Genomic DNA, 99,578 nt, shown 5'->3' on the forward strand with positions numbered 1-99,578 from the left:
GGTGTCAGTTGGAATTTGAAGGCTTGAAGTCGTTTCATGCGTTTATTATACAAACAGCAAAGTAAACATTGATTTGTTTTTACTTTACAACCACAACACCAAACCCTAAAACGGCTTTGCCGTTTGCGCCTGACATCTCCGCCATGAATGGCGAGGTTTTACGGCGCAGGGGATAAGTGACTCCTGCACTATTTAAGAGTAGTTGTACGCCTCAACCAAGGGTTTTGTTGTAATTTTTTAGATTTTTTTGTTTTTGACAAATGTTTCTCAAGTTTACGGGATAGCCGCTCACCACCACAAGTTATGCAAAGACCGTGCACAAAATGCGATAGCTGGCGTATCTTGTGCAATTGATAACAAAAAACACGTCAAGCAAGGAAAGGAAAAAACGTATGTTTGAATCTGCTGAACTGGGGCACAAAATCGATAAAGCCCGTTATCAAGAAGAAATGCCAGAATTGCGACAAGCACTACTGGATGCTCAGTATGAATTACGCGAAAAAGGCGATTTTCCACTGATTATCTTAATTAACGGATTTGATGGGGCTGGACGAGGGGAAACATTACACCAATTAAATGAGTGGATGGACCCACGTTTAATTCAAGTCAGTGCCGAAACCGCCTTATTTTCTTCATCGGAAGAATCAGCACAACGGCCTTGGATGTGGCGTTATTGGAACGCTTTACCCCCAAAAGGTAGAACAGGGGTATTTTTTGGCTCGTGGTATTCGGATGTTTTATTTGGTCGGGTGTATGATAAGACTGATGAAAAACAAGCCATGTTGCAAATTGGGCAAATTTTGGCGTTTGAAAAAAAACTTTGTGCCGAAGGTGCGCTAATTCTGAAATTCTGGTTTCATCTCTCAAAAGAAAAACAGAAAAAACGTCTCAAATCTTTAGAAGCCGATAAAAAGAGCGCATGGCGGGTAACAGAAACCGACTGGAATCATCACAAAATGTACGACCGCATTTATCACCAAGCGGAACAGTTACTGCGGATGACCAGCACCGGTGAAGCACCGTGGGTATTGGTGGAAGGGGAAGATGCCCGTTATCGCGACCTCACTGTCGCCCGTGTAATTTACCAAGCCTTACGCAGCCGCCTCAATCGTGGCGGAGAACGCCGCCATCATGCCGCCGCCGAGGTTGCCCCGCTGTTGCCACCTGTCGATGGCTTGCAATTGCTCGATACGCTGGTTTTAGATCGTACGGTGGATAAGGAAGAATACAAAACGGAACTGGCCGTTTTACAAGGTCGATTACATGAATTAACCCGCCATCCCAACTTCAAAAAACAGGCTTTAATGATCGTGTTTGAAGGCAACGATGCAGCAGGCAAAGGCGGCGCAATTCGGCGGGTGACGGCGGCCTTAGATGCCAGACGTTATCGCATCGTCCCGATTGCGGCCCCCAGTCAAGATGAGCGAGCCAAACCTTGGTTATGGCGTTTTTGGCGTGAAACACCGAAAAAAGGCGGCATTACGATTTTCGACCGTTCTTGGTATGGCCGTGTTTTAGTCGAACGGGTAGAAAACTTCTGTTCTGAGCATGAATGGATGCGCGCTTATAATGAAATTAACAATTTTGAACAGCAATTAGTGGCTGGCAATATCATTGTAGTGAAATTCTGGTTGGCTATTTCGAGTGAGGAACAATTAAAACGCTTTAAAGAACGAGAAGAAACAGGCTTTAAGCGCTTTAAAATCACTGAGGAAGATTGGCGCAATCGTGAAAAATGGGACCAATATAAGGATGCCGTATGCGATATGATCGACAGAACAAGCACGCAATCTGCACCGTGGACTTTAGTGGAAGCCAATAACAAATTGTATGCAAGATTGAAAATTTTGCGTACGTTATGTAACGCTTTGGAGAGTCGTTTATTAAAAAGCAACGGATAAGCAACAATTTTCTATTGCGTATTTACAAAGCCCGTTTTATTATGGGCTTTCTTTTTTCATACCAAATAAATGATTGCCATGCTTGATCGCACTTTCGCTATTCATATTGCCTGCGATCAGGTGCGCTGGGTGCCGGTGGGAGAATTTGGCACCGGTTTGCGCACCAAATTGGAACAGGCGATTGCACAGGCACAGAGCCTGCGCTTGCCAGTCTATCTCGATTTATCCGAGGTCAGCGCCATTGGTACAGGCGCTTGTCAGTTGTTATTAAAGGCTATCGAGAGCCTACCTCATGGCGCGTTTCATCTGATCCATTGTCCCCCACTGTTTGCACGACAACTGGGCTTAACCGGCCAGACCACGGCGATCACCGCTGAGATGTCCCACCGCATCCCCCATGCGGATCAACAACAGTTGCGTAAAGCATGGTTAAAACGTACCCATGTGCAATTAGCCCGTGAAAGCGATGGCACCCGTTTTGGGCATGGCTGGCTATTGGAAGTCAATGCTGGGGCGTTGTTATTCCATTTTTCAGAAAAAATTCTGGCCGGGCGGGCGGTTTATCATTTGACCATCGATGGCTTAGATACCACTTGGCCGTTGCGAATTCGCCATGTAGCGCGTCACAGCGATGCTTGGCGCATTGGCGCGGAGTTTGTGCAAGCACAGGCCGGCCGCGAATTATTGGACGAGTTGGGACAGCAATTATTCTGTGATAGCCCGCCACCGCTGCCAACGATTGAACCCGTTGAGCTCCCATCCGAGCCGGTGAAAAGCTCACGCATCATTCCTTTTGTGATGCCAACTAAGATCAGTTCTTCTCGCTAACGCAATCAGCCAACTCTCCGAGTTCCTGCTGGAAGAATTGTTCTAACGGCATCGGTCTTGCCACGCCATACCCCTGCGCGAAATCGACCCCTAACTGTTGTAGATGCGCTTGTAAGGCAGGGGTTTCGACATATTCGGCAATGGTCTGCAAACCGGTGGCCTGCGCCACATCGACCATGGCTTTTACAATGGATTCATCGACCGAATGGGGTGCCAGATTACGCACAAAACTGCCATCGATTTTCAAAAAGTCAGCAGGCAAGCGTTTGAGGTAGTCAAACGAAGAAAATCCTTTACCAAAATCATCAAGGGCAATTTTACATCCTAAACCGCGCAGCCCCTGCACCAGAGCACGGGCGCGGCCTAAATCGCCCAAGGCACTGGTTTCTGTGATTTCAAAACATAGCTTGTCGGTTTCAATCGGATGCCGCATTAAACTTTGATGCACAAAATCCACCACGCTGGCATCGACAATGGTTTGCCCTGATAAATTTAACGCACACTTTGCCACTTGTTGCCGATAGTGCGGATGGTTGGCGAGCCACTCGATGGTGCTGGCGATCACCCAATGATCTAACATCGGCATCATACGGAAATGTTCAGCCGCTGGAATAAATTCCCCCGGAGACACTAATTTTCCTGCTTCATCACGCAAGCGCAGCAGGATTTCAAAATGTAAACCGGTTTCAGTTTGTGGAGACAGCGGCAAAATTTTCTGGGCAAATAAGGTAAAGCGGCCCTCTTGCAGCGCCTGTTGCAAGCGGCTAATCCAATGCAAACCAGCATGGATTTCTTCACCATAGACCTGTTCCGCCGGCATCAAACCCGGGAGGCGACGCGCACCGGCTTCTTGCACAGCGGCAGTGGCACGATGCAGACTGACCTCGTAATCCTCACTGGGCTGGCGTAAGAACACCATATTGCAGCGAATGTCTAAAAAATGACTTTCCCACGGCACCCGCACTTCGGCCACTGCTTCAGCAATGCGCTCCAATTCAACCAGTGTTAAGGCTTCATCTAGCGGCACCATCAAAATATACATGCCACCCAACAAGCGCCCCGTTGGCCAGCCTGCTGGCAGCTCTTGTTCTAACTTGCGCGCCATCAACCCCAGAATACGAGCGCCGGTGTCGCTGCCAAAAACGATTAAGATCGACTCGAATAAATTGATGTTCAGCGCCGCTAGGGCAAATGGCCGTTGCACTTGATGCCAACGGCGAAATTCTTTTGCCAATCCAGCGTGATTTAACATGCCAGTGGCTGGATCGCGATAGACCGAGGCTTGGCGATGACTGCTCACGCTCGCGCCGCAGGGATACCGCCAACAGTGTCAGATGCAGCGTCAGTCCAAGGACAAATAGAAAAATCTGGGCTTGTTCTAAAGCAGGAGTAGAAAGTAAAACACTGATCGGAACATGGACATACAACAAGCCAGCCAACATTACCAATAACACGGTGGCCGCGACCAAGGCGGCTAATAAAGGTGGGGCCGATAATGACAACGCCGCTAGCGCGGGCAACAGCAGAAAATAAGCACTCGGCCACCACAGACCACTGAGGGCAATCACTGCACACAACACCACCGCCCCCCATACCAACCACGATACCGCTGGCCATAACGGTAGTTGGTAACGCAACAGCAACACATAGCTCAGCCACAAATTGCCTAATAGCAATACCGGCAAGCTATACGCTAATGTGAATGTCAACCATTGACCACTCTCTGCGCCATATAACACCACAGCTAACCCCGCTAAACCGGCGGGGATCAGTAATAGCGCAGGCAACATCGTTGCCAACCATGCCGACAATAAAGCCGGCAGTGGTAAGCCAGGCCAAGTTTGGTGCAAAGTATGGCGTAGCATACCGGCAACACCGACCGAGCATACCGCTTGTGCTGCATATAACAGCACGCTTTCATAGCCATGCGGCACACTCCACGGCAGCCATAGCGCCATCCCCACTAAGGCACTCAACCATGCGCGCCAGCCATACCCCGCCAGCAAACACGCCAAGACAATATAATGAGGTAGAAATAAGCTGTAGCCGATGCCCTCTAGCTGAAATGACCATGTCAGCACACCACAGACAAGACCGATTAACCATGCGAAACTGAGGACGGGTCTGGCACTGACGGCAGCATGTAAAGGCGTCAAACGCAAACCGTGGCACATCCCGTTTAGCGCATGGTGAAAGGGCAAAAAAGTTGCATCAGACATGAGTAGGCCCAAACAATGGCGAAAAAATGCTGAAAACAGCAGTTTTATAATTGTTCCTGTAATAATCCCCACTTTAATACAATAGTGGTCATCCGGATAGCCTACTGAGGACAAACCCCGAAAGCAAATATGCAATATTTTCCAATCTTTGTTGATTTAAAAGATCGTCATTGCTTATTGATTGGCGGTGGCGAAGTCGCACTCCGCAAAGCACGCTTGTTAGATGCCGCTGGTGCAATACTCACGGTGATTGCGCCAACGATTGATGATGAACTGCAACAGCTGATTACCGAACGCGGTTGGTGCTGTTATCAACGCCCTTTTGCTGCGTCGGATGTTTTGCTGACCCCTCGGCCCACGGTGGTGATTGCTGCCACCGACCAATCAAACGTCAATGCAGAGATCTCAACAACGGCGCAAGCAGCAGGTTTATTGGTGAATGTGGTTGATGCGCCTGCATTATGTAATTTTATTGTGCCAGCGATTGTTGACCGTTCGCCGTTAGTGGTTGCCATTTCAACCGGTGGCCGTAGTCCGGTGTTAGCACGGTTGATACGCGAACAAATTGAAGCCTCGGTCCCGCTGCGCTTTCGCGACGTAGCCCAATTTGCTAGCGACTGGCGCGACCGTGTCAAACAGGCGTTGCCGGACACTGCTGCTAGACGGCGTTTTTGGGAAGCGGTGTTGCGGGGGCCATTGGTCAATTTACTTCATCAGGGACAACGTGCTGAAGCGGATGACGGTTTGCAACAGGCACTACAGCAAAGCAAACCGATCAGTGGCAGTCTTCATCTGCTGGCGTTAGGCAGTGGCGATCCTGATTTATTGACACTGCGCGGCCTACAACGCTTACAGGCGGCCGATGTCTTTTTCTATCCAGATCACTTAGCCGACAGTTGGCTTACACTAAGCCGGCGCGATGCGCTTTATCAGCCCTATACTGAGCTTGTCCCTGCCCTACAACGGGCCGAACAACAAGCACAACAAGGCCAAAAAATCGTGATGTTGGTGGAAGGCTACCAATTTCCAGCAGAATATGCCGAATTACAGCAAAAAAATGCAGAATTACTAATGGAATGGGTGCCGGCAGCAGGTTGTGGTTGTTAAAATAACGTCTTCTTCTTTTTCTTTAATCTTGGACAGTGCGCGTTTCGCGCTGCAAGGGCATCATGATTGGCATTCTGATCGTAACTCACGGTGACTTGGGTCAAAGTCTCATCGCGTGTACTCGCCATATTCTACAACGCGAACCAGAAAACTTAGCGTGTATGGCGGTGGATAAATCCGATGACCCCGAAAAAAAACTACAAGAAGCACGACAGCTGATTCAAAGGCTAGATAGCGGTGAAGGCGTGTTATTGTTGTCTGATATTTGCGGCGGCACGCCATCCAATATCGCCACGCGTCTGATTGAACCCGGACGGATTGAAGCAATTGCCGGTGTCAGTTTGCCGATGTTAGTGCGGGCGGTATCCTATAGCGCGCTGCCCTTAGCAACAGTCATCAGCAAAGCGGTTACGGGTGGTTTGGAAGGTGTTGTACCGCTAGAACCCTTGCCACCCACCGCGTAATACCCTGAAGAAACGGTCAGTAAAACAATCATAATTTGAGGATGACAGGCCTACTATGCTGCAACAAGAAATAGAAATCATCAATAAATTGGGTCTCCATGCCCGTGCTTCGAGCAAATTCACCCAAACCGCAGGCCGTTTTCAAAGCGAGGTGTGGATTTCTCGTGCCAGCCGGCGAGTGAATGGCAAAAGCATTATGGGTGTGATGATGCTCGCAGCAGCAAAAGGCAGCAAAGTCGTGATTGAAACCAATGGCAGCGATGAACAAGCCGCCATGACCGCTTTGGTCGATCTGATTAACAACCGCTTCGATGAAGCCGAGTAACTCAGATCTGGTCACAACAACGGAAAGGGCACCCATGAGCATAGCACTTTACGGTATCGGTATTGGTGGTGGCATTGCGATCGGACGTGCGCATTTGGTTTCTCATACCACTGCTGATGTCAGCCATTATTTTCTGGAAAGCGCAGATATTCGTGCCGAGTTGCAACGCTTTGACGATGCGATTCGCACCACACGCAAAGAGCTAGAAATGTTGTGGGGCAGTATTCCAGAGAACGCTCCAGCCGAGCTAGGCGCCTTTCTGAGTTTGCATATTATGTTGCTCAATGATGCTGCGCTGTCGCGTGAGCCACGCAAAATCATCCAAGCCGAACGCTGCAACGCGGAATGGGCATTAAAACAGCAAGCCGATCAGCTGATTGCCCAATTTGAAGAAATCGAAGAAGCCTATCTGCGTGAGCGCAAACATGATGTGATGCAAGTGGTGGAACGGATTTTCAAAAATCTCGCCGGCCAAAGCAGTGCACCGCCTTTGCCCTCTAGCTTGATTGATGATGCGATTTTAGTCGCCCATGATTTAAGCCCGGCTGACATGGTGTATTTCAAAGATGCCAGTTATGCCGCTTTTGTCACCGATGTGGGGGGCGCCACCAGCCATACTGCGATTTTAGCGCGCAGCCTTGATTTGCCCTCGGTGATTGCCACTCACAGCGCCCGCCATCTGATTCATGAAGATGAGTTGATGATTGTCGATGGCCAGCAAGGGGTGGTAATCGTCAATCCAGACGAAACCGTGTTGGCAGAATACCGCCGCCGGCAACGGGCATGGCGCGCAGCACGCAACAAACTCGCCAGCCTCAAAAAAACCAATGCACAAACGCAAGATGGCACACCGATTGAGCTCTTAGCCAATATCGAACTGCCAAAAGATGTGGCCGAGGTGGTGGAATCGGGTGCAATGGGGGTGGGATTATTTCGCAGCGAGTTTCTGTTTTTGGGACGCGACACCCTGCCCGATGAGCAAGAGCAATACGAAGCCTACCGTCATGTCGCAGAACAGCTCAATGGCCGTCCGGTCACCATTCGCACCATGGATTTAGGGGCAGATAAAAACCCGAAGTGGTCGATTCATGGCACGGGCGATAACCCAGCTTTGGGACTGTGCGGCATCCGCTTATGCCTTGCCGAACCGCAGCTATTTCGTACCCAGTTACGCGCTATTTTGCGCGCCTCGGCACATGGGCAAGTTCGCATCTTGTTCCCGATGATCAACGGTATTACCGATCTTAAACAAGCCCTCGCGCAACTGGACACGGCCAAGCAAGAATTACGCGAAGAAGGGGTAAGCTTTGATGAGAAAATTGCGGTGGGGGCGATGATTGAAGTGCCTTCAGCGGCACTCACAGTGAATATGCTGGCCAAGCATGTTAATTTCTTGTCGATTGGTACCAACGACCTGATTCAATACACGCTCGCCATCGACCGCAATGATGATGCGGTGAGTCATCTCTACGACCCCACTCACCCTGCTGTCTTGTATTTACTGACCCACACCCTGAAAACTGCCGCAAAATTTGGTTTACCGGTGTCCGTGTGTGGCGAGATGGCTGGGGATAGCAAAATGACCCGCTTATTGCTTGGTATGGGGTTGCGGCGTTTTTCGATGCACCCAGCCAATTTGCTCTCTGTTAAACAAATTGTGCTCGATACCCATCTCGACCCCACGGTGGCACAAACCGCTAAGATTTTGCGCGCCAGCGATCCCGAAAAAATCGCCGATCTTCTCACCCAGCTCAATACCCCGCGTGCAGCCTAATTTTCTATGCTTGTAGATGCTATCGACTTCACCAACACCCGTCGGGTGTTGGTGATCAAGTTACGTCATCACGGTGACGTGCTCTTAACTTCCCCCGTGTTGAGTGTGTTAAAACAACATGCGCCCCATCTCGAGATTGATGCGTTGGTCTATGCCGATACGGCACCGATGTTGGCCGACCATCCGGCGCTCAGCCAACTGCATTGTTTAGATCGTCAATGGAAAAAACTCGGCCCCTTGCCACAAGCCCAAGCAGAATGGCGTGTGTTACAAGCACTGCGCGCTCGACAATACGATGGCATCATTCATCTGACAGAACATAAGCGCGGTTCGTGGTTAGCACGGCTTTTACGCCCTCGCTGGGCCATTTCTCCCAGCAACTTAAATGGCAAATGGTTTCGTAAACCCTTTAGCCATCGCTACCCAGTGATCGGCGGCAATCGGCGGCATACGGTCGACATTCACTTAGATGCCCTGCGGCGTTTAGGTGTGCCGGTGCAACACTATCACCGCGCTTTATCGCTGGCCATTCCGGCGCTTGTGCACACACAAGCCGAGCAAAAACGACTTGCCCAAGGAATTAACGGCCCTTATACGGTCATCCATCCGACTTCACGTTGGATGTTCAAAACGTGGCCAACAGCACAGATGGCGCAGCTGATACAGGCGCTGCAACAACAAGGGCGAACGGTGCTGCTCACGGCAGCGCCCGATGCCGCAGAAATGGCCTGTATCGCCGCGATTCAAGCGCAATTGACCACACCCGCGCCTTCATTAGCAGGTCAGCTCAGTTTAAAAGAGTTAGGGGCAGTGATTGCTGGGGCAGAGTTATTTATTGGCATGGATTCCGTCCCGATGCACATTGCCGCCGCCACTCAAACCCCAACTATTGCGCTGTTTGGCCCTTCGGGTGATATCGAGTGGGGCCCGTGGCAAGTCCCGCATCGGGTGTTGATTGCCGAGCACTATCGCTGTCGGCCCTGTGGTCGTGATGGCTGCGGCGGCAGCAAAATCAGCGACTGTCTCAACGCTATCTCGGTCGAGCAGGTCTTGACTGCCATCGAGCAACTCACCGCAACTGTTCGGAATCCTTAATGTCTATTCGTCGTATTGCAATTGTGCGCCAGCGTTTTAATCCGGCTGGCGGTGCAGAACGTTTTGTCAGTCGCGCCCTCGATGCGCTCGCTAGCGATGGCCGCGTTGCCGTTACGCTGTTGGCACGCCGTTGGCAGGGAGAAGGCGGCGGAGATCGTCTGACCATCGACCCATTCTATCTCGGCAATGTGTGGCGTGATTGGGGGTTTGCCCGTGCAGTACAACAGGCGGTACAACAGCAACAGTTCGATTTAGTGCAAAGCCATGAGCGTATTGTCGGCTGTGATATTTTTCGGGCAGGCGATGGCATTCATGCAACTTGGCTCGCCCAACGTCGCCGCACCCTCGGCACGCTCGGCAAATTGGCTTTGCAGCTCAACCCTTATCATCATTACACCTGTGCCGTTGAAGCCAAGATGTTTCGTCATCCGCAACTCAAAGCGGTGATTTGCAATGCGAAAATGGTGCAACACGATATTCAACAACGTTTTGGATTAACCACAGATCAGCTACCGTTGATCTATAACGGGGTCGATACGCAACGTTTTCATCCCGATTTACATCAACACCGCAGCAGTGTCCGACAACAGTTTGCTATTCCAGATCATGCACCGTTGTTGCTGTATGTCGGTTCGGGATTTGAGCGCAAAGGGGTTGGGCGCATTTTGTCGGCTGTGTTACCGCATCCTGAGGTGCATGTATTGGTGGTAGGCGGTGATAAACATGCGACACGTTACCAGCAACAGGTACAGACCCTTGGTCTCAGCTCACGGGTGCATTTTGCTGGCGTACAGCAAGAAGTCCGTCCTTTTTATGGTGCAGCGGATGCCCTGATTTTGCCGACTTTATACGATCCTTTTCCGAATGTTTGTGTCGAGGCGTTTGCCAGTGGCCTGCCGGTGTTCACCACAACTCAATGTGGGGCAGCGGAATGGATTGTTGAGGGCAAAAATGGGATGGTGCGTGATGCGTTGGATGAAACAGGTTGGCAAGCCGCCATCGCCTTATGGCTCGCCGCCCGACCGCAGTGGCGAACTTGGTCTGCCACCGCTCGCCATTGCGCTGAACCCTACACCTTAGCCTCCACCGCCGATGCGCTGATTCAGTTGTATGAAAAGCTACTTTAACCGCCTCCCCGCCCTAAAGAGCGGGGATTCATGGCGGCAGGAGATTGGTGTGGCGAGTGTCTATTTGAAGGCGACATTTGCGAAGAGCCAGCAGACCTTTGACAGTTAGCAGTTGCTGAATGAATGCACACTGCACGCAAACCACCTGCTGGCCCCATCATGCACTCTGTTCGAGGCAATCTATCGCTGACAGTTTATAAGCGACACAGGCAGCACAAAAACCGATTTTGATGTCTCAAAAAACTTGGTCACTACAGCTACCCCCCCTACAGATCAACAAATATTGAAGGATAACCCGAATGACGACCGAAAACGCGAACAGCTGGGGATTTGAAATCCGTTCCTTTGATCAGCCGGAAACCCAGACATTCCTCCGCTCGATCCTCCGTCAGGACTCGTGTGTACCTTTTCTCGGGGCAGGTTTCACTCGCGGTGAGCAGGCTCGATTTGGAAAAGTTCCGGGTGGTGCGGAATGGATGAATCTGATGTGCCAGCAGATTAAAGCTTCACCTGTAGCAGATAAGCCGTCAGAGGACGAACTTGCGAGTTTTGGGTTTCAAGATATCTCTGACATCTACTTTAGGGAAAAAATAGTTCCATTGAATACGATAAAGGAAAGCGTAAATTCTTACTTTACCAAGGTTAAGATTACCGACGAGGCAAAACTGAGGTTTCTCTCAATAGATTGGCCATACATCTACACGCTCAATATTGACGATGGTATAGAAGTCGCCATAGATGGAGTCAAAGTCTTGCCTTATAAGAACTTCTCTCGCCACTCTACACGTCGTTACGTGTACAAGCTGCACGGCGATGCCGAGGATGTCCTTACCGCAGCAAACCACGATGATTTGCGCGTTATTTTCGGCAAGGCCGATTACATAAAGAGCCTCAGCCAGAATCAATACCTTATTAGCAGTTTGGTCAATGACTTCAGCGAGAAGAACATATTGTTTATTGGATGCAGTCTTAGTGACGAGTTGGATATTTCGTTCGCATTGGCGAGTGTCTCAGGTAGTGACAGGAATGCTCAGACAGCTAGGATTTTTGTTACAACAAACGCCCCAAAGGACTATGTGGAAAAGAGGAAACTGAAGTCGTACGGCATTACAGATGTAGTAGTCGTTGCCGACTACTTCACCTTCTATAACTTTGTCGCGTCAAGCGCAGAGAGGGAGGATCAGAGACCATCTGCTATCAATACATTTGAGTACAATATCGACAGGGTGCCATCTTTTTCGGACAAGCGGTTCGTTTCGTACCTTCTACAGAGTGGGTGGAAGAACACAGACAATCCGTACACTGTGTCGGTGCATAGAGCAGTGGAGTCTACCGTGAGTGACAAGCTCAAAGAAGACACATTGGTTGTCATCTGGGGCAGGAGGTTTTCGGGGAGGTCAACCGTCCTGCAGCGCGTCCTTGCAGATGTACGGACACGGAGGCGATTCCTAATTAACTCTCAAGCATCTATAAGCGACCAAGTATTCAATACTATCTTCCAGGTACAGGACGCGGTAATTGGGATTGACTCTGGAGCTATCCAATATAACCAGCTCAGAGAGCTAGCACAGAGAACCGACACGCTGAAAGAAAACAACACGACCGTACTCCTTGCCATTTCACGCGTCGACCTGAATGCACTCGGGAACAGCTATGTGGACGAGTCCGTGCATATCGAATCCAAGATTAACAAAAATGATGCCATCAGTCTGAACGAACTTCTGGACCCGTTGGGATTTCAGCGCTGGAACTCGTCCAACAGCATCCTTGATAATGTATTCACGCTTGGCTCGTCTTCTATCGCGATGAAAATACTAGGGACCCAATCTAAGCTAAATGAGCACATCACCGCCATTTGTTCTGATGGAAGGAGCAATCCCCAGATTCGTATCCCTTCTAAGTTTGAGTTCTCGCTGCTCTACTACGTTGCGATTCGACAGCGGATTTTTTCCTTCGTGCACCGCACGCTTGCTAACAAATACGGACTCGAATATGTAGCGGACACACATATCACGGAATTCTCAAAGAAATGGGCACCCTTCATCGAGTTGGAAGATACGGATTCCGTCAGCCGCAGGACTGAGAACTCTGCGTCTGTATTGGTCTGTAATTCATACGCGTGGACGCAGCTGGCGGTAAGACGTTTCTCTGACAAGCTTGGAGTAGCGGAAACCGCCTCGTTTATCGTAGACCTCTACACGGCCGTGCGTGAGATCGACAAAAACGCGTACGAACTCATTCTGTTCGATAACCTGAACTCAGTCTACAGCTCAAAGAAATTGTACGAGAAGGACTGGGGTGCAAGCGTAATTACCACGGTTTACGAGAAACTCGCTCAATATTGCGCGCAAGAGCCCGACTACTGGCTACAGCGTGCAAAGGGTGTGTACTACCTTTCGAACGACGAAACAAAGATTCGGATCGCCATCGAGTACTGCGAAAAAGGGATAGTCGAGAAGGCTGTGAGGACAGGGATTAACGCGAAGCTAACGAAGGCGAACCTGCTCGGCAAGCTCTGCAAAGTTACTAGGTTTTGCTGCGACGATGACCTTGCAAAAGCAATTGATGCCTATGTGGCCGCGATTGAGTGCCGCAACGTCAATAGTTCCTACATCGATGGATTACTGCATAAAAACCAGCAAGAATTAGGTTACATGAGCGCTGTCTGCAAAGAAGCTAGAAACAAGCCCACCTTGCTTTCAAAGCAACATGAAATCCGATTTATTGATCAATATGTCAACTCTAGGTAGCCGCTTGCAATCAAGAATCTGTACAGACGTTCAGCGGCACTGTAATAGCCAAGCTTTTTGACGGTCACACGTAGTTATAGAAGCCTACGATCTATGGCGACATAACCCAAGTTCGAGCACCACTGTCAGATACATCCAACCCAACCGTGTGGGATATAGGTAATATCGGCTTCCCACGCTTGAATAAAGATGTCTACTGGTATTAGACCATTACAATCAGATATAAAAAAGCCCCCTGCATTCGGGGGCTTTTTCAATCTAAGATACCGCTAATTACAAGGCTTGTTAGCTACCACGGCGACTTAAGGCACGAGCCCCAATATCACGCCGCATTTGACGGCCAGTAAAGCGAATGCGGTCTGCCGTTTCATAAGCACGGTTTTGCGCCATCCGCACACTGTCACCCAACCCGACCACACATAACACACGGCCACCATTGGTCACCAAGCGGTTGTCAGCATCCAAAGTCGTACCAGCATGGAACACCAAGCAATCTTCCGCTTGAGCAGGAATGCCTTCGATCACATCCCCTTTCCGTGGCGATTCTGGATAGCCTTCGGCAGCCAACACCACCCCCAATGCCACGCGGCGATCCCATTCGGCTTCGACCTTATCCAACTGACCATTGATCCCTGCTTCTACCAAGGTCACAAAGTCGGATTTCAAACGTGCCATGATGGGCTGTGTTTCAGGATCCCCAAAACGGCAGTTAAATTCGATGGTATAAGGGTTGCCTTCGCCATCAATCATCAAACCTGCGTACAAGAAACCCGTATAAGAATGGCCATCACGTTTCATGCCCTGCACTGTTGGCAAGATAATTTCCCGCATCACACGAGCATGAACTTGTGGCGTCACCACAGGTGCAGGGGAATACGCCCCCATCCCACCGGTGTTCGGGCCTTCGTCATTGTCTTTTAGGCGTTTGTGGTCTTGGCTCGTCGCCATCGCCAACACATTCTCACCATCGACCATCACGATAAAGCTGGCCTCTTCGCCGACCAAGAAATCCTCGATCACCACGCGGCTACCGGCTTGGCCCATTTTGTTACCCACCAACATATCGTCGATGGCAGCATGGGCCTCGTCCAAGGTCATCGCGACAATCACACCCTTACCTGCGGCCAAACCATCAGCTTTGATGACAATCGGCGCACCTTTTGCTGCCACATAGGCATGGGCAGCCTCAGCATCGGTAAAGGTTTCATAGCTAGCCGTTGGAATGCCGTGGCGCTTCATAAAGGCCTTGGCAAAATCTTTAGAGCTTTCCAACTGCGCAGCGTATTTTGTAGGCCCAAAAATTTTCAGACCTTCAGCACGGAACGCATCGACCACACCAACCGATAACGGCGCTTCCGGCCCCACGATGGTCAGGTCAATTTTTTCGCTCTTAGCAAACGCAATCCATTCAGGAATGGTTGTCAGCGGTACCGAGTGCAAATCGGAATCGAGGGAGGTGCCTGCATTGCCTGGTGCAACAAAGACCTTGGTGCTGCGTGGCGATTGTGCCAAACGCCATGCCAAGGCATGTTCACGGCCACCAGAACCGATCACCATGATTTTCATAATGTAGATATTCCCTGTCTTAACAGTGCAGATTAGTGGCGGAAATGGCGGCAGCCAGTGAACACCATTGCAATACCGTGTTCATCTGCCGCCGCAATCACTTCAGCATCACGCATCGAACCACCGGGTTGAATAATCGCAGCAATCCCTTGCTCGGCAATCACATCCACCCCATCACGGAAGGGGAAGAACGCATCCGAAGCCGCCACCGCTTGTGTCAAACTCAATCCAGCATCTTGGGCCTTACGTGCTGCAATACGGGTGGAATCCACGCGGCTCATCTGCCCCGCACCAATACCGGCGGTTTGACCCTTAGCCGCAAACACAATTGCATTGGACTTCACAAATTTCGCGACACGCCATGCAAACAACAAATCGGCCAACTGTGCCGCTGTGGGTTGTGCCTTGGTGACCACTTTCAACTCATCGGCCGAGATATTTTTCAGATCGGGGGTTTGCACCAAAATCCCACCACCCACACGCTTGAGATCAAAACGATTGAACCCCGGCTCGAGTGGCACTTCTAGCACGCGCACATTGGGTTTTTTCGCAATCAACTCACGGGCTTCTGCCGTAAAAGCTGGAGCAATCAACACTTCGAGGAATTGCGCGCTCACCGCTTCGACGGTAGCGGCATCCACTTCACGGTTAAAGGCGATAATGCCGCCGAAAGCGCTGGTGGTATCGGTTGCGAAGGCCAAACGATAGGCAGTCAGTGGGTCTGCTGCAACCGCAACACCACAGGGATTGGCATGTTTCACAATCACACAAGCCGGCTCGTCAAAGGTTTTTACGGCTTCCCATGCGGCATCGGAGTCTGCGATATTGTTATAGCTCAGCTCTTTACCTTGCAGCTGGGTGTAATGCGCCAAAGCGCCTAAAGCAGGGTCGAGATCACGATAGAACGCCGCTGCTTGATGAGGGTTTTCGCCATAGCGCATGTCTTGCACTTTAACAAACTGTGCATTTAAACGATTAGGGAATGCCACGCGCTCTGGCACACCATGCGTCACCCCTTCAACCAAACTGGTCAGGTAGTTAGAGATAGCGCCATCATAAGCAGCGGTATGGGTAAAGGCTTTCTTTGCCAGGTTAAAACGGGTCACCCGCGACAGGGCACAACCGTTTTGTTTCATTTCTTCGATTAAACCTGCGTAGTCGGCAGCATCAGTCACAATGGCCACATGAGCCCAGTTCTTTGCCGCCGAACGCACCATCGTTGGCCCACCAATGTCGATGTTTTCAATGGCGTCTTCTAAGGTACATTCTGCTTTTGCAATGGTCGCTTCGAATGGATAGAGGTTGACACAGACCAGATCGATATTGCCAATACCGTGTTCCGCCATTTTTGCCACATGCTCAGGCAAATCACGCCGCCCCAAAATACCGCCGTGAATTTTTGGGTGTAAGGTTTTTACGCGGCCATCTAACATCTCTGGGAAGCCGGTATAGTCAGCGACTTCAATCACCGGTAAGCCTTGTTCGGCTAATAACTTTGCTGTGCCGCCGGTGGAGAGAATTTCCACCCCTTGTTCGGCCAAAGCACGAGCAAACTCGACAATACCCGTTTTATCCGAGACGCTAATCAGCGCACGTTCAATCTGTGTCATAACAATCATTCCAAAACAAGTTCAACAAGTGGTTATCAAAAGCCAATACCAGCACTTTACAATAGCTGGTATTGCTTCATTTTTTTACGCAAGGTATTGCGATTCACACCGAGCAAATCGGCGGCGCGGGTTTGATTCCCTCCCGCATGATGCAACACCACTTCTAACAGCGGTTTTTCCACCCGAGCCATCACCATATCGTATAGCCCCCAGCAGTCGCTTCACCATCCAAGTCGTGGAAATATTGTTCCATCGCTTGGCGGATAGCATGAGAAATCGGATCGTGACCAGTCATAGCATCATTTCAACAGGAAGCAAGGGGCAAACAGGCCTCAACATCTTCATCAGCGAGATAGTGCAAACGCTCGCCATATTGCCGTTGTTGGGCAAAAAACTCAGCAACCGCTGCATATTGCTGTTCGGGATGTTCAAGGGAATACATAAATTGGCGGAAGGGGTTGCTCCCGCGTAAACCTTTGGTGTACCAAGCAATGTGTTTGCGAGCAATGCGACACCCAGCATAATCACCATAAAACGCATACAGCTCTTGCAAGTGCCCCATCAGCAATTGCGCGATTTCATCCACCTCGGGCTCGGGTAAACAATGGCCGGTTTGCAAATAGTGCAAAATCTCGCGGAATAGCCAAGGCCGCCCTTGTGCCGCACGGCCAATCATAATGGCGTCCGCCCCCGTGTAATCCAAAACAAACTTGGCTTTTTGTGGGGTGGTGATATCACCATTTGCGATAACCGGAATCGACAATGCCGCTTTGACTTCAGCAATGGTGTCGTATTCGGCGGCGCCGAGATATTTATCTTCACGGGTGCGGCCATGTAGCGCCAATGCCTGAATGCCACAGTCTTGGGCCACTTTTGCCACACGCAATACATTTTTCTCAGTACGGCACCATCCGGTTCGGGTTTTCAGCGTAACCGGTACCTCTACTGCCTTGACCACCGCCTCTAAAATCCGCGCCACTAACGGCTCATCTTTCAACAATGCCGACCCTGCCGCCACATTGCACACTTTTTTAGCAGGGCATCCCATATTGATATCGATGATTTGAGCACCGCCTTCAACATTGCGCCGCGCTGCCTCTGCCATCTGTTGTGGATCAGAACCAGCGATTTGGACCGAGATCGGGCCCGGTTCGCCGGTATGATCGGCACGTTTCAAGGTTTTACGTGATGTTGCCAATACGGTATTCGAGGTCATCATCTCGCTCACCGCCAAACCTGCCCCAAAATGGCGGCATAAGATACGGAACGGACGATCGGTGACCCCTGCCATGGGAGCCAAAACCAAACGGTTTGGCAACACATAAGGGCCAATCTGAAAAGGGGAAGCCATCACTAAAGTGTGTTATCAAAAAGCGGAAAGCGGCGCATTTTAAGCTGTTTACAGGGTGGCTGACAAAAATTTTGCTTATTTTTTAAGCAGCTCACTGTTTTTACAACACCCGCTATTGTGGCAGTGCATTTTTCTGGCATACTTCTCACCATGAAACCCGCCCTTTCTTTGCTTTTACTTGCCCTATTAAGCGCCTGCACATCACAGGTGGGCCTGTTCGCGCCACAACATCAGGTACGGCAGGGCTATCTCTACCAATACCAAGCACAGCCCACCCCTGATGAGCGCGATATTGAGCTCACTGTTTGGGCTGCACCCTTAAGCGGTGGAGAATGGAAGCTTGAAGATGAGTTGCAACGCTATGCTAAGCGTTATGCCCAAGAACAAGACTGCATCAGCTACCGCCTCGATCGCATTACCCTCGGCCAATACAACACCTTTTTTGAAGGGAAACGCTACGTCCGAGGGGTGATGAATTGCACCAAACGACCTAGCAGCGCTTTGCAACCGACCACCCTAGCGCCAACGCCGGTAGTGCCCTTCCTTGATCGGCAACACGGCGGCAAATAAAAAACAAAAACGGTGATCGTTTCCAATCACCGTTTTTTAATGTTGAGGCAAAGTCAGTCTGTAAGCCGGGTTCTGTGTTAGGCGATAAACGCCCCAGACAGTCATTCCTCTAGGCCTGCCATTACTGACAGGCTCCAGCAACCTACCCGGGCACAACGCGAGCCACGTTAGCGCGCCCTGCTTGGTCTTGCTTCGAATGGGGTTTAGCCTGCCGTAGCCTGTTACCAGTTACGCGGTGTGCTCTTACCACACCTTTTCACCCTTACCTGATCTTCTTGCGAAGCCATCGGCGGTTCAGCTCTCTGTTCCACTTTCCGTCGCCTTACGACGCCTGGCCGTTAGCCAGCATTCTGCTCTATGAAGCCCGGACTTTCCTCCCCCCGTTTACACAGGCGGCGACTGCCCGACCAACTCTACCGCCAAGCAGTATAACAGATTAGCTTGCCGCCGCGACCAAGGGTTGCAGTTCGCCGCTTTGGAACATTTCGGTCATGATGTCCGAACCACCGATAAATTCGCCCTTGATATACAGTTGCGGGATAGTTGGCCAATTAGAAAATTCTTTGATGCCTTGGCGAATGGCAGGGTCTTGCAACACATCCACCGTCATCACGCTTTTTGCTTCACAGGCTTTCAAAATTTGCACTGCGCGAGCAGAAAACCCACATTGTGGAAACTGAGCAGACCCTTTCATATACAGCACGATTGGGTTTTCAGTCACTTGTTGACGGATAACATCATGGATATTTTGGCTCATGGCTAAACCTCTAATAGTTGAGTGATTTACTAGGATTTTACGCCCTGTCTATCGTGGGGTCAATTTGTGCCGCGAGCTTGGCTAGCGAGCCATGCCGAAAAATCCGCTGCAACTTCAGGGTGTTTCAACGCATAGTCAACCGTGGCCTTGAGATAGCCCAACTTTGAACCACAGTCATAACGTTGACCGTGAAAAGGATGTGCTAAAACGGTTTCTTCCCGTAACAGCGCGGCAATGCCATCGGTCAATTGAATTTCACCACCGGCACCGGGTAGGACATGCTGCAGTTTGTCAAAAATATTGGCCGTTAAAATATACCGGCCAACCACCGCCAAGGTTGACGGCGCTTCTTCTGGCTTTGGCTTTTCTACGATAGAGGTTACTTGTTGCCATTGTGCATGAGGCGTGACTTGCACAATGCCGTAACTGCCTGTCTCTTGCGGTGCGACATGCTCAACACCAAGAATCGAGGACTGTGATTCGGCAAAGACATCGACCATCTGTTGCATAGCACCGGGCGCACCATCGATCAAATCATCTGCCAAAATCACCGCAAACGGTTCTCGCCCCACCACCGGACGCGCACATAACACCGCATGACCTAACCCCAACGCCTCGGTTTGACGAATGTAAATACAACTGGCCGAACGCGGCAAAATCCCCTGCACGGTGTCTAACAGCTTCTGCTTGTTACGCAGTTCTAGTTCAGTTTCTAGCTCATACGCTTTATCAAAATGGTCTTCAATCGAGCGTTTATTGCGGCCAGTAATAAAAATTAACTCGGTAATCCCAGCTTCTAACGCCTCTTCAACCGCATACTGAATCAGCGGTTTATCCACCACCGGCAACATTTCTTTTGGGCTGGCTTTGGTTGCAGGCAAAAACCGTGTCCCCATACCCGCAACCGGAAACACTGCCTTGGTAATTCTCTTTTGCATATTCAACTCACAAAAAACAGTTTCACATTTAACTAGTTGACTAACAACGCTAAAAATTCTGCCTCGGATAATACGGGAATGCCCAAGGACATGGCTTTATCTAACTTACTTCCTGCGGCTTCTCCAGCCACGACATAATCGGTCTTTTTCGACACACTGCCCGCCACTTTTGCCCCCATCGCCAGCAGGCGTTGTTTTGCCTCATCACGGCTTAGCGTGGTCAGAGTGCCAGTGAGTACCACGGTTTTGCCGGCCAATGCCGAAGCGGAAGCCGAGAGTTCAGGTGCGGCACAGTCGGGCCATTGCACTCCGGCGGTTAATAATTGTGCGATCACCTCTCGGTTATGCGATTCTGCAAAGAAATCACATACCGACTGCGCCACAATCGGCCCAACATCGGATACCTGCAATAACTCATCGACAGTCGCATTTTGCAACGCCGGCAACGATGTAAAGTGCAGGGCTAAATCTCGTGCCGTCGCCTCACCCACATTGCGGATCCCCAAGGCAAATAAAAAGCGTGGCAAGCTGGTGTGTTTACTTTTTGCAATCGCGGCACACAGATTTTGCGCTGATTTTTCCGCCATGCGCGGTAGCGTAGCCAGTTGTTCTTCAGTCAGCTGGTAAAGATCTGCCGGCGTTCTCACCCAATCTTTCTCAACCAGTAGATCCACTAATTTATCGCCCAAACCTTCAATATCCATGGCACGGCGAGCAGCAAAATGCAGCAATGCCTGTTTGCGTTGGGCCGAACACACTAAACCACCAGAACAACGGGCAATCGCTTCTTGTGCTTCGCGCACCACATGACTACCGCAGACAGGGCAAACCGCAGGTAGACGAAAACGTGCACTGTCTTGCTGGGCCGCCTCTGGCCGCCGTTCGAGCACCACCGCCACCACTTCAGGAATCACATCACCCGCCCGCCGCACAATCACCGTATCGCCCACCCGTACATCTTTGCGCAATACTTCATCTTCATTGTGCAAAGTCGCATTGGTAACGGTTACACCGCCGACAAAGACGGGTTTTAGCCGCGCCACTGGTGTTAAAGCACCGGTTCGTCCGACTTGAATTTCAATCGCTTCGACTTCGGTTAACGCTTCTTGGGCAGGGAATTTATGCGCCACCGCAAAGCGTGGTGCGCGTGAGACAAAGCCCAGTTGCTGTTGTAAGGCAAAATCATTGACCTTATACACCACCCCATCAAGCTCATAGGGCAGGCTATCGCGTTGTTGTTCAATCTGTTGATAGGCTTGCCACAACCCGGCGGCACCTTGAACACATTGCACATGCTCACAAATGGGAAAGCCCCACTGACGCAGTTGTTGTAATGCCTGATCGTGAGTTTCCGGCATCGTACCGCCCTCTAGGCGGGCAATACCATAGGCAAAAAAGCTGAGACGGCGTTGTGCCGTCATTTTTGAATCTAGCTGCCGCAGACTACCGGCGGCAGCGTTACGGGGATTGATAAAAGTTTTTTGGCCGCGTGCCAATTGTTCAGTATTCAGACGAGCAAAATCGTGTTTCAACATCAATACTTCGCCACGCACCTCCAACAGTGTCGGTGCTGTGGCTGGCAAACGGAGTGGCAAGGTACGAATGGTGCGTAAATTCTCGGTGACATCTTCGCCACGTTGACCATCGCCACGCGTTGCTCCTTGTACCAACACGCCGTTTTGATAGAGCAAACTGACCGCCAAACCATCAAATTTAGGTTCAACACAGTAGGTCAATGTCGAGACCGCGATACCTTGTTTTTGCAGTAACGTACTGACCCGCACATCAAAGGCATCTAGTTCTGTTTGAGAAAAAACATTGTTCAACGACAACATGGGAACGGCGTGCTCAACCGCTTTTAACTCAGGCAGCGGCGCCCCGCCCACCCGCATCGAGGGAGAATCAGCGGTTTTTAACTCGGGGTATTCCGCCTCTAACGTCAGCAGACGTTGAAATAAGCGGTCGTATTCACTGTCAGGAATGGTTGGGTTATCCAACACATAGTATTGATAGGCATAGCGGTGGAGCTGGTCACGCAAAGCGGCCAGCTCCTGTTGCGGCAAGAGATCAGACATTATGCAAACAGACGTAAGGCGGCGACAGAGCCAGGGGCAACGCCCCGATCATCCATACGGGTATAGATTTGGTCGAGTTGACGGCAGATGGTATCAATGCCGGTTTCCGAGAGTGTTCGCTGGTTGTCGTCCACCAAATGACCATTGAAGGTACGGGCCAATTCACGAGCAAACTGCACCGCCCGTTCAAAGACCTCGGTACCACCGGCAACCCGAGGGACATCAAACAGCAGCGTCAGGGCCTCGACATTTTCGCCTTCTAACGGTTCTTCATCAAAAGCACCCAAGCTGTATAAGCTGTTGCCAGAGTCGGACACGCAGTGATAACGACCATCAGGATGCAGCTCTAGGCCAAAGCGTTCGATAAATTCGATAATTTGGCTGGCCGACACCGGCGCCCGCAAAAAGACGTTTAGACCAATCATCACATCAATTTCGGCACAGAAACGATCTAAATCACGCGCTGCCGCCAATTGTTGTGAAGGCTGAGGGAATTGCACCGCAGCGCCAAATTGGGTCGCAAAGCTTCTGATTTGTTCACAAAACGCTTCGAGTTCGCGGTCGTCCAACACCCCATTGCGATCGACCATTTGTAAGCCCACATCAAGGGCACGATAACGAACATCACTGTTTGGTTCATATACTTGCCAGCGGCCAGCCGCAGTGCAGGCCAAAATTTGCACCCGTTTTGGCGCGATAAAGCGTGGCAGAGTCGGCAAATCGGTCATTTCAGAGAAACGCACCTCGGCAATAAAGTCGAGGTTTGGATCCAACATCGCACGGACAATGGCTTGTTGATCAGACAACATATCAATTTCGGCCACCGGCGGTGTGTGAACCTCGATCATGTCATCTTCATCAGGTGTTGCGGTGATAGGCGCTGCAGCAGACGCTTGTAGGGGTGTGGATTCAGTGGTGATTTCATCAACCGTGGCCGAGGCGGCGGTTAAGTTTGGTTCAATCCGTGAGACAGGTGTTTCAGCCTCTTTCACCGGCTGTCGGGCATCGGTTTCAGCGAGAGAAGGGGCATCTTCAGCAGAGAACACCAGTTCAGCAGCACGCTCTCTGACCGGCGTCATGGTTTCAGGTGGTTCACCCAACTCAACCGACGGCGTCAACTTGAAAGGCGGCGGCACTTCTTCGGCTGTGGGGGCAGTGATCGGCGCAACGGTCTTTAATGGAGGCTCCGCTGCCAGAATAATCGGCTCCAAGCGATCGGGTCGTCCATCCCGCACTTCGGGTAATGGCGAGTCCACTAACACATCTGTCTTTTGGTCTTGCGAAAAGACATTGCGTGTTTTGCGGCGATAGCGCCATTCTTGGAATACATTGTAGCCAACCACCAGCATAATCAGCAGCACGCCGACGACGGCCACAGCAATCTGCAATTCGCTCATGCGTAAGGCTTCCCGCTTTATTCAGAATAAGCCGCCATTATAACCAAAACTGCAACGCCTGCGCGCCGCAACACGGATAGCAAAAATACTGCGTACTTAGACGCGGAATCGCTCTACCAGCGAGGTGAGATCACGCGCTGACGATTGCAATGCGGTGGCGACTTCTGCGGTTTGTTCAATGTTGCTGGCACTATCGCGCACACGGCTGGCGATGTGTTCGGCATGGTGGGCAATGTTTTGGCTAGCTTGCCCTTGTTCTGCGACGGTTTGATGAATGCGGCTGGCTTTTTCTAAGGTACTCGCTGCGCCTTGCCGAATGTGGGCCAAGGTTTGTGCGGTATTCGCTAATAAACGCAAACCATGTTCCATCTGTTCACTGGCAGTTTGCATATCGGTTGCCGCCGAGCTGGTATCTTGACGAATTGCGCCAAGTAGCTGGGTGATTTCTTGCGTGGCGCTGGCGGTACGTTCGGCCAGTTTACGCACTTCATCTGCCACCACCGCAAAACCTCGCCCCTGTTCCCCTGCTCGCGCAGCCTCGATAGCGGCATTCAACGCTAATAAATTGGTTTGTTCAGCAATCTCTTGCACCGAGGCGACAATATGGCCCACCGCTTGCGAACGTGCATTTAAGCTATCAATCCGTTCGGCAGAAACAGTGATACTTTTTGCGGTGAGGCTGATCTCATTCGCCGTCTGCTGCATGGCATCAACCCCTTCATCTGCCAAATGACAGGCCCGTTGAGCATTGCCTTCGGAGGCACTGGCATCATCGCTGACTTGCCGCATGGCTTGGCTCATTTGTTGGGTGGCCGTAGCAATTTCTGACGAGGCATGGGTCTGCTCCGCAATCGCTTGTGCCGCCGTATCCGTCCCTTGAGCTAATGTCGATGCAGCAGAGCCTAACTGATGGGCATTGGTGTTCACTTCACGCAAGACGGTAGCAAAGGTTTCTACTAAGCGGTCGAAAGCCTGTGCCATCTGCGCGACTTCGTGTTCGCCTTTAATCCCCGTACGAGCGGTGAGGTCGAGGCTTTGCCCCATTTGATCCATCGTGCGATGTAATTTACGCACAGGTTTCAAAATACTGTTCGAAGTAAAACGGGATAGTAACAACACCATCCCTAACACCAATACCGCGACACCGAGGGCGATTTTAAAGGTCAGTGCTGCCGCTGCCGCCCGCCGTTCTGCTTCATCTTTCATTGCGTAAAACAGCGTGTCTTGCATCCCCTTCATCGCGTCAATGCGAAAAGAGGCCAACTCAAACCAGCGTGGTGCTGACACCAAAGCCAGCGGATCGGTACTGACCAACAATTTTTCGCGCAAATTGGGAATATTGGCATAGTCATCTGAAGCACGAATAGCGCGATAAACTTCGACCATCACCGGCGTGGCCAAACGCTCAAAAGTTTCTAGGCAACTCGATTGTTGCCCCGCACGCACCATCACATTGCGTTTTACCGCATCATTTAACATGCCACGACTTAAAGCGGCATAGACCTCGGCACGTTCCCGACCTGCAAATTCTTTCTCACACAATAACGCTTGTAAGGAAGCTGTTTCGCGCGCCAACTCGGCATCGGTTTGCATCTGAATTAAGCTGCTGATGATGGCAAACGAGGCATCAATTGGACGGGCGAAGCCTTCGACTAACTCTTTTTCGGCAGCTTGACCTTGATCTAAGCGTTGCCGCAGCCCTTGTAATCCCGCTAAATGTTGTTCAAGTTCGCGTACGCGATCGGCTAAGACAGGAGGCAAGTCGATTTGTTGACTGGCTTGTAACAAAGCTTGTCGGCTTTGCTCTGCGACGGGCCGCGCTGTTTCGATAGACTGGCGCGATTTGGGATCTGACAGCAGGCCAACCGAGAGTCCACGCTCGGCCTGTAGGGTATGCATTAAATCACCAGCCAGACCCGCAAATACGATCAACTGTGCCGACTCTGACAAAGCACTTGCTTCACGCCAATCACGCCACCCTAAATGCGAGGCATAGCCCAGCACAGCACATAACGGCACCAAGACCAATAACACCAGTCGTGTGCGAATTGATAAGGCAGCAAACATGGAATCCTTTCCGCAACCGCTGTCACCTAAAACTGGCAAACCGATTTAAGTCGATTCGCCAGCACCTCCCGCGTTACCTTGTTTAAGGTATTTACAAGACTGCCACCGTTAGCCGGCAGTCTGCTTTGACAATTTGCAAAAAAAATAAAAAATATAAAAGTCACTGCTCACGCAAATGCAAGGCTTCAATAATATCCACCGCAACCACACGGCTAACCCCTTGTTCTTGCATCGTAACCCCGATGAGTTGGTTCGCCATTTCCATTGTCAAACGATTATGACTAATATATAAAAACTGTGTTCGCTCTGCCATCATCTTAACCAAATCGCAAAAACGTCCTGTATTGGCATCGTCTAATGGTGCATCAACCTCATCCAATAAACAAAATGGGGCAGGATTCAGGCGGAACAATGAAAAAACCAAACTCATGGCCGTCAACGCCTTTTCTCCACCCGATAACAGATGAATGGTGGAGTTTTTCTTGCCGGGGGGCTGGGCAATAATTTGCACCCCTGCTTGCAACACATCGCCCTCAGTCAACACCAACTCTGCCCGACCACCGCCAAACAGCAACGGGAATAACTCCGCCATCGAGGCATTTACCTGTTGGAAAGTAGCTTGTAACCGCTCGCGAGTTTCATCATCAATTTTGGCAATGGCATCGTGCAATAATGCCATCGCCTGTTGCAAGTCATCAGACTGTGTTTGCAAATAGGTTTGCCGTTGTTGGGCGGCTTGTAATTCTTCCAGCGCCGCCAAGTTAACCGCCCCCAGTTGTTGAATCGATGCCGCTAAACGTGAGATCTCCGCTTGCAAAGACGAGGCTTTTTGTTTTTCCGGCAATTGCGCCAACAGCGTTTCTTCGTCAGCCTCAGCATCAAATAACTCTTGGCTAAAACGCAAAATGGCTAATTGCGCCTCTTGAATTTTTAACAAGGCTTGGCTGATGCTATCGCGTATTGGCACCAGATGTTGTTCAGCCTGTTGCCGTTGTTGTTCTAATTGGCGCAGTTTTTCCTGCCAGCCGTTCACCGCATCCCTTACTTGCTGTACGGCAAGTAAACAGTTTTCCCGCGCCAGCACCGCTTCTTCAACTTGCCACAATAGGGCCTCTTCATCAAAACGTGCCGATTCGCTGATGCGCTGTTGTTGGCGGTCGCGTGCTTGTTGTAAGCGTTGTTGTAAATCGTGCTGGCGACGTTGTAATTCTGCTGTACGTTGTTCAGCTTGTTGCAGCACAAACCGTGCCTGTTGGATAGCTTTTTCTTGTTCTCGTTGTCGTTGCCGAGCCAGTTGCAACCCCGTTTCTGCATCAAGCCGTTGAATACGCAAGGTTTCGTTTAAATCGGCCAGTTCTTCGAGCTGGGTAGCGCGTTCTTCCAACTCCACCTCAGCATAATGCAAATCTTCTTGCGCCGACGCATATTGCTCTTGCAATGCCCATTGCTGTTCTGCTGCTCGCTGTTGTTCAGCCTGTAAAGAAGCATAACCGTGCTGCTGTTTTTGCACTGCCAACTCGGCTTGGTGTAACGCGGTCTGTTGTTGCTTATATTGCTGCCGCAGTTGGACGAGATCATTAGCGAGGGTATGCAACGCCGCTTCGCTCACCGTCACCTCGGCTTGGCATTGCTGCCATTGCGGTTGTAAAAATTGTTTTTCTTGTTCCGCCTGTTGCCATTGTTGTTGTCGATATAAAACGCTGCTATCGACACTGCCTGCATGAAATTGCACACCATAGGCATCTGCCCAATGACCATCACGACAGACCACCCGCTGGCCATCTCGCAGTTGTCCCTGCCATTGATACACCTCAGCCAAGCTCTCCACACAAAATACCTGTGCTAACACACTGTGCAACCAAGGCAAGACCGCAGTGTGGGTGAGTTGCACTTGATCCAATAAACAGGGTAACGGCAATGCTGGCACAGTGTTGACCGCCGTGGCGGTGGCAGCCGGATGTAACAGGCGTAGCGCCATCGGTGGTACCGAAGTCGGATGCACAGGGCTGATTCGGCCATTGATGGCGGCTTGTAAGATGGCCTCGAGTGCCACTTGCCAAGTTGGTGAACATTGCAACGCTTGGTGCAAAACCGGCGCTTGTGCCAATCCCTGCTCGGCCAACCATGCCGCTTCTTCTTGTGATGAAGGCTGTGTCAATAAAGCAGCAAGGGCCTCTGCTTTGGCTTCAGCAGCCACCCATGCCGCATGTTGAACTTTGAGCTGTTGCTGTTGTTGGGATAGCTGTTGTTGCTGTTGCTGATAACGCGCTTCTTCCTGCTGCAGCTGCTCGGCGAGGGTATCAAAGGCGAGTTGACAGTGTTGCCGCAGGTCTTCTGCTTGTTGCCAAGCCTGTTGTCGTTCCTGTAAGGCACTGTTGTCTTGGCTGTGTGTTAGTTGTTGCAGGCGTTGCTGTAGCTGTTGCAAGCTCTGTTGTAAGTGCTGTTGCCGTTGTTGACTTAAATCGCGCTGGCGCAATACCTCGTGATATTGCCGTTGTTGTTGTTGCCATGCCTGATCGAGTTGTTGAAAGGCTTGTTCTGCTTGTGGCAAGTGGTCATCTTCTTCACCTTCTTGCTCTAGCCCTTGCACTAACTGTTCTTGTGCCAAATCGGATTGCCATTGTGCCTCTTCCAACTGGGGCAACAAGGCCTGTTGTTGCTGTTCTAGCTCGGCAATTTCGTTTGCCAGATGGGTTGCGTCATTGTGTAAGCGTTGTTGCATCTCGCGCTGATAACGCAATTGCTCTTCGAGCCGTGCTTGGGCAGCCGTGCGTTCAGCCAGTAGTTGCTGTTGCTGTGCCAATTCATCGTTCGCGGCAAAATGCGCTTCACGCACCTCAATCAACCCTTGTTCACAGGTGGTGATTTGGGTTTGCCAGCTTTCTTGTTCAGTTTCGAGCTGCGCTAATTGTGTCCGCGCCTGCGCTTCTTGTTGTTGTGCCTCACGTTTACGCAACAAGGCCAATAAATTTTGCTTTTCGCTGAGGGTTTGTCTGAGCGTTTGATATTCGCTGGCAACGGCGGCTTGTTGCTGCAATTTATCAATCTGCTGCTGCAATTCGCTGCGAATGTCCTCTACTCGCGCCAAATTATCACGGGTATCTGCCAGTCGGTGTTCAGTCTCGCGGCGTCGCTCTTTATATTTAGAAACCCCAGCCGCCTCTTCTAAATAAGCACGCAATTCTTCTGGGCGGGCTTCGATAATGCGCGAGATCATGCCTTGTTCGATCACCGCATAACCACGCGTCCCGACCCCCGTGCCTAAAAATAGATCAGCAATATCGCGCCGCCGCACTTGCTGTTGGTTAATCCAATAGCTGGAATCGCCTTGTCGCGTTAAAACCCGTTTAATCGAGATTTCACCGTACTGGCCCCATGCCCCTGCGGCACGACCTTCGCTGTTATCAAACACCAATTCTACCGAGGCACGGCTGGCAGGTTTGCGTTGGCCAGAGCCATTAAAAATCACATCCTGCATCGATTCGCCACGCAGCTGTTTGGCCGAAGACTCGCCCAACACCCAGCGCACCGCATCAATCACATTCGATTTGCCGCAGCCATTCGGCCCCACCACTGCAACCAGTTGTCCCGGTATCGGAATCGTCGTAGGGTCAACAAAAGATTTAAAACCAGCCAGCTTGATATGGGTTAGACGCACAGCAACACGCTCACAACAAAAAGTCGGCCATTATGCCGCAGTCTCAGCCAAAGACGGCATCAACTGTCGCCAAGCCGATAAACACATCGCCACCGGAATATCCTGCGCCTCATGTGAAGAAGCCTGTAGCACCCGATGAGACACTTTCCACGGCCGCCAGTGCGTTACATCACTTTGGCCAAAGAAACACACAATCGGTTTCTCCAATGCCGCCGCCACATGCATCGCGCCGCCATCGCTGCAAATTACGCTGTCACATAATGCCAAACCAGCAAATAACTGCTCTAGATGTTGCGTTGGGCAAGCACGGACAGGTAATTCACTCACCGCATCTAAAATTTGCCGTGCTTTATCATCATCACCGGGGTGGCGCTTATCTTGGTTGCTACCAGGGGACCAAAATAAATGCACAGCAACCTCATGTTCAACACACAATGACGTAATCAGCTCGATGAAATGCTTAACCGGCCAACGCTGGCTTGGCTTACGGGCGCTGATGTGTACGCCAACAACTGGCCGTTTTGCGTCATAGCCAGTAAGCAAGGTTTTTTGATATTCGGTGACTAAAGCGGGATCGGGGTAGAGCGTGGTTTTATCCGGTGGGGTAGCCACCCCCAACGCCTGTGCCAGAGGCCATAACGCTTCGACATGATGGCAAGGTTCGGTCGGCACAGGAAGGGCGGTGGTCAACCGGCGATCGGGTTGTGCACCGGCAAAGCCGAGGGTTTTACCAGGGGCAATCCAATGCGCCAAGCCAAGGGCACGGCCGGCATAGCCCGATTGCGCTAAAACAACGGCATCGTAACCAACTTGCCGCAGCTGCCACAATAATTGCACCTTGCCCCAATACGCACCCCATAACGATTGCCCAGCTAGGCGGTGTTTGCCTTTGGTATAGCAATAGACATGGTTCAGTGCAGGATGGCGTGCCAAGACAGGCGCGTTATAGCTATTCACTAAGGCATCCAGCCGTGCCTGTGGCCAGCGTTGGCGTAGGGCGGTCAATAAGGGCGTGGTTAAAATCAAATCGCCAATGTTATCGCGCCGGATAATCCGGATAATCAGTATTTTTTCCATTGCTTCTGCCTAACGCTGATCGCGCCAATATTGGATGTACCACGGTGCAGCGACAGCAAGGCCATCGGGGACGCGGTGGGTAGGTTGATAGCCCAGTAACTGATTGGCTTTTGAAATATCAGCCAGCGAATGTTGTACATCCCCCGGACGGAAATCGCGATAGATCGGTTCAATTTCCTGCACAGAAGGATCGGCGACAGCAACAGCATCACGAATCCAACGATAGAGCTGGTTTAAATCGGTGCGTTCGCCAACGGCAACATTAAATACTTCATGGTTTTTCTCTAAGGGGGCGGTAGCGGCTAATAAGTTGGCCTGAATGGCATTGGCGATAAAACAAAAATCACGGCTGGTGTATCCATCGCCGTTGATATACACCGGCTCATGTTTCAACAAAGCGCCAAACCATTGCGGCATCACTGCGGCATAGGCACCGAGTGGATTTTGGCGAGGGCCAAAAACATTGAAATAACGCAGTCCAACGGCGGACACACCATAGCTGCGAGCAAAAACATCGGCGTAGAGTTCACCAATATATTTGGTCACGGCGTAGGGCGATAAGGGTTTGCCAATGCGATCTTCTATTTTTGGCAAGGCAGGGTGATCACCATACGTTGAGCTTGAGGCAGCATAGACAAAGCGTTTGACTCCCGCATCGCGGGCAGCAATTAATAACTGTAAAAAGCCATTGACGTTGCTATCGTGGCTGTTCCAAGGGTCGGCCAATGAGCGCGGCACACTGCCTAATGCCGCCTGATGCAGGATGTAGTCCACCTCGTTGACAGCTTGTTGGCAGGTTTCAGGATGGCGGATATCGCCTTCGATGAAATGAAAATTGGCCCATGCAGCTTCGCCAACCAGCGTACGTACTTCATCGAGGTTGGCTTGATAGCCGGTGGAGAAGTTATCTAGCCCTGTGACGCGCTGTCCTAGCCGCAGTAAGGCTTCTAAAAGATTGCTACCAATAAACCCTGCACATCCGGTCACTAACCAATGGCGGGGGTGTTGTTGTAGCTGTTGTTGTAATTGTTGGAAGGCTGTCATACCGATTCACCCTGTTGCGCGAATCGGTAATGATAACGCATTGTGTGGTTGGCCTTGGGTTTCGAGCAGAGGATGTCATTTAGCAATGCCTAGAAATACAGAACCAGATCCCCTCGCATTAGTCTTCCCAACCGTCCAAATCAGCTAACACATCATCCATCAGTTGCTCAATCGCCGTATCAACATGATCAGCTTGAGACACAAGCAAACATTGCCGGCGACATTCCTCTGCAAAATTAGGACGGCGGGTATCTGGCACCCAAATTTGCACTGGTCGTAATCCGGCCATTCTTAAAACATGGCGTTGTTTTTGAGCCTGTTGATTTACATGTAGCATCACCATTTTTTACCTCTCTAATTTTAAAAAGTGATATGCAACAGTATAGAAGGCAATCACAACCAGAGAATCCCAACCAACAACTCTTGATCTCTTGAAATCCAATTAAAGCCGCCAAAAACGCATTCCTGCAGCGAGGGCAGCATCGCGGTTGATAATACCTTTTACATCAATCAACACCGGCGGTGAGCTGCGCAATAGGCTTTGGTAGTCGGTGATGCTGAGCGAGGCAAATTGTTGATGCGCAACGGTGACGATCACACCGTCAGCAGGTTTCAATTCAACAAACGGCACCAATTGAATGCCATATTCTTCTAAGGCTTCCGCCACATCCGCCTGTGGGTCGCAGACTTGCACTTCAATACCAAATTCACGCAATTCTTGAATTACATCAATCACCCGTGAATTACGCAAATCGGGGCAATTTTCCTTAAAGGTCAACCCTAATACCGTGACCCGACTGCCGAGGATATTAACGCCAGCATGAATCATCTCTTTAATCGTACGCTGCGCAATAAAACGCCCCATGCCATCGTTAATCCGGCGGCCAGCTAAAATCACCTGTGGGCTATAACCGAGTTGTTCTGCTTTATAAGTCAGATAATAAGGATCGACACCAATACAATGCCCGCCAACCAAACCCGGCTTAAATGGCAAGAAATTCCATTTTGTCCCAGCGGCTTGCAGCACATCGAGGGTATCAATCCCCATTTTTTCAAACAACAGCGCCAATTCATTCATCAAAGCGATATTCAAATCACGCTGCGTGTTTTCAATCACTTTCGCTGCTTCAGCGACTTTAATACTGCTGGCTTTGAATACACCGGCTTCCACAACCGCACCATACACCGCCGCCACCACCTCTAAGGTTGCAGCATCTTGCCCCGACACCACTTTACGGATTTTGGTAAAAGTGTGTTCTTTATCACCGGGGTTAATTCGCTCTGGGCTATAGCCAACGGTGAAGTCTTCCCCACAGCGTAGGCCAGACAAACGCTCTAAAATCGGGACACAAATTTCTTCTGTTACCCCAGGGTAAACAGTCGATTCATACACCACAATATCACCGCGTTTTAATGCGCGAGCGACCGACTCGGAGGCTTTTTCAACTGGGGTCAGATCCGGTTGATGAGCATCATCCACCGGCGTAGGTACTGCCACAATATGAAAATCAGCTTGGGCTAACACGGCATAGTCGTTGGTATAAGTGACATCCGCCGCTGCCAAATCCGCCGCCGTCACTTCACCAGTGCGGTCATAACCAGCGGTGAGTTCTTCTAATCGCAATACATTGATATCAAAACCAATTACCGGCGCATGGCGACCAAAGGCCACTGCTACGGGCAAACCCACATACCCTAAACCGATCACTGACACTTTACGCGGAATGGTCACCATTATTTTGTATTCCTAAAATCGAAAACCAATGCAATTTTACTAAAAAGAGGTTTTTTGTTCTTCATGCAGCACACAAATCCACAAAATACCCAGCTGCAACATAAACCATTCAAACGTTAAATCACGGGTGATATTTTCAATCACCATCCGGCTGGCAAAACCACTGACCACACAAACCAATAACAAGCCCAAACCACTGCCACGGCGCAATAACAAGTGAAAACCACGCTGGATTAACCACAACAACACCGCACACCACAACGCAAATCCAAGCCAGCCCATTGCCAACAACCATTCCACCATACCACTGTGGGCATGGCGTGATGGCAGACCAAATTTAGCTTCAACCGCATGAGAAAACGCCTTACGGGTGAAACCGATACCTTCCGGATATTGCCAGCTTAAACGCAAGCCTTCGGTTAAAAAAGCCACCCGTTCATAGGCAGAGATTTCAACAAGATTGCCATCCGCTAGACGCGGCCAAGGATAGCGTTCACTGTCTAGCCAGCTGGGATGTGCGGCGGAGTTGACAGCATAAGGCAGTGTTTCAGCCAAACGCTGCCAACGTGGGTCTAGCTTCCACGACAAGAAACCAATCAACGGTACGGCCAAAATCACCAACAACGGCCACAATTTTACCCGTTGCCGAATGGCTGGCGGCAAAACGAACAAGGCCAACACCGCCGTTGAGATCAACAACAACGCCATGCCAATCATGCCATTGCGCGCACCGGCCACCACCAATAGGGTAATGGCAGCTAAAGTAGAAATCGCCAACTGTAATCGCGACACCGGCAACACCGAGCGCAGCTGACATAATCGGGAAAACCCCTCGGCCAAACACATGGCAAATAATAAGTTGGCGAGATAAGACAATTCGGTCTTAAAGCCAAACAACCCGACAGCATCACGCGGCAAAATGCCTTGCGTCCACCACAGCCGCATATAGTCGGCGAGTTGCAACAACATAATCAGCGTCAAGCCCTCGCTAAGACGGCGCAAAGCAGGAAAACCCTGCGCCCCTCGCTGCTGCAACGCGGCGGCGACTGCCGCACCAGTCAATAAAATGACCCCACCTTTTAGCCATTGCCCCTTGAGTTCTTCTAGGGTCTCAAGGGGATACCACGCCCAAAACAGCTGCAACAACAACCACAAAGACAGCAAAATCAGTCCCCAAACCGGTGGGAAATACCACAAGCGGCGGAGGGTATGTCTCACCCCCGGCACTGCCACTGCCCCTGCTAACAGCAGCACAACGAGGCCATAACGTAGGCCACTGGTATGCGGTAGAAACCACACCAACAGCAAAGTCAGTAGGCCAAACGACAGCAAACTTGGCAATCTGTCGCGAATCATGACCACACCTCACCAACAGTAACGACCACCTTTTCTACGGTGACTTGGCGAATACAGGCAAGGCTGCCGGTATGACAGCGATGGGGGGTATGATGGACAAAAGCACAGGGATAACACGCTGGCCGTTCGATCACAAAGCGGGCTTTTGGCCCTAGTGGACGCTGCTCGCGGGGGTCAGTTGGACCAACAATCGACACCACCGGCACCGCTAGCGCATCTGCCAAATAGGTAATCCCTGAATCAACCCCGACATAGACGCGGCATTGCTGTAACAGTGCCGGTAATACATCTAGCCCCACCGTGCCCGTGCTATCTATCACACCAGCGGAGGAGGGCAGTTGTTGTAATAACTGTTGTGCCAATGGCTGATCTGCTGCGCTGCCGATTAACACAATATGAGCGTGATATCGCTGTTGTAAGGCAGGGATTAACTGTAATAAAAAAGGCGCACCTAATTCTTTTAACTTATTAGCGGCACTGATACCCAAGGCAATATGAGGAACGTTTGGCGCCAGTTGTAACGCAGGCGGTAACAGGGATGCGGCATTCGGTGCTGGATAGAGTTGTCGTTGTGGTGGCTGCACCCGACAGCCAATCGCATGCAGCAGTTGTGCCCATTCATCTAATAGCAATGTGCCAACCTGATGTGTGAGGCGATGGGTAAGCAAGCCACTGGCCCAACGCATAGAGCGACTTGGCCGGTCGGGTGTGATCGCTAGCCGCCAAGGAATCATGGCCCATACACAAATCACCAACCACGGTAAATTCGGGCTGACTAAAATCACTGCATCAAACTGCTGTTGTCGCAAAGCGCGCACCAGCTGCCATTTACCGCGCCACCCTTGCCACTCGGCAGGTGAGCGTATCTGTCGTTGTTGAATGCGGGGGTCGTGTTGTAATAACGGCGTGTTCATGGCGGCATGCCAAACCGTAATGTCCTTACCAGCCTCAGCTAACGCGCCGATTAACGGCAGCGTACACACCATATCGCCAATTTTGGCAGTTTGTAGCAGCAAGATTTTTTGCGGCGGGGTAGCGCGGCGGCGTTGCGTCCACCACTGACACAGCGGCCACCATAACCACGCCAAAATCAAATACATCATGTTGTTTGTCCCAACGCCGAATCGAACACCTGCTCCACACCCTGCACATATTGTTCAATCGAAAATTGTTGTCGTACCCGCGCCGCGCCGGCCTGCCCCAATTGTTGGCGCAAGCGGTAATCGTCTGCCAAGCGTTGCCATGCTTGGGCCAGTGCAGCAGTATCTTGATAGGGAAATAACAAACCAGTTTCGCCATCTACCACCACATCACGCGAACCACTGACTGCTGATGCCAATACCGGACGGGCGCATAACATCGCTTCGAGCAATACCCGTGGCAATCCTTCGCTGGCGCTGGCGAGGGCAACGATATCAGCCGCCGCCATCCACTGCAGTGGTGTGGCTGAAAAACCGACCCATAACACCCGTTCCGCGACACCGCTGCGTTTTGCCAGCAGTTGTAATTCTGATTTTTGTGGGCCATCTCCAACCACCGCCAGCGCCATATCAGGAACCAGAGCCAATGCCTGAATCAACTCTGCCACCCCTTTTCGAGGCAGCAGCGATGCTACCGTCACCGTAAGTGGCAAATCCCGTGGCAAACCCAATGCAGCGCGAGCCGTTTGATAGGCAGGGGGAATCTGTTGCACATCAATCCCGTTCATCACCACATGCATCGGGACATCCTGCACCCCGCATTGCTGTAGATGGGTTGCCACACTGGGCGAAACTGCAATCATCGCATCAGCATGATTCGCCGCATGAATCGCGGCAGGAGACAGCATCGGACGTGTTCGACAATGTTGAATCACGGCACAACCTGCCAGACGAGCAGCAAAATAGCCTTCTAAATTAGACTCCGGCTGATTGTTCATATAAAGGGCAGCAAAGTCCCCTTGCCGGAGTTGGGCCGCAATCTGTTGGGCACGGGGTTGGATGCGCCAGCGATTTTCAATCGCCGCCACCGCTTGTTGCCGCTGTTTTTTGAAGGGCGTTAACAAACCACGGCTGATTTCTTTGCCCAATTTCGCCCATAGCGGTTGCGGCAGCGGCGGCAAAATGGTGCAAGGCACTTGCCACTGTTGTAACACCTGTTGGATGGTGTCGCCCTGTCCTTGGCGATAATTGTGATAAAACAGGGCATGTAGGGTAAAGCGTGAACGGTCGAGACGTTTAATCAGTTCTAACAAACTATTGGTACCGCCGCCCCATTCCTTACCCGTATCGAGCACAAGAATTTTATGTGTTGCTGCCGCCATTAACTGCGCTCCAACGAGGGTGGCAGCGCCTTGTGTAAGGCCTGCAACACGTCCTGTTCTGCGATTAAATCCATACACATCGGCTCAGGATGGGGGCAACGCTTGGATAAACAGGGCTGACAGGTGCGCCATTTTTGGATCACCTGATGTTTGGTTAAATCTTGATACGGCCCACTGCGCCGCCAATCTGAGACCGCAAACAAGGCGACTACCGGTGTCCCCACCGCAACCGCAAGATGCATGATGCCGGTATCAGGCGTTAACAACACCTTCATTCGTTGCACCAAAGTCGGTAGATGTTGCAGTGGCAAAGCACCGGCGGTAGAGAACACCCGCGAGTCGGCCACCCCAGCCACAATCGCCTCGGCCAAGCCACGTTCTGCCGGTGAACCCGTGATGGCAATCCACACCTCTGGCCGTTGCTGTAACAAGGCTTTCGCCACCGCGATATGCCGTGAAATCGGCCACCGGCGGCTGGTTGTCGAAGCGCCCGGCTGAAAACCAATCAGTGTTGCCGTTGCCGGCAGCCCATAGTGTTGCAAGAGCGTGTTGACTGCTGCGGCACTGTCCGGATGTAACGGCAAATCCATTCGCGCAGGAACGGGCACTCCACCAGCTAATTGCGCCACCGCCATGCGTTGTTGAATGCCATGCTCGAAGGCATCCCAATCTAATACTGGCTCGCGGTTAGACAGTAAAAAACGGAAACGACTGGTATTCGGTAATTTAAAGCGCCAGCGGGCGCCAGACAGATACGCCAGTGGTGTGGCCTGCGGTTCATTGCTATGCAGAATCGCCACCAGATCAGGGCGCCATGTCTGCCAGTGTCGGACTTGACGACGAAAATCACGCCAGCGCCCATCATAAGCCGCCACTTGATTGACCAGCGAAGGCACTAACACCGAGAACAAAGCTTGGTAGGGTGGATTCACCAACAGGCAAATTTCCGCCTGTGGATACGCTTGGCGTAGGCTGTGTAAGGCTGGCAAAGACATCAAGGTGTCGCCAATCGCCGTATTTGATAACACCAAGATTCGACCAATCGCCGTAGTCCCCAATTCTGCCGCCGGCGGTGTCGTAACATCATGCCGTGCTCGCCACCGCAACCAGTGGTAGAGCCATTGCTCACGCCAACGCATCAGACCGACACCCTCTTACGTTGGCTATATAAACGGCTCAAGGTTGGCGAACGATAGAGCCATAAACGGTTTAATAACCAGCGTGCCGGCTTATCTTTAGTCACGATTCGGGGCAATCGTAGGGAATCGCCCTGCGGCAAGACAGTGCCGGGTTGGGTGGTGTAGAGATGGTCGAAACCAGCGGCTTGCGCTTCGGCAAGATAGTCCGTATCAAAATAGCCCTGCGGCCAACACAGATGACGCGAGACAGACCCCAAACGGGCATTCAATGTCTCACGCGACAGGGCCAAATCTTCAGCTAAACGCTGCCGCCGTTCGGCCACCACCGGAAATAATTTGTCCCAGCGAGTATGAGTGTGGGTGTGGCTATGAAACTCAAATGTCCCAGCCCGTTGCGCCGCCTCAATTTCGCTCCAACGCATCATCACATCATCATGACGCTGTTCACGCACTGCGTTCATACAAACTTTATGAGATGGTGTGGAGGGAAGATCGGCTTGTTGGCCGGCATAAGGCCGCATCGGGCCATCACCAATCCAACCCGTGATGGTAAACAACGTGGCAGAGAGGCCGGTCTCTTTCAGTACCGGATGGGCATAGACCCAATTATCTAAATAGCCATCATCAAAAGTAATCAGCACTGACTTGGCAGGTAGCTTGCCACCGGCTAAAAATTGTTGCAGTTGTTGGGCGGTAACGCTTTGATAACCAGCACGCGCCACGGCATGCATTTGGGCCCGAAAATGTTGCGGCGAGATCGTGACTAATCCCGGCTCAGGGCTGACATGGTGATACATCAACACGGGTAGCGCTTTTGCACTCATCGTGATTTCCTCTGCGCCAATAAGCGCGCGTATAAGGCTTCGGTTTTATCTAACATCGCCGTTAGGCTGAATTCTTGTAACACATGCTGTTGACCGGCGCGCCCGAGTTCGCGGGCCCAAGCAGGGTCGGCCAGTAAACGCAACAGCTGTTCTGCCACAGCGTTTTCATCTTCGGGGGTCGCCAATAAACCGGTGCGCTCATGTTGGATCAGTTCAGGTACCCCACCCACGGCAGTGGCAACCGTTGGCAATCCCAGCCCCAAGCCCTGTGTCACCGCCTGTGGTACACCTTCGGAGCGCGAGGTCAAGAGCGCATAGTCCGCCGCCGCCATAATATCGGGAACATCTTCACGATGACCTAAAAAGCGCACCTGTTGTCCCAATCCCAATTGCTGCACCAAGGCTTCCATATCACGGCGCATCGGGCCATCACCAGCCAATAACAACATCGCCTGTGGATAACGCGCCAGCACTTGGGCAAAAGCACGCAGTGCAATTTCATGGCGCTTCACTGCACGGATCACACCGGTCATTAACACAACCGGCGCTGTCTCACTCACCCCCAACGCTGCCCGCACTTCGGCTCGCGTGCGGCGCGGCTGGAAGGCGGTGAAATCAATCCCAGTTGGAATATTGACTAATTGGGCCGGCGGAAAACCATTGCTTATCAGTTGTTGCCGCATGGTGTCACCGCAGGTGACGATAGCCGCCGGCAAGCGGTGGATAAAATTGTGCCAACTCCGGCGCAAGGGAATATTGAGATGGCGAGTGCGCACTAAACAACACCCAGCCCGCCACGCCGCCAAACCACCCGACCAGCTATCTTTACCACTGTGGGTATTCACAATATCAACCTGCTGCTGGCGAATCAAAGCCATCAGCGGCCGAATTGTCGCCAGTTCAAATTTCCCTTGAAAGGGCAGTGTGATCACTTCCACCCCTGCAGCCTGTGCATGGGCAACAATCTGTGCCTGTGGTCGTGTTGCCAAAATCATGCGATGACCACGCGCCGCCATTCCTGCCATTTCGGACACAATGCGCCGTTCTTGTCCGCCCCAACCATCTGACCATTCTGTGTGCAAAATAGTCCATGTCGTTTTAGTCATGGGCGGCCTCCTTAAATTGCAAGCGATGTAGCGTGGCATACATCCCACCACGGGCTAACAGTTCGGTGTGGGTACCGATTTCGGCAATCCGCCCTTGATGCATCACCACAATCCGATCAGCATTTTCAATGGTGGATAAGCGGTGTGCCACCACCAGCGTGGTGCGCTGTTGCATCAGGTTATCTAATGCGGTTTGGACTAAGCGTTCGGACTGGGTATCGAGTGCGCTGGTTGCTTCATCGAGTAATAAGATAGGCGCATCTTTCAAGATGGCACGAGCAATCGCCAACCGCTGGCGCTGACCACCGGATAAGCGCACGCCTTTTTCGCCAATCAAAGTCTCAAACCCCTGTGGCATGGCTTCGATAAATTCAAGGGCATTGGCGGCTTTAGCGGCAGCGCGCAATTGTTCTGGTGACGGCGGCACCACACAGCCATAGGCAATATTCGCTGCCACCGTGTCGTTAAACAAAGCAATGTCTTGGCTGACAAGGGCAATTTGTTGCCGCAGGCTAGCCAAGGTCAGGGTATCCAGTGCCAGACCATCTAATAAAATTTGCCCTTGGCTTGGAGCATAAAAACGCGGCAGCAGATTCACCAACGTGGTTTTACCACTGCCAGAGCTCCCCACCAGCGCCACTGTTTCTCCGGCAGCGATGGTTAAATCAATCTGTTGTAATGCGCTGCGTTCACTATTTGGATAGGCAAAGCTAACCTCGGCAAACTGAATTTCACCCCGTGCCCGTTCAAGTTGTGTCTTACCTGTATCCGGCTCAGGTTCAATGTCCAAGAAGTGAAAGACGCTTTCGGCCGCCGCCAAGCCACGTTGTAACGATTGATTGACCCCAGTGATGCGTTTAATTGGGGCAAACAACATAATCATCGCCGCCAAGAAACTCATAAAATCGCCGGCGGTGAAGTTGCCACTTTGGGCGCGGACACTGGCAAAGTAGATAATCACCGCCAAAGCAATGGAGACCACCAACTGGGTGATGCCAGTGTTCATTGAGCCAATCGAGGTTTGCTTAATTTGGTTTTGCCGTAATCCTTCAGCCGCCTGCATAAAGCGTTGGGTTTCATGGGCCTGTCCGCCGTACACTTTCACCACGCGCTGACAGTCCACCACTTCGCCCAACACTTGAGTCATCTCGCCAATTTGCCGCTGGTTTTGCCGTGTTAATTGCCGCAGGCGTTTACTGACCAAGCGCAAACTCACCGCCACCACCGGAATCATCACCAAACAAATTAGGGTTAATTGCCAGTCGGTCCAAAACAGCAGAATCAGTAAACCAAAAATCGTCACCCCATCTTTCACCACCACCGTGATGACGTTAAAACCGGCATCGGTGACTTGGTTGACATCATTGGTCACCCGCGAAATCACTCGCCCAGAGGCGTTGTCGTCGTAAAAGCTGACCGGCAAACTCATCAATTTGCTAAACATTTCTGCCCGCAGCCGCCTCACGAGATGGCCGGCGAGATAGGTGGTGGTGGTGTCATTGATATAACTCGCCACACCACGCAATAAGAACAATCCAACAATCGCTAACGGTGTCCACAACATAGCCTGTGGATCACGCTCGACAAATCCACCATCAATCAGCGGTTTCATCAAACGTGCAAATAAAGGCTCGGTACTCGCCGCCACCGACATAGCGATGAGCGAGAGCAGGAAGATTTTCCAGTAGTCTTTGAGGTAACCAAGTAGGCGGCGATATAAAGCCAGACTTTGAGGAGGGGAGGAATCCGACATGGGGATAAGACAGACCAACAGATAAGGTCGCGCATTGTACCCCGTATGTCAGGATTAGGGCAGGTTGAGACGAACTGGCACTAGGTTACCACACATACACCAATTAGATTAAATGGATTTATTTTATGATTATAAAATAATAGATACTTCGATGTTGCCGTTACCCAAAGTTTCACGGCCACTTACCGTGACACGCTTGTCGGTATTAAAAGCCAATAGCACTTCGTCAATGAGCTCAGGAGGAAAAGAGCAGAAATGTTCACTGCCATCATCTGTGCCACGCAATGTGAACGTGAAATTGTCTTTGTCCACCTCAGGAATCAGGCCAGAAATTTGGCAAATCCGTTCTTGGGTCGAGCGAGCGTTTCTAAGCGCATTGCTGACACGTTTCGATGACTCACGGGTTAGGGGGTAGCGTTTATGAGCGTTCTTGAAAATACGTCCACGTAATTCAACCGACTCAACAATACCAGTTTGTCTTGGAACCAGCTTCTCAAGGGCTTCTAGGAGTTCAAGATCAATTTCGCTGGTGTCAGCAGAATCTAATGTTGTTTTGAGTGCCCATTCAATCGCCTGCTGTAGCTGGTTGCCAATTTCTTCGAATGCCTCACTGAGATCATCAGCAGAGCCACCATCAGGCAACTTGAGCTGCTTGAGATCTGGAAGTTTAAATGCGACCTCAAAGCTGTTGTAAGCAAACCCCTGTGCCGGTAAGTCATAGAATTGTCGAATGAAGTTGGCCTTCCGACCTTGCGGGCGACCTTTCTCAAACACTCGGCTGGCGATTTTCTTAAGCGCAGTCGTTGCACCGTCAATGACTTGGCGGATCACACTGGCCGGAACATTGCCTTCTGACAATCCTTCACCGATTGCTCGCAAAGCAAAAACGGGCTCCAAGTGAGACCAGAGCATAACGCCAGACTTTGGCAGAACATCAGCTGGAACGTCAGCCAAGGTACAGCGCCAGCTTTTTTGAGGTATTCCGTTGAAGGAGATATCTACCACCCAAATCCAGGGCTGATTCAATGCATCCCAAACAGATAAAATGCCACTCTTTAGGCGTTCGACGATCTGCGCATTCGTTGGCACAACAATGAATCGTGAAATTCCATCATCCTCTTCAGCGAGGAAGTAGAGCAACGTCCCAAATAAGCTGGTCGCCGTGAAAATTCTGGGGCCATCGAATTCATACAGAATTTCATTAAGTTGAACACCAACGAAAGGTTCGATGCCAAACTCAGGTGCATTAATTTGCCAGTCCATATTCAGTACCTCAGGGGCTCACGGCCAGAGAAAATGGTTCGGCACGGTCAACACCCTCGTAGGGCCACCAAGTGGTATGAGTGGGATGCCGATTACTCGGCGTCAGCTTGAGAACACCATGGCATGGCTGCAGTTGACCGCGCATCACATATTGGCCCAATTTCGGAAAGAGCTGGGTCAGGTGTTCGGCATCATCCAATGTACGAAAAAGAGACAAACCAACTCGCAGGCACTGTGGGCCAGTCGATTTTTTGCCCAGTTCCTCATGCGACATGAAATCTTCTGCAGTGGGAGGATAGCTTTTCGCAACACGAAACAATTGACCATCAGCCGCTTCAGCATCGTCTGGAGGACATCCCTGTGGCCATGAAGAAGGAAAGTTCATGGTGTTTCTCTTGGCAAAATAAATAATTCAAAATTTTAAATCGCCTCATTCTGAGTGTCACGCCTAAAGTTTGAGTGTCACGCCTAAAGTTGCTGCCAAGTTAACCTCCGACCCCAGCACCACCAGAATTTGCCACCAGCTGTTTACGAACAGAACACGGCAAACAAACAATCTATCTCTCTGTCCGAAAAAATTTGACTATTACAGATATCCACGCCATGAACGGCGAGGTTTTACGACGCGTGGGATAAAAATACCCTTTAGAAAAAAGTTTGCCCCCGGGGGCATGCTTTCGCAGAGGTCACACCGGGGGCTTGCTTTGACACAATCCTATCTTATCCCTCTTTTTTGAGCAAGTACGAGCAAAAACAACAAGTGGAGAATACTGGGTGACGAATACAAAGCTACCGATGCTAGATGCGGCTAGTCTGTCTAAGGCAGAAGATACTCTCACCAGATCCCGCTTGGGTAAGTACCTGCGAGTAACAAGAAACAACTTACAGCAGGCTCTACGCCTTTATGTATTGAATGCTAAAGTAAGTGCGGCGGTAATGACCGACCTGCACTATATCGAGATTGCCATGCGCAACAGGTTTGATCGCGAGTTGACAAACCAATACGGCATTAGTTGGTTCAACAACACTCAATTCTTGAACCTATTGAATGAGATGACGCGCCGTATTCTGTTGAAAGCACAGAGAAATGCCGAGAAGCACTGGCCTAAGGGGATACCACTGCCGCCTGGCAAAATCATCGCAGAGTTAACCTTTGGATTCTGGTTGAGACTTACCGACTCGAAGCTAGAACATACGCTTTGGGTTCCTTGTTTGCATAAGGCTTTTAGCCCAAATAAGGCTCCAAAACGGGCAACATTCAATCAACAGTTGGAAAAGTTACGACAGCTCAGAAATCGCGTTGCCCATCATGAACCAATTTTTCATCTTGATTTACTGGATACCTGTCGGCGAATTCACGACGTAGCAAAACTACTATGCCCTACAACTGCGCGTGTGATGAGACAGACTAGCACCGTCAAACGGCAGGTGATGAAACTGAACAAATATCGCCAGTTGCGCGGAATATAGATTTTTACACGGTAAAAATACGGTAAAACACCGCTTCGCCTTCAAATTGTTTGGTTCAACAACGAACTGCCGTCTCACCCAACTGCATTTCCTTACACACTTGCATCACGCTCAAGCCTTGTTCCTTCGCCATCTGTAGCTTGAAATTCGTGTCAAATACCTTGTGTCATTACTATTCATCTAAGCACCGTCCACGGACATTAGACCATTACACATAGACACAAAAAGGGCGAACACATCGGTTCGCCCTTTAGATACCTTAATTCGCAGAATGGCCTATTCCACTGCCGTCAACGCCAATAAAGCAGCGAAAGCGTGTTCAAATAAAACGAGGCCTTCTTGTTGTAGGATTTCGCCTTCTTGATCGAGGTCGATACCAAGTGCAGCGAGGGCGGCGAGTTGTTGTTGGCTGCCGCTACGGTCACTGTCGAGGGTGGCGGCGGCTTGGCCGTGGTCACGGAACGCCAACAAAGTGGCATCCGGCACCGTGTTAATGGTTTCAGCACCAATCAACTGCTCCACATATAACACATCAGAATAAGCCGGATTTTTCGTGCCAGTGCTGGCCCATAACAGATATTGCGGACGCGCCCCTTGCGCTTTCAATGCCGCAAATTCCATTCCATGAAAACGCTCACGATAACGCTGATATACCGAGCGCGCTAAGGCCAGCGCAGTTTTACCCTGTAATTCAGCCGGTAGGCGAGGGTCGAGACGGCTATCAATACGGGATAAGAAGAAACTGGCCACCGCTTTGACTTGATGCAAGGCATGACCGTCTTGCTCACGCTCATTTAACCCTTGCACATACGCATCCCATGTTGCTTCAACTTGTGCGGCCGAGAACAATAAGGTGATGTTGACATTGATACCTTCGCGGATTAAATGCCGCAGGGCAGCAATACCAGCAGCAGTAGCAGGAATTTTAATCATGGCATTTGGCCGCTCAATCGCCTGCCACAAGCGGCGGGCAGCAGCCAATGTACCTTCGACATCATGGGCTAAAGCCGGTGACACTTCGAGGCTGACATAGCCCTCTTCCCCGTGTGTTTCGCGATAGCGAGGCAACAAAATATCGCAAGTCGCTTGAATATCTGGCAAGACCAATGCTTCATAACGCGCTTCTGCTGACAAATTAGGGTCGGCTTTCAACGCAGCTAAATCATTTTGATAAAGGGCATCGTTGGCAATTGCCTTGTGAAAAATAGCAGGGTTGGAAGTGACCCCCGCAATTCCATCTTGTTCAATCCACTGTTTTAATGCACCCGACTGCCACAACTCGCGCGATAAATTATCGAGCCAAATCCCTTGTCCAAATGCACGGACTGCTTGTAAGCGAGAGTTCACAATAGCTACTCCATCGATTTTTTGTTTTGTTGTATCCAGCCCACATCCTAGCGCGGCTGGGCCATTGCCTCAATGCTCACTGTCTTCAACAGAGATTAGACGATCGCTTGGGAATACCACACTGAATGTGCTGCCGCGCTCTAATTCACTGTCCACTTCTAACCGCGCATGGTGCCGCGCCAATACATGTTTCACGATGGCAAGACCAAGGCCAGTGCCACCGGTACCACGCGAACGACCACGATCGACACGATAAAAACGCTCGGTTAAGCGCGGGATATGTTCACGCGCCACACCAATGCCGGTATCGGTCACACTGAAAACGGCCCGTTCATGATCGGTACCTTTGCCAGCGATGCGCCAGCGCAAGGTAATCGTGCCGCCCTCGGGGGTATAGCGCACGGCATTGGAAACCAAATTGCCAAATGCACTATGCAATTCCGATGTCTCGCCAGAGAGATTTATTGGCGCTACTTCAGCCAGTACCACCTGATGCCGGCCTTGTGATAGCCCTTCGGCTTCGATCAGCAACGTACGCAGCATATCTTCCATTTCCACCACATCATGCGCCGATGAAATCGGGTTGCTTTCTAAGCGTGATAGCGTCAGCAAGTCTTCCACCAAATTTTGCATACGTTTTGCCTGCTCCATCATCATCGGCAAAAATTGACGCAAGGTCTGGCTATCGACATCAGGCATATCAGACAGGGTTTCTAAGAACCCACCTACCACTGTCAGTGGGGTACGCAATTCGTGGGAAACATTGGCGACAAAATCGCGGTGAACGGTTTGCACCCGCTCTAATTGAGTAATGTCTCTTGATAACAGCAATTTACGGGTGGAATCGAAGGGAACTAACTGCACGGACAACACCAACTCACCACCTGAACGCATTTGACGCAGGATTTGTGGTTGGCTGTATTGCTGTTCGGTGAGATAAGCATGAAAGCCCGGTTGTCGAACAAGATTGGCAATTTGTGAACCAATATCCTGTGAACCAATATCCTGTTTGCGATTGAGTGAGAAATGTTCGACCGCCATCGGATTAAACCATTCGATCCGATCCAGTTCATCCAGCACCACCACGCCATCGGGCATCGCCTCACCCGCATTGATAAAGCGCTCTAATACATTAGCCAGTTTTTTTTGCGACAAGCTCTGTTGCCGGCTTTGGCGATATAACAACGAGAAAACTTGATCCCAATTTCCATAACCATCGGGAATTTTGTCCGGCTGAGGGTCATGTAGCCACTGCAACAACGCCCGTAGATGCCACAAATGGAACAATAGCCATAACAGTAAGCCCGTGCTCAGCACCACTAACCCATATTCGTTCTCGGTGGCCCACGCAACAATGATGGAAACTGCGGCGAGGAGGGAAAATCCTTTGAGACATCGCCAAAAAAATGCGTTCACGCCGCTACACCTGTGGAGAAAAACGATAGCCAGTGCCGCGCACAGTCTGGATTAAAGCAGCATGACCGGACGGCTCCAATGCACAACGCAGGCGGCGGATATGAACATCCACCGTTCTTTCTTCCACGAACACATGGTCACCCCAGACTTGATCTAATAGCTGGGTTCGCGAATGCACGCGCTCGGGATGGGTCATAAAGAAATGCAATAAGCGGAATTCAGTCGGGCCCAACTCAACCGGTTGGTCGTGTGCGGAAACGCGATGGGTGGCAGGGTCAAGCCGCAAGCCCAACACTTCGACTGCATCATCCGTCATTTGTGGCGCACGGCGGCGCAACACCGCTTTAATCCGTGCTTGCAGCTCACGCGGGCTAAAAGGTTTGGTGATGTAGTCATCCGCACCCGTTTCGAGGCCAATCACCTTGTCTTGTTCTTCGGAACGGGCGGTTAACATAATGATCGGAATGCCGCGTGTGCGTTCATCTGCACGCAATTTCTTGGCAAATTCAATCCCAGACGCCCCCGGTAACATCCAGTCTAATAACACCAAATCGGGCAAAGCATTCCGCACCAATGTCCACGCATTTTCAGCCGAAGCAGCGCGTAAGACATGATGTCCAGCTTGAACCAAATTAAAGGCAATCAGCTCTTGAATAGCAGGCTCGTCTTCAACAAGCAGGATGTTAGCAGGCATGAACAGCGTCCTTGGCAATGAAAATATTGTGGCAAGCATAAAAACGCTTCGTTACAAAAAGATGAAAAGTCTGGTGCCGATTTTTTTTACTTTCCAAAAAGAAGTAATATGAAGCACTTTGATTCGAGTTATTTAGCATGCAATCTCCTACCGATCCCCGCGTCATTAAGCGCATCTTGCTCTTCAGTGGTCTTATCGTGACCCTCTCAATGGGGATTCGCCACTCATTTGGTTTATACCTATCACCCATGACCCTCGACCTTGGTTGGGGGCGTGAACAATTTGCCTTTGCCATCGCGCTGCAAAATCTATTGTGGGGTGCGGCACAACCCTTTACCGGCATGATCGCCGATGTGTGGGGCGCACGGCGGGTGTTAATTGTTGGGGCACTGCTGTATTTAGTGGGTTTAGTGCTGATGGCTGGTGCTGCTACCCCGCTAGGGTTTGATGTTGGGGCGGGGCTGTTGGTCGGTTTGGGGCTGTCAGGGACGACTTATAGCGTGGTGTTTGGCGTGATTGGTCGCGTAGTACCCGCAGAAGGACGCAGCAAGGCGTTGGGTTTAGTCAGTGCCGCCGGTTCAATTGGACAGTTTTTAATGTTGCCGCTGGCACAAAGCCTAATTTCACAACTGGGCTGGAGTTTGGCCTTGTTGTGTAGTGCTTTGCTGATTGCCTTGATTCTGCCTGCATCACGGCCTTTGGTCGCCCCCAGCCCACCCAAACATATCAGCCATTCAGGACAAGGCTTACGTCAAGCCCTGCAACAGGCATTTAGCAATCCCAGTTTCTTACTGTTGGGGTTCAGTTATTTTGTCTGTGGCTTTCAGGTGACGTTTATCGGTACCCATTTACCGGCCTATCTGGCCGATGCCGGCCAATCGGCAGAGTTGGGCACGCTGTGTCTGGCGTTAATTGGCTTATTTAATATTGCCGGTACCTATTTATTTGGGCAATGGGGGGGCGTGCATAGCAAAAAACATCTGTTGGCAGTGATTTACTTTGGCCGTGTGCTATTGGTGGCATGGTTTATCAACACCCCTTTGTCACCCGCCAGCGCCATGTTCTTTGCCGGAGCGATGGGGTTTTTATGGTTAGCCACCGTTCCACTCACCAATGGGCTGATTGCACAAATTTTTGGGGTGCAATATATGGCAACACTGGGCGGGATTGTGTTTTGTGCCCATCAAGTAGGCAGTTTTATTGGCGTGTGGATGGGTGGCCGTGTGTTTGACACCACCGGCAGCTATGATTGGATTTGGTACGGCTCGATGGCGCTGGGTGTTACGGCAGCAGCATTGTGTCTTCCGATTAAACAACATTCCCTCACACCGGCTCACCCGATATGAAATCATGGCTCTGGTATTGGGTATTGATAGTGATATTAGCACTGGCCTTTATCGCCTACCTTCAACCCAGTTTTATCCTTGAATATGGACAAAGTATGTTGTGTTAACACCCAGCCACTGTACCGCCCCGAGCTGGGGCGGTGTGTCGCTTATTTTGCTAACAACTGTTTTAACACTGCACATAGTGTGGCGATTTCTTGCTCGGTACCAATCGAGATACGCAAGAATTGGTCAATACGTGGTGCATTAAAGTGGCGAACAATAATGGCATGTTGGCGCAGCTGTGCGGCCAATGTCGCTGCATCGTGTTGGGGATGACGAGCAAACACAAAATTCGCCAACGACGGCAATACCTCAAACCCCAATGCAGTGAGTTCTGCCGTCAATGCCTCGCGTGTAGCGATGACTGCCGCGCAGGTTTGTTGAAAATAGGCCTCGTCTTCCAACGCTGCACTTGCACCTGCCAACGCTAAACGGTCAAGAGGATAGGAGTTAAAACTGTTTTTCACTCGCTCTAAGCCAGCAATCAAATCTGGATGACCGACAGCAAAGCCCACACGCAACCCCGCCAACGAACGCGATTTTGATAAGGTTTGGGTGACCAATAAATTTGGATACCGCGACACCAATGCAATCGCTGTCTCACCGCCAAAATCGACATAAGCCTCATCCACCACAATCACCGATTGTGGATGGGCTTGTAATAATTGCTCAATCTCAGCCAAGGGCAAATACCGTCCCGTTGGCGCATTGGGATTGGGGAAAATAATTGCCCCGTTTTCTTGCTGATAATCGGCTACCTGAATTGCAAATTGCTCATCCAATGGCACCAAACGGTAGTCAATCCCATACAAACCACAGTAAACCGGATAAAAACTGTAGGTAATGTCAGGAAAGAGCAACGGCTTATCCTGTTTCAACAGTGCCATGAAAACATGCGCCAACACTTCATCTGAACTGTTGCCGACAAAAACATGTTGTCGTGTCAAACCATGCCGCGCCGCGACTGCATCTTTCAGCACATCGCCATTCGGATCGGGATAGAGGCGCAGGCTGTCATCTGTCGCTGCGCGAATAGCGGCTAAGGCCTTGGGCGATGGGCCATAGGGGTTCTCATTGGTATTGAGTTTGATGAGGTTGTGTAATTTTGGCTGTTCACCAGGGGTATAGGGTTTTAGGCTGTGAACCACAGCACTCCAATATTGACTCATGGGCTGAACTTTCTTAACAACGGCCACAGTTTTTGCGAAAAATCAGCAAAAGCGGCGCAGGATAACGATACAAGGTGCATACTTGGCAAACAGGAATGGTATCATGCAGGCAACAGGTGTTTGTGCCTGCTCGAGAACCTTTTATCCCTAAGATGAAATCGCCATGCGGCAAGCCGAAATCACACGAAATACACTCGAAACGCAAATCACTGTTCGCATCAATTTAGATGGGACAGGCTGTTCTCATTTCGAGACGGGCGTTCCTTTTCTTGATCACATGATGGATCAAATTAGCCGTCACGGTTTGATTGATCTCGATATTGTGGCCAAGGGTGACTTGCATATTGATGCCCACCACACGGTGGAAGACATTGGTATCACCTTAGGGCAAGCCTTTGCGAAAGCCATTGGTGATAAAAAAGGCATTCGCCGCTATGGCCACGCCTATGTCCCCCTCGATGAGGCCTTATCACGGGTGGTGATTGATCTGTCTGGTCGTCCAGGTTTGACTTACAACCTTCCCTTTACCCGCGCTAGCATCGGTCAGTTCGACGTCGATTTGTTTAGCGAGTTCTTTCATGGTTTCGTCAATCACAGCATGGTAACCCTGCATATTGACAATCTGCGCGGTGAAAACAGCCATCATCAAGCCGAAACTGTCTTCAAAGCCTTTGGTCGCGCTTTACGCATGGCCTGTGAGTACGACGACCGGATGGTAGGCATCACGCCTTCCACCAAAGGGACGCTAACGGCATGAAAGTCGCAATCATAGACTATGGCATGGGTAATCTACACTCGGTGCTGAAATCAGTCGAAGCGGTCAATCACTCGGGGGCTGAGGTCTTTCTCACCCGCGATCCTGAAGCAGTGGTTGCTGCCGACAAGGTCATTTTCCCCGGTCAAGGGGCGATGCCAGACTGTATGCGTGAATTGCGCAGTTATGGCCTTGCCGAAGCCGTGTTAGAAACCACGCGCACCAAACCTTTCTTTGGTATTTGTGTTGGCGCTCAGTTGCTGCTCGACCACAGCGAAGAAGGCGATACCGCCGGTTTAGGTGTTTTTGCGGGTGATGTGGTACGGTTTGCCAGTGGCTTGGTAGATGCACATGGTCAACGCTTGAAAGTCCCACACATGGGTTGGAATCGGGTCTATCAAAACCGTGCCCACCCCTTGTTTGCGGGTATTGCTGATGGCGAGCGTTTTTACTTCGTACACAGCTATTACTTTCAACCACAAGATGCGGCATTGACGCTGGCGGAAAGTGAATACCCGCAGCGTTTTTCGTGCATCATCGGGCGGGAAAATGTGTTTGCAACACAGTTTCACACCGAAAAAAGCCACCATGCAGGCTTAAAAATGATGGAAAACTTTTTGGCTTGGGATGGCGTTGCGTAATGCAGGCGAACTCCCGTTTGTAATCAATCTTCTCTGTTAACCCGATACCCTACAACGCATCATGCTACTCATCCCTGCGATCGATTTGAAAGACGGCCAATGCGTGCGCTTGCGCCAAGGCGAAATGAACGATGCCACTATTTTCTCGGATGATCCGGTCAAAGTTGCCATTCATTGGCGTGACCAAGGCGCTCGCCGCCTGCATCTGGTAGATCTGAATGGCGCGTTTGCTGGCAAACCCAAAAACTTCTCGGTGATCCGAGATATTCTGGGCGAGGTAGGCGACGATATGCCCGTCCAGTTGGGCGGCGGTATCCGCGATTTGGATACCATTGACCGCTATCTCGACCTCGGTCTGAAATATGTGATCATTGGCACCGCCGCAGTGAAAAACCCAGGCTTTTTACACGATGCCTGTGATGCCTTCCCCGGCCAAGTCATTGTTGGCTTGGATGCCAAAGATGGCATGGTTGCCACCGACGGTTGGGCAAAAGTCACCCAGCACAATGTGATCGATATGGCGCGCCGCTTCCAAGATTATGGCGTGGTGTCGGTGATTTATACCGACATTGGCCGCGATGGCATGTTGTCGGGCGTCAATATCGAAGCCACGGTCAAACTGGCACAAGCCTTGACCATTCCGGTGATTGCCTCTGGCGGCCTAACCAACCTCGATGATGTCAAAGCCTTGTGTGCAGTCGAAAGCGAAGGCATCGAAGGGGCGATTACAGGGCGTGCTATTTATGAAGGCACCATCGATTTCCAAGCCGCCCAAACCCTTGCCGACGAACTGTCTGACGCTTAATTTTGTTTATGTGGGCAACGTCCAAGCGTTGCCCCGTTAAAGAAATCGCCATGCTTGCTAAACGCATCATCCCCTGCCTTGACGTCACTGCTGGTCGTGTGGTCAAAGGTGTGAATTTCTTAGGCCTGCGTGATGCCGGTGATCCGGTGGAAATTGCCCGTCGTTATGATGAGCAAGGCGCAGATGAACTGACTTTTCTCGATATCACTGCCTCTAGCGACGCGCGCGATATTATTTTGCACATCATCGAAGCCGTTGCTTCACAGGTATTTATTCCCCTTACCGTTGGCGGTGGCGTGCGCGAAGTGGCGGATGTCCGCCGCTTGCTCAATGCCGGCGCCGACAAAGTCAGTATCAACACCTCCGCTGTCCTCAATCCTCAGTTAGTAAAAGATGCCGCCGACCGCTTTGGCTCACAAGCGATTGTGGTGGCGATCGATGCCAAAGCCGTGTCGCCAGACAACGACCGCTGGGAAGTGTTTACTCACGGTGGCCGTAAGGCAACCGGACTCGATGCAGTGGAATGGGCACAAAAAATGCAGGCTCTCGGGGCTGGCGAGATTTTATTGACCAGCATGGACCGCGATGGCACCAAAATTGGTTTTAACCTGCCATTAACCCGTGCAGTCAGCGATGCAGTTGATATTCCTGTGATTGCTTCCGGTGGCGTGGGTAATGTGCAACATCTGGTCGATGGCGTGTTACATGGTCATGCGGATGCGGTGTTAGCAGCCAGTATTTTCCACTTCGGTGAACACACCGTGGAAGAAGCCAAACGCGCCATGCAACAAGCCGGTATCGAGGTGCGTTTATGAGTACATGGCTAGATGAAATTCGCTGGGATAACCAAGGCTTAGTCCCAGTCATTGCCCAAGACGCGAATAGTCAACGTATTTTGATGTTTGCCTATGCCAACCGTGAAGCGGTGGCGTTAACAGCAGAAAAAGGCACCGCCCACTATTGGACCCGCAGCCGGCAAAAACTGTGGCACAAGGGCGAAGAATCGGGCCATTTTCAACATGTGCGCGAGATTCGTTTAGATTGTGATGGCGATGTGATCATTTATTCGATAGACCAAGAAGGCGGCATTGCCTGCCATACTGGGCGCGAAAGCTGTTTCTTCCGTGTATTGCGTGATGGTGTTTGGGAAATCACTGATGAAGTGAAAAAAGACCCTAGCCAAATTTATGCTCATGGTCACGGCCACTAATACGCCTTTTCACGCCGCTTTCACCTCAAGGGTGTAAGTTCAAGTGTGATGCCGACTGAACTTGTCTGTTATTGTTTTGTCCCTTAGAAATTGGAGAGTTAGCATGATTCACGCTGAAGTGCTGTATCACATCGCCGACACCTTAGAAACCCGCAAGGGGGCTGATCCAGCCTCGTCTTATGTGTCGAGTCTGTTGCATCAAGGGCAAGACACCATCTTGAAAAAAGTGGCAGAAGAAGCGGCAGAAACGCTGATGGCCTCGAAAGACGGTGACCGCTTGCATTTGGTACGCGAGGTGGCCGATTTGTGGTTCCACACCATGGTTCTGTTAACTCACCACGGTTTGCGCCCAGAGCATGTGTTAGACGAATTGCATCGCCGTGAGGGGATTTCCGGTCACGACGAAAAAGCATCGCGGCAGCAATAACAAAGAAGGAAATGCGATGAGTGCTTGCCTGTTCTGTAAGATCGCGGCAGGCACGATCCCATCTAAAATCGTGTATGAAGATGAGGACGTGCTGGCCTTTCACGACATCAACCCAATTGCCCCTGTGCATTTTCTCATCATCCCAAAACGACATATCGACTCTTTGGCTCATGCCACGGCAGACGATGAGGCTTTGTTGGGTAAATTATTAGCACTTGCGCCACGTTTGGCGGCTGAACAGGGCTTGAAAAATGGCTTTAAGACAGCCATCAACACCGGACGCGGTGGTGGACAGGAAGTCTTCCATTTACACATTCACGTTTTTGGCCATCCTGGCTAAGTTTTGAAAAGGTAGTCACTCATGGGTTCTTTTAGCATTTGGCACTGGCTGGTGGTGTTGCTGGTAGTGGTGCTGATTTTTGGTACCAAAAAATTGCGTAATATCGGCCAGGACCTAGGCGGCGCAGTCAAAGGCTTCAAAGAGGGAATGAACTCAGAGGAGAACAAAGCAGCAACCGATACCCCTACGGCAAACACCACAGCCAACAAAGAAGGTGGCCGCGTGATTGATGTCGAACCGACTCAAGATAAAAAGTAAGCCTTATCGTGTTTGAGATCAGCTTCGGCGAATTGATTGTGATTGGGATTGTCGCTTTGGTGGTCATTGGCCCCGAGCGACTGCCCAAGGTTGCACGGACAGTGGGGGCGTTAATTGGTCGGGCACAACGCTTTGTGCATTCGGTAAAAACCGATATTCAACGCGAGGTCAATGTCAGCGAGCTAAAACAGCTACAAGCCGATGTGACCGATGCCGCACGACAGTTTGAAGACAGCGTGCGTAAACACAGCGATGACATTAGCCAGCCGTTGCAAGACGTCCGCGATAGCCTACGCACCACCCCATCTCCTAATCACACCGACCCCTCTCCTCCTTCGGTTTCTTCTGACAGTAAAAAATGAGCGATCCCTCGCAACAGCCTCTGATCGCCCACCTCATCGAATTGCGTACCCGTCTGATTCGTGCGCTGCTGGGCATCATTTTGGTTTTTCTTGGTTTATTTCACTGGGCTGGTGATATTTATCGGTTATTGGCATTGCCGATGATGGAAGTTCTACCCGCAGGGGCCCAGATGATTGCAACCGATGTCACCACGCCATTCTTCGTCCCGATGAAGGTCACCATGATGGTGGCGTTCTTGGTTTCGCTACCGCATAGCTTGTATCAAGCTTGGGCTTTTGTTGCACCCGGCTTGTATCAACACGAAAAACGATTGGCTTTGCCGTTAATCGTATCCTCATTTGTGTTGTTTCTCGTCGGCATGGCCTTCGCTTATTTTCTGGTTTTCCCAGTAGTGTTTGGCTTTATGAGCTCGGTGACCCCCGATGGGGTGTCGATGATGACAGATATTGATAAATATCTTTCCTTCGTGCTCGGCATGTTCTTGGCCTTTGGCATCACCTTTGAAGTGCCGGTGGTGGTGATTGTGTTGAGCAAGCTCGGTATTGTCAGCCTAGAACAACTACGCCAAGCGCGGCCTTATGTGATTGTCGGCGCTTTTGTGATTGCCGCCATCGTGACCCCACCGGATGTGTTGTCCCAAATCATGCTCGCGGTGCCGCTGTGGTTGCTATACGAATTCGGTATTATGATGGCGCGTTGGCTCGGTAAACCTTCAACTGCCACGGGTAATGAGGAAAGCTAGGCCATGTCAGAACGACATTTACTATGGCTTGCTGCGGCAAGCCTCATCAGCTTAATTTTGTGGACACTGGCATGGGAGCTGTGGCTTGCACCGCTGCGCCCGGGGGGTTCGTTGTTAGCATTGAAAGCAGTGATTTTATTACTGCCTCTGCGAGGTGTATTAGCCGGTAAACGCTACACCTACCAATGGGCGAGCATGTTTATCTTGTTCTTCTTTGGTGAGGGCGTGATGCGTGCTTGGTCAGATATCGATCCAACTTCGCGTTTAATGGCTTGGGGAGAGATTGTGTGGTGTACAGTGTTTTTTGTTACCGCCATTTATTACGCCAAAGCCACCCGTCACAGCCAACCCCGCCGAACGCTTTCTTAAATACTGTCTCTTTTATACGACAAAAAAGCGCCACCCATAACGGGGGCGCTTTTTTATGATCGTTCACTCGCCAGTGGCAAGTCAGCGATTATTTCTTAGCAGCAGGGGCAGCCTGTTTAGTGGCTTGCGACACCACTTCGCCAGCCGCTTTAGCGGAATTTGCAGCAGCAGCAACACCCGCTTCAGCCAATTCGGTGCTCACTTTTTTCGCAGTTTTTGCCACGCTGTCGTAAGCAGCAGTTGCCGAGGTCAACACGTTTTTGATGGCGTTGATGGCTGGCTCACCGGCTGGATTGGTTTTAGCGATTTTGTCCAAGTTAGCGCACAGTTGTTTGTTGAATTCCAACAGTTGTTCTTCAACAAAAGATTGCACTTCGTTTTGAGTCAACACAGCAGCGTCGTACAGGCTACGTGCGGCGTTCAGCGAGTTATCCACAGCAGGCTGAGCCAAGTTGGTGGAGATTTCTGCCAGTTTTTTCGGGTCTTTGGCTTCGGTCAGCGCTTTAACTGTCTCAACGTTTTGGTCGAGGATTTTTTTGCCCAATTCCATGTTCAGCGAAGCAAAACGCTCAGCGGTGGACAGAACGATGTTCGACAGGCGCATTGCCTTCTCTACATTCGCTTGACCGAGGCTAGCCAGTTGTTCGTGTGCATTTGCGAGAGAGTTAGTGTTCAACATGATGTCTTCCTTTGTGTCTTGAAAAAAAGGCCTGAATAAAAGATCGCAGCTCAGGCAGCTCTATTAAGAGAGGAAAGACTGCCTTTGTTTGACAGCTTCACTCTATGCTGCACTGCAACATGGTTCAAGAATAAACGTTAAAACAGATTTGGTCAAGTTTTTATTGCGTTGCACAAAAGTGGCAAGTCTTTAAATTGTCACGATATTTTTCTTTTTGCAAATCTTCGTTTGAATACAAACGCAAATCGTGTTGAAGAGAGCGCGCAATAATGAGTAAACTGCGACTATTGTTTAATTCAATCGCAGTTCATGCGACCATGTCACCTTATAAATCCCCGTTTGACATCAAGTCTGCCAGTATTGATGCACTTGCGCTGCATCTCTACACGCTAGACCTTGCCCGGCTAGAACAGGCCTTCTCCGTTCGTCTGGCAAAACGTGCGGGTCAACTTCTCCACGAACCCACACTGCTTGATTTGGCCACCCTTGAGGTCAACACCAGTGTGGATGAACTATTAGCCTTGCGTGAATTGACCGCACGCTTTGGCTTACAAGCGATTAGCATCCGCCATCCTGATCCAAGCCTCGCAGATATTGCGGCGGCAGCAGGTTTAGGGTGGATGCCACCGGTGATTGAAAGCACTCGCTTATTAGCAGCGACGGCAGAAGCTATTCCTGATGCCATCGCTACGCCTGCGCCAGAGGCGGACATCCCAGCAACCACGGGGGAAACTGCGGCTGTCGTTGCCGCAACTGAAGAGGAAGTTTCTGTTTCCACAGAGCAGCCAGCAACCGTTATCGAACAGCATCCGATAGCCGCTGCTGAAACAATAGTGGATAAACCCGCTTTACCTACACGGCACAAAACTTTAATCATTGATAAGCCAGTGCGAACTGGCCAACAAATCTATGCTAAAGGTGGTGACCTTATTGTTTTAGCAACCATCAGCGGTGGTGCCGAAGTGATTGCAGATGGCAACATCCATATTTACGCACCGCTACGAGGTCGAGCACTCGCAGGGGCACATGGCGATATGTCAGCACGGATTTTTGTGCATCGCTTTGAGCCAGAACTGATTTCGATTGCTGGCTTCTACCGTACTTTCGATACCGAGCCCCCGGTCAGTCTCAAGGGGCACAGCGTTCAGGTGTATCTGGATGCCGAGCGTTTGGTAATTGCACCATTAACCTGAACCACACCAGTTTGATAAGGATAGTACTGTGGCAAGAATCATTGTGATTACCTCTGGTAAAGGTGGCGTGGGAAAAACCACCACCAGCGCCAGCTTTGCTGCCGGTTTGGCTTTACGTGGCCACAAAACCGTCGTCATCGACTTTGATGTCGGTTTGCGGAACCTTGACTTGATTATGGGCTGTGAACGGCGTGTCGTTTACGACATTATCAACGTCATTAACAATGAATCTTCTTTAAACCAATCACTGATTAAAGATAAGCATTGCGACAATCTTTACATCTTGCCCGCCTCTCAAACACGGGACAAAGATGCGTTAACCCTCGAAGGGGTTGAACGGGTCATCAATGAATTAGCAAAAGACTTTGAATACATTGTTTGTGATTCGCCAGCAGGCATTGAAAAAGGCGCGCTGACTGCACTGTATTTTGCCGATGAGGCGATTGTGGTGACCAACCCAGAAGTCGCCTCTGTGCGTGATTCTGACCGTATCCTCGGCCTGCTCGCTTCCAAGTCACGTCGTGCAATCGAAAATCTCGAACCGATTCGAGAACATCTACTGGTTACGCGCTATGCACCAGAACGGGTAGAAAAAGGTGAGATGCTCTCGGTGAATGATGTGAAAGAAATTCTGCGCATTCCGTTCATTGGTGTGGTTCCAGAATCTCAGGCTGTATTACAGGCCTCTAACTCAGGGACGCCGGTGATCCATGTCAATGGTGCAGATGCTTCTGATGCCTATAAAGACGTCGTCGCCCGTTTCTTAGGTGAAGACCGTCCTCATCGATTCTTAGATGTGCAAAAGGTTGGCCTACTCAAGCGCCTGTTTGGAGGCTAAAACAGCTATGTCCCTGATTGAAAAAATCTTTGGTCGTACCGAACCAAGCCCACCTGTGCGCAGCGTGGGCAGCGCCGCCGTGGCACGTGAACGCTTACAAATTATCTTGGCACACGAACGTGGCGATAATAATGAAGCTGCCCCCGACTATCTCCCCGCTTTACAAGCTGAACTGATGCAGGTGATCTCTAAATATATCCGCATCTCGCAAGAAGACATCAAAGTTCAATTCGAGCGGCAAAACAAATTTGAAGTGCTCGAGGTCAATATCATCTTGCCAGAAAAATAAATCATGACCCTAACCGAGCTGCGCTATATCGTTGCAGTCGCCCGTGAACGCCATTTTGGCCGTGCTGCTACACGTTGTTTTGTCAGTCAGCCCACTCTGTCTATTGCCGTTAAAAAATTTGAAGAAGAACTCGGCATTTCGCTATTTGAGCGTGGCACAGAAATCACCATCACGCCGCAAGGTGAGCCCATTATTCAACAAGCGCAGCTGGTGTTAGAACAGGTTGAACGCCTACGCTTACTTGCCAGCAGCCAACAAAATCAGCTGGCAGGGCCGCTGCGCTTAGGCATTATTTTCACCATCAGCCCCTATCTCTTACCCAGATTGATTCCAGCATTACAACAGACCACGCCAGAAATGCCGCTGTATCTGGAAGAGAATTACACCTCGCGTCTGACAGAGATGCTCAAGCTGGGTGAAATTGATGCAGCGATTGTGGCGGAACCGTTTGAAGAATCGGGTTTAGCCACCCTACCACTGTACGACGAGCCTTTTATTGTCGCCACCCCACGGCAACACCCGTGGGCACAACGCACCCAGATTGCACCGCAAGAGCTGGCACAAGAAAGCATTTTGCTGTTAGCACACGGCAACTGTTTCCGTGATCAAGTTTTGGCCTTATGTGATCGCCACAGCGAACCCTCGCTGCCCCACACGCCCGGATTAGAAAGTTGGCAACATGGTTTACAAGGTAGCTCTTTGACCACTGTTCGCCACATGGTGGCCGGAGGATTGGGGATTACGGTTTTGCCGCTGACGTCGGTACAAAATGGCGATGAGGCTATGCTATCGCTTATCCCGTTTACCCCACCCGCTCCGACTCGGCGCGTGGTATTGGCCTACCGCCGGCAATACCCTCGCCAAAAAGCCATCGCCGCCCTCGCCGAAGCGATTTATCAATGTGGATTAGCAGGTGTTACCATGCTGCCTTCTGTACGCTAACCATCTGATTTTGCTATGAGCACAAAACCACAAGTTCAAATCAATACCAGTTACGGCCCATTCATCATGGAGCTGTACCCAGAACAGGCCCCAAAAACGGTCAACAACTTCCTCAGTTATGTCGACAAAGACTTTTACACGGGCACCATCTTTCATCGGGTGATCAATCAATTTGTGGTGCAAGGCGGGGGGATGAATCAAAAGCTACAATTTAAAACCACCGATGCTGCGATTGAACTGGAAAGCAACACTGGCCTTAGCCATCTGCGTGGCACAGTGGCCATGGCTCGCACCAACGATCCCAACTCCGCCACTTCGCAATTTTTTGTGAATACGGTCGACAACACCAATCTCAATTATCAAAGCAGCACCCAGCCAGGTTATGCCGTCTTTGGTAAAGTCATTGATGGCCTAGATGTCATTGATAAAATCGAAAAAGCCAAAGTCGCCAACGTCACCATCAGCGGCACGCCCTATCAAGACTTTCCTTATCCCTATCTGATTTCGATTTACGGTGCAGAACGCTACGAAGCAGCAGCCAATCCCACGCTAACCAGCCATACCTTAAAAGGCAATGCCTACGGCATCGCAATTGCACAATATAGCGGAGCCCGCACAGATTACGGCGTGAAGTTAACCTCGAACAATACAATCAGCGTTACGAAGCTAGGCGGCAGCTATAGCCCTGAAACAGTGACAAAGGCATCGCGGCTGGAGTTTACTGATGGCAAATTTGCTTATGACTTGAATGGCAATGCAGGGAAAACGGCCTTGCTGATTAACGCTGCTTTTGGCCTTAATGCTTTGCAAGCAAATATTGTGAGCACTGGATTGGATTTATTCGATCAAGGGAAATCGATGCAGAGTGTGGTGGCATTGGCAGTGCAAACCCCATTGTTCCAATCCCTCGCGGGTGGCAGCGACAATGCGTCGTTTGTCAAAGCGGTCTACCGCAATGTCACCGGCAGTTTACCCGATGCAACAACCCAAGCGCTCTATCAGGGTATGCTCGACCGTGGAGAAACCACACAAGGCGATTTGTTAGCGGCAGCAGCAACATTACAAGCCAATGCCAATACGGTTGATTTGGTGGGCTTGGCTAACAGCGGTTTGGCCTATCTTTGAGACTCTCGCCCCTCTGATAGGTGGGCACGGCTTGTGTGCCCACCCAATGCGCTATTGTCTGGGCAATAGGCGTTGTGCCGTATGTGGATTTTCTGCTTTCAAACGCGAGACAAACGCATCAAACTCGATATTGCATTGCGCTGTCAGTGTATTCGCCTCGGTCGCCAAGCGATCTAGCCGCAGTACGCTGGGTATCGGTGGACGCATGGCAAGAATGGCCACATTGCCGTGCGTTGTCGCCGGTAGTTGAAATGCCCATCCCTCAAACAGTCGCGTTACCGTCTGAAAACGCCGCTCGAAAAACGGATCTTTACGCCAAAAATTCAGCGACAACACCCCCTCAGCCGACAAGGCTTGGCGGCAATCGTGCAAAAACGGCTCTCGCACCGTGTCCGCGACAATTTCCACGCCATCAAAAGCATCTACCAAAATCAGATCAAACTGCTGTTCACACTGCGCCATAAAGGCCACGCCATCCATGACGTGAATGGTAAGCCGTTCGCCTTCTTCCGGTAACTCAAACCACTGTCGCGCCGCCGCCACCACTTCAGCGTGCAGTTCAACCACCGTGTGCACACTCTCCGGCAGATGTTCATAGCAAAACCGCAGCAAAGAACCCCCACCCAAACCGATATGAAGAATCCGTTTCGGTTGGCGATAAAACAGCAATCCACCCATCATCGCCCGTGTGTAGGACAACACCAATTCGGCAGGATGCCCGACATTCATCAGGCTTTGTACCGTATCCGTGCCCAACAACAACGCCCGCCCTTCGCCACTTTCGCATACCTCAACCGGCACCCCAGCACGCTGTCGCCGTCTTGCCGTCGGTACAGGCTTATGATGCACAGCCATCCCCTTTTGGACGGGAATCTAAAATACTGAATACTCGCCGTGGTGATGGGGTGGCAGTTTCATCATCGTCTTCTTGCGGTGGCAATGGATCGTGGAAAGTTTGACGATCAAACGCGGTATCACCGTCAGCCATCGGCATGCCTGTCCGCTGTAAATCATGGAAGTTAAACAACCCTGTGTCGGCGAGGTGAGATGGCACCACATTTTGCAAACTGCGGAACATGGTTTCAATCCGCCCGGGGAAACGCTTATCCCAATCGGCCAACATTTCTTTCACCACCTGCCGTTGCAAATTGGGCTGTGAGCCACAGAGATTGCAAGGAATAATGGGAAATTGTCGCTGTTCGGCATAGCGAACAAGGTCTTTTTCTCGGCAATAGGCCAAAGGACGAATCACAATATGTTTGCCATCATCGCTGATGAGCTTAGGCGGCATGGCTTTTAGTTTTCCGCCGTAGAACATATTGAGAAACAGGGTTTCTAAAATGTCCTCGCGGTGATGACCGAGGGCAATCTTGGTTGCCCCCAGTTCATCCGCCACGCGATATAAGATGCCACGCCGTAAGCGCGAGCACAGAGAACACGTGGTTTTTCCTTCAGGCACCAATTTTTTGACGATGCTATAGGTATCTTCTTCGATAATGCGATATTCAATACCTAATTGTGCCAAATAGGTTGGCAATACATCGGCGGGAAAACCAGGTTGTTTTTGGTCAAGATTCACCGCCACCAAGGAAAAGTCGATTGGGGCCGATTTTTGCAAGCCAAGCAAAATATCTAATAAGGCATAGCTATCTTTACCACCCGACAGGCACACCATCACCTTGTCGCCGGGTTCGATCATTTGGAAATCGTTGATCGCATCGCCAACGTGATGACGCAGACGTTTGGTTAATTTATTGGCTTGATAACGTGCTTTTTTCTCGGCGTCAGTGAGCTCAACCGCAACAGAAACAGACATAGGACATCGCCTAACAAACTGAAAAGGCGATGATTTTAGCAGATTGCACCGAGGGATTCTCTGGCGGCGTGGGTTGAGGATAGCTGACGTAGGTTGGTTTGCCGGTTGTTTGGCAACCCAACATAACCGACAGCCACATTATGTTGGGTTACGAATGCAACCCAACCTACGATGCTGCACACTACAATCGGGGTCTAGTTGTTCTTATAGTTTGACATACGCATTCCAAATGAATCATATTCGAATCACTAGCCACGGGACTAGCGGGCGCAAGCCTCCCCCCGAGGACATACGATAGCTGGCGTATAGTTGGGTTGCCAGTTGTTTGGCAACCCAACTACGATGTTACCATATAGGTTTTCTTATCACTATTGCTACATCTTGACATATTGTTTTATCCCACATGAGTATTGGGGATACCACTAATCTTTCCAAAATAATTGTTTCAAATCCATTTACGTCTCTAACTGGACCATCTCCGAAATGCGGATGACAAATATAACCATCAGTTTTTAATATGCTTTTGAAAGTTTCGTAATCATCTTTCGATCTATCAAATTCCCATCCTTTAGCGCCGCTATAATCATAAGAATCATGAAATATAAAGTCATATTTTTTGCCACTAAAACTTAAAGATCTCCAGTCCCCAAAGACTGGCTTGACTGATGGATGCTCTTGGGAGAAATTTAATAAATCTTGATATATACTTCTCTCTATTTCAATTATTTCATGTACATTTGGGGATAACTCACTCTGAATAAGAGAGGCAGAAATTCCCAAACCAAAACCAATCTCCAAAGTATCTACTGCTGAAACTTTTATTTCCCTTAACTTCTTGAAAAGTTTCTCAAAATAATCGCTCTCACTTCTAGACATGACTATTTGGTCATTCCAGATGATATAATTCTCATTTTTTAAATCAAACTCCAAGTCAAGTGTTATTGTTTTTTTTTCCATGGATTACCTTCTTAATTCCTCTATCATTTTCTCGAAAATAAATGCTCCTCTGTCAGTAAGAGAATCGTAGCAGCACTGATAATCCAGAAGTTCAAGCTCTTCCCTTATTTCTCGTATACGGGTTAGTGCATAAACGTGGCCTGAATTATTTAATTTTATTAATTCAAGCCATTGCCTTATACAGCTAAAAACGTACAATGCATGCATAATACCAGAGACTGGCCGTAGCATTTTTTTCCAAGGAGAATAAAATTTTGAATTTTTGTTATTAACTAAAGTTAGCTTACTTTCTAAAGCAGAAAGTTGGAGATGCATTGCCTCATGAATAATAGATTCAGCTAATCTTAATTCGGAATTATTATTATCGAAAGGCACAGAAACAAATATGCTAAATGCCAATCCAGGATCTGTAAAGCTCACATCGTAACCAGGTTTAGCATCTATTACATGTATCGACCTTACAAAGGTTGTTATGGTTGATTTTAATGTTGGTGAAATATCAATAAGTGAAACAGCCGACTCAATTCTTTTTAGTGTCTCAGGACTGGAGAACTGATCAATACTTACTTGATTCACCTTTTGCTGCAAAAAAATTTTGGCATGCGCTTCATGTAAAAACTCTAACTTTGCACCAGGAAGAGACTGTATTTGTATAGTTAATTTTGGTTCTAACGTTTCTCCACTAATTTCTGATGCTGTACTATATTGTTTCGAACCGTTTGAAACAATGGCATCAGATAGTCCAGGCCACCATAATTCATTTTTTGATTTTTTTATAAAATCGAATATAGCATCACCTGATAGCATCATTTTTTTCCTTAAAGAAGGATATAACAATCGTAAATCTTTCTCCGGAGTTTATAGATGAAACTGCGTGAAAAGACTTTGATGATATTTCGAACGCAAATGCAGTGTTGTGTAAAGGTAAAAAAGCATTTGTCAAACTCTCTGGTTTGTTTTCAGAAAATAGCATTAAGAGTCCACCATTTTCTTCGGTCCATCCCCTGTTGAGCTGGATTAAGACTCTATGACTTTCCTCCCCAGGGATAAAATCATTATGTATTCTTATTACCTGACCTTCCGTTAATTTATGAGCAACTATATGGACTTTTCGAGAAAGATTTACTTTGAATAAATTTTCAATACTTCGCCTAAGATTATTTATTGATGATTCTGAAAAAATATTTGCTACTTCTTCAGGAAGCTGGATTCCATCGAAGCTAAATTCATATTGCTGATAGAACTCAGCAATTTTTAATTTCCATGGAGCATCCTGCTCAAGCCAATGAAGAAGCGTTTCACTCTCTTGATATAAAAGTGCGTCATCTCTTATAAGATGAGGAAATGGGAACATCCTCAGTTGACTTTGACAATCATTAAAAATCACTGGAGCATTCCTTCTTTCTTAAGAATAGAAATAGCTTTTTTAATCAAAACTTTCTGATCGCTGCAATATACCGAAGGATTATCATATCCATTATCTTTACTCCAACGGTGAAGTGGCATCCCGCCACCACAGATAGCTAAGTAATCACAGGAATTGCAGTCTTTAGATGTTGGATTCTGAAGTTTATAGTATTCAGCAAAGGTAGGCGTCTTAAAAACTTCTGATAAACGAGCAGTTTTAATTACCCATTTCTCATCAAATTTATCTGCGCCATTAAAGTTACTTTTTAATGTATCATTTTTTGATAAGCTGCCATCTGCTTCAATTATTACGATACCGTAGAAGTTATCGCCTAATCCTTCCTTTGTCCCAATACCACCTAGGGAGATTCGCAAAATATCATCAAGGAATCTGATCTTAACTGGTGTTGTATCGGATATATAAATCTCGAGAAGTTTTACTAGCCACTCACCGTACTCAGTGGAGTTTACCGTAGATTTTCCATAGGGAAGGTTGGTATGATTACCGTCTCGGCACAAAAAATCTATCGATTTCGCTCCGAGCCCTTTTAGGGATTTATAAACCTCTTCTGGATTAGAATCTGGGTCTATAACACATAGCAACCCAGCATAAAGAAAATCAGAATCTTGATGATGTCTCAGGAGGTTTATACCCTCAACTACTTTTTGGTATGTTCCTTCTCCCTGCTTATCTACTCTAAATTTGTCATTGATTTCCCTTGGTCCATCAACACTTACAGAGATACTTACTTTGTATTTTGAGCATAAATCCAGTATTTCACCTGTTATCAATATGCCGTTGGTTTGTAAGCTTATAGGATAGTTCAATGGCAGCACTTCCCTTAGCTTAATTAACAAATGCTGGAGGCGTCGAGCCCCCAGCATTAACGGTTCACCTCCGTGAAGCACGGTGGCAAATGGAACATCTTGATCTTTTATCAATTGAGAGAACGACCGTACTAAATCATCGATCGTCTCTTCGGACATCAAGCTTGGCATGGATCGCCAGCCTTCGTCCCCCATGTTAAATATGTAGCAGTATGTGCAATCAATATTGCATCTGCTTGCAACTTTTATCAGAATTGTATCAATTTGCACGTGCTACTACCTTTCATTTAACGATTATGCTTATTAAAGACTCGGTCAAAAGACCCATACACCATTGGGCCATTGTTTTTCACCTCTTCTGCCAATCGAGCCAGTGTCACACTAGATAAGCTTTTAGGATCAATCTCTGATCTCATTTTAATCGCAGCAGTCTGCATCGGAGCTGAACACTCTTTTCCGTGGCTACTTAACATCGGTATTCATCCTTTGGTTTGGTGGTTAAAAAATCAGCATAACATTTTTTTTCTTGTTTTCAACAACAAAAAATCATTATAAATCAACAAGATAGGTTTAAAAAATGAGTGACACACAGAAAAGCCATTTAAAATCAATAGCATACATCTTAAAAGATACGATAGATTTGGAAGTGATTCGTCAATTGTTTTTGAATAGTGAGATAGGATAGATTGTTCTCTTCGGAAGAAACGCGAAGCCCACGCTCTAATCAAGAAATCATTTCAATATAGGTAAGATTTGTTATAAAAACACAAAAATCAGACCATAATTCTAAATATGAAAAAAGCCCGCTTTTGTGGGCAAATTGTTTCTTTTGGATTTAACCTAGACTAATCAGCAATAGTATCGCTGTTGTCCTGAATCGTTTTCCCCACATCTTTCATCGTTTCACTATCGGTAACCTCGCCAACTGCTTCAACAGCTTTCCCTACAGCCTCAATAACGATAGCAGGAATATTGAATCCAATTTTTTCCATCAAATTTGAAAACATTTCTGCATCTCCTTAAGAATTTACTTAAAACGACTTGCTAAAAAAGCAAAACCACCAGATGCAATAGCAAGAGGCACCGTTACAGGGGCTGATACAACTGAAGCTACAACCAGCGATCCTGATGCTGCTGCACCTAAAGCAACGCCAAGACCAGTTGAAATAGTCGTTCGCGCTGCACTCACTTCATCACCCGCAATTTTCTTGGCCGCCTTGTCAGCAACAAGTCCAAGACCAACAGCCTGCATCACCATTTAACGCATCCTTTCATTATCAAAATGACACCATTCAAATCTAAATAGATTGAACTAACTCTTTTCGAAAATTTTCGTCCAAAACAAAGTGAAAGACAGCTGGCGTAGTTTGGCAACCCAACATAACCGATGGCTACATTATTTTGGGTTACGAATTTGGCTTAACCTAATATGATATCCTATGAAAATAGAATCACAATGTCAAAAAATTTAATCTTTTTCGCTTGTACTTCGGCAGATTGATGGCAGTTGAGTTGTTCATAGCAAACTGCTGTGTAGCTAAGATGATGACTATTCTAACTAACGGCAGCGACAGGTCATGTCGTTTTCGCAAGTTGTCTTAAAAAAAACATTCACATAGGTAACTTTTTTAGAACAAACAAAAACGCCAGCACAATGGCTGGCGTTTAAGGGGTCATTCAAGACGGATTAGGCTGACGTGGCGTCGGCTTCTTTCAAGATGACGTATAACTGATCTTTCAGATGCAGTTTTTCTTTCTTCAAGTTTTCGATTTCCACAGGTGAACCGGGTTCGATGCGGGCTTCCATGTTTTTAATCCGCTGGTCCAGTTCGTTGTGCTTGTCAAACAAACGGGTAAAGTGAGCGTCTTCGGTTTTCAAACGGGTAATCAGTTCGCGGTATTCGGGAAACATAGGCGCTGCTTTCCAAAAAATGCACAGACTTGTGCACTGTTTTGTTCCTGTCCCGAGCACCTTAGCCCACCGACAGGCATCACATTCCCAACTGCCACAGGGCCCCTCCCTGTCACAGCGCCGCCGTTACCGGACGGACTTGCCACGGGTAGCGCAGTTTTGGTTGCGAGCCGAAAGCAGTGCAGCGATGCACTGCTTTGAAGCCATCTTACGCCACAGATTCTATCGGCATCAAGCCTTATTCCGACAAAAACTTAACTATTGTTAAACAAACGCACAATACTGGAAAAATCGAGGCCGCCATGACCTAAACCGCTGTGCAAGGCATATAACTGCCGCGCCTGTGCACCGAGGGGAATGGCCTGTTTGGCACTGATCGCCGCCTCTTCCGCCAAGCCTAAATCTTTCAACATCAAGTCAGTTCCAAAGCCACCGCTATATTCACGGCTGGCAGGGACGTTGTCCATCACCCCGGGCCACGGGTTATACAACTCGGTTGCCCAATTGCGGCCTGAACTCTTAGCGATTATGTCAGATAACACTTTAGGATCTAGACCATTCGCCACCCCCAACGCCAACGCTTCAGACGTGCCAGCCATCAAAATCCCCAACAACATATTGTTGCAGATTTTTGCCACTTGGCCCGCGCCACTGTCACCAGCATGGAAAATGTTTTTCCCCATTTTTTCTAACACAGGGCGAGCTTGTTCCAAAGCCTCGGTGCTACCACCGACGATAAAGGTCAATGTCCCCGCTGCCGCACCGCCAACACCACCAGAAACCGGTGCATCAATCATGGTAAAGCCACGCGCTTGCGCTGCGGCTGCCACTTTACGGGCGGCATCGGCAGCGATTGTGCTGCAATCGATCAACAACGCGCCAGCCGGTGCATGGTCTAACACACCACCTTCGTTCAGATAGACCGCCTCGACATGCTTACCCGCCGGCAACATGGTAATCACAACTTCGGCCTGTTGTGCGGCGGCAGAGGCAGAATCGGCAGCTGTTGCGCCAGCTTCGGTCAAGCGCGCAACAGCACTGGCTGACAAGTCAAACACCGTGACGGCAAAACCGCCTTTTAACAAATTGAGCGCCATTGGGCCGCCCATATTCCCCAAACCGATAAACGCAATCCGTTGTGCCATGATGAATCTCCTCTCGATGCTTTTTTTATCAATAACCTAGGCTTTGCAACAACACGCCATACCCGCTAAAGGATGCTCTTCTGCCGACCACGGCGAAGCAAAATGTGCTGCAACGTGTTCAGCACTCACCTCGGCTAGGGTGGCAGGGCTCCATTTCGGCGTATTGTCTTTATCAATCAACAACGCACGCACCCCTTCACGGAAATCCGGATGGGCGCAACATTGCACCGATAGCGTGAGTTCCATTTGGAACGCCTCGGCCAAACTCAGATGGCGCGCACGATGGGCGATGGCCCATGACAAAGCAGCAGAGGTAGGCGAGCCGGCAGCTAAACTCTTTGCCGCACGCTTCATCCAGTCATCATCGTTTTGATGAGCCAAAATCTGTTCCACCACTTCGGCTAAGGTATCGCCGTCGGTGAGCTGTTGAATCAGATCAAAATGTTTGCGGACAGGTGAGGCAGGTTTTAATGGCTCGGCACGAGCAGAAAACTCGCGCAGCAATTTGGATAATTTGCCGTGGTTTTCTTCGGCAACTTCGCTCCATTCAACATCCGTCAAACGCGCAGCCAACGCCAATTTATCTTCAGCACAAACAAAGAAATCCGCCAAATTGACCACTAAAGCATCATGGGCGTTTAATGGGGCGGCGGTCAGTGCCAAGAACAACCCCACGCGGCCCGGCATCCGATTCAGGAACCAGCTGCCGCCGACATCGGGATAGAGGCCAATGGTGATTTCTGGCATGGCAATGCGTGATGATTCGGTCACCACGCGATGACTGGCGCCCGCCATCAAGCCCAATCCTCCTCCCATCACAATCCCACTACCCCATAGCAGAATCGGTTTTTGGTAGGTATGAATCAGATAATCGAGACAATATTCTTCGGTGAAATAGGTCGTGGCGAAGGGGTTCGGTACGGTATCGCCACCCTCGACCAACGCCGTCCGCAATTTGCGGACATCACCGCCGGCACAAAACGCTTTTTCACCGGCCCCTTGCAAGACCACCACCGCCAACTCAGGATCTTGTGCCCATTCGCGCAGCCGGTTGTCTAACAAGCGGATCATATCGAGCGTCAGGGCATTGAGTGACTTTTCGCTATTTAAGGTAGCAAAACCAATTTTGCGACCATTGGCACTGCGCTGTTCAGCAAAAATAACGGCATCTGTATTTTCTATCACGGCTGTCTCCTTCATAGTGTCAGGCATTCTTCCACTGTGGAGCGCGTTTTTCCAGAAATGCGTTGACGCCCTCTTTTTGGTCTGCGGTATCAAACAAATCGACAAACCATTCCCGTTCTAATGGCAAACCCTCTGCCAACGGTTTATGCCGAGCCACTTGTACCAACCGTTTACACACCGCCACCGAAGTAGGACTTTGTTTTGCCACCCCTTGCGCCAAGGCCAAAGCTGTATTTAACGCCTCGCCTTTGGCAACCACTTGTTCGACCAAACCGATTTTCTCAGCGGTGGCAGCATTCACTCGCTCGCCACATAAAATCATCCGTTTTGCCCAGCCTTCACCGATCAACCACGGTAAATTCTGTGTCCCACCGGCACATGGCAGCAAACCGACAGTGGCTTCAGGCAATGCCATTTGCGACTGTTCTTCCGCAATCCGAATATCACATGCCAAGGCCACCTCTAAACCGCCCCCCATGGCATAGCCATTGATGGCAGCAATACTGACACCGCGATAATTCGATAACGCCTCAAAAGCACGACCAAATAAGCGTGCCATCTCGCGCGCGACCGCCTTATCACCCTCGGCAAACAATTTCAAATCAGCCCCAGCGGAGAAGAATTTTTCGCCTTCGCCCGTCAACACCAAAGCATAAATGTCACGATTTTGGTTCAAATCGGCAATCAGGGTTTCCAACGCCAACAAACTATCGCGATTCCACGTGTTGGCAGGCGGGTTTTGGATAGTGACAACCGCAGTGTGGTCACGGAATTCAACAGCTAAATGGGCATAGGTTTTCATCAGCGTAATCTCTCCAAAGCACCTTCTTGTAAGGCGGCGCGTGCCACAATCACACGCATGATTTCATTGGTTCCTTCCAGAATTTGATGCACACGGTTATCGCGTACATGACGTTCTAGCGGATATTCTTTGATATAACCGTAACCACCGTGCAGTTGTAAGGCATCGTTCGCGACCTTAAAACCAATATCAGTGGCAAATCGTTTTGCCATCGCACAATAGGTGGTAGCATCGGGACTGCGATTGTCGAGTTTCCATGCTGCCAAACGCACCATCTGACGGGCAGCGACCAACTCGGTCAACATATCAGCCAACTTAAATTGCAGGGCTTGAAACTCAGCCAACGGCCGGCCAAATTGTTGCCGCTCATGCAAATAGGCTTGGGCACGATTGAGTGCCGCTTGCGCGGTGCCAATCGAACAGGTGGCGATATTAATGCGGCCACCATCAAGCCCTTTCATCGCAATAGCAAACCCTTCACCCTCGGCCCCCAAACGATACGCAGCAGGAATTGCCACATTATCAAAAGTAATGGCGCGGGTGGGTTGGCTGTTCCAGCCCATTTTGTGTTCTTTTTTACCGTATTGAATCCCCGGTAGATTGGCCGGTACTAAAAAGGCAGAGATCCCTTTTGGCCCAGCACCACCAGTACGCGCCATCACCACTAGGGCATCCGTCGAACCGGCACCAGAGATAAACATCTTGGAACCGTTTAAGAGGTAGTGATCGCCATCCCGTTCAGCGCGGGTTTTTAACGAAGCGGCATCCGAACCGGCTCCCGGCTCGGTCAAACAATAACTGCCCCACAACGCACCAGACGCCAGTTTTGGCACCCACTCCGCCGCCACATCAGGTTCGGCAAACGTCGCTATCATCCACGTCATCATATTGTGGATGGTGATATATGCCGTGGTTGAGGTACAACCGGCGGCCAATTCTTCAAACACAATTGCCGCATCTAGGCGCGACAAACCCAAACCACCATATTGTTCGGGAATATACAACCCACAAAAACCCAAATCCCCCGCTTTACGCAGCGTTTCAAGCGGAAAGGTTTCTTCGGCATCCCATTGCGCCGCAAACGGGGCAAGTTCATGTTGGGCAAAGTCGCGTGCGCTTTCTTGAAAAGCACGCTGATCGTCATTTAAGGCAAAATCCATGACATCCTCGCTATAGGGGTTAACCTGCTTCGGCAATATCAGGCCGATCGGTGACCCGCATCAGGGTTTGCAAACCGACCGCGCAGTCTTTACGGCGGCCTTGTTTTTCTACCCATACATCCATTTCACAGACGGTCAAGGTCCGCCCAGGTTTTTTCACCCGCCCTTCGGCAAATAAACATTCACCGTCAGCAGGTGCAATTAAATTCAATTTAAATTCAACGGTTAACACCGAGTCGGTGGGGCCAAATAGGGTAAATCCGGCATAACCACCTGCCGAATCCGCAATCGTGGCCGTAACCCCGCCATGAAAAAAACCATGTTGTTGCGACAATTCGGGTTTGAATGGCAAAGCGATTAACACCCGACCGGCTTCAACTTCACGCATTTCTGCGCCTAATAAATGCATAATGGCCTGCCGCTGGAAGCTATTGCGGGTGCGTTCGGCAAAATTTGGATCGCTGACATGCAACATCACACAGTCCTTTCTCAATAGCAGGCAACACCCACCCACACAGAGACAACACTGTCTCTGCGTGGACAGACATTTGATACAAATTACTTGAGGCTAATGGTGGTGTTGACTTTATTACCCATCGAAGCAGGGTCATCAAACCAGCGGGTGGTGACAGTTTTGGTTTGGGTATAGAACGCAACCACCTGTTTACCGTATGGGCCGAGGTCGCCAAGCTTAGAAGCACGCGAGCCGGTAAAGCTAAAGATCGGCACTGGTACCGGAATCGGCACGTTAATCCCCACTTGGCCAACATCGATGTCTTCTTGGAATTTACGCGCTGCGGCACCGGATTGGGTGAAGATGGCCGTACCGTTGCCGTTTGGATTGGCGTTAATCATCTCAATCGCCTCATCCAAGTTATCCGCCGACATCAACGACAATACCGGGCCAAAAATTTCTTGGTCATAGATTGCCATGCCAGGTTTGACTTCGCTGAAAATGGTTGGGCCCACAAAGTTACCATTGGGATAACCTTCGACCGTCACTTCGCGACCATCCAGCTCTAATTTGGCACCTTGCTCAACACCCTTGGCAATTAAGCCCGTCACCCGTTCACGCGCCGCGCAAGAAATCAGCGGGCCAACATCGGGGTTATCTTGACCGGCACCCACGCGCAAGCTCTTGGCTTTGGCCACCAAGTCAGGAATCCAACTTTGTGCCTCACCGACCATAATCACCACCGGCAAGGCCATGCAGCGTTGACCCGCAGCACCAAACGCGGCACCAGCTAATTGGTTGAGGGTTTGTTCTTTATTGGCATCAGGCAACACAATGGCGTGGTTTTTCGCCCCCATCATGCACTGCACCCGCTTACCGTTCAGGCTGGCACGGTTGTAAACATGGGTACCCACTTTGGTCGAGCCGACAAACGAAATCGCTTTGATATCCGGATGGTCACAGATGGCATTCACCACATCTGCCCCACCATGCACCACATTCAACACCCCGGCCGGCACCCCAGCTTCTAATGCCAGCTTGACCAATTTCATCGTCACCAAGGGGTCTTGCTCGGAAGGTTTGAGCAAGAAGGTGTTGCCGGTGGCAATCGCCATCGGGAACATCCACAGTGGAATCATCGCTGGGAAGTTGAAGGGGGTAATCCCTGCACACACACCCAAAGGCTGTAACACGGTGTAGGTATCCACCCCGCTGGCAACGTTTTCTGCAAACTCACCGAGCTGCAAATTACCAATGCTGGCAGCGTGCTCTACCACTTCTAAACCACGGAACACATCACCCTCGGCATCCGCCAAGGTTTTGCCTTGTTCCGCTGTCAACGTGGCAGCCAAGTCTTTCATATTTTCGCGAATCAGCTGTTGCAGCTTCAGGAAAATACGGGCGCGTGTCCCGATTGGGGTTTTACGCCATGTTTTGAAAGCCGCTTTACCCGCAGCCACCGCCGCATCGACTTCCTCGGCAGTGGTCAACGGCACCCGTGCTAACACTTCTTGTGTCGCAGGGTTGATCACTGGCAACCACTGTTGGGTTTTGGAGTCAACAAACTCACCATTGATTAACAGCTTAACCGTCGGTGCCTCGCCGTTAGCAGCAGGCGTAAACAGCAAGGAATCATTTGCTACGCTCATCAGATGCTCCAATAGAAATAGGGCTATTCAAACTTACGAATGTCATCAATCACTTTGCCATCACGGGCAAGGCTTTGAGGGGGGCACAGTTGCACTTCACCGCGCAATTTGGTGATGTCGCGCATGGTGTCAGCAACCGCTTGTTGTAATGTCGGTGAGGATTCGGTGGTTTCGATTTGCAGCGTCATCACATCGAAATCGTCTGCTCGATCCACCACTAAGCGGGCATGTTGAATTTCTGGGTGGCGTTTCACAATGGCGTGAATTTGTTCTGGATGGACAAACATGCCTTTGATTTTGGCTGTTTGGTCAGCACGCCCCATCCATCCTTTGATGACACGGTTGGTACGACCACATGGGCTGGCATCCGGATGGAAAGCCGATAAATCACCAGTCGCAAATCGAATCAGTGGATAATCCCGATTAAAGCTGCTCACCACCACTTCGCCGACTTCACCTTCAGCAACCCACTCACCTGAACCCGGTTTGACCAGTTCAACGATGATATTTTCATCGAGCACCATTCCCGCACCCGGGGTGGTTTCATACGCAATCAGGCCCAAATCGGCGGTGGCATAACACTGGCGCACCGTAATACCACGGTCGGTAAACCACTGCCGCAAGCTACCGGGTAGCGCTTCGCCGGTGACCACCGCTTTGGTCAATTTCGGCAAACTCACCCCCAATTCATCTGCTTTTTCCAAGATGATTTTGAGGAAAGACGGGGTACCGGTGTAGGCTGTGGCGCCTAAGTCACGCATTGCGGCCACTTGTAACTCCGTTTGCCCCACCCCACCCGGAAACACCGCACATCCCAAAGCCCGCGCACCGGAGTCCAACATAAAACCGCCGGGGGTGAAGTGATAAGAAAAACAGTTGTGCACAATATCGCCAGCCACAAACCCTGCTGCGGCTAAGGCACGGCTCATGCGCCAAAAATCTTCTGCGGTACCCTGTGGCTCGTTAATCGGCCCCGGTGAGGCAAACAAGCGCGCAGCTTGACCGGCGGCAAGGGCGGCATAGCCACCGAACGGCGGTTGCTGTTTTTGCTCGCTAATCAAGGCAGATTTACGGGTAATCGGTAACGATGCCAACGCCGTCAGGCTATTGATTGACGTTGCTTCAACATCCGCCAACAAACGCCCATAAGCGGGTGCAAACTGTTTAGCATGAGCGATAAACGCCGGCAAGGCCTGTTCCCATGCTGCCACCCGTTCTGCATGAGGCCGGCGTTCTTGAGGATCGGGATACATCATGTCCATCCTCTCAATTAAGCCAACCAACGCTTACGGCGGCGGTAGTGTTTGACTTCGCGGAAGCTCTTACGACCTTCTTTTGCCAAGCCAAGATAGAATTCTTTTACGTCTTCGTTATCAGCCAACTCTTTGGCTGGCCCATCCATCACCACCCGACCATTTTCAATGATGTAGCCATAGTCAGAGTAGCGCAGCGCAATCATGGTATTTTGCTCGGCCAATAAGAAACTGACTTTTTCTTTTTGGTTGAGCTCTTTCACAATTTCAAAAATCTCTTCCACGATTTGTGGTGCCAAGCCCATCGAAGGCTCATCCAACAAAATCATGGTAGGACGCGCCATCATCGCCCGACCCACCGCCACCATTTGCTGTTCACCACCGGAGGTATAACCGGCTTGTGAATTGCGACGGGTTTTCAGGCGTGGGAAGTAGTGATAAATGCGCTCTAAATCGTTTTTCAATTCGGCGCGGCTAATCGAACGGGTATATGCCCCAGTCAACAGGTTTTCTTCTACGGTTAAGTGGCCGAAACAATGACGGCCTTCCATCACCTGAATCACACCACGCTTCACCAAACCATCTGGTGTCATGGCATCAACCCGTTCACCGCGAAACTCAATCGAGCCTTTTGTTACATCGCCACGTTCGGCGCGCAACAAGTTAGAAATCGCTTTTAGGGTAGTGGTTTTCCCCGCGCCGTTGGCACCCATCAGGGCAACAATATTGCCCTCATGCACATCAAGGGAAACCCCTTTGAGCGCCAAAATGACGTGGTTGTAAATCACTTCAATGTTATTGATCGACAGCAAATAAGGGCTGCCATTTTTTTGTTCGGTATGGGTCGTTGCAGTCATGGCCTCTCCCGATGCAGGTGAACCGACCCCGAGGCGACGGGGTCGGGAAGCTCAGCGATTATTGTTCTTTCGAGCAATCGCGTGGTTTGATGTTTTTCTCTTGTGCGTACTTCGCAGCAGAGGCCTTAATCAGTGGATCGAGCACTGCATTGTCTGGGGCAATCCAGTTGGAAACCGGTTTCCAAGCCTTGCCATCCCACTGCATAAAGCGGGTATAACCCGAACCTTCGTGGTTAGCGCACGAGGTTTTCACGGCTGGAATCATGTTTGCCACGCCCAAGGTTTTCAGACGATCTTGCGACAGGTTCAGGTTTTCCAGACCCCAACGCACCTCATCACCATTCAACGCTTTCTTGCCGAACTTACCCTGTGCTACACGGATGGCTTCCACCATCATGATGCCGCCGACAATGCCACGGTTGTAGTTAACAGTGCCAATCGCGGTTTTGTCAGACAGATTGCCTTTACCTGCACCGTAAACAGTTTTCTCAATCTCTTGAATCAGCGGGAAGTTTTTACCGTCAGCGGCGAAAGCCCCTGCGATATAGCCTTTTGCTGCTTCACCAGCAGGGACAACGTCCTCTTCCGAACCACCCCACCACACCGCAACAATCTTATCGCGTGGGTAGCCAACTTTAGCCGCTGCCTTGATCGCGGCTGGTGTCATCACCCCCCAAGAACGCAGAATCACAAAGTCAGGTTTCTGACGACGCACTTCCAACCATTGCGACTGTTGCTCTGTCCCTGGTGCAGGCACTTCGACGTTCACCAGCTCAAAACCATGCTTTTTCGCCATTGCATCGAGCACTGGCAAGGTTTCCTTACCGTAGGCTGAGCCGTGGTAGAGGTTCACGATCTTCTTGCCTTTTAATTTATCCATGCCACCTAAGCGTTGGCCGATAAATTGAATTTTGGCGGTGGCTTGGCTCCAATAGGACGTTACCAGCGGGAAGACGTAGGGAAACACCGAGCCATCTTTAGCATCAGCACGACCAAAGCCAATGGTCATCAGTGGGATTTTGTCAGCTGCAGCACGATCCATCGTGGCATAGGTAATCCCAGTGGACATGAAGTTAAATGCCGAAGCCCCTGCTTCGCCTTTTTTCTTCAGACGCTCGTAGCATTCCACGCCACGGTCGTTTTTGTATTCGGTTTCACACTCTTCGTAGGTCAGTTTCACCCCACCCACGCCGCCTTCTTTCATGTTGACGTAGTTGATATAGTCAATCATGCCGCCGTAGTACTTCGCCCCGCCGGAAGCGTAAGGGCCAACACGATAGCTAGGGATTGGGATGAACTGTTCTGCTGCCAAGGCAGTTCCTGCTGCCATCAGACCTGCAACCGCAAACGTGAGCGATTTGAGCGCAAAGTGTTTCATGAGTTTTTCCTCCAGTTTGTGCTTTTGTGCATCTAGGTTATGAAACAGGGGTGAATCAGTGCGGGAACGGCCACAACCGCAGTTTTTCTTTAGTAATCTGCCACATCTTAGCCAGACCCAAAGGTTCGACGATCAAGAAGAAGATAATCAGACCGCCAAAAATCATCATTTCCAAGTTCGACAAGAACTGTGTGCTCACAATACCGTGCAACAGTTGGCCCAACAGGTTCAACACGATTGGCAACAACACAATAAACGCTGCGCCCAAGAAAGAACCCAAAATCGAACCCACACCGCCGATGATAATCATGAACAGAATTTGGAAAGAACGATGTAAGTCAAACGCCTGCGCATCCACCGTGCCCAACAGGATGAAAGCATACAGGGCACCGGCAATCCCGAAGTAGAAAGAACTGATCGCAAAAGCCAACAGCTTGGTTTTCAGAATTGGAATCCCGATCACTTCAGCCGCCACGTCCATGTCGCGCACCGCCATCCATGCCCGACCGGTTGAGCTACGCACCAGATTTTTTGCAGCCAAAGCCAACACCACCACCACGGCGAGGGTGAACAGGTATTTGCTCACTGGGGTATCCAAGGCAATCCCGAATACCTCTAAAGGTGGGGAGGAAATCACACCCGAAGCCGAGTGATTAGTAAACCAGCTGAATTTGGTCAACACCCATTCAACAAAGAACTGGGCGGCTAGGGTTGCTGCTGCGAGATAGAACCCTTTAATTCGCAGCGAAGGCAAACCAAACAAAATCCCCACCGCTGCAGCACACAGACCACCTAATACCAAGGCCAACAGCAACGGCATCCCAGGTACACGGACCAAGAAGTTGTAGGTGGCAAACGCACCCACCGCCATAAAGGCCGCCGAGCCCAACGACAGCAGCCCAGCATAGCCTGTCAGGATGTTGAGACCCAAGGCTGCCAAGGACAACACGAGAAAGGGAATTAAAATCCCCGACAACATGTATTCCGAAGCAAACATCGGCACCACAAGGGCAGCCAAGGCAAGCAAGGCAAAGATAAACATGCGATCTTGCTTAATCGGGAAGATCACCGAATCGTTTTGGTAGCTGGTCTTAAACTGACCAGATTCGCGGTAAATCATGGGTAAATTCCTCAGTGCGTATCGTTAAACGGAGACAGTCAGCACACGCTAGACGCGCTCGATATGTCTTTCACCAAACAGACCTTCTGGACGCACCATCAAGAACACCAGCGCCAACACATAAGCAAACCAGTTCTCGATACCGCCCGACAGATAAGGCCCCAGATACACCTCGGCCAATTTCTCACCTGCACCCACGATCAAACCACCGACAATCGCCCCAGGTACCGAAGTAAAGCCGCCCAAAATCAACACTGGCAACGCTTTCAACACCACCAAGGTCAGGGCAAATTGCACCCCTAAGCGCGACCCCCACAGCAAACCAGCGACCAAGGCAACAAAACCCGCCACCGCCCACACAATCGCCCAAATATGTTGCAGCGGAATACCCACCGACAGCGCGGCTTGGTGGTCATCAGCCACTGCCCGCAAAGCGCGGCCCAGTTTGGTTTTCTGGAAGAACAAGGCCAACACGGCAACCAAGGTTCCCGAGATACCAGCGGCAAACAAGTCAAACGAAGAGATAAACACACCACCCACTTCAAACGGCTCGTCGGTAATCCCTAATTCCAAACCGTGAACCTCGGTGCCCCACACCATCTGTGCCAAACCTTCGATAAAGAAGGACAGACCAATGGTTGCCATAAACAGCGAGATTGGGGGCTGGTTGACAAGACGCCGCAGCACAATCTTTTCAATCCCAATCCCCATTAACACCATCACGCCGAGGGTGATAATTAACGCCGCCCAAAACGGCAAACCCATGTTTTGAAAACCAACAAAGGTCAGCGCGGCAAACAACACCAACGCCCCCTGTGCAAAGTTAAACACACCCGAGGCTTTGTAAATCAGCACAAAACCCAACGCCACCAACGAGTACATCACGCCGGCTAACAAGCCACCGACCAGTACCTCAAGAAAAAACTGAAATTCCATTTCGCTTTCCTTCCTTCTGTACCGACAATCAGTGCGATGTGCCGAGATAGGCGGCAATCACAGCAGGGTTTTGGCGGACTTCTTCTGGGATGCCATCACCAATTTTCTTGCCGTAATCCAACACCACCACGCGGTCAGAAATATCCATCACCACGCCCATATCGTGCTCAATCAACACAATCGTGGTCCCAAATTCGTCGTTCACATCGAGAATAAACCGGCACATATCCTGTTTTTCCTCGACGTTCATCCCCGCCATAGGCTCATCGAGCAATAACAGAGTCGGTTCTGCCGCTAAAGCGCGACCAAGTTCAACCCGTTTTTGCAAACCATACGGCAAGCGTCCAACTGGGGTTTTACGAACGTGCTGGATTTCCAGAAAGTCGATAATTTCTTCGACCACTTTGCGATTTTTGATTTCTTCGCGTTGTGTGCGGCCCCAATACCATGCTTGTTGCAGGAAATTGGTGTGCATTTTCAAGTTGCGGCCGGTCATGATGTTGTCGAGCACACTCATGCCCTTAAACAACGCGATGTTTTGGAAGGTCCGCGCAATACCCTGCTTTGCCGCCAGATGAGGTTCCATCTTGTCGCGGGTGCGGCCTTTGTAGGTCACTTTGCCTTCTTGAGGGTGATAGACACCATTGATAACGTTCAACATCGACGATTTACCCGCCCCGTTTGGGCCGATAATCGACAACACTTCATGTTCACGTACTTCTAAACTGATGTTGGTCAGCGCCTTGACCCCACCAAAAGACATCGAGATGTTTTCTGCTTTGAGGATCACATCACCGATCTTGCGATTTGGATTCATCTCGCCTCTCCCTTAAGCTGCAGATTGCGCAATGCGCGGATAGCGTTTTGCTTCAGCAATCTTGAGGTCTGCACGCACCATGCCGACTCGACCATCTTCAAACTTCACCTGAGTTTCAATCAGGCAATGGTTGACGTCTGCATACAGCGCATCAATCAAGACACCATATTTATCCGCAATAAAACGCCGCCGCACTTTACGGGTCCGGGTCAGTTCGCCATCATCCGCATCCAACTCTTTATGCAAGATCAAGAAGCGTTTGATTTGCGAATTCCCCAAGCGAGGGTCTGCTGCCAAGTCGGCATTCACTTTTTCGACACATTCACGAATCAGCTCATACACCGCATCTTGTCCGGCTAAGTCGGTATAACCGGTGTAAGCCAAGCCGCGTTTTTCTGCCCAACTGCCCACCGCCGACAGGTCGATGTTGATAAAGGCACAAGCGTTTTCGCGTTTGTCACCAAACGCCACCACTTCTTTGATGTAGGGGAAGAATTTGAGTTTGTTCTCGATGTATTTCGGTGCAAACATCGAGCCATCGATAAATTTACCCACGTCTTTGGCGCGGTCGATGATTTTCAGATGACCATCATCATCAAAGAACCCTGCATCACCGGTGAGCACCCAACCATCTGGGGTCATGGTTTCTGCAGTTGCATCAGGACGATTCCAATAGCTGTGGAATACCCCTGGGCCTTTGAAAATCACTTCGCCGTTGTCATCAATCTTGACTTCAACGCCTGGCACCGGTGTCCCCACGGTATCGGGTTTCACTTGACCGTTTGGCTGGACACACACCATCACATAGGCTTCGGTCGAACCGTAGAGCTGTTTGATATTAATGTTTAAAGCACGATAGAAGTCGAACAGTTCTGGGCCAATCGCTTCACCGGCGGTGTAAGCCAATTTAATCCGCGAAAAACCCAACACATTTTTAATCGGGCCATAAACCAAGAAATTACCCAGTTGATAGCCCAACCAGTCCATAAAGGGCACCGGCTGTTTATCCACGATTTTCACGCCGACTTTTTTCGCGTGATCCATGAAATAGTTGAACATCCAGCGTTTGATTGGGCTGGCATCTTCCATGCGAATCGTGACTTGGGTGAGCAAGTTTTCATACACACGCGGCGGGGCAAAGTAGTAAGTTGGCCCAATCTCGCGCATATCGGTCATCACAGTTTCAGACGACTCAGGGCAAGAGACGCAGAAACCGGCCACCATCGACTGCGCATAAGAGAACAAGTTATCGCCCACCCATGCCATCGGCAGATAAGCCAATACTTCTTCTTGATCGGTCAGGCCTTCCATCTGATCGGTCAGGCCTTCCATCTGCACGCTATTGCGAGCGGTGATAATCATACTGTTGTAGGTATGAGCCACCCCTTTAGGGTTACCGGTGGTACCCGAGGTGTAGAGCATGATGGCGAGGTCTTCGCCTTTGCCACCATCAACTTGGCCTTGAAAAAACTCAGGATGTTCGTCGTGATAAATCCGACCCGAGCCCAAGACTTCGGCGGCAGCATGCAAGAAAGGCTGGTTGTAATGACGCATCCCGCGCGGGTCGTCATATACCACGTGCTCAAGATTTGGCAGGCGATCGTGGATTTCTAACAGCTTATCGACCTGTTCTTGGTCTTCCACTACCGCCAATTTCACCCCAGCATCTTGCAACACAAAGACCATTTCTTCCGCTACCGAATCTTGATACATCGGCAATGGAATTGCACCCAAACACTGCGCAGCAGCAATCGTCCAATATAGACGGGGGCGGTTATCTCCAATAATTGCCACTCGATCACCGCGAGCCAAACCTAGGGCAGCAAAGCCGCAAGCTAATGCTTGCACCTCGGCAGCAATTTCGCGCCAAGTCCATGTTTGCCAAATCCCTAGGTCTTTCTCTCGCATGGCGGGACGATCACCGCGCACGCGGGCGTGTTCTTGCAACAGCTTGGGAAAGGTATCTGTGCTTTGCCGTGCTTGGGCTGCTGCACCGATGTTTTCCGGTTTCGCCATCGTTGTTGTCTCCATCCTCATTTGTCCTGTGATACCGATTTTTCGGCTACCGTCTCTTGCGGCTTTTTCTGACGTTGACGTTAACGTCAACTTGTTTTGACACAGTAAATCCGATTTATGCGCTCATGACAACTTATTTTTATGCTGCACCGCAAAAAATAGTCGGCTCTCACTGATCATAACGATAAAAACCTTGGCCCGATTTACGGCCCAAATGCCCTGCAGCCACTTTCTGTACCAACAATGGGCAAGCACGATATTTACTGTCACGGAATTCGTGATACAACACATCCATAATTGCCAAGCAGGTATCCAAACCAATCAAATCCGCCAACGCCAATGGGCCAATCGGATGGTTCATGCCGAGCTTCATCACGGTATCAATTGCCTCGGGGGTGGCAATACCCTCATACAAGCAAAACACCGCCTCGTTAATCATCGGCATCAACACCCGATTGGAAACAAAGCCAGGGGCATCGTTAACCGATACTGGCGTTTTGCCCAATCGTTCCGCCAACGCTACGGTGGCAGCGTGAGTAGCGTCATCAGTTTGTAAAGCACGAATAATTTCAACCAGTTGCATCACCGGCACCGGATTCATAAAGTGCATACCGATGGCGCGTTGCGGCTGGCTAACTTGTGCCGCCAAGACGGTGAGCGAAATGGAAGACGTATTCGAGGCAATAATCGCCTCGGGCCGTACCAAAGCCGATAGCTGACGCAAAATATCAATCTTGATTTCCAGCCGTTCGGTCGCGGCTTCAATCGCAATATCCACCGCCGCCAAATCAGCCATCTCATTGCTAAAGACAATCCGACTTAACACGGCATCTGGATCGCTCAATTGCCCTTTTTTCACCAACCGTGCCAAGCTGTTGGCAATCGTCGCTTGCGCTTTTTCTAATGCCTTACTGCTCACATCGGTCAACACCACCGATAACCCCGCCATGGCACAGACTTGGGCAATCCCATTCCCCATCTGTCCGGCGCCGACCACACCGACACTTTGAATTTCCATCGCGTTAGCCCTTTTCAGTAAATTGTTTGACAAACCACAACTACGTTACTATCACGTTTACGTTAACGTCAACATGCAGCAGCAAATCTGCCGATGTAAACAATGGTCTTACCACACGATGTTTTTTGTCATTTCCTGCAATTTTCTCCCTCACTCTCAGGGTGATGAGTAAAATTAGCGACTTTTGCGACCTGCTATCATGATTCACGGTAAAGAAAAGACTTTCACCATCAGCGAGCTGGCGCGCGAGTTTGATGTCACCACCCGAACCATCCGCCACTATGAAGAACAAGGCCTGTTGGCACCAGAACGGCGCGGACAACATCGGATTTATTCTCCGCGCGACCGCATCCGCCTTTTGCTGACGCTACGCGGCAAACGGATTGGCCTTACATTACAAGAGATCCGTGAACTGTTTAATCTCTATGATGCCACCAATGATCTATGATGCCACCAATGATGAAGAGCCCCAGCTGCTTGAATTCATGCGCATTTTGTCGCAACGTGAACGGTTGTTATTGCAACAAATCGAAGACATCAAACTGGTGACCAAAGAGATTCGCAACCTTAAAGCACAATGTGAACGCCTGTTGGAAAAACGCTGTGGTGGCCCCGGTTCATCCAGTGAAGACAGCGAACCAGAACCCGATTTAGGGCTTGACGAGGTCTAAACTGCGTTTTACCGTTGCGGAAACACAACAGACCGACAGCAGCGGTCTTTTTTTCAGTGACAACTTTACGTTAACGTAAACGAGAACATACCTCACGCAAAGATAAGGAAATATCATGAGCCAAGCAGATCCAATTGTGATTGTGAGTGCCGTACGCACGCCAATGGGCGGTTTTCAGGGCGATTTCAACAGCCTCACCGCCAGCCAACTCGGTGCCACCGCCATTGCCGCCGCCGTCGAACGTGCCGGCATCAGCGGTGAAGATGTCCAAGAAGCAGTGATGGGATGTGTCTTGCCGGCTGGACAAGGCCAAGCTCCAGCACGGCAAGCAGTGTTGGGTGCCAAGCTGCCATTGTCGGTCAACTGCACCACCATCAACAAAATGTGCGGCTCGGGCATGAAAGCGATTATGTTTGCCCATGACATGTTGCTGGCCGGTAGCAATCAAGTGATGGTCGCAGGCGGCATGGAGAGCATGAGCCAAGCACCCTATTTGTTGCCGAAGGCGCGTGGCGGTTTCCGTCTCGGGCATGGCGATATCAAAGACCACATGTTCTTGGATGGCCTAGAAGATGCCTACGACAAAGGCAAACTGATGGGTTGGTTTGCTGAAATTTGCGCAGAAAAATACGGCTTTAGCCGTGAAGCACAGGATGAATTTGCTGTCCGTTCATTACAACGGGCGCAACATGCGATTCAAAGCGGCTTATTCAAAGCAGAAATTGCCCCAGTAACCGTTGCCGGTCGCAAAGGGGATGTGTTGATCGAAAACGATGAACAACCACTCAAAGCCAATCTGGAAAAAATCCCGACCTTAAAGCCGGCCTTCAAAAAAGACGGCACTGTTACCCCCGCCAACTCCAGCTCAATCTCTGACGGCGCAGCCGCCGTGGTGATGATGAAACTGAGCGAAGCAGAAAAACACGGTCTGAAACCGATTGCCAAAATTGTCGGTCATAGCACCCACGCCCACGAACCAGCATGGTTCAGCACCGCGCCGGTCGATGCGATGCGTAAATTGCTCAATCAAATCGGCTGGACTACCGACGATGTCGATTTGTACGAAATCAACGAAGCGTTTGCGGTGGTCACAATGGCAGCGATGCACGACTTGGCTTTGCCAGCAGACAAAGTGAATGTGCGTGGCGGCGCATGTGCCCTCGGTCATCCCATCGGAGCCTCCGGCGCCCGCATTGTGGTGACGTTATTGGCGGCCTTGCAGCAAACCGGCGGCAAACGTGGCATGGCCAGCTTGTGCATCGGCGGCGGTGAAGCCACTGCTCTGGCAGTCGAATTACTGTAATTCATGTTCCCACTGCCACCGCAGTGGGACTTACGTTTTCAACAGGAGGCAGACATGCTGCTGTCGAGTGAACATCGGATGTTGCAAGACACCTTGCGCGATTTTGCCGAACAAGAACTCAAACCTCATGCCGCACAATGGGCACAAAACCACACTTTCCCTGCCGAGGCTTTGCGTAAATTAGGCGAGTTGGGGTTATTCGGTATTACGGTACCGACAGAATGGGGCGGGGCTGGTTTGGACACCCTCGCCGCCGCAGTGGCACTTGAAGAAATTGCCGCTGGAGATGGCTCAGTTTCCACCATTATTTCTGTTACCAACTCGGTCGGATGTGGCCCGATTGAACGCTTTGGTAATGAATGGCAAAAAGAGCAATTCTTAAAACGCATGGCAAGTGGAGAATGGCTCGGCGCATTTTGTTTGACTGAGCCGCATGTGGGTTCGGATGCCGGTGCTATTCGTACCCGCGCCGTACGCGAAGGCGATGAATATGTCTTGAACGGTGCCAAACAGTTTATTACTTCGGGCAAAAACGCCGATGTTGCGATTGTAATTGCCGTTACTGACCCCACCGCCGGTAAAAAAGGCATCTCCGCCTTTATCGTCCCGACATCGACCCCCGGCTATATCGTGGCCAAAGTCGAAGAAAAGATGGGGCAAGCCGCCAGCGATACCTGCGCCATCATGTTCGACAATTGCCGTATTCCAGCCAGCCATCGACTGGGGCAAGAAGGCGAGGGCTATAAAATTGCGCTGGCTAACTTAGAGTCGGGGCGGATTGGCATTGCAGCACAAGCCTTAGGCATGGCACGCGCAGCGTTGGAATGTGCGGTAGCGTATGCCAAAGAGCGCGAAAGCTTCGGCCAAGTGATTTTTGATCACCAAGCCGTCGGTTTCCGCCTCGCCGATGCCGCCACCCAACTAGAAGCCGCCCGCCAATTGGTATGGCATGCCGCTAGTTTGAAAGATGCCGGTTTGCCGTGTTTGAAAGAGGCGTCGATGGCCAAGCTATTTGCCTCGGAAATGGCAGAACGGGTGTGCTCTGCTGCGCTCCAAACCCTCGGCGGCTATGGCTATCTGAGTGATTATCCGATCGAACGTATTGCACGCGATGTACGGGTCACCCAGATTTATGAAGGCACCAGCGATATCCAAAAATTGGTGATTGCTCGTGCCTTGGCCCAAGGCTAGGTTTGCTGCATCCGTTGTGTCCGCGCCATACGGCGGGCCTCTTGCTCCATTTCCATCAAAATGGTCTGCACATAGCGCAGGTGGGTATGACTCTCGGCCTGCGCTGTTTCCGGTTTGCCATCAATAATGGCGCGGAAAATCGCCGTGTGTTGCGCCATAATCCGTTCGCGAGTGTCTCCGCGTAAATACAAGCCACCGATATTGGTAATCACATTGCGCTGTAACAAGTCAAACAGCCCCTTGGTGGTATGAAATAACACCACGTTATGGCTGGCTTCGGCGATGGTCAGATGAAATTGTGCATCTGCCGTTCGTTCCTTCTCGTGCCAAATCTTGGCTGTGATAAGCATCTTCTAATTCTTCAAACCGCTCGATCAATAGTGCCTTATCGACCTGATTTGCCCGTAGCGCGGCATAGTAGGCACTGGCCCCTTCAATCGCCAAACGATATTCCAACAAATCACTGTGCACATCGGGATGTCGTTCTAATAGGGCCAACAAGGGATCGGAAAAAGCATGACCGATGGTGTTTGCCACATACGTCCCACCGCCTTGCCGACTGAGTAACAAACCGCGTGCCACCAACTTTTGAATTGCCTCGCGCAACGAGGGCCGCGATACACCAAAGCGAGTGGCTAATTCACGTTCTGGCGGCAATTTTTCGCCCGCCTTAAACCGCCCCGCCAAAATCATATTTTCTAGTTCTGTCATCACCTCGTCAGATAAGCGACGTGGTGTACGCATGGTTGTCATGCCCAGCTCCAAATTGGTCAGACCAAAAATAAGCCATCCAAGTGGCAAGGCGGTCTGACATACAGGTTATGAAAATCGCAGTGGATTCTAGCCAAAATTTAGCGAAATATCATAGCTAATCTACACAATTCCGGCAGTAAAACCAAACCGATTTTTTTCAAATAAAAACAAAAGACTAACTCAACATCAAACCGCTTACCCTAACGTAAACAGCCGCAATGCTTCACTGCAACATGGATAAACATTGACAGCCAGCAAATGTTTCATATTCAATGCCACAGGCTGTTTTGTAAATTGGTCATACCAAAAAAACAGTCTATCCCTCTCGGCAGAGACCCTGCCTACATTTTGATAAAAAGACACACTCCGAGGAGGAGAAACCCAAAATGAGCCTAGGACTACAAGCCCTATTGGCATTTTCGCCGATCTTACTGGCGGCGATTTTGTTGATCGGCCTGCATTGGCCTGCAAAACGCGCCATGCCTGCCGTGTTCATTCTCACCGCCGCCATTGCACTGTTTGGTTGGGAGATGTCGTTTAACCGCGTATTGGCTTCGACACTGCAAGGCGCAGTGATTACGCTGTCGGTGTTGTGGATTATTTTTGGCGCAATTTTGCTACTCAATACCCTGAAACATTCAGGGGGGATTGCCGCCATTCGCCATGGATTCACTCACATTAGCCCCGACCGCCGCATTCAGGCAGTGATTATCGCGTGGTTGTTTGGTTGCTTTATTGAGGGTGCTTCTGGTTTTGGTACACCAGCCGCCATCGCCGCGCCCTTGTTAGTGGCAATGGGTTTTCCGGCATTGGCTGCTGTGATGCTGGGTATGATGGTGCAATCGACTCCGGTGTCGTTTGGTGCCGTCGGAACCCCCATTATCATCGGTTTGAACAAAGGCTTAGACAGCGCCAGCATCACCGAACGCTTAGTCGCCAATGGCTCCGATTGGTCACATTATTTACAACTGATCACCAGCGAAGTGGCAATTTTGCATGCCCTGACCGGTTTCATCATGCCAGTGTTAATGGTGATGATGATGACCCGCTACTTCGGTAAAAACCGCTCTTGGAAAGAAGGTTTGGAAGCAGTGCCGTTTGCTTTATTTGCTGGCTTGGCTTTTACCATTCCTTATGCTTTAACAGGCTTATTGTTAGGACCAGAATTTCCTTCTTTACTCGGTGCCTTAATTGGTTTAGCTATTGTAGTACCAGCCGCTAAAGTTGGTTTTTTGGTACCAAAGACAAGCTGGGATTTCGCGCCAGCCAAAGAATGGCCTAGCGAATGGATGGGTTCGATTGAAATTAAATTGGATGGTCTGAACGAACGTGCACCATTGGCCATCTGGAAAGCGTGGTTGCCATATATCTTGGTCGCTGGCTTATTGGTGTTATCGCGTGTCAGCCCAGACTTAAAAGCCTTTTTGACTGGCTTAGCTTGGAAAACCGGCGATATCTTGGGTGAAAAAGGCATTACCGAAAGCATTGCCCCGCTGTATCTGCCCGGGGGGATCTTGGTTTTTGTGGTATTGCTGACGTTCTTTATCCACAACATGCGTGTCTCGGAACTGAAAGCCGCCATCGGTGAATCAAGCAAAGTCTTGTTTGGTGCGGGTTTTGTGCTGATGTTTACCGTCCCAATGGTGCGGATTTTGATCAACTCTGGCGTCAATGGTGCAGAGTTAGACAGTATGCCAATTGCCATGGCCAGTTTTGTCGCACAAACCTTTGGTGATGTGTACCCATTCTTTACCGCCACCGTCGGCGCGATGGGGGCGTTTATTGCCGGCTCCAACACCGTAAGCAATATGATGTTGGCGCAGTATCAGTTTGGCGTTGCTGAATCACTCGGTAGAATCACTCGGTATCACCAGCGCGCTGATTGTAGCGATGCAAGCTGTCGGTGCTGCTGCCGGTAATATGGTGGCCATTCACAATGTCGTAGCGGCCTCGGCAACGGTTGGGCTGTTGGGCCGTGAAGGGGTTACCCTGCGCCGTACCTTAGTGCCAACGCTTTACTATCTGACAGTAGTGGGTATTTTGGGCACGATTGCCATTTATGGCTTAGGTGTTACCGATCCTTTATTGAAATAATCACACCGGCTACCGCTTCTCAGCGGTAGCCCATCGCCGAGACAGTGTGGCACGTACCGCACCGCCACGAGGAGAAAGAAATGACCTCCCCCCCAAAAACAGTTTACCTATTTGGCACCTGCATCGTAGATATCTTCTTCCCCACCGCCGGCATCAGCGCGATCAAGCTATTAGAACGAGAAGGCATTGAGGTACGTTATCCGCAGGCGCAGTCCTGTTGTGGACAGCCGGCGTATTCCTCGGGTTATCTCACCGAGGCGCGGTCGGTTGCAATGGCGCAGATGATGGCGTTTTCTGGGGATGAGCCGATTGTGGTGTTGTCGGGATCGTGTGCGGGGATGATGAAACACCACTACCCGAGCCTATTCGATGGCTTACCACAACAAACCCAAGCACGGGCTTTTGCTGCCCGTATCTATGAATTGACCGAGTTTCTCACCAAGGTTTTAGACATCAAGCTGTGCGATCTTGGCCAGCCGGTGGAGATTGCTTTGCATACCTCTTGTGCGGCGCGGCGCGAAATGGGCGTGCGCGACACTTCATTAGCCCTACTCAATCAACTGGACAAGGTGGTGTTGAAACAACACGACCACGAGGCGGAGTGTTGTGGGTTTGGTGGCACGTTCTCGGTGCGCCATCCGCATATTTCGGCGGCGATGGTGGAGGATAAGACCAGCGCGTTGAAAGCCTGTGGTGTGCAACAGGTGGTGAGTGCGGATTGTGCGTGTTTGTTGAATATCAATGGGGCGTTGGAGAAGCAGGGGGCGGCGTTGCGGGGACAGCATATTGCCGATTTCCTGTGGCAACGTACCCAACACGTGGAGGCCAAACAATGAGCCACAGTCATCCTTTGCATGATTTCCGTGCCGCCAGCAGCCACGCGGCGCAAGATCCGACCCAACGACACAATACCCGCGCCGCGATGGATTTTTTGATGCAGCGGCGGGCGGCGCAGTTTCCTGATGCAGATGAGTTAAGTCGGTTGCGCGATTTGGGGCAACGGATTCGGCAACGGGCGTTGTCACGGTTGCCGTTGTTGTTGGAGCAGTTAGAGGCGCGGTGTGTGGCGAATGGGATACAGGTGCATTGGGCGGATACACCGGCGGAGGCGTGTGAGATTGTTGCTGGGTTGATGCGGCAGGCGAATAGCCAAGAGATCATCAAAGGCAAGTCGATGGTGAGTGAGGAAATTGAGCTCAATCACTTTCTTGAGGCGCAGGGGATGACGGCGTTGGAGAGTGATATGGGGGAGTTTATTGTGCAACTGGCACATGAGAAGCCCTCGCACATCATCATGCCGGCGATTCATAAGACCAAGGTTGATATTGCCCATTTGTTTCACGATGAACTGCCCCGCACACCGTATACCGAGGATGTAGACGAGCTGATTCAAATTGGCCGCCATGCCCTGCGACAGCGTTTTTTTACCGCCAAAGTCGGGTTGTCTGGTGTCAATGTCGCGGTGGCAGAAACAGGCACCTTGGTATTGGTGGAAAATGAAGGCAATGGCCGCCTCACCACCAGCGCACCTGAGATGCACATTGCCATCACCGGCATTGAGAAGGTGGTCGAGAAGCTAGAGGACGTGCCGCCGATTTTGAGCTTGTTGACACGCTCGGCAACCGGCCAGCCGATTACCACCTACGTCAATATGATTTCTAGTCCGCGCAAGGCGGGGGAGAAGGACGGGCCACAGCAGGTGCATTTGGTGTTGTTGGATAATGGTCGCAGCCAAGCGTATGCCGATTTACAGTTGCGTGAGACGTTGCAATGTATTCGCTGTGGCGCGTGTATGAACCATTGTCCGGTCTATACCCGCATCGGGGGTCATGCTTATGGGACGACCTACCCCGGGCCGATTGGCAAAATTATCTCGCCACATCTGTTAGGGCTAGATGACACCAAAGACTTACCGAGTGCTTCGACCCTATGTGGTGCCTGTAGCGAAGTCTGTCCTGTGCGGATTCCCATTCCAGAGCTGTTATTACGTCTACGCCAAGAATCAGTTACCCCGGAAAACGAACCTAATCACCCTCACACAGTACGCGGACAAGGTGCGAAATACCGCGCCACCGAAAAATGGCTGTGGCGCAGTTGGGCGCGGATTTATAGCCAGCCGGTGTTGTACCGTGCCAGCCGTTTTGCCGCCACCCGTTTACGCGGTCTGCTACCACACGATGTCGGTGCATGGACAATCGCCCGTGCAAAACCACAACCCGCAGCAAAATCATTACACGAGTTGGTTGCGGAATATCAAGCCACACAGGGGAATCAGCCATGACCGCGAAAACCCGTATTTTATCTCGTCTGCGTGCCGCGCCTTCTCAACAAAAAGCTGCGCCGAGTGCAGAGGATTACGCCGTCGCACAACAACCGTGGCGCTTTGACAGCACCGAACGCACCAGCCGATTTAAAGACCTTTTGACTGCCGTACAAACCGAGATTCATGACTGTACTAGCGAGACTTGGCCGCAAACACTGGCAGAACTGGCGGCACAAAAAGGGTGGCGGAATCTGTTGTTGCCGGAAAACTCGCCGCTCAACAACGCGATTGAACAGACATGGCAAAACAGTGTCAGCGCCCTACCGCCGCTGCAACACTACGATCAAGCCATTGAAGCATGGCGTGAGGCCCTATTTTTTGATACCGATGCAGCCATCACCGGCTGTCATGCCGCCATTGCTGCTACGGGCTCGATTGTTTTATGGCCCAGCCCCAGCGAACCACGCTTAATGAGCTTAGTCCCACCGACCCATATTGTGGTGGTGAAACAGAGTCAGTTGGCGGATAACCTGCTTGATCTAATGCAACAACAGCAATGGCAACAGGGAATGCCCACCAATCTCGTGTTGGTATCTGGCCCCTCTAAAACATCAGACATTCAGCGCGTCACGGCCTATGGTGCACATGGCCCCAAAGCCCTGATTGTGTTGTTCCTCACTGATTGCTAAGGCTGTTGCCATGACCCAACAAGCTCCCGACCATTTAGATCGTCGTTACCAACGCTTTTACCAGCTGTTATGCGAATTTCTGCCCAGTGAGCGCTTAATCACCCATCCCTTATTGACCTATGCCTATGGCACAGATGCCAGCTTTTATCGCCTCACCCCAAAAATCGTGGTGCGCGTTGAAAGTGAACAGGAAGTGGTCAAGCTATTACAACACGCACGCCGTGAAGGGATCCCAGTGACCTTCCGTGCAGCAGGGACATCGCTATCTGGTCAGGCCATCAGCGACTCGGTGTTAATCCTTTTGGGCGATCAATGGCGGGGGCACGATATTCTCGATGATGGACAACGGATTCGTCTGCAACCGGGGGTGATTGGGCAATGGGCTAACGATTGGTTAAAACCCTATCAACGTAAAATCGGCCCTGATCCTGCGTCGATCAATGCCGCCAAAATTGGGGGGATTGTTGCTAATAACTCCAGCGGTATGTGCTGCGGCACGGCACAAAACACCTATCACACCCTCGATTCGATGCGGTTGGTGTTGGTGGATGGGACGGTGTTGGACACGGCAGACCCGCAATCGGTGGCGGCGTTTCGGGTCAGTCATGGCGCGTTGTTGCAGCAGTTAAGCCAGTTAGCCGACCACGCCAAGCATCACCCAACGCTGGCCGATAAAATTCGCCATAAGTACCGCCTGAAGAATACCACCGGCTATGCCCTCAATAGTTTGATTGATTTTGAGGATCCGATTGATATTTTGATGCACCTGATGGTGGGCTCGGAAGGCACACTGGGCTTTATTTCAGAAGTGGTCTATCGCACAGTCGAAGACCCTCCCTATAAAGCCTCGGCATTGGTGGTATTTGCTCATGCAAAAACCTGCTGCCAAGCGGTCGCCGCGCTGAAAAGTGCACCGGTCAGTGCAGTGGAATTGATTGATGGTCGTGGCATCGCCTCAGTTCGCAATAAACCCGGGTTACCCGCCTTTATCCAAAATCTTGATTTGCAAGCCTGTGCACTGTTAATCGAGAGCCGAGCTAATAGCAGTGAACAATTGCAACAGCAGCTGGCCCAGATTCACGACACCTTACAACCCTTCCCAATGATAGAGCGCACCCCTTTCACCACAGTTGAAGCGGAATATGCCGCTTATTGGGCGGTGCGTAAGGGCTTATTCCCAGCGGTCGGGGCGGTGCGTGAAACCGGCACCACAGTGATTATTGAAGATGTGGCGTTTCCTGTCCCTGATTTGGCGGCAGGGGTTGAGAAACTACAAGCCCTGTTTGAACAATTTGGCTATCACGAAGCGCTAATTTTCGGCCATGCGCTTGAAGGCAATCTGCATTTTGTCTTTACACAACGCTTTGACGATGCCAGCGAAGTGGCGCGTTACGATGCGTTTATGGATGCAGTGGCCCAGTTGGTGGCGGTGGAATATGGCGGATCGTTAAAAGCCGAACACGGCACTGGCCGCAATATGGCGCCCTACATTGAATTAGAGTGGGGCAGCGAGGGTTATGCCTTGATGGTGGCAATCAAACGCGCCTTTGATCCGTATGGCGTGCTGAATCCCGATGTGATGATTAGCAGTGATGCTGCTATCCATTTAAAAAACCTCAAAGCACTGCCGGCTGCCCACGAGATTGTGGACAAGTGTATCGAATGTGGTTTTTGTGAACCGGCTTGTCCTGCACGTGAACTGACCCTAAGCCCACGACAACGGATCACAGTTTGGCGCGAAATGCAGGCCCTACGCGCCAGTGGTGAACAACCCGAGCGGTTGGCACTGTTAGAGCGTGACTATCCGTATATGGGTATCGACACCTGTGCCGCCACGGGTTTATGTCAACAAAACTGTCCAGTTGGCATCAACACCGGTGATTTCATTCGTGCCCTGCGTGCTGAAGATGCCCCCGCCCAACACGAACAAGCGCGTTATTTGGCAGAGCATTTTTCTGGTGTCACTCAGGCTGCGCGCACCGGTTTAAAAGTGGCTCATGTGGCTAAAGTGGTGTTAGGGGATCGCCTGTTACAGCAGCTCAGCAAACAAGCGCGCCAATTTGTCCCTGCCCTCCCACAGTGGAACAGCGCCTTACCCACTGCCGCAGCGCGGCCACCACGACCGCAACATCATGCAGCACGCAAAGTGGTGTATTTCGCCAGTTGTGCCAGCCGCACCCTCGGCCCAGCCAGCAACGACAGCGACTCGCGCTCATTGATGCAAGTGACGGTGGCCGTGTTAGAACGGGCCGGTTATGAAGTGATCTTCCCTGCGGCGCTGGATGAACAATGCTGCGGACAACCTTTTGAATCCAAGGGCCATTTCTCGTTAGCAGAACAAAAACGGCAGCAAGTGTTTGATGCCCTAGCACACGCCAGCCAACACGGCCAATATCCTATTTATGTGGACACCAGCCCCTGTGCCTTGCGTTTATTAAGCGCCAGCGACCGCCAGCAGCTACACATTTTCGATTCGATTCCCTTCCTCACCGAGCATGTGCTACCGCATTTAACGGTGAAACCAGTTAATGAATCGATTGCCGTGCATCTCACCTGCTCGAGTCGCAAAATGGGTGTGGATCAGCATTTGCTACGCTTGGTCAAAGCCTGCGCCCAACGGGTCACTGTGCCTGAGTTTATCGGGTGTTGTGGTTTTGCTGGTGACAAAGGCTTTAGCACGCCGGAACTCAATGACCACGCCTTACGCGATCTATCACACCAAGTCAGTCATTGTGATAGCGGTGTTTCCAGCAGCCGTACCTGTGAAATCGGCCTGTCTTCACATAGCGGCTTGCACTATCGACATGCGGTGTATCTACTCGACCGCGCTAGCCAGTCATAATGCCAGCGGCGGAGTGTTTGCTCCGCCAGCTGTTACCACACCTAACAGAGAATTTAGCGATCATTCTAAAGTACATGCAGCAGTTTTTGGTCGATGGGTATAATATGCAGATGATCAATACAATGGTCGTACCCATTATTGGAGGTTACTCAATGATCACACTGACACGAGCCGGCACCTCGGAAAAATCCAAATTGATTGCACCTAATTTCGATAGTGTGCTCGCTGATCGGGCCAAGACAGCGAAACAAAACACAGCTGAACTGAAAATTACTAAGGCCATGTCCAAAGAAGAACGCCGGCAAGCCTTGCGAGTCGCACTCGGCCGCTAAATTTATGATGTCGCTTTATTTGTTAGAATCCCGCCCACTTTAAAGGCGGGATTTTTTATGTTCGAAACAATTCAATGTCACAAAGACTTTTTTAGTGGCTCACGTGATAGCCAGTTTCATGTTGATATACCCAAGTTAACTGCTGACGAATACGCTCGCCTAGAAGCGTTTATAGACCTTGTACTAGATGCAGAAGAGTTACCAGGTCGAAATAAACCATCCCATACCGATGAAAATGGTAAGCCGATTTACTCAGCAATTCTCTATTCCCAAACAAACGCTTGGCATTACCATTCAGGACCTTATAGTCGAATCCACGGCACCGTTAAGACACCGCCTCATCTGCCTGAAAATCTGAAGGGAGCAAGCTCCGCAGAAATTGTCCACTACATCAAAGACGAATCAAATAAAACGATTATTTTGATCGGCTATTCTAGAGAACACATTCCATTTCCAAAATCGGACAGTCGCAGCAATCCCCTACGCACTCGCTTGGGAAATTGGGTCAAGAAAGTTGTTCCTTTAGAAAACTCATCGGATGGAGAAGAAGCACTGCCTTGAATATACGGAACAAAATGGATTGGCCGTTACGGCCTGACTGGTGAAATCGGCCTGTCTTCACATAGCGGCTTGCACTATCGACATGCAGTGTATCTACTCGACCGCGCTAGCCAGTCATAATGCCAGCGGCGGAGTGTTTGCTCCGCCGCCGCTTTGCTAGATCAATGCCAAATTTGCTCTGGCTTAAACTTCGCCAATCACCCCACCATCCTCACGACGAATCACCACCGTTGCTGCACGAGGGCGCCCGCCTTGAGCACCGTCAGGCCAACTTGAAATGGCTTTGGGTGCAGCCGGATCGCTACGCTCACTCGCTGGCTCCCCCGGATGTTGGATGTTGACAAACATGGTTTTCAAGTCAGGGGTAAAGGCCAAACCAGTTACTTCGCAACCATTAGGCCCCGTTAAGAAACGCCGTGTTTCGCCGGTCTCAGGAATGGTAGCCAGCATTTGGTTATTGCCCATGCCGGTATAGTCTTTCTGGTTTAAGGTGCTGGTGGAGACATCGGTTTGAATCCACAAAATCCCATTCCGACTGAACACCAAACCATCAGGGCTGCCATATATATCGCCTTTGATATTGCCCTTTTTGTCGCCGTCGCGCTCGGGATTGCCGGCAAGGGCATAGATGTCCCACTTAAATTGGGTAGCAGTGGAGTCGTTGCTGGCTTCGTGCCAACGAATGATATGACCAAAGACATTCTTCGCTCGAGGGTTGGCCGCATCAGTCGCTGGTTTGCCATCGGTACCGCGTTCGCTGTTATTGGTCAGCGTACAGTACACCTCACCTGCTTTATGTGGATGAACGGCAATCCATTCTGGGCGGTCCATCTTGGTTGCACCAACACGGTCGGCAGCCAAACGGGTTTTAATCACCACCTCGCCTTGATCAGCAAAGCCATTGGCAGCAGTCAGGCCATTTTTACCGTGAGTCAGTTCTAACCATTGCCCCGAACCATCGGCATCAAAACGCGCCACATATAAGGTGCCATGCTCTAACAAATCGCGATTCGCCTTACGGTCATAACGATTGAACTTGTCGCGGCTGACAAATTTGTAGATGTATTCAAAGCGTTGATCGTCGCCCATATACACCACCGCACGCCCGTCTTGTGCAATCGTTACCGTCGCGCCCTCGTGTTTAATCCGCCCTAATGCAGTGCGTTTAATTGGCTTCGCCTTAGGATCAAAGGGATCAATCTCCACCACCCAACCAAAACGATGCGGTTCATTTGGATTGATTTGGCGATCAAAACGGAAATCCACTTCGGCCCAGCGATAGCCGGCATCGGTCGCTTTAATCCCGTAGCGTTTATCGTCCTCGCTCAGTTGCCCATTATTGGCAAAATAATCGCTCCAGTTTTCCTCACAGGTAAGGTAAGTCCCCCACGGTGTCGGCCCACTGGCACAGTTATTAAAGGTACCGAGCACTTCAACACCGCGTGGATCTGCTGCAGTTCTCATCAAAGCATGACCACGCGCAGGCCCACCGATCTGGATCGGGGTCAGGGCATGAACACGGCGAGCAAATTGCGAAGGCCGTACCACTTGCCAACCTTTTTGTCCCCCCAAGTCTTGCACTTCAATAATCGACACCCCAACAGCATGTTGTGCCTTACGCACTTTTTCTGCATTCCACATCTTCATGCCATCGCTGTGCAATAGGCCATCATCGGTGTATTCGTGGTTGATTGCTAACAAACCTTGTTTGGAATGAGCCGAACCAAAGGGCAGAGGAAAATACGCCATACCATCATGGTGCATCCCAGCTTGGACGGCTTGTTCTTCGGCACTATTGCTGGCATCGGCTTTGAAAGCCGGCATTTTGCCTTTGATACCAATTGGATCACCCCACGCATACAACACCTCGGCACGGTAGCCTTTTGGTACCACAACAGTATCGCTGGTGGATAAGGGGACAGATTCGAAGCCAAGCGAAACAGGGGCAGGTGTAGCGGCTTGGGCAATGGCACTGAAGCTAGAAGACAACAGCCCTGCCGCAGACAAGGCTGCGCCGCCTTTTAATAACTGGCGGCGGCCGAGTTGGGTTTCTAATACATCGCTGAAAATCGGATTGGTACTGGTGTTGAGAACGCTATCGTCGGTTTTAAGCAGGGGCTTACCCATGGCTCGCTCCGTTAGGCAAAAAGTTGGAAAAGTGCGCCTAAGTTACGAGAAGCGTGTGAAAAAACGATGACAGAGGAGGTTATCCCCTGCGCCGTAAAACCTCGCCATTCATGGCGGGGATATCAGGCGCAAACGGCAAAGCCGTTTTAGGGTTTAGTGTTGCGGTTGTAAAGTAAAAACAAATCAATGTTTGCTTTGCTGTTTGTATAATGAGCGCATGAAACGACTTCAAGCCTTCAAATTTCAACTGACACCCAACGGCCAGCAAACACGGCAAATGTCGCGCTTTGCGGGTTCGTGTCGGTTCGTCTTTAATAAGGCGTTGGCGTTGCAAAAGGAATGGTATCAGTCTGACCCGACAAGCAAGTTTTCTTACGTCAAATTAGCCAATCTGTTGCCCAGTTG

Annotated in this window: 96 protein-coding genes, 1 other RNA gene and 1 pseudogene; 41 read left to right on the forward strand and 57 right to left on the reverse strand. The window is 50.4% G+C overall.

Annotated features, from left to right (window positions below; translation table 11 throughout):
• The first annotated feature begins 392 nt into the window (after positions 1–392).
• On the forward strand, positions 393–1,901 hold the full coding sequence (gene pap, locus G465_RS0100005; protein WP_022652426.1) for a polyphosphate:AMP phosphotransferase: 1,509 nt from the start codon (positions 393–395) through the stop codon (positions 1,899–1,901).
• A gap of 78 nt (positions 1,902–1,979) precedes the next feature.
• A complete protein-coding gene (locus G465_RS0100010; RefSeq protein WP_155846466.1) occupies positions 1,980–2,729 on the forward strand; it encodes a hypothetical protein in 750 nt (249 codons plus the stop codon).
• Here G465_RS0100010 and G465_RS12835 read toward each other — a convergent pair.
• Complete coding sequence (locus G465_RS12835) at positions 2,713–3,981, reverse strand: EAL domain-containing protein (RefSeq protein ID WP_245556731.1); 1,269 nt, start codon at positions 3,979–3,981, stop codon at positions 2,713–2,715. The two genes, G465_RS0100010 and G465_RS12835, sit on opposite strands and share 17 nt — an antisense overlap.
• A gap of 1,096 nt (positions 3,982–5,077) precedes the next feature.
• Here G465_RS12835 and G465_RS12840 point away from each other — a divergent pair.
• The 7 genes from G465_RS12840 (at position 5,078) to G465_RS0100055 (ending at position 13,590) form a co-directional block, all read left to right on the forward strand.
• Positions 5,078–6,055, forward strand: coding sequence for a siroheme synthase (locus G465_RS12840; protein ID WP_022652430.1), 978 nt, complete (start codon positions 5,078–5,080; stop codon positions 6,053–6,055).
• A gap of 62 nt (positions 6,056–6,117) precedes the next feature.
• Positions 6,118–6,519, forward strand: coding sequence for a PTS sugar transporter subunit IIA (locus G465_RS0100030; RefSeq protein WP_022652431.1), 402 nt, complete (start codon positions 6,118–6,120; stop codon positions 6,517–6,519).
• A gap of 55 nt (positions 6,520–6,574) precedes the next feature.
• Positions 6,575–6,844, forward strand: coding sequence for an HPr family phosphocarrier protein (locus G465_RS0100035; RefSeq protein WP_022652432.1), 270 nt, complete (start codon positions 6,575–6,577; stop codon positions 6,842–6,844).
• Positions 6,845–6,878: 34 nt separating this feature from the next.
• Entirely contained in the window at positions 6,879–8,618 is a 1,740-nt protein-coding gene (gene ptsP / locus G465_RS0100040) for a phosphoenolpyruvate--protein phosphotransferase (protein WP_022652433.1), read from the forward strand.
• 6 nt (positions 8,619–8,624) lie between these two features.
• On the forward strand, positions 8,625–9,713 hold the full coding sequence (rfaQ, locus tag G465_RS0100045; protein WP_022652434.1) for a putative lipopolysaccharide heptosyltransferase III: 1,089 nt from the start codon (positions 8,625–8,627) through the stop codon (positions 9,711–9,713).
• Positions 9,713–10,840, forward strand: coding sequence for a glycosyltransferase family 4 protein (locus G465_RS0100050; protein WP_022652435.1), 1,128 nt, complete (start codon positions 9,713–9,715; stop codon positions 10,838–10,840). The genes rfaQ and G465_RS0100050 overlap by 1 nt, the downstream gene beginning before the upstream one ends.
• A 299-nt stretch (positions 10,841–11,139) precedes the next feature.
• Positions 11,140–13,590: an SIR2 family protein gene (locus G465_RS0100055; protein WP_022652436.1), complete on the forward strand. Its 2,451-nt coding sequence runs from the start codon at positions 11,140–11,142 to the stop codon at positions 13,588–13,590.
• Positions 13,591–13,875: 285 nt separating this feature from the next.
• Here the strand turns inward: G465_RS0100055 and purD are convergent, their stop codons facing one another.
• From purD to dusB, 4 genes and pseudogenes are all read right to left on the reverse strand, one after another.
• Positions 13,876–15,156, reverse strand: coding sequence for a phosphoribosylamine--glycine ligase (gene purD, locus G465_RS0100060; protein ID WP_022652437.1), 1,281 nt, complete (start codon positions 15,154–15,156; stop codon positions 13,876–13,878).
• A gap of 32 nt (positions 15,157–15,188) precedes the next feature.
• Entirely contained in the window at positions 15,189–16,766 is a 1,578-nt protein-coding gene (gene purH / locus G465_RS0100065) for a bifunctional phosphoribosylaminoimidazolecarboxamide formyltransferase/IMP cyclohydrolase (RefSeq protein WP_022652438.1), read from the reverse strand.
• 56 nt (positions 16,767–16,822) lie between these two features.
• Positions 16,823–17,061: pseudogene (locus G465_RS12845) on the reverse strand (helix-turn-helix domain-containing protein).
• A gap of 9 nt (positions 17,062–17,070) precedes the next feature.
• A complete protein-coding gene (gene dusB, locus G465_RS0100075; protein WP_022652439.1) occupies positions 17,071–18,117 on the reverse strand; it encodes a tRNA dihydrouridine synthase DusB in 1,047 nt (348 codons plus the stop codon).
• A 150-nt stretch (positions 18,118–18,267) separates the two neighbouring features.
• Between dusB and G465_RS0100080 the strand changes: the two genes are divergently transcribed.
• Positions 18,268–18,687, forward strand: a complete 420-nt coding sequence (locus tag G465_RS0100080) for a hypothetical protein (RefSeq protein WP_022652440.1) — start codon at positions 18,268–18,270, stop codon at positions 18,685–18,687.
• Between the two features lie 45 nt (positions 18,688–18,732).
• Here G465_RS0100080 and rnpB read toward each other — a convergent pair.
• The 20 genes from rnpB to G465_RS0100175 form a co-directional block, all read right to left on the reverse strand.
• Positions 18,733–19,102, reverse strand: an RNA gene (rnpB, locus tag G465_RS14870) — RNase P RNA component class A.
• Between the two features lie 21 nt (positions 19,103–19,123).
• The gene (grxD, locus tag G465_RS0100085; protein WP_022652441.1) at positions 19,124–19,444 is read right to left on the reverse strand and encodes a Grx4 family monothiol glutaredoxin; all 321 of its coding nucleotides are present in this window, start codon (positions 19,442–19,444) and stop codon (positions 19,124–19,126) included.
• Positions 19,445–19,503: 59 nt separating this feature from the next.
• Positions 19,504–20,382 carry a UTP--glucose-1-phosphate uridylyltransferase GalU gene (gene galU / locus G465_RS0100090; protein ID WP_027405028.1) on the reverse strand — a complete coding sequence of 293 codons (879 nt, stop codon included), beginning with the start codon at positions 20,380–20,382 and terminating at the stop codon, positions 19,504–19,506.
• A gap of 32 nt (positions 20,383–20,414) precedes the next feature.
• Complete coding sequence (ligA, locus tag G465_RS0100095; protein WP_022652443.1) at positions 20,415–22,457, reverse strand: NAD-dependent DNA ligase LigA; 2,043 nt, start codon at positions 22,455–22,457, stop codon at positions 20,415–20,417.
• Positions 22,457–23,854 (reverse strand): cell division protein ZipA C-terminal FtsZ-binding domain-containing protein, encoded by a 1,398-nt coding sequence (locus G465_RS0100100; protein WP_022652444.1) that lies wholly within the window; start codon positions 23,852–23,854, stop codon positions 22,457–22,459. The genes ligA and G465_RS0100100 overlap by 1 nt, the downstream gene beginning before the upstream one ends.
• 96 nt (positions 23,855–23,950) lie before the next feature.
• The gene (locus G465_RS0100105) at positions 23,951–25,921 is read right to left on the reverse strand and encodes a methyl-accepting chemotaxis protein (protein ID WP_022652445.1); all 1,971 of its coding nucleotides are present in this window, start codon (positions 25,919–25,921) and stop codon (positions 23,951–23,953) included.
• Between the two features lie 160 nt (positions 25,922–26,081).
• Positions 26,082–29,579: a chromosome segregation protein SMC gene (gene smc, locus G465_RS0100110; RefSeq protein WP_022652446.1), complete on the reverse strand. Its 3,498-nt coding sequence runs from the start codon at positions 29,577–29,579 to the stop codon at positions 26,082–26,084.
• A gap of 30 nt (positions 29,580–29,609) precedes the next feature.
• Positions 29,610–30,656 (reverse strand): glycosyltransferase family 9 protein, encoded by a 1,047-nt coding sequence (locus G465_RS0100115; RefSeq protein ID WP_022652447.1) that lies wholly within the window; start codon positions 30,654–30,656, stop codon positions 29,610–29,612.
• A 9-nt stretch (positions 30,657–30,665) separates the two neighbouring features.
• A complete protein-coding gene (locus G465_RS0100120) occupies positions 30,666–31,700 on the reverse strand; it encodes an SDR family oxidoreductase (RefSeq protein WP_022652448.1) in 1,035 nt (344 codons plus the stop codon).
• A 118-nt stretch (positions 31,701–31,818) separates the two neighbouring features.
• Positions 31,819–32,043, reverse strand: coding sequence for an antitoxin MazE family protein (locus G465_RS0100125; RefSeq protein WP_022652449.1), 225 nt, complete (start codon positions 32,041–32,043; stop codon positions 31,819–31,821).
• A gap of 99 nt (positions 32,044–32,142) precedes the next feature.
• Positions 32,143–33,435, reverse strand: coding sequence for a nucleotide sugar dehydrogenase (locus G465_RS0100130; protein WP_022652450.1), 1,293 nt, complete (start codon positions 33,433–33,435; stop codon positions 32,143–32,145).
• A gap of 39 nt (positions 33,436–33,474) precedes the next feature.
• On the reverse strand, positions 33,475–34,791 hold the full coding sequence (locus G465_RS0100135) for an O-antigen ligase family protein (RefSeq protein ID WP_022652451.1): 1,317 nt from the start codon (positions 34,789–34,791) through the stop codon (positions 33,475–33,477).
• A complete protein-coding gene (locus tag G465_RS0100140) occupies positions 34,788–35,894 on the reverse strand; it encodes a glycosyltransferase family 9 protein (protein WP_081642650.1) in 1,107 nt (368 codons plus the stop codon). The genes G465_RS0100135 and G465_RS0100140 overlap by 4 nt, the downstream gene beginning before the upstream one ends.
• Positions 35,891–37,093: a glycosyltransferase gene (locus tag G465_RS0100145; protein ID WP_022652453.1), complete on the reverse strand. Its 1,203-nt coding sequence runs from the start codon at positions 37,091–37,093 to the stop codon at positions 35,891–35,893. The genes G465_RS0100140 and G465_RS0100145 overlap by 4 nt, the downstream gene beginning before the upstream one ends.
• The gene (locus G465_RS12850; protein ID WP_022652454.1) at positions 37,093–38,232 is read right to left on the reverse strand and encodes a glycosyltransferase family 9 protein; all 1,140 of its coding nucleotides are present in this window, start codon (positions 38,230–38,232) and stop codon (positions 37,093–37,095) included. Before G465_RS12850 ends, G465_RS0100145 begins: the two co-directional genes overlap by 1 nt.
• Positions 38,232–39,056, reverse strand: coding sequence for a polysaccharide deacetylase family protein (locus G465_RS0100155; RefSeq protein ID WP_022652455.1), 825 nt, complete (start codon positions 39,054–39,056; stop codon positions 38,232–38,234). Before G465_RS0100155 ends, G465_RS12850 begins: the two co-directional genes overlap by 1 nt.
• Positions 39,053–40,162 carry a glycosyltransferase family 4 protein gene (locus G465_RS0100160; RefSeq protein WP_022652456.1) on the reverse strand — a complete coding sequence of 370 codons (1,110 nt, stop codon included), beginning with the start codon at positions 40,160–40,162 and terminating at the stop codon, positions 39,053–39,055. The genes G465_RS0100155 and G465_RS0100160 overlap by 4 nt, the downstream gene beginning before the upstream one ends.
• Entirely contained in the window at positions 40,155–41,915 is a 1,761-nt protein-coding gene (gene msbA, locus G465_RS0100165; protein ID WP_022652457.1) for a lipid A export permease/ATP-binding protein MsbA, read from the reverse strand. Before msbA ends, G465_RS0100160 begins: the two co-directional genes overlap by 8 nt.
• Positions 41,916–42,044: 129 nt before the next feature.
• Entirely contained in the window at positions 42,045–43,178 is a 1,134-nt protein-coding gene (locus tag G465_RS0100170; RefSeq protein WP_022652458.1) for a hypothetical protein, read from the reverse strand.
• A gap of 10 nt (positions 43,179–43,188) precedes the next feature.
• Complete coding sequence (locus G465_RS0100175; protein WP_022652459.1) at positions 43,189–43,563, reverse strand: hypothetical protein; 375 nt, start codon at positions 43,561–43,563, stop codon at positions 43,189–43,191.
• Positions 43,564–43,952: 389 nt separating this feature from the next.
• On the opposite strand from G465_RS0100175, the gene G465_RS14850 reads away from it, so the two are divergent.
• On the forward strand, positions 43,953–44,648 hold the full coding sequence (locus tag G465_RS14850) for an Abi family protein (RefSeq protein ID WP_155846467.1): 696 nt from the start codon (positions 43,953–43,955) through the stop codon (positions 44,646–44,648).
• Positions 44,649–44,924: 276 nt separating this feature from the next.
• Here G465_RS14850 and tal read toward each other — a convergent pair whose 3' ends face one another.
• From tal to phoB, 3 genes are all read right to left on the reverse strand, one after another.
• Complete coding sequence (tal, locus tag G465_RS0100185; protein ID WP_022652461.1) at positions 44,925–45,995, reverse strand: transaldolase; 1,071 nt, start codon at positions 45,993–45,995, stop codon at positions 44,925–44,927.
• Between the two features lie 69 nt (positions 45,996–46,064).
• Entirely contained in the window at positions 46,065–47,411 is a 1,347-nt protein-coding gene (gene phoR / locus G465_RS0100190) for a phosphate regulon sensor histidine kinase PhoR (protein ID WP_022652462.1), read from the reverse strand.
• Between the two features lie 4 nt (positions 47,412–47,415).
• Positions 47,416–48,105, reverse strand: a complete 690-nt coding sequence (gene phoB, locus G465_RS0100195) for a phosphate regulon transcriptional regulator PhoB (RefSeq protein WP_022652463.1) — start codon at positions 48,103–48,105, stop codon at positions 47,416–47,418.
• Between the two features lie 137 nt (positions 48,106–48,242).
• Here phoB and G465_RS0100205 point away from each other — a divergent pair, with 137 nt between their 5' ends.
• Positions 48,243–49,451: an MFS transporter gene (locus tag G465_RS0100205; RefSeq protein WP_022652465.1), complete on the forward strand. Its 1,209-nt coding sequence runs from the start codon at positions 48,243–48,245 to the stop codon at positions 49,449–49,451.
• A gap of 149 nt (positions 49,452–49,600) precedes the next feature.
• On the opposite strand, the gene hisC is transcribed toward G465_RS0100205, so the two are convergent.
• Entirely contained in the window at positions 49,601–50,662 is a 1,062-nt protein-coding gene (gene hisC / locus G465_RS0100210) for a histidinol-phosphate transaminase (RefSeq protein WP_022652466.1), read from the reverse strand.
• Positions 50,663–50,825: 163 nt separating this feature from the next.
• Here hisC and hisB point away from each other — a divergent pair, with 163 nt between their 5' ends.
• The 11 genes from hisB to G465_RS0100265 all read left to right on the forward strand — a co-directional run bounded on the left by hisB (position 50,826) and on the right by G465_RS0100265 (position 56,571).
• Positions 50,826–51,419: an imidazoleglycerol-phosphate dehydratase HisB gene (hisB, locus tag G465_RS0100215; protein ID WP_022652467.1), complete on the forward strand. Its 594-nt coding sequence runs from the start codon at positions 50,826–50,828 to the stop codon at positions 51,417–51,419.
• Positions 51,416–52,057 (forward strand): imidazole glycerol phosphate synthase subunit HisH, encoded by a 642-nt coding sequence (gene hisH / locus G465_RS0100220; protein ID WP_022652468.1) that lies wholly within the window; start codon positions 51,416–51,418, stop codon positions 52,055–52,057. The genes hisB and hisH overlap by 4 nt, the downstream gene beginning before the upstream one ends.
• 61 nt (positions 52,058–52,118) lie before the next feature.
• Positions 52,119–52,862 carry a 1-(5-phosphoribosyl)-5-[(5-phosphoribosylamino)methylideneamino]imidazole-4-carboxamide isomerase gene (gene hisA, locus G465_RS0100225; RefSeq protein ID WP_022652469.1) on the forward strand — a complete coding sequence of 248 codons (744 nt, stop codon included), beginning with the start codon at positions 52,119–52,121 and terminating at the stop codon, positions 52,860–52,862.
• Between the two features lie 50 nt (positions 52,863–52,912).
• Entirely contained in the window at positions 52,913–53,677 is a 765-nt protein-coding gene (hisF, locus tag G465_RS0100230) for an imidazole glycerol phosphate synthase subunit HisF (RefSeq protein WP_022652470.1), read from the forward strand.
• A complete protein-coding gene (gene hisI / locus G465_RS0100235; protein ID WP_027405034.1) occupies positions 53,674–54,072 on the forward strand; it encodes a phosphoribosyl-AMP cyclohydrolase in 399 nt (132 codons plus the stop codon). The genes hisF and hisI overlap by 4 nt, the downstream gene beginning before the upstream one ends.
• Positions 54,073–54,175: 103 nt before the next feature.
• The gene (locus G465_RS0100240) at positions 54,176–54,499 is read left to right on the forward strand and encodes a phosphoribosyl-ATP diphosphatase (RefSeq protein ID WP_027405035.1); all 324 of its coding nucleotides are present in this window, start codon (positions 54,176–54,178) and stop codon (positions 54,497–54,499) included.
• 16 nt (positions 54,500–54,515) lie between these two features.
• On the forward strand, positions 54,516–54,839 hold the full coding sequence (locus tag G465_RS0100245) for a histidine triad nucleotide-binding protein (protein WP_022652471.1): 324 nt from the start codon (positions 54,516–54,518) through the stop codon (positions 54,837–54,839).
• Between the two features lie 21 nt (positions 54,840–54,860).
• Positions 54,861–55,097, forward strand: a complete 237-nt coding sequence (tatA, locus tag G465_RS0100250; RefSeq protein ID WP_022652472.1) for a Sec-independent protein translocase subunit TatA — start codon at positions 54,861–54,863, stop codon at positions 55,095–55,097.
• 8 nt (positions 55,098–55,105) lie between these two features.
• Positions 55,106–55,459, forward strand: a complete 354-nt coding sequence (gene tatB, locus G465_RS12860; RefSeq protein ID WP_052165347.1) for a Sec-independent protein translocase protein TatB — start codon at positions 55,106–55,108, stop codon at positions 55,457–55,459.
• The gene (gene tatC, locus G465_RS0100260; RefSeq protein ID WP_027405036.1) at positions 55,456–56,202 is read left to right on the forward strand and encodes a twin-arginine translocase subunit TatC; all 747 of its coding nucleotides are present in this window, start codon (positions 55,456–55,458) and stop codon (positions 56,200–56,202) included. The genes tatB and tatC overlap by 4 nt, the downstream gene beginning before the upstream one ends.
• A 3-nt stretch (positions 56,203–56,205) precedes the next feature.
• Entirely contained in the window at positions 56,206–56,571 is a 366-nt protein-coding gene (locus G465_RS0100265) for a DUF2069 domain-containing protein (protein ID WP_022652474.1), read from the forward strand.
• Positions 56,572–56,659: 88 nt separating this feature from the next.
• Here G465_RS0100265 and G465_RS0100270 read toward each other — a convergent pair whose 3' ends face one another.
• Positions 56,660–57,250 carry a phasin family protein gene (locus tag G465_RS0100270; RefSeq protein ID WP_022652475.1) on the reverse strand — a complete coding sequence of 197 codons (591 nt, stop codon included), beginning with the start codon at positions 57,248–57,250 and terminating at the stop codon, positions 56,660–56,662.
• A 269-nt stretch (positions 57,251–57,519) separates the two neighbouring features.
• Between G465_RS0100270 and minC the strand changes: the two genes are divergently transcribed.
• From minC to G465_RS14855, 5 genes are read left to right on the forward strand one after another with little or no spacing between them, the layout of a single operon-like run.
• Positions 57,520–58,443, forward strand: a complete 924-nt coding sequence (gene minC, locus G465_RS0100275; RefSeq protein ID WP_022652476.1) for a septum site-determining protein MinC — start codon at positions 57,520–57,522, stop codon at positions 58,441–58,443.
• 28 nt (positions 58,444–58,471) lie between these two features.
• Positions 58,472–59,281 carry a septum site-determining protein MinD gene (gene minD, locus G465_RS0100280; RefSeq protein WP_022652477.1) on the forward strand — a complete coding sequence of 270 codons (810 nt, stop codon included), beginning with the start codon at positions 58,472–58,474 and terminating at the stop codon, positions 59,279–59,281.
• 7 nt (positions 59,282–59,288) lie between these two features.
• Positions 59,289–59,570, forward strand: coding sequence for a cell division topological specificity factor MinE (gene minE / locus G465_RS0100285; protein ID WP_022652478.1), 282 nt, complete (start codon positions 59,289–59,291; stop codon positions 59,568–59,570).
• Positions 59,571–59,573: 3 nt separating this feature from the next.
• Complete coding sequence (locus tag G465_RS0100290) at positions 59,574–60,512, forward strand: LysR substrate-binding domain-containing protein (RefSeq protein WP_022652479.1); 939 nt, start codon at positions 59,574–59,576, stop codon at positions 60,510–60,512.
• Positions 60,513–60,527: 15 nt separating this feature from the next.
• On the forward strand, positions 60,528–61,637 hold the full coding sequence (locus tag G465_RS14855) for a peptidylprolyl isomerase (RefSeq protein WP_022652480.1): 1,110 nt from the start codon (positions 60,528–60,530) through the stop codon (positions 61,635–61,637).
• A 51-nt stretch (positions 61,638–61,688) separates the two neighbouring features.
• On the opposite strand, the gene G465_RS0100300 is transcribed toward G465_RS14855, so the two are convergent.
• The 24 genes from G465_RS0100300 to G465_RS0100410 form a co-directional block, all read right to left on the reverse strand.
• Positions 61,689–62,486, reverse strand: coding sequence for a spermine/spermidine synthase domain-containing protein (locus G465_RS0100300; RefSeq protein ID WP_162138799.1), 798 nt, complete (start codon positions 62,484–62,486; stop codon positions 61,689–61,691).
• Positions 62,476–63,453 carry a tRNA 2-thiocytidine(32) synthetase TtcA gene (gene ttcA, locus G465_RS0100305; RefSeq protein ID WP_022652482.1) on the reverse strand — a complete coding sequence of 326 codons (978 nt, stop codon included), beginning with the start codon at positions 63,451–63,453 and terminating at the stop codon, positions 62,476–62,478. The genes G465_RS0100300 and ttcA overlap by 11 nt, the downstream gene beginning before the upstream one ends.
• A 345-nt stretch (positions 63,454–63,798) precedes the next feature.
• Entirely contained in the window at positions 63,799–64,410 is a 612-nt protein-coding gene (locus G465_RS12870) for a hypothetical protein (RefSeq protein WP_022652483.1), read from the reverse strand.
• Between the two features lie 3 nt (positions 64,411–64,413).
• A complete protein-coding gene (locus G465_RS14860) occupies positions 64,414–65,220 on the reverse strand; it encodes an aKG-HExxH-type peptide beta-hydroxylase (protein ID WP_081642652.1) in 807 nt (268 codons plus the stop codon).
• On the reverse strand, positions 65,204–65,797 hold the full coding sequence (yhhC, locus tag G465_RS0100320) for a cyclophane-containing peptide 2OG-Fe(II) oxygenase YhhC (protein WP_022652485.1): 594 nt from the start codon (positions 65,795–65,797) through the stop codon (positions 65,204–65,206). Before yhhC ends, G465_RS14860 begins: the two co-directional genes overlap by 17 nt.
• Positions 65,794–66,915 (reverse strand): cyclophane-forming radical SAM/SPASM peptide maturase YhhB, encoded by a 1,122-nt coding sequence (yhhB, locus tag G465_RS0100325; protein ID WP_022652486.1) that lies wholly within the window; start codon positions 66,913–66,915, stop codon positions 65,794–65,796. Before yhhB ends, yhhC begins: the two co-directional genes overlap by 4 nt.
• Positions 66,916–66,932: 17 nt before the next feature.
• Positions 66,933–67,118 (reverse strand): YhhA family cyclophane-containing RiPP, encoded by a 186-nt coding sequence (gene yhhA / locus G465_RS16455; protein ID WP_373277216.1) that lies wholly within the window; start codon positions 67,116–67,118, stop codon positions 66,933–66,935.
• A 372-nt stretch (positions 67,119–67,490) separates the two neighbouring features.
• Positions 67,491–67,652, reverse strand: coding sequence for a hypothetical protein (locus tag G465_RS15695; protein WP_022652487.1), 162 nt, complete (start codon positions 67,650–67,652; stop codon positions 67,491–67,493).
• 20 nt (positions 67,653–67,672) lie between these two features.
• On the reverse strand, positions 67,673–67,903 hold the full coding sequence (locus G465_RS0100335) for a hypothetical protein (protein ID WP_022652488.1): 231 nt from the start codon (positions 67,901–67,903) through the stop codon (positions 67,673–67,675).
• A gap of 429 nt (positions 67,904–68,332) precedes the next feature.
• A complete protein-coding gene (locus tag G465_RS0100340; RefSeq protein WP_022652489.1) occupies positions 68,333–68,557 on the reverse strand; it encodes an HP1242/YdcH family protein in 225 nt (74 codons plus the stop codon).
• 254 nt (positions 68,558–68,811) lie between these two features.
• Positions 68,812–69,702 carry a 3-hydroxyisobutyrate dehydrogenase gene (gene mmsB, locus G465_RS0100345; protein WP_022652490.1) on the reverse strand — a complete coding sequence of 297 codons (891 nt, stop codon included), beginning with the start codon at positions 69,700–69,702 and terminating at the stop codon, positions 68,812–68,814.
• A 36-nt stretch (positions 69,703–69,738) separates the two neighbouring features.
• Entirely contained in the window at positions 69,739–70,887 is a 1,149-nt protein-coding gene (locus tag G465_RS0100350) for an enoyl-CoA hydratase/isomerase family protein (protein ID WP_245556732.1), read from the reverse strand.
• Between the two features lie 19 nt (positions 70,888–70,906).
• Positions 70,907–71,689, reverse strand: a complete 783-nt coding sequence (locus G465_RS0100355; protein ID WP_022652492.1) for an enoyl-CoA hydratase — start codon at positions 71,687–71,689, stop codon at positions 70,907–70,909.
• Positions 71,689–72,849: an acyl-CoA dehydrogenase family protein gene (locus G465_RS0100360; RefSeq protein ID WP_022652493.1), complete on the reverse strand. Its 1,161-nt coding sequence runs from the start codon at positions 72,847–72,849 to the stop codon at positions 71,689–71,691. The genes G465_RS0100355 and G465_RS0100360 overlap by 1 nt, the downstream gene beginning before the upstream one ends.
• Before the next feature lie 19 nt (positions 72,850–72,868).
• Entirely contained in the window at positions 72,869–73,324 is a 456-nt protein-coding gene (locus tag G465_RS0100365) for a PaaI family thioesterase (protein WP_022652494.1), read from the reverse strand.
• 83 nt (positions 73,325–73,407) lie between these two features.
• Positions 73,408–74,952, reverse strand: a complete 1,545-nt coding sequence (locus G465_RS0100370; protein WP_022652495.1) for a CoA-acylating methylmalonate-semialdehyde dehydrogenase — start codon at positions 74,950–74,952, stop codon at positions 73,408–73,410.
• A gap of 23 nt (positions 74,953–74,975) precedes the next feature.
• Complete coding sequence (locus G465_RS0100375; protein ID WP_022652496.1) at positions 74,976–76,208, reverse strand: phenylacetate--CoA ligase family protein; 1,233 nt, start codon at positions 76,206–76,208, stop codon at positions 74,976–74,978.
• 14 nt (positions 76,209–76,222) lie between these two features.
• Positions 76,223–77,062 carry an ABC transporter ATP-binding protein gene (locus tag G465_RS0100380; RefSeq protein WP_022652497.1) on the reverse strand — a complete coding sequence of 280 codons (840 nt, stop codon included), beginning with the start codon at positions 77,060–77,062 and terminating at the stop codon, positions 76,223–76,225.
• Between the two features lie 58 nt (positions 77,063–77,120).
• Positions 77,121–78,440: an ABC transporter substrate-binding protein gene (locus G465_RS0100385; protein WP_022652498.1), complete on the reverse strand. Its 1,320-nt coding sequence runs from the start codon at positions 78,438–78,440 to the stop codon at positions 77,121–77,123.
• Between the two features lie 55 nt (positions 78,441–78,495).
• A complete protein-coding gene (locus G465_RS0100390) occupies positions 78,496–79,560 on the reverse strand; it encodes a branched-chain amino acid ABC transporter permease (RefSeq protein WP_022652499.1) in 1,065 nt (354 codons plus the stop codon).
• 48 nt (positions 79,561–79,608) lie between these two features.
• Positions 79,609–80,496, reverse strand: a complete 888-nt coding sequence (locus tag G465_RS0100395; RefSeq protein ID WP_022652500.1) for a branched-chain amino acid ABC transporter permease — start codon at positions 80,494–80,496, stop codon at positions 79,609–79,611.
• Positions 80,497–80,524: 28 nt separating this feature from the next.
• On the reverse strand, positions 80,525–81,313 hold the full coding sequence (locus tag G465_RS0100400; RefSeq protein ID WP_022652501.1) for an ABC transporter ATP-binding protein: 789 nt from the start codon (positions 81,311–81,313) through the stop codon (positions 80,525–80,527).
• Positions 81,314–81,325: 12 nt separating this feature from the next.
• On the reverse strand, positions 81,326–83,329 hold the full coding sequence (locus G465_RS0100405) for an AMP-dependent synthetase/ligase (protein ID WP_022652502.1): 2,004 nt from the start codon (positions 83,327–83,329) through the stop codon (positions 81,326–81,328).
• Between the two features lie 169 nt (positions 83,330–83,498).
• A complete protein-coding gene (locus G465_RS0100410) occupies positions 83,499–84,347 on the reverse strand; it encodes a 3-hydroxybutyryl-CoA dehydrogenase (RefSeq protein WP_022652503.1) in 849 nt (282 codons plus the stop codon).
• A 199-nt stretch (positions 84,348–84,546) separates the two neighbouring features.
• Between G465_RS0100410 and G465_RS15975 the strand changes: the two genes are divergently transcribed.
• From G465_RS15975 to G465_RS0100430, 4 genes are all read left to right on the forward strand, one after another.
• Positions 84,547–84,795 (forward strand): MerR family transcriptional regulator, encoded by a 249-nt coding sequence (locus tag G465_RS15975; protein ID WP_169512048.1) that lies wholly within the window; start codon positions 84,547–84,549, stop codon positions 84,793–84,795.
• On the forward strand, positions 84,785–85,018 hold the full coding sequence (locus G465_RS15980; protein ID WP_027405043.1) for a MerR family transcriptional regulator: 234 nt from the start codon (positions 84,785–84,787) through the stop codon (positions 85,016–85,018). Before G465_RS15975 ends, G465_RS15980 begins: the two co-directional genes overlap by 11 nt.
• Positions 85,019–85,133: 115 nt before the next feature.
• Positions 85,134–86,321, forward strand: coding sequence for an acetyl-CoA C-acetyltransferase (locus tag G465_RS0100425; RefSeq protein ID WP_022652504.1), 1,188 nt, complete (start codon positions 85,134–85,136; stop codon positions 86,319–86,321).
• A gap of 54 nt (positions 86,322–86,375) precedes the next feature.
• The gene (locus G465_RS0100430) at positions 86,376–87,512 is read left to right on the forward strand and encodes an acyl-CoA dehydrogenase family protein (protein ID WP_022652505.1); all 1,137 of its coding nucleotides are present in this window, start codon (positions 86,376–86,378) and stop codon (positions 87,510–87,512) included.
• Here G465_RS0100430 and G465_RS15995 read toward each other — a convergent pair.
• Both G465_RS15995 and G465_RS16000 read right to left on the reverse strand, forming a co-directional pair.
• A complete protein-coding gene (locus tag G465_RS15995; RefSeq protein ID WP_211213644.1) occupies positions 87,509–87,862 on the reverse strand; it encodes an FCD domain-containing protein in 354 nt (117 codons plus the stop codon). The two genes, G465_RS0100430 and G465_RS15995, sit on opposite strands and share 4 nt — an antisense overlap.
• A complete protein-coding gene (locus G465_RS16000; protein ID WP_211213645.1) occupies positions 87,777–88,265 on the reverse strand; it encodes a GntR family transcriptional regulator in 489 nt (162 codons plus the stop codon). Before G465_RS16000 ends, G465_RS15995 begins: the two co-directional genes overlap by 86 nt.
• Before the next feature lie 386 nt (positions 88,266–88,651).
• Between G465_RS16000 and G465_RS12890 the strand changes: the two genes are divergently transcribed.
• The 8 genes from G465_RS12890 (at position 88,652) to G465_RS14865 (ending at position 97,046) form a co-directional block, all read left to right on the forward strand.
• Positions 88,652–90,184 carry an L-lactate permease gene (locus G465_RS12890; protein WP_211213646.1) on the forward strand — a complete coding sequence of 511 codons (1,533 nt, stop codon included), beginning with the start codon at positions 88,652–88,654 and terminating at the stop codon, positions 90,182–90,184.
• Entirely contained in the window at positions 90,156–90,359 is a 204-nt protein-coding gene (locus G465_RS16295; RefSeq protein ID WP_211213647.1) for an L-lactate permease, read from the forward strand. The genes G465_RS12890 and G465_RS16295 overlap by 29 nt, the downstream gene beginning before the upstream one ends.
• 80 nt (positions 90,360–90,439) lie before the next feature.
• Positions 90,440–91,195, forward strand: coding sequence for a (Fe-S)-binding protein (locus G465_RS12895; protein WP_022652507.1), 756 nt, complete (start codon positions 90,440–90,442; stop codon positions 91,193–91,195).
• Positions 91,192–92,640 carry a LutB/LldF family L-lactate oxidation iron-sulfur protein gene (locus tag G465_RS0100450; RefSeq protein WP_022652508.1) on the forward strand — a complete coding sequence of 483 codons (1,449 nt, stop codon included), beginning with the start codon at positions 91,192–91,194 and terminating at the stop codon, positions 92,638–92,640. The genes G465_RS12895 and G465_RS0100450 overlap by 4 nt, the downstream gene beginning before the upstream one ends.
• Positions 92,637–93,311, forward strand: coding sequence for a LutC/YkgG family protein (locus G465_RS0100455; RefSeq protein ID WP_022652509.1), 675 nt, complete (start codon positions 92,637–92,639; stop codon positions 93,309–93,311). Before G465_RS0100450 ends, G465_RS0100455 begins: the two co-directional genes overlap by 4 nt.
• A 10-nt stretch (positions 93,312–93,321) precedes the next feature.
• Entirely contained in the window at positions 93,322–96,153 is a 2,832-nt protein-coding gene (locus tag G465_RS0100460; protein ID WP_022652510.1) for an FAD-binding and (Fe-S)-binding domain-containing protein, read from the forward strand.
• Between the two features lie 152 nt (positions 96,154–96,305).
• Positions 96,306–96,485: a hypothetical protein gene (locus G465_RS15700; RefSeq protein WP_155846468.1), complete on the forward strand. Its 180-nt coding sequence runs from the start codon at positions 96,306–96,308 to the stop codon at positions 96,483–96,485.
• A gap of 57 nt (positions 96,486–96,542) precedes the next feature.
• Entirely contained in the window at positions 96,543–97,046 is a 504-nt protein-coding gene (locus G465_RS14865; protein ID WP_022652512.1) for a hypothetical protein, read from the forward strand.
• A gap of 183 nt (positions 97,047–97,229) precedes the next feature.
• Here G465_RS14865 and G465_RS0100475 read toward each other — a convergent pair whose 3' ends face one another.
• Positions 97,230–99,173, reverse strand: coding sequence for a PhoX family protein (locus G465_RS0100475; RefSeq protein WP_022652513.1), 1,944 nt, complete (start codon positions 99,171–99,173; stop codon positions 97,230–97,232).
• A 217-nt stretch (positions 99,174–99,390) separates the two neighbouring features.
• On the opposite strand from G465_RS0100475, the gene G465_RS15250 reads away from it, so the two are divergent.
• On the forward strand, positions 99,391–99,578 hold a 188-nt coding region (locus tag G465_RS15250), incomplete at its 3' end, for a helix-turn-helix domain-containing protein (protein WP_022652515.1).

It is taken from the genome of Aquaspirillum serpens DSM 68 (genome assembly GCF_000420525.1).
In the GTDB taxonomy this organism is placed as follows: domain Bacteria; phylum Pseudomonadota; class Gammaproteobacteria; order Burkholderiales; family Aquaspirillaceae; genus Aquaspirillum; species Aquaspirillum serpens.

Bases quoted from the DNA above. Each gene is read 5' to 3' on its own strand.
- pap (WP_022652426.1), top strand. From the start codon at position 393: ATGTTTGAATCTGCTGAACTGGGGCACAAAATCGATAAAGCCCGTTAT.
- G465_RS0100010 (WP_155846466.1), top strand. From the start codon at position 1,980: ATGCTTGATCGCACTTTCGCTATTCATATTGCCTGCGATCAGGTGCGC.
- G465_RS12835 (WP_245556731.1), bottom strand. From the start codon at position 3,981: ATGTTAAATCACGCTGGATTGGCAAAAGAATTTCGCCGTTGGCATCAA.
- G465_RS12840 (WP_022652430.1), top strand. From the start codon at position 5,078: ATGCAATATTTTCCAATCTTTGTTGATTTAAAAGATCGTCATTGCTTA.
- G465_RS0100030 (WP_022652431.1), top strand. From the start codon at position 6,118: ATGATTGGCATTCTGATCGTAACTCACGGTGACTTGGGTCAAAGTCTC.
- G465_RS0100035 (WP_022652432.1), top strand. From the start codon at position 6,575: ATGCTGCAACAAGAAATAGAAATCATCAATAAATTGGGTCTCCATGCC.
- ptsP (WP_022652433.1), top strand. From the start codon at position 6,879: ATGAGCATAGCACTTTACGGTATCGGTATTGGTGGTGGCATTGCGATC.
- rfaQ (WP_022652434.1), top strand. From the start codon at position 8,625: ATGCTTGTAGATGCTATCGACTTCACCAACACCCGTCGGGTGTTGGTG.
- G465_RS0100050 (WP_022652435.1), top strand. From the start codon at position 9,713: ATGTCTATTCGTCGTATTGCAATTGTGCGCCAGCGTTTTAATCCGGCT.
- G465_RS0100055 (WP_022652436.1), top strand. From the start codon at position 11,140: ATGACGACCGAAAACGCGAACAGCTGGGGATTTGAAATCCGTTCCTTT.
- purD (WP_022652437.1), bottom strand. From the start codon at position 15,156: ATGAAAATCATGGTGATCGGTTCTGGTGGCCGTGAACATGCCTTGGCA.
- purH (WP_022652438.1), bottom strand. From the start codon at position 16,766: ATGACACAGATTGAACGTGCGCTGATTAGCGTCTCGGATAAAACGGGT.
- dusB (WP_022652439.1), bottom strand. From the start codon at position 18,117: ATGGCTTCCCCTTTTCAGATTGGCCCTTATGTGTTGCCAAACCGTTTG.
- G465_RS0100080 (WP_022652440.1), top strand. From the start codon at position 18,268: ATGAAACCCGCCCTTTCTTTGCTTTTACTTGCCCTATTAAGCGCCTGC.
- grxD (WP_022652441.1), bottom strand. From the start codon at position 19,444: ATGAGCCAAAATATCCATGATGTTATCCGTCAACAAGTGACTGAAAAC.
- galU (WP_027405028.1), bottom strand. From the start codon at position 20,382: ATGCAAAAGAGAATTACCAAGGCAGTGTTTCCGGTTGCGGGTATGGGG.
- ligA (WP_022652443.1), bottom strand. From the start codon at position 22,457: ATGTCTGATCTCTTGCCGCAACAGGAGCTGGCCGCTTTGCGTGACCAG.
- G465_RS0100100 (WP_022652444.1), bottom strand. From the start codon at position 23,854: ATGAGCGAATTGCAGATTGCTGTGGCCGTCGTCGGCGTGCTGCTGATT.
- G465_RS0100105 (WP_022652445.1), bottom strand. From the start codon at position 25,921: ATGTTTGCTGCCTTATCAATTCGCACACGACTGGTGTTATTGGTCTTG.
- G465_RS0100115 (WP_022652447.1), bottom strand. From the start codon at position 30,656: ATGGAAAAAATACTGATTATCCGGATTATCCGGCGCGATAACATTGGC.
- G465_RS0100120 (WP_022652448.1), bottom strand. From the start codon at position 31,700: ATGACAGCCTTCCAACAATTACAACAACAGCTACAACAACACCCCCGC.
- G465_RS0100125 (WP_022652449.1), bottom strand. From the start codon at position 32,043: ATGGTGATGCTACATGTAAATCAACAGGCTCAAAAACAACGCCATGTT.
- G465_RS0100130 (WP_022652450.1), bottom strand. From the start codon at position 33,435: ATGGTGACCATTCCGCGTAAAGTGTCAGTGATCGGTTTAGGGTATGTG.
- G465_RS0100135 (WP_022652451.1), bottom strand. From the start codon at position 34,791: ATGATTCGCGACAGATTGCCAAGTTTGCTGTCGTTTGGCCTACTGACT.
- G465_RS0100140 (WP_081642650.1), bottom strand. From the start codon at position 35,894: ATGATGTATTTGATTTTGGCGTGGTTATGGTGGCCGCTGTGTCAGTGG.
- G465_RS0100145 (WP_022652453.1), bottom strand. From the start codon at position 37,093: ATGGCGGCAGCAACACATAAAATTCTTGTGCTCGATACGGGTAAGGAA.
- G465_RS12850 (WP_022652454.1), bottom strand. From the start codon at position 38,232: ATGCGTTGGCGTGAGCAATGGCTCTACCACTGGTTGCGGTGGCGAGCA.
- G465_RS0100155 (WP_022652455.1), bottom strand. From the start codon at position 39,056: ATGAGTGCAAAAGCGCTACCCGTGTTGATGTATCACCATGTCAGCCCT.
- G465_RS0100160 (WP_022652456.1), bottom strand. From the start codon at position 40,162: ATGACTAAAACGACATGGACTATTTTGCACACAGAATGGTCAGATGGT.
- msbA (WP_022652457.1), bottom strand. From the start codon at position 41,915: ATGTCGGATTCCTCCCCTCCTCAAAGTCTGGCTTTATATCGCCGCCTA.
- G465_RS0100170 (WP_022652458.1), bottom strand. From the start codon at position 43,178: ATGGACTGGCAAATTAATGCACCTGAGTTTGGCATCGAACCTTTCGTT.
- G465_RS0100175 (WP_022652459.1), bottom strand. From the start codon at position 43,563: ATGAACTTTCCTTCTTCATGGCCACAGGGATGTCCTCCAGACGATGCT.
- phoB (WP_022652463.1), bottom strand. From the start codon at position 48,105: ATGCCTGCTAACATCCTGCTTGTTGAAGACGAGCCTGCTATTCAAGAG.
- G465_RS0100205 (WP_022652465.1), top strand. From the start codon at position 48,243: ATGCAATCTCCTACCGATCCCCGCGTCATTAAGCGCATCTTGCTCTTC.
- hisC (WP_022652466.1), bottom strand. From the start codon at position 50,662: ATGAGTCAATATTGGAGTGCTGTGGTTCACAGCCTAAAACCCTATACC.
- hisB (WP_022652467.1), top strand. From the start codon at position 50,826: ATGCGGCAAGCCGAAATCACACGAAATACACTCGAAACGCAAATCACT.
- hisH (WP_022652468.1), top strand. From the start codon at position 51,416: ATGAAAGTCGCAATCATAGACTATGGCATGGGTAATCTACACTCGGTG.
- hisA (WP_022652469.1), top strand. From the start codon at position 52,119: ATGCTACTCATCCCTGCGATCGATTTGAAAGACGGCCAATGCGTGCGC.
- hisF (WP_022652470.1), top strand. From the start codon at position 52,913: ATGCTTGCTAAACGCATCATCCCCTGCCTTGACGTCACTGCTGGTCGT.
- hisI (WP_027405034.1), top strand. From the start codon at position 53,674: ATGAGTACATGGCTAGATGAAATTCGCTGGGATAACCAAGGCTTAGTC.
- G465_RS0100240 (WP_027405035.1), top strand. From the start codon at position 54,176: ATGATTCACGCTGAAGTGCTGTATCACATCGCCGACACCTTAGAAACC.
- G465_RS0100245 (WP_022652471.1), top strand. From the start codon at position 54,516: ATGAGTGCTTGCCTGTTCTGTAAGATCGCGGCAGGCACGATCCCATCT.
- tatA (WP_022652472.1), top strand. From the start codon at position 54,861: ATGGGTTCTTTTAGCATTTGGCACTGGCTGGTGGTGTTGCTGGTAGTG.
- tatC (WP_027405036.1), top strand. From the start codon at position 55,456: ATGAGCGATCCCTCGCAACAGCCTCTGATCGCCCACCTCATCGAATTG.
- G465_RS0100265 (WP_022652474.1), top strand. From the start codon at position 56,206: ATGTCAGAACGACATTTACTATGGCTTGCTGCGGCAAGCCTCATCAGC.
- G465_RS0100270 (WP_022652475.1), bottom strand. From the start codon at position 57,250: ATGTTGAACACTAACTCTCTCGCAAATGCACACGAACAACTGGCTAGC.
- minC (WP_022652476.1), top strand. From the start codon at position 57,520: ATGAGTAAACTGCGACTATTGTTTAATTCAATCGCAGTTCATGCGACC.
- minE (WP_022652478.1), top strand. From the start codon at position 59,289: ATGTCCCTGATTGAAAAAATCTTTGGTCGTACCGAACCAAGCCCACCT.
- G465_RS0100290 (WP_022652479.1), top strand. From the start codon at position 59,574: ATGACCCTAACCGAGCTGCGCTATATCGTTGCAGTCGCCCGTGAACGC.
- G465_RS14855 (WP_022652480.1), top strand. From the start codon at position 60,528: ATGAGCACAAAACCACAAGTTCAAATCAATACCAGTTACGGCCCATTC.
- ttcA (WP_022652482.1), bottom strand. From the start codon at position 63,453: ATGTCTGTTTCTGTTGCGGTTGAGCTCACTGACGCCGAGAAAAAAGCA.
- G465_RS12870 (WP_022652483.1), bottom strand. From the start codon at position 64,410: ATGGAAAAAAAAACAATAACACTTGACTTGGAGTTTGATTTAAAAAAT.
- G465_RS14860 (WP_081642652.1), bottom strand. From the start codon at position 65,220: ATGATGCTATCAGGTGATGCTATATTCGATTTTATAAAAAAATCAAAA.
- yhhA (WP_373277216.1), bottom strand. From the start codon at position 67,118: ATGTTAAGTAGCCACGGAAAAGAGTGTTCAGCTCCGATGCAGACTGCT.
- G465_RS15695 (WP_022652487.1), bottom strand. From the start codon at position 67,652: ATGTTTTCAAATTTGATGGAAAAAATTGGATTCAATATTCCTGCTATC.
- G465_RS0100335 (WP_022652488.1), bottom strand. From the start codon at position 67,903: ATGGTGATGCAGGCTGTTGGTCTTGGACTTGTTGCTGACAAGGCGGCC.
- G465_RS0100340 (WP_022652489.1), bottom strand. From the start codon at position 68,557: ATGTTTCCCGAATACCGCGAACTGATTACCCGTTTGAAAACCGAAGAC.
- mmsB (WP_022652490.1), bottom strand. From the start codon at position 69,702: ATGGCACAACGGATTGCGTTTATCGGTTTGGGGAATATGGGCGGCCCA.
- G465_RS0100355 (WP_022652492.1), bottom strand. From the start codon at position 71,689: ATGAAAACCTATGCCCATTTAGCTGTTGAATTCCGTGACCACACTGCG.
- G465_RS0100360 (WP_022652493.1), bottom strand. From the start codon at position 72,849: ATGGATTTTGCCTTAAATGACGATCAGCGTGCTTTTCAAGAAAGCGCA.
- G465_RS0100365 (WP_022652494.1), bottom strand. From the start codon at position 73,324: ATGTTGCATGTCAGCGATCCAAATTTTGCCGAACGCACCCGCAATAGC.
- G465_RS0100370 (WP_022652495.1), bottom strand. From the start codon at position 74,952: ATGAGCGTAGCAAATGATTCCTTGCTGTTTACGCCTGCTGCTAACGGC.
- G465_RS0100375 (WP_022652496.1), bottom strand. From the start codon at position 76,208: ATGATGTATCCCGATCCTCAAGAACGCCGGCCTCATGCAGAACGGGTG.
- G465_RS0100380 (WP_022652497.1), bottom strand. From the start codon at position 77,062: ATGACTGCAACGACCCATACCGAACAAAAAAATGGCAGCCCTTATTTG.
- G465_RS0100385 (WP_022652498.1), bottom strand. From the start codon at position 78,440: ATGAAACACTTTGCGCTCAAATCGCTCACGTTTGCGGTTGCAGGTCTG.
- G465_RS0100390 (WP_022652499.1), bottom strand. From the start codon at position 79,560: ATGATTTACCGCGAATCTGGTCAGTTTAAGACCAGCTACCAAAACGAT.
- G465_RS0100395 (WP_022652500.1), bottom strand. From the start codon at position 80,496: ATGGAATTTCAGTTTTTTCTTGAGGTACTGGTCGGTGGCTTGTTAGCC.
- G465_RS0100400 (WP_022652501.1), bottom strand. From the start codon at position 81,313: ATGAATCCAAATCGCAAGATCGGTGATGTGATCCTCAAAGCAGAAAAC.
- G465_RS0100405 (WP_022652502.1), bottom strand. From the start codon at position 83,329: ATGGCGAAACCGGAAAACATCGGTGCAGCAGCCCAAGCACGGCAAAGC.
- G465_RS0100410 (WP_022652503.1), bottom strand. From the start codon at position 84,347: ATGGAAATTCAAAGTGTCGGTGTGGTCGGCGCCGGACAGATGGGGAAT.
- G465_RS15975 (WP_169512048.1), top strand. From the start codon at position 84,547: ATGATTCACGGTAAAGAAAAGACTTTCACCATCAGCGAGCTGGCGCGC.
- G465_RS15980 (WP_027405043.1), top strand. From the start codon at position 84,785: ATGATCTATGATGCCACCAATGATGAAGAGCCCCAGCTGCTTGAATTC.
- G465_RS0100425 (WP_022652504.1), top strand. From the start codon at position 85,134: ATGAGCCAAGCAGATCCAATTGTGATTGTGAGTGCCGTACGCACGCCA.
- G465_RS0100430 (WP_022652505.1), top strand. From the start codon at position 86,376: ATGCTGCTGTCGAGTGAACATCGGATGTTGCAAGACACCTTGCGCGAT.
- G465_RS15995 (WP_211213644.1), bottom strand. From the start codon at position 87,862: ATGCTTATCACAGCCAAGATTTGGCACGAGAAGGAACGAACGGCAGAT.
- G465_RS16000 (WP_211213645.1), bottom strand. From the start codon at position 88,265: ATGACAACCATGCGTACACCACGTCGCTTATCTGACGAGGTGATGACA.
- G465_RS12890 (WP_211213646.1), top strand. From the start codon at position 88,652: ATGAGCCTAGGACTACAAGCCCTATTGGCATTTTCGCCGATCTTACTG.
- G465_RS16295 (WP_211213647.1), top strand. From the start codon at position 90,156: ATGCAAGCTGTCGGTGCTGCTGCCGGTAATATGGTGGCCATTCACAAT.
- G465_RS12895 (WP_022652507.1), top strand. From the start codon at position 90,440: ATGACCTCCCCCCCAAAAACAGTTTACCTATTTGGCACCTGCATCGTA.
- G465_RS0100450 (WP_022652508.1), top strand. From the start codon at position 91,192: ATGAGCCACAGTCATCCTTTGCATGATTTCCGTGCCGCCAGCAGCCAC.
- G465_RS0100455 (WP_022652509.1), top strand. From the start codon at position 92,637: ATGACCGCGAAAACCCGTATTTTATCTCGTCTGCGTGCCGCGCCTTCT.
- G465_RS0100460 (WP_022652510.1), top strand. From the start codon at position 93,322: ATGACCCAACAAGCTCCCGACCATTTAGATCGTCGTTACCAACGCTTT.
- G465_RS15700 (WP_155846468.1), top strand. From the start codon at position 96,306: ATGATCACACTGACACGAGCCGGCACCTCGGAAAAATCCAAATTGATT.
- G465_RS14865 (WP_022652512.1), top strand. From the start codon at position 96,543: ATGTTCGAAACAATTCAATGTCACAAAGACTTTTTTAGTGGCTCACGT.
- G465_RS0100475 (WP_022652513.1), bottom strand. From the start codon at position 99,173: ATGGGTAAGCCCCTGCTTAAAACCGACGATAGCGTTCTCAACACCAGT.